100 protein-coding genes, 1 pseudogene and 2 riboswitches (2 of these 103 only partly in view) are annotated in these 114,734 nt (G+C 72.2%); of the genes and pseudogenes, 59 read left to right on the forward strand and 42 right to left on the reverse strand.

Annotated features, from left to right (window positions below; all coding sequences use genetic code 11):
- Positions 1 to 588 carry the 5' portion of a TIGR01777 family oxidoreductase gene (locus CTZ28_RS04210; RefSeq protein WP_121887843.1) on the reverse strand. Its footprint begins 306 nt before the window's first position, so the window shows 588 of its 894 coding nt (coding positions 1–588); its start codon is at positions 586 to 588; its stop codon lies off the left edge, out of view.
- A 72-nt stretch (positions 589 to 660) separates the two neighbouring features.
- Here CTZ28_RS04210 and CTZ28_RS04215 point away from each other — a divergent pair, with 72 nt between their 5' ends.
- Entirely contained in the window at positions 661 to 1,149 is a 489-nt protein-coding gene (locus CTZ28_RS04215; protein ID WP_183154262.1) for a GNAT family N-acetyltransferase, read from the forward strand.
- A gap of 32 nt (positions 1,150 to 1,181) precedes the next feature.
- Positions 1,182 to 1,335, forward strand: a pseudogene (locus tag CTZ28_RS49450) (histidine phosphatase family protein); the annotation flags it as partial.
- A gap of 136 nt (positions 1,336 to 1,471) precedes the next feature.
- Here the strand turns inward: CTZ28_RS49450 and CTZ28_RS04225 are convergent.
- Positions 1,472 to 2,656 carry a MarP family serine protease gene (locus tag CTZ28_RS04225; RefSeq protein WP_121887845.1) on the reverse strand — a complete coding sequence of 395 codons (1,185 nt, stop codon included), beginning with the start codon at positions 2,654 to 2,656 and terminating at the stop codon, positions 1,472 to 1,474.
- Between the two features lie 188 nt (positions 2,657 to 2,844).
- Here CTZ28_RS04225 and CTZ28_RS04230 point away from each other — a divergent pair, with 188 nt between their 5' ends.
- Together CTZ28_RS04230 and CTZ28_RS04235 are read left to right on the forward strand one after the other, a co-directional pair.
- Complete coding sequence (locus tag CTZ28_RS04230; RefSeq protein ID WP_121887846.1) at positions 2,845 to 3,663, forward strand: peptidoglycan recognition protein family protein; 819 nt, start codon at positions 2,845 to 2,847, stop codon at positions 3,661 to 3,663.
- Positions 3,664 to 3,759: 96 nt separating this feature from the next.
- The gene (locus CTZ28_RS04235) at positions 3,760 to 4,023 is read left to right on the forward strand and encodes a hypothetical protein (protein WP_147481111.1); all 264 of its coding nucleotides are present in this window, start codon (positions 3,760 to 3,762) and stop codon (positions 4,021 to 4,023) included.
- 13 nt (positions 4,024 to 4,036) lie between these two features.
- Here the strand turns inward: CTZ28_RS04235 and CTZ28_RS04240 are convergent, their stop codons facing one another.
- From CTZ28_RS04240 to CTZ28_RS04275, 8 genes are all read right to left on the reverse strand, one after another.
- The gene (locus CTZ28_RS04240) at positions 4,037 to 4,555 is read right to left on the reverse strand and encodes a DUF4240 domain-containing protein (protein WP_121887848.1); all 519 of its coding nucleotides are present in this window, start codon (positions 4,553 to 4,555) and stop codon (positions 4,037 to 4,039) included.
- A gap of 56 nt (positions 4,556 to 4,611) precedes the next feature.
- Positions 4,612 to 5,586, reverse strand: a complete 975-nt coding sequence (locus CTZ28_RS04245; protein ID WP_121887849.1) for a helix-turn-helix transcriptional regulator — start codon at positions 5,584 to 5,586, stop codon at positions 4,612 to 4,614.
- Between the two features lie 124 nt (positions 5,587 to 5,710).
- A complete protein-coding gene (gene aceE / locus CTZ28_RS04250; protein WP_121887850.1) occupies positions 5,711 to 8,422 on the reverse strand; it encodes a pyruvate dehydrogenase (acetyl-transferring), homodimeric type in 2,712 nt (903 codons plus the stop codon).
- A 447-nt stretch (positions 8,423 to 8,869) separates the two neighbouring features.
- Positions 8,870 to 9,493 carry a GntR family transcriptional regulator gene (locus CTZ28_RS04255; RefSeq protein WP_121887851.1) on the reverse strand — a complete coding sequence of 208 codons (624 nt, stop codon included), beginning with the start codon at positions 9,491 to 9,493 and terminating at the stop codon, positions 8,870 to 8,872.
- A gap of 540 nt (positions 9,494 to 10,033) precedes the next feature.
- Positions 10,034 to 11,842: a 2-oxoglutarate dehydrogenase, E2 component, dihydrolipoamide succinyltransferase gene (gene sucB / locus CTZ28_RS04260; RefSeq protein ID WP_121887852.1), complete on the reverse strand. Its 1,809-nt coding sequence runs from the start codon at positions 11,840 to 11,842 to the stop codon at positions 10,034 to 10,036.
- A gap of 61 nt (positions 11,843 to 11,903) precedes the next feature.
- Complete coding sequence (gene lpdA, locus CTZ28_RS04265) at positions 11,904 to 13,292, reverse strand: dihydrolipoyl dehydrogenase (protein WP_121887853.1); 1,389 nt, start codon at positions 13,290 to 13,292, stop codon at positions 11,904 to 11,906.
- 344 nt (positions 13,293 to 13,636) lie between these two features.
- The gene (locus CTZ28_RS04270; protein ID WP_121887854.1) at positions 13,637 to 15,163 is read right to left on the reverse strand and encodes a leucyl aminopeptidase; all 1,527 of its coding nucleotides are present in this window, start codon (positions 15,161 to 15,163) and stop codon (positions 13,637 to 13,639) included.
- Between the two features lie 648 nt (positions 15,164 to 15,811).
- Positions 15,812 to 16,630: an adenosylcobinamide-GDP ribazoletransferase gene (locus CTZ28_RS04275; RefSeq protein ID WP_121887855.1), complete on the reverse strand. Its 819-nt coding sequence runs from the start codon at positions 16,628 to 16,630 to the stop codon at positions 15,812 to 15,814.
- Positions 16,631 to 16,710: 80 nt separating this feature from the next.
- Between CTZ28_RS04275 and CTZ28_RS04280 the strand changes: the two genes are divergently transcribed.
- Positions 16,711 to 17,463 carry a hypothetical protein gene (locus tag CTZ28_RS04280; protein WP_121887856.1) on the forward strand — a complete coding sequence of 251 codons (753 nt, stop codon included), beginning with the start codon at positions 16,711 to 16,713 and terminating at the stop codon, positions 17,461 to 17,463.
- Between the two features lie 89 nt (positions 17,464 to 17,552).
- On the opposite strand, the gene CTZ28_RS46835 is transcribed toward CTZ28_RS04280, so the two are convergent.
- The 3 genes from CTZ28_RS46835 to cobT form a co-directional block, all read right to left on the reverse strand.
- Entirely contained in the window at positions 17,553 to 18,227 is a 675-nt protein-coding gene (locus tag CTZ28_RS46835; protein ID WP_183154264.1) for a hypothetical protein, read from the reverse strand.
- A gap of 10 nt (positions 18,228 to 18,237) precedes the next feature.
- Positions 18,238 to 20,016 (reverse strand): phosphatidylglycerol lysyltransferase domain-containing protein, encoded by a 1,779-nt coding sequence (locus CTZ28_RS04290; protein WP_121887857.1) that lies wholly within the window; start codon positions 20,014 to 20,016, stop codon positions 18,238 to 18,240.
- 924 nt (positions 20,017 to 20,940) lie between these two features.
- Positions 20,941 to 22,020 (reverse strand): nicotinate-nucleotide--dimethylbenzimidazole phosphoribosyltransferase, encoded by a 1,080-nt coding sequence (cobT, locus tag CTZ28_RS04295; RefSeq protein ID WP_121887858.1) that lies wholly within the window; start codon positions 22,018 to 22,020, stop codon positions 20,941 to 20,943.
- Between the two features lie 270 nt (positions 22,021 to 22,290).
- Here cobT and CTZ28_RS04300 point away from each other — a divergent pair, with 270 nt between their 5' ends.
- Entirely contained in the window at positions 22,291 to 23,352 is a 1,062-nt protein-coding gene (locus tag CTZ28_RS04300) for a class I SAM-dependent methyltransferase (protein ID WP_259471471.1), read from the forward strand.
- 19 nt (positions 23,353 to 23,371) lie between these two features.
- On the opposite strand, the gene CTZ28_RS04305 is transcribed toward CTZ28_RS04300, so the two are convergent.
- Positions 23,372 to 24,580, reverse strand: coding sequence for a bifunctional adenosylcobinamide kinase/adenosylcobinamide-phosphate guanylyltransferase (locus tag CTZ28_RS04305; RefSeq protein ID WP_121887860.1), 1,209 nt, complete (start codon positions 24,578 to 24,580; stop codon positions 23,372 to 23,374).
- Positions 24,581 to 24,887: 307 nt separating this feature from the next.
- Here CTZ28_RS04305 and CTZ28_RS04310 point away from each other — a divergent pair, with 307 nt between their 5' ends.
- Positions 24,888 to 25,100 (forward strand): hypothetical protein, encoded by a 213-nt coding sequence (locus CTZ28_RS04310; RefSeq protein ID WP_121887861.1) that lies wholly within the window; start codon positions 24,888 to 24,890, stop codon positions 25,098 to 25,100.
- A gap of 42 nt (positions 25,101 to 25,142) precedes the next feature.
- Here the strand turns inward: CTZ28_RS04310 and CTZ28_RS04315 are convergent, their stop codons facing one another.
- The 3 genes from CTZ28_RS04315 to CTZ28_RS04325 all read right to left on the reverse strand — a co-directional run bounded on the left by CTZ28_RS04315 (position 25,143) and on the right by CTZ28_RS04325 (position 27,759).
- The gene (locus CTZ28_RS04315; RefSeq protein WP_121887862.1) at positions 25,143 to 26,213 is read right to left on the reverse strand and encodes a S1C family serine protease; all 1,071 of its coding nucleotides are present in this window, start codon (positions 26,211 to 26,213) and stop codon (positions 25,143 to 25,145) included.
- A gap of 71 nt (positions 26,214 to 26,284) precedes the next feature.
- Positions 26,285 to 27,037, reverse strand: coding sequence for a class I SAM-dependent methyltransferase (locus CTZ28_RS04320; protein WP_121887863.1), 753 nt, complete (start codon positions 27,035 to 27,037; stop codon positions 26,285 to 26,287).
- Between the two features lie 83 nt (positions 27,038 to 27,120).
- Positions 27,121 to 27,759 (reverse strand): DUF3043 domain-containing protein, encoded by a 639-nt coding sequence (locus tag CTZ28_RS04325; RefSeq protein ID WP_121887864.1) that lies wholly within the window; start codon positions 27,757 to 27,759, stop codon positions 27,121 to 27,123.
- 249 nt (positions 27,760 to 28,008) lie between these two features.
- Here CTZ28_RS04325 and CTZ28_RS04330 point away from each other — a divergent pair, with 249 nt between their 5' ends.
- From CTZ28_RS04330 to CTZ28_RS04350, 5 genes are all read left to right on the forward strand, one after another.
- Positions 28,009 to 28,800 (forward strand): PspA/IM30 family protein, encoded by a 792-nt coding sequence (locus tag CTZ28_RS04330; RefSeq protein WP_121887865.1) that lies wholly within the window; start codon positions 28,009 to 28,011, stop codon positions 28,798 to 28,800.
- A 31-nt stretch (positions 28,801 to 28,831) separates the two neighbouring features.
- Positions 28,832 to 29,110: a PspA-associated protein PspAA gene (gene pspAA, locus CTZ28_RS04335; protein ID WP_121888097.1), complete on the forward strand. Its 279-nt coding sequence runs from the start codon at positions 28,832 to 28,834 to the stop codon at positions 29,108 to 29,110.
- A 799-nt stretch (positions 29,111 to 29,909) separates the two neighbouring features.
- Complete coding sequence (locus CTZ28_RS04340; protein ID WP_121887866.1) at positions 29,910 to 31,130, forward strand: sensor histidine kinase; 1,221 nt, start codon at positions 29,910 to 29,912, stop codon at positions 31,128 to 31,130.
- Positions 31,127 to 31,810: a response regulator gene (locus CTZ28_RS04345; RefSeq protein WP_121887867.1), complete on the forward strand. Its 684-nt coding sequence runs from the start codon at positions 31,127 to 31,129 to the stop codon at positions 31,808 to 31,810. The genes CTZ28_RS04340 and CTZ28_RS04345 overlap by 4 nt, the downstream gene beginning before the upstream one ends.
- A 146-nt stretch (positions 31,811 to 31,956) precedes the next feature.
- The gene (locus CTZ28_RS04350; protein ID WP_121887868.1) at positions 31,957 to 35,058 is read left to right on the forward strand and encodes an efflux RND transporter permease subunit; all 3,102 of its coding nucleotides are present in this window, start codon (positions 31,957 to 31,959) and stop codon (positions 35,056 to 35,058) included.
- A 755-nt stretch (positions 35,059 to 35,813) separates the two neighbouring features.
- On the opposite strand, the gene nadA is transcribed toward CTZ28_RS04350, so the two are convergent.
- Complete coding sequence (nadA, locus tag CTZ28_RS04355; RefSeq protein ID WP_121888098.1) at positions 35,814 to 36,998, reverse strand: quinolinate synthase NadA; 1,185 nt, start codon at positions 36,996 to 36,998, stop codon at positions 35,814 to 35,816.
- A 262-nt stretch (positions 36,999 to 37,260) separates the two neighbouring features.
- Here nadA and CTZ28_RS04360 point away from each other — a divergent pair, with 262 nt between their 5' ends.
- On the forward strand, positions 37,261 to 37,617 hold the full coding sequence (locus CTZ28_RS04360; protein ID WP_121887869.1) for a HesB/IscA family protein: 357 nt from the start codon (positions 37,261 to 37,263) through the stop codon (positions 37,615 to 37,617).
- A 243-nt stretch (positions 37,618 to 37,860) separates the two neighbouring features.
- Here CTZ28_RS04360 and CTZ28_RS04365 read toward each other — a convergent pair whose 3' ends face one another.
- Entirely contained in the window at positions 37,861 to 39,474 is a 1,614-nt protein-coding gene (locus CTZ28_RS04365) for a hypothetical protein (RefSeq protein ID WP_259471472.1), read from the reverse strand.
- A 93-nt stretch (positions 39,475 to 39,567) separates the two neighbouring features.
- Positions 39,568 to 39,777, reverse strand: coding sequence for a hypothetical protein (locus tag CTZ28_RS04370; protein ID WP_121887870.1), 210 nt, complete (start codon positions 39,775 to 39,777; stop codon positions 39,568 to 39,570).
- A gap of 130 nt (positions 39,778 to 39,907) precedes the next feature.
- Here CTZ28_RS04370 and CTZ28_RS04375 point away from each other — a divergent pair, with 130 nt between their 5' ends.
- On the forward strand, positions 39,908 to 40,882 hold the full coding sequence (locus tag CTZ28_RS04375; RefSeq protein ID WP_121887871.1) for a carbohydrate kinase family protein: 975 nt from the start codon (positions 39,908 to 39,910) through the stop codon (positions 40,880 to 40,882).
- Here the strand turns inward: CTZ28_RS04375 and CTZ28_RS04380 are convergent, their stop codons facing one another.
- Positions 40,883 to 42,262: a cysteine desulfurase/sulfurtransferase TusA family protein gene (locus CTZ28_RS04380; RefSeq protein WP_121887872.1), complete on the reverse strand. Its 1,380-nt coding sequence runs from the start codon at positions 42,260 to 42,262 to the stop codon at positions 40,883 to 40,885.
- A gap of 699 nt (positions 42,263 to 42,961) precedes the next feature.
- Between CTZ28_RS04380 and ctaC the strand changes: the two genes are divergently transcribed.
- The 4 genes from ctaC to CTZ28_RS04400 all read left to right on the forward strand — a co-directional run bounded on the left by ctaC (position 42,962) and on the right by CTZ28_RS04400 (position 47,476).
- Positions 42,962 to 43,921, forward strand: a complete 960-nt coding sequence (gene ctaC, locus CTZ28_RS04385) for an aa3-type cytochrome oxidase subunit II (protein ID WP_121887873.1) — start codon at positions 42,962 to 42,964, stop codon at positions 43,919 to 43,921.
- Complete coding sequence (ctaD, locus tag CTZ28_RS04390; protein ID WP_121887874.1) at positions 43,918 to 45,654, forward strand: aa3-type cytochrome oxidase subunit I; 1,737 nt, start codon at positions 43,918 to 43,920, stop codon at positions 45,652 to 45,654. Before ctaC ends, ctaD begins: the two co-directional genes overlap by 4 nt.
- Positions 45,651 to 46,049 carry a cytochrome c oxidase subunit 4 gene (locus CTZ28_RS04395; protein ID WP_121887875.1) on the forward strand — a complete coding sequence of 133 codons (399 nt, stop codon included), beginning with the start codon at positions 45,651 to 45,653 and terminating at the stop codon, positions 46,047 to 46,049. The genes ctaD and CTZ28_RS04395 overlap by 4 nt, the downstream gene beginning before the upstream one ends.
- A gap of 134 nt (positions 46,050 to 46,183) precedes the next feature.
- Complete coding sequence (locus tag CTZ28_RS04400; protein ID WP_121887876.1) at positions 46,184 to 47,476, forward strand: L,D-transpeptidase; 1,293 nt, start codon at positions 46,184 to 46,186, stop codon at positions 47,474 to 47,476.
- 120 nt (positions 47,477 to 47,596) lie between these two features.
- On the opposite strand, the gene CTZ28_RS04405 is transcribed toward CTZ28_RS04400, so the two are convergent.
- Positions 47,597 to 47,998 (reverse strand): response regulator, encoded by a 402-nt coding sequence (locus tag CTZ28_RS04405; protein ID WP_121887877.1) that lies wholly within the window; start codon positions 47,996 to 47,998, stop codon positions 47,597 to 47,599.
- A gap of 145 nt (positions 47,999 to 48,143) precedes the next feature.
- Here CTZ28_RS04405 and ctaE point away from each other — a divergent pair, with 145 nt between their 5' ends.
- The 6 genes from ctaE to CTZ28_RS04435 all read left to right on the forward strand — a co-directional run bounded on the left by ctaE (position 48,144) and on the right by CTZ28_RS04435 (position 55,285).
- Positions 48,144 to 48,764 (forward strand): aa3-type cytochrome oxidase subunit III, encoded by a 621-nt coding sequence (gene ctaE / locus CTZ28_RS04410; RefSeq protein WP_121887878.1) that lies wholly within the window; start codon positions 48,144 to 48,146, stop codon positions 48,762 to 48,764.
- A 75-nt stretch (positions 48,765 to 48,839) separates the two neighbouring features.
- Positions 48,840 to 49,652, forward strand: a complete 813-nt coding sequence (gene qcrC / locus CTZ28_RS04415; RefSeq protein WP_121887879.1) for a cytochrome bc1 complex diheme cytochrome c subunit — start codon at positions 48,840 to 48,842, stop codon at positions 49,650 to 49,652.
- Complete coding sequence (gene qcrA, locus CTZ28_RS04420; RefSeq protein WP_121887880.1) at positions 49,649 to 50,707, forward strand: cytochrome bc1 complex Rieske iron-sulfur subunit; 1,059 nt, start codon at positions 49,649 to 49,651, stop codon at positions 50,705 to 50,707. Before qcrC ends, qcrA begins: the two co-directional genes overlap by 4 nt.
- Positions 50,704 to 52,341, forward strand: coding sequence for a cytochrome bc1 complex cytochrome b subunit (qcrB, locus tag CTZ28_RS04425; protein ID WP_121887881.1), 1,638 nt, complete (start codon positions 50,704 to 50,706; stop codon positions 52,339 to 52,341). Before qcrA ends, qcrB begins: the two co-directional genes overlap by 4 nt.
- Positions 52,342 to 52,463: 122 nt before the next feature.
- On the forward strand, positions 52,464 to 53,528 hold the full coding sequence (gene trpD, locus CTZ28_RS04430; RefSeq protein ID WP_121887882.1) for an anthranilate phosphoribosyltransferase: 1,065 nt from the start codon (positions 52,464 to 52,466) through the stop codon (positions 53,526 to 53,528).
- Positions 53,529 to 53,616: 88 nt separating this feature from the next.
- Positions 53,617 to 53,733, forward strand: a riboswitch (SAM riboswitch).
- A gap of 190 nt (positions 53,734 to 53,923) precedes the next feature.
- Entirely contained in the window at positions 53,924 to 55,285 is a 1,362-nt protein-coding gene (locus CTZ28_RS04435) for an aminotransferase class V-fold PLP-dependent enzyme (protein ID WP_121887883.1), read from the forward strand.
- A gap of 916 nt (positions 55,286 to 56,201) precedes the next feature.
- Here CTZ28_RS04435 and CTZ28_RS04440 read toward each other — a convergent pair.
- On the reverse strand, positions 56,202 to 56,483 hold the full coding sequence (locus CTZ28_RS04440) for an Lrp/AsnC family transcriptional regulator (RefSeq protein ID WP_121887884.1): 282 nt from the start codon (positions 56,481 to 56,483) through the stop codon (positions 56,202 to 56,204).
- Positions 56,480 to 57,223 (reverse strand): rhomboid family intramembrane serine protease, encoded by a 744-nt coding sequence (locus tag CTZ28_RS04445; protein WP_121888100.1) that lies wholly within the window; start codon positions 57,221 to 57,223, stop codon positions 56,480 to 56,482. Before CTZ28_RS04445 ends, CTZ28_RS04440 begins: the two co-directional genes overlap by 4 nt.
- Positions 57,224 to 57,378: 155 nt before the next feature.
- Here CTZ28_RS04445 and CTZ28_RS04450 point away from each other — a divergent pair, with 155 nt between their 5' ends.
- From CTZ28_RS04450 to CTZ28_RS04470, 5 genes are all read left to right on the forward strand, one after another.
- A complete protein-coding gene (locus CTZ28_RS04450) occupies positions 57,379 to 57,618 on the forward strand; it encodes a hypothetical protein (protein WP_121887885.1) in 240 nt (79 codons plus the stop codon).
- 40 nt (positions 57,619 to 57,658) lie between these two features.
- Entirely contained in the window at positions 57,659 to 59,002 is a 1,344-nt protein-coding gene (locus CTZ28_RS04455; RefSeq protein WP_121887886.1) for an NYN domain-containing protein, read from the forward strand.
- A 207-nt stretch (positions 59,003 to 59,209) separates the two neighbouring features.
- On the forward strand, positions 59,210 to 60,244 hold the full coding sequence (locus tag CTZ28_RS04460; protein ID WP_121887887.1) for a C40 family peptidase: 1,035 nt from the start codon (positions 59,210 to 59,212) through the stop codon (positions 60,242 to 60,244).
- Between the two features lie 367 nt (positions 60,245 to 60,611).
- Positions 60,612 to 61,631, forward strand: coding sequence for a C40 family peptidase (locus tag CTZ28_RS04465; protein ID WP_121887888.1), 1,020 nt, complete (start codon positions 60,612 to 60,614; stop codon positions 61,629 to 61,631).
- A gap of 34 nt (positions 61,632 to 61,665) precedes the next feature.
- Positions 61,666 to 62,856: a hypothetical protein gene (locus tag CTZ28_RS04470; protein WP_121887889.1), complete on the forward strand. Its 1,191-nt coding sequence runs from the start codon at positions 61,666 to 61,668 to the stop codon at positions 62,854 to 62,856.
- 29 nt (positions 62,857 to 62,885) lie between these two features.
- Here CTZ28_RS04470 and CTZ28_RS04475 read toward each other — a convergent pair whose 3' ends face one another.
- On the reverse strand, positions 62,886 to 64,115 hold the full coding sequence (locus CTZ28_RS04475; RefSeq protein ID WP_121887890.1) for a glycosyltransferase 87 family protein: 1,230 nt from the start codon (positions 64,113 to 64,115) through the stop codon (positions 62,886 to 62,888).
- A 166-nt stretch (positions 64,116 to 64,281) separates the two neighbouring features.
- On the opposite strand from CTZ28_RS04475, the gene CTZ28_RS04480 reads away from it, so the two are divergent.
- On the forward strand, positions 64,282 to 65,424 hold the full coding sequence (locus tag CTZ28_RS04480; protein WP_121887891.1) for a glycosyltransferase family 4 protein: 1,143 nt from the start codon (positions 64,282 to 64,284) through the stop codon (positions 65,422 to 65,424).
- Positions 65,425 to 65,545: 121 nt separating this feature from the next.
- Here the strand turns inward: CTZ28_RS04480 and CTZ28_RS04485 are convergent, their stop codons facing one another.
- A complete protein-coding gene (locus CTZ28_RS04485; RefSeq protein ID WP_121887892.1) occupies positions 65,546 to 67,342 on the reverse strand; it encodes an AMP-dependent synthetase/ligase in 1,797 nt (598 codons plus the stop codon).
- Positions 67,343 to 67,656: 314 nt separating this feature from the next.
- On the opposite strand from CTZ28_RS04485, the gene CTZ28_RS04490 reads away from it, so the two are divergent.
- The 6 genes from CTZ28_RS04490 (at position 67,657) to CTZ28_RS04515 (ending at position 72,743) form a co-directional block, all read left to right on the forward strand.
- The gene (locus CTZ28_RS04490; protein ID WP_121887893.1) at positions 67,657 to 68,454 is read left to right on the forward strand and encodes a metallophosphoesterase family protein; all 798 of its coding nucleotides are present in this window, start codon (positions 67,657 to 67,659) and stop codon (positions 68,452 to 68,454) included.
- Between the two features lie 123 nt (positions 68,455 to 68,577).
- Positions 68,578 to 69,033, forward strand: a complete 456-nt coding sequence (locus CTZ28_RS04495; protein ID WP_121887894.1) for an SRPBCC family protein — start codon at positions 68,578 to 68,580, stop codon at positions 69,031 to 69,033.
- 43 nt (positions 69,034 to 69,076) lie between these two features.
- Positions 69,077 to 70,246, forward strand: coding sequence for an ArsA family ATPase (locus CTZ28_RS04500; RefSeq protein WP_121888101.1), 1,170 nt, complete (start codon positions 69,077 to 69,079; stop codon positions 70,244 to 70,246).
- Between the two features lie 102 nt (positions 70,247 to 70,348).
- On the forward strand, positions 70,349 to 70,858 hold the full coding sequence (locus CTZ28_RS04505) for a DUF5304 domain-containing protein (RefSeq protein WP_121887895.1): 510 nt from the start codon (positions 70,349 to 70,351) through the stop codon (positions 70,856 to 70,858).
- Between the two features lie 55 nt (positions 70,859 to 70,913).
- On the forward strand, positions 70,914 to 71,867 hold the full coding sequence (locus tag CTZ28_RS04510) for an ROK family glucokinase (RefSeq protein WP_121887896.1): 954 nt from the start codon (positions 70,914 to 70,916) through the stop codon (positions 71,865 to 71,867).
- A gap of 120 nt (positions 71,868 to 71,987) precedes the next feature.
- Positions 71,988 to 72,743, forward strand: a complete 756-nt coding sequence (locus tag CTZ28_RS04515; protein WP_121887897.1) for an endonuclease/exonuclease/phosphatase family protein — start codon at positions 71,988 to 71,990, stop codon at positions 72,741 to 72,743.
- A 217-nt stretch (positions 72,744 to 72,960) separates the two neighbouring features.
- Here the strand turns inward: CTZ28_RS04515 and CTZ28_RS04520 are convergent, their stop codons facing one another.
- Both CTZ28_RS04520 and CTZ28_RS04525 read right to left on the reverse strand, forming a co-directional pair.
- The gene (locus CTZ28_RS04520) at positions 72,961 to 73,563 is read right to left on the reverse strand and encodes a hypothetical protein (protein WP_121887898.1); all 603 of its coding nucleotides are present in this window, start codon (positions 73,561 to 73,563) and stop codon (positions 72,961 to 72,963) included.
- Positions 73,556 to 74,335, reverse strand: coding sequence for an alpha/beta hydrolase (locus CTZ28_RS04525; RefSeq protein ID WP_121887899.1), 780 nt, complete (start codon positions 74,333 to 74,335; stop codon positions 73,556 to 73,558). Before CTZ28_RS04525 ends, CTZ28_RS04520 begins: the two co-directional genes overlap by 8 nt.
- A 146-nt stretch (positions 74,336 to 74,481) precedes the next feature.
- Here CTZ28_RS04525 and CTZ28_RS04530 point away from each other — a divergent pair, with 146 nt between their 5' ends.
- The 4 genes from CTZ28_RS04530 (at position 74,482) to CTZ28_RS04545 (ending at position 78,408) form a co-directional block, all read left to right on the forward strand.
- Positions 74,482 to 75,243, forward strand: coding sequence for a lysophospholipid acyltransferase family protein (locus CTZ28_RS04530; protein ID WP_121887900.1), 762 nt, complete (start codon positions 74,482 to 74,484; stop codon positions 75,241 to 75,243).
- A gap of 30 nt (positions 75,244 to 75,273) precedes the next feature.
- Positions 75,274 to 76,500: a MacS family sensor histidine kinase gene (macS, locus tag CTZ28_RS04535; RefSeq protein ID WP_121887901.1), complete on the forward strand. Its 1,227-nt coding sequence runs from the start codon at positions 75,274 to 75,276 to the stop codon at positions 76,498 to 76,500.
- Positions 76,497 to 77,174: a response regulator gene (locus CTZ28_RS04540; protein WP_121887902.1), complete on the forward strand. Its 678-nt coding sequence runs from the start codon at positions 76,497 to 76,499 to the stop codon at positions 77,172 to 77,174. The genes macS and CTZ28_RS04540 overlap by 4 nt, the downstream gene beginning before the upstream one ends.
- Positions 77,175 to 77,379: 205 nt before the next feature.
- Positions 77,380 to 78,408 (forward strand): 6-phosphofructokinase, encoded by a 1,029-nt coding sequence (locus CTZ28_RS04545; protein WP_121887903.1) that lies wholly within the window; start codon positions 77,380 to 77,382, stop codon positions 78,406 to 78,408.
- Between the two features lie 267 nt (positions 78,409 to 78,675).
- Here the strand turns inward: CTZ28_RS04545 and CTZ28_RS04550 are convergent, their stop codons facing one another.
- Positions 78,676 to 80,673 (reverse strand): anthranilate synthase family protein, encoded by a 1,998-nt coding sequence (locus CTZ28_RS04550; RefSeq protein WP_121887904.1) that lies wholly within the window; start codon positions 80,671 to 80,673, stop codon positions 78,676 to 78,678.
- Positions 80,674 to 80,806: 133 nt separating this feature from the next.
- Positions 80,807 to 80,863 (reverse strand): trp operon leader peptide, encoded by a 57-nt coding sequence (locus tag CTZ28_RS49455; RefSeq protein WP_121888102.1) that lies wholly within the window; start codon positions 80,861 to 80,863, stop codon positions 80,807 to 80,809.
- Between the two features lie 105 nt (positions 80,864 to 80,968).
- On the opposite strand from CTZ28_RS49455, the gene CTZ28_RS04560 reads away from it, so the two are divergent.
- Together CTZ28_RS04560 and CTZ28_RS04565 are read left to right on the forward strand one after the other, a co-directional pair.
- Positions 80,969 to 82,321, forward strand: a complete 1,353-nt coding sequence (locus tag CTZ28_RS04560) for a class II 3-deoxy-7-phosphoheptulonate synthase (RefSeq protein ID WP_121887905.1) — start codon at positions 80,969 to 80,971, stop codon at positions 82,319 to 82,321.
- A gap of 150 nt (positions 82,322 to 82,471) precedes the next feature.
- Positions 82,472 to 82,723, forward strand: a complete 252-nt coding sequence (locus tag CTZ28_RS04565) for a (2Fe-2S)-binding protein (RefSeq protein WP_259471473.1) — start codon at positions 82,472 to 82,474, stop codon at positions 82,721 to 82,723.
- Here the strand turns inward: CTZ28_RS04565 and bfr are convergent.
- Positions 82,720 to 83,199: a bacterioferritin gene (bfr, locus tag CTZ28_RS04570; RefSeq protein ID WP_121887907.1), complete on the reverse strand. Its 480-nt coding sequence runs from the start codon at positions 83,197 to 83,199 to the stop codon at positions 82,720 to 82,722. The genes CTZ28_RS04565 and bfr overlap by 4 nt on opposite strands.
- Before the next feature lie 167 nt (positions 83,200 to 83,366).
- Here bfr and CTZ28_RS04575 point away from each other — a divergent pair, with 167 nt between their 5' ends.
- Positions 83,367 to 84,008, forward strand: a complete 642-nt coding sequence (locus CTZ28_RS04575) for a sulfite oxidase-like oxidoreductase (RefSeq protein WP_121887908.1) — start codon at positions 83,367 to 83,369, stop codon at positions 84,006 to 84,008.
- Positions 84,009 to 84,039: 31 nt separating this feature from the next.
- Here the strand turns inward: CTZ28_RS04575 and CTZ28_RS04580 are convergent, their stop codons facing one another.
- The 5 genes from CTZ28_RS04580 to thiO form a co-directional block, all read right to left on the reverse strand.
- Positions 84,040 to 84,936 carry a deoxyribonuclease IV gene (locus CTZ28_RS04580; RefSeq protein WP_121888103.1) on the reverse strand — a complete coding sequence of 299 codons (897 nt, stop codon included), beginning with the start codon at positions 84,934 to 84,936 and terminating at the stop codon, positions 84,040 to 84,042.
- 821 nt (positions 84,937 to 85,757) lie between these two features.
- Positions 85,758 to 87,686, reverse strand: coding sequence for a Stk1 family PASTA domain-containing Ser/Thr kinase (pknB, locus tag CTZ28_RS04585; RefSeq protein ID WP_121887909.1), 1,929 nt, complete (start codon positions 87,684 to 87,686; stop codon positions 85,758 to 85,760).
- 205 nt (positions 87,687 to 87,891) lie between these two features.
- Positions 87,892 to 88,686 (reverse strand): thiazole synthase, encoded by a 795-nt coding sequence (locus CTZ28_RS04590; RefSeq protein ID WP_121887910.1) that lies wholly within the window; start codon positions 88,684 to 88,686, stop codon positions 87,892 to 87,894.
- Between the two features lie 3 nt (positions 88,687 to 88,689).
- Complete coding sequence (gene thiS, locus CTZ28_RS04595) at positions 88,690 to 88,890, reverse strand: sulfur carrier protein ThiS (protein WP_121887911.1); 201 nt, start codon at positions 88,888 to 88,890, stop codon at positions 88,690 to 88,692.
- Positions 88,887 to 90,050, reverse strand: coding sequence for a glycine oxidase ThiO (gene thiO / locus CTZ28_RS04600; RefSeq protein ID WP_121887912.1), 1,164 nt, complete (start codon positions 90,048 to 90,050; stop codon positions 88,887 to 88,889). Before thiO ends, thiS begins: the two co-directional genes overlap by 4 nt.
- A riboswitch (TPP riboswitch) is annotated at positions 90,048 to 90,159 on the reverse strand. Its footprint overlaps the gene before it by 3 nt.
- Positions 90,160 to 90,212: 53 nt before the next feature.
- Between thiO and CTZ28_RS04605 the strand changes: the two genes are divergently transcribed.
- The 6 genes from CTZ28_RS04605 (at position 90,213) to CTZ28_RS04630 (ending at position 95,348) form a co-directional block, all read left to right on the forward strand.
- Entirely contained in the window at positions 90,213 to 90,608 is a 396-nt protein-coding gene (locus CTZ28_RS04605) for an avidin-fold protein (RefSeq protein ID WP_121887913.1), read from the forward strand.
- A gap of 32 nt (positions 90,609 to 90,640) precedes the next feature.
- On the forward strand, positions 90,641 to 91,870 hold the full coding sequence (locus tag CTZ28_RS04610; RefSeq protein WP_121887914.1) for an NAD(P)/FAD-dependent oxidoreductase: 1,230 nt from the start codon (positions 90,641 to 90,643) through the stop codon (positions 91,868 to 91,870).
- A gap of 67 nt (positions 91,871 to 91,937) precedes the next feature.
- Positions 91,938 to 92,303 (forward strand): Rv2175c family DNA-binding protein, encoded by a 366-nt coding sequence (locus CTZ28_RS04615; RefSeq protein WP_121887915.1) that lies wholly within the window; start codon positions 91,938 to 91,940, stop codon positions 92,301 to 92,303.
- Positions 92,304 to 92,602: 299 nt separating this feature from the next.
- Entirely contained in the window at positions 92,603 to 93,289 is a 687-nt protein-coding gene (gene thiE / locus CTZ28_RS04620; RefSeq protein WP_121887916.1) for a thiamine phosphate synthase, read from the forward strand.
- A gap of 104 nt (positions 93,290 to 93,393) precedes the next feature.
- Entirely contained in the window at positions 93,394 to 94,317 is a 924-nt protein-coding gene (gene metF / locus CTZ28_RS04625; RefSeq protein ID WP_121887917.1) for a methylenetetrahydrofolate reductase [NAD(P)H], read from the forward strand.
- Between the two features lie 56 nt (positions 94,318 to 94,373).
- Entirely contained in the window at positions 94,374 to 95,348 is a 975-nt protein-coding gene (locus tag CTZ28_RS04630; protein WP_121887918.1) for an SCO2102 family sporulation regulator, read from the forward strand.
- A 66-nt stretch (positions 95,349 to 95,414) separates the two neighbouring features.
- Here CTZ28_RS04630 and CTZ28_RS04635 read toward each other — a convergent pair whose 3' ends face one another.
- Together CTZ28_RS04635 and CTZ28_RS04640 are read right to left on the reverse strand one after the other, a co-directional pair.
- A complete protein-coding gene (locus CTZ28_RS04635; protein ID WP_183154265.1) occupies positions 95,415 to 96,923 on the reverse strand; it encodes a phytoene desaturase family protein in 1,509 nt (502 codons plus the stop codon).
- A 433-nt stretch (positions 96,924 to 97,356) separates the two neighbouring features.
- Positions 97,357 to 97,986, reverse strand: coding sequence for a TetR/AcrR family transcriptional regulator (locus CTZ28_RS04640; protein ID WP_121887920.1), 630 nt, complete (start codon positions 97,984 to 97,986; stop codon positions 97,357 to 97,359).
- Between the two features lie 235 nt (positions 97,987 to 98,221).
- Between CTZ28_RS04640 and CTZ28_RS04645 the strand changes: the two genes are divergently transcribed.
- The 3 genes from CTZ28_RS04645 (at position 98,222) to CTZ28_RS04655 (ending at position 100,474) form a co-directional block, all read left to right on the forward strand.
- On the forward strand, positions 98,222 to 98,800 hold the full coding sequence (locus tag CTZ28_RS04645) for an SAV_6107 family HEPN domain-containing protein (RefSeq protein ID WP_121887921.1): 579 nt from the start codon (positions 98,222 to 98,224) through the stop codon (positions 98,798 to 98,800).
- Positions 98,801 to 99,030: 230 nt separating this feature from the next.
- Positions 99,031 to 99,801: a methyltransferase gene (locus CTZ28_RS04650; protein ID WP_183154266.1), complete on the forward strand. Its 771-nt coding sequence runs from the start codon at positions 99,031 to 99,033 to the stop codon at positions 99,799 to 99,801.
- A 277-nt stretch (positions 99,802 to 100,078) separates the two neighbouring features.
- Positions 100,079 to 100,474 (forward strand): DUF3040 domain-containing protein, encoded by a 396-nt coding sequence (locus CTZ28_RS04655; protein ID WP_121887922.1) that lies wholly within the window; start codon positions 100,079 to 100,081, stop codon positions 100,472 to 100,474.
- Between the two features lie 136 nt (positions 100,475 to 100,610).
- Here the strand turns inward: CTZ28_RS04655 and CTZ28_RS04660 are convergent, their stop codons facing one another.
- From CTZ28_RS04660 to CTZ28_RS04675, 4 genes are all read right to left on the reverse strand, one after another.
- The gene (locus tag CTZ28_RS04660) at positions 100,611 to 102,995 is read right to left on the reverse strand and encodes a transglutaminase TgpA family protein (protein ID WP_121887923.1); all 2,385 of its coding nucleotides are present in this window, start codon (positions 102,993 to 102,995) and stop codon (positions 100,611 to 100,613) included.
- A gap of 127 nt (positions 102,996 to 103,122) precedes the next feature.
- Positions 103,123 to 104,487: a DUF58 domain-containing protein gene (locus CTZ28_RS04665; RefSeq protein WP_121887924.1), complete on the reverse strand. Its 1,365-nt coding sequence runs from the start codon at positions 104,485 to 104,487 to the stop codon at positions 103,123 to 103,125.
- Positions 104,487 to 105,518 (reverse strand): AAA family ATPase, encoded by a 1,032-nt coding sequence (locus CTZ28_RS04670; RefSeq protein WP_121887925.1) that lies wholly within the window; start codon positions 105,516 to 105,518, stop codon positions 104,487 to 104,489. The genes CTZ28_RS04665 and CTZ28_RS04670 overlap by 1 nt, the downstream gene beginning before the upstream one ends.
- 241 nt (positions 105,519 to 105,759) lie before the next feature.
- Complete coding sequence (locus tag CTZ28_RS04675; RefSeq protein ID WP_121887926.1) at positions 105,760 to 106,308, reverse strand: beta-class carbonic anhydrase; 549 nt, start codon at positions 106,306 to 106,308, stop codon at positions 105,760 to 105,762.
- A gap of 420 nt (positions 106,309 to 106,728) precedes the next feature.
- Between CTZ28_RS04675 and rsmH the strand changes: the two genes are divergently transcribed.
- The 7 genes in view from rsmH to murD are tightly spaced (at most 36 nt apart) and all read left to right on the forward strand, a layout consistent with a single transcriptional unit that may run on beyond the window.
- A complete protein-coding gene (gene rsmH / locus CTZ28_RS04680) occupies positions 106,729 to 107,685 on the forward strand; it encodes a 16S rRNA (cytosine(1402)-N(4))-methyltransferase RsmH (protein ID WP_121887927.1) in 957 nt (318 codons plus the stop codon).
- 33 nt (positions 107,686 to 107,718) lie between these two features.
- Positions 107,719 to 108,345 (forward strand): cell division protein FtsL, encoded by a 627-nt coding sequence (ftsL, locus tag CTZ28_RS04685; RefSeq protein ID WP_121887928.1) that lies wholly within the window; start codon positions 107,719 to 107,721, stop codon positions 108,343 to 108,345.
- Positions 108,346 to 108,350: 5 nt separating this feature from the next.
- On the forward strand, positions 108,351 to 110,396 hold the full coding sequence (locus CTZ28_RS04690) for a peptidoglycan D,D-transpeptidase FtsI family protein (protein WP_310887589.1): 2,046 nt from the start codon (positions 108,351 to 108,353) through the stop codon (positions 110,394 to 110,396).
- 36 nt (positions 110,397 to 110,432) lie between these two features.
- Positions 110,433 to 112,088: a UDP-N-acetylmuramoyl-L-alanyl-D-glutamate--2,6-diaminopimelate ligase gene (locus CTZ28_RS04695; protein WP_398655275.1), complete on the forward strand. Its 1,656-nt coding sequence runs from the start codon at positions 110,433 to 110,435 to the stop codon at positions 112,086 to 112,088.
- A 4-nt stretch (positions 112,089 to 112,092) separates the two neighbouring features.
- A complete protein-coding gene (locus CTZ28_RS04700; protein ID WP_121887930.1) occupies positions 112,093 to 113,508 on the forward strand; it encodes a UDP-N-acetylmuramoyl-tripeptide--D-alanyl-D-alanine ligase in 1,416 nt (471 codons plus the stop codon).
- Positions 113,508 to 114,578, forward strand: coding sequence for a phospho-N-acetylmuramoyl-pentapeptide-transferase (mraY, locus tag CTZ28_RS04705; RefSeq protein WP_121887931.1), 1,071 nt, complete (start codon positions 113,508 to 113,510; stop codon positions 114,576 to 114,578). The genes CTZ28_RS04700 and mraY overlap by 1 nt, the downstream gene beginning before the upstream one ends.
- Positions 114,560 to 114,734, forward strand: partial view of a UDP-N-acetylmuramoyl-L-alanine--D-glutamate ligase gene (gene murD / locus CTZ28_RS04710; RefSeq protein ID WP_183154267.1) — the 5' end (the start) only. Its footprint extends 1,250 nt past the window's final position; only the first 175 of its 1,425 coding nucleotides appear in the window; it begins with the start codon at positions 114,560 to 114,562; its stop codon lies off the right edge, out of view. The genes mraY and murD overlap by 19 nt, the downstream gene beginning before the upstream one ends.

Genomic DNA, 114,734 nt, shown 5'->3' on the forward strand with positions numbered 1-114,734 from the left:
GTACTGCCACCCGTCGCCGAGCCGCCCCCCGAGTCCGGCCCGGAACAGCGGGAACAGCCGCCCGAAAGCACCGCCCCGGCGGCTCACCACCAGCCCGGTGCGCGGGTGCACCGTCCGGATCCCGGCCTCCTGCGCGGGCGCCGTCGCCTCCTCCCACTCCACGCACAGAGACGGCAGGAACCCGTCCCCCGGCGGCGCCTCCTCGTCCACGACCCGGTTCCCGGTCTCGCCGTAGTAGCCGATCGCGCTGCCGTTCACGAACACCCGCGGCGGCTCCTCGAGCGCCGCTACGGCCTCCGCGAGCGTCGCCGTGCCCAGCACCCGGCTGTCCCGGATCCGCCGCTTGTAGGCGTCCGTCCACCGGTGGTCGCCCACCCCGGCGCCCGCCAGATTGACGACGGCGGCGCAGCCGGCCAGCCCGACCGCGTCCACGGACTGCCGCTCCGGGTCCCAGCGCACCTCGCCGGGGCCGCCGGGCGCGCGCCGGACCAGCCGCACCACCTCGTACCCGTCCGCCGTCAGGGACCGCACCAGGGCACTGCCGATGAGTCCGGACGCCCCCGCCACCGCGATGTGTGCATGCTCCATGCCCCCATCCTGCCGGGCGCCCACCGCGAAACGCGGGGCGACGCTCCGCCTCCCCGGCCTACAGTGACCGCCATGTCCGAACCGTACATACGCCACGCCAGGCCCGAGGACGAGGACGCCCTCAGCCTCCTCGACCGGGTCACCTGGTCACCCCTGCACGCCGTGCAGCCCAGGCCCCGGCCGCCCTACCCGCCCTTCTTCACCGAGCGCTGCGGGCCCGAGGACCATCTCGTCGCGGAACTCGACGGCGTCCTCGTCGGCTACATCCGGCTCGCCCTGTCCACCTCGCTGGCCTGCAACGCGCACGTCCGCCAGATCCAGGGGCTGGCCGTCGCCGAGTCGGCACGCGGCGCCGGGATCGGCCGGGCGCTGCTGCGGGCGGTGCAGGACGAGGCGCGGCGGCGCGGCGCCCGCCGCATCACGCTGCGCGTCCTCGGGCACAACACCCGGGCCCGGCGGCTCTACGAGTCCGAGGGCTTCGCCGTCGAAGGGGTGCTGCCCGGGGAGTTCCTCCTCGACGGCACCTACGTCGACGACGTGCTCATGGGACGCCCGCTGTGAGCACGTCCAGGGGAGGGCCCGGACGTCCTGGCCAAGGCGTCGTGCTCCTCGTCGTGCGCGGACTTTTCCTGTGGGTCCTCACCGCCCGTCGGCTCGGGCTGCCGCCCACGCACGGGGCGCTGTTCCCGTCGGCCTGAGCACGACCGGCCGGTCGGCGCGGGCCGGAACCCTCCGGCCGGCCCCTGACGTGGAGCCGTGCAGGCCCGGCGCCCGCGGCTCACCCACCGTCCCCGGCCCAGAACCGCCCCCCGTCCCCGACGGACTGCCCTGACCCAGGACCGGAGCGAGCAGCTGACGGGACGGACCCGGACCCGGGTCCGCCTCACGAGGTGACCAGATGGCCCGTGTCCACCGGCGTCGTCGCGGTCGCCGCGCGCTGCGCGTCGCCCGCCACCTCGTCCGCCGTCAGGACGTAGCCCGTCTCGTTGTCGGAGGTGGAGCGGGCGAAGACCACCCCGAACACCCGGCCGTCGGTGGTCAGCAGCGGGCCGCCGGAGTTGCCCGGGCGGACCGTCGAGCGGATCGAGTAGATCTCACGGGTGACCGTGGCATCGCTGTAGATGTTCTGGCCCGTCGCCCGGATCCGGTTCGCCACCGTGGCCGCCTGGAGGTTCAGGCCGCCGTCCTGCGGATAGCCCGCGACCACCGCCGAGTCACCGCGCCGCGCGCCGTCGTCGAAGCTCAGCGCGGGCGCGGTCAGCCGCGGCACGTACAGCACCGCCACGTCCTTCTGCGGGTCGAACAGCACCACCTGGGACGTGTACACCTGCCCGACACCGCCGACCCGTACGCTCGGGCTGTCGATGCCCGCCACCACGTGCGCGTTCGTCATCACATGCTGCGGCGCGTACACGAAGCCGCTGCCCTCGCGGCCCTGGTTGCCCGAGGCGCCCTCGATCTTGACCGTGCTCAGCTGCGCCGCGTTCGTGGCGCTGACCGTCACGCTGTCGCCCGACGGCCGGGCGACCTCGGCCGTCGACTCGTTCTCGAACGGATTGAACACCTGCGGGAAGCCCGCCTCCGTGAGCGCGGACGTGGCACGTGAGAACCAGGCGGGCGTGGTGTCCGGCATCGCGTTCTGCACCGTGCCCAGCACCGCCGAGTTCCGGATCGCGGACGTCACCAGCGGCGACGACGACGCGCCGAGCACGCTCGCCGCCACCCAGGCCACGAGCAGCACGGCCACCGCGTTGGCCGCCGCGCCGCCCAGCCCGTCGGCCACCCGCAGCGGCCCCCGGTCCAGCTCGCGCCGCAGCCGCAGCGCCAGCCGCCCCGCCAGTTCGTGCCCCACCGCCGCCGGCACGAGCACCGTCAGCACGGCGGTCACCGTCGCCGCGGTCGTCCCGCGCGTGACCAGATCCATCACCCACGGCAGGATCCACACCCCGACCATCGCGCCGCCCACGAAACCGGCCAGCGAGACACAGCCGGCCACCAGTCCGCGCCGATAGCCGGATGCCGCGTACAAGAGGATCACCAGCACAAGCAGCACATCGAGCAGGTCCACGGAGCCGCCTTTCTCTCGGACCCCTTATTACGGGCGGGAGGGTCCCGGTGATCAGTCCCGCGCGCGGGACGGACCCGAACCGTCACGCCCGCGTGTATCCGCAGAAACGCCCCGGACCGGGATGATGGTTCCACCGGGTGGCACAGCACACATCGCGGGCGTGCCGGAAGGAACCCACAGTGAGGACCATGTGGGTCTTCACGAGAACGCGCCGTCACGGGCGGACACGGCGCCGCGGCGCGCGCCGCGTGCCCCGGGCGGCCCTGGCGCTCGCCGCCTGTCTGCCCGGCGTCGTCGCCGGCCTCACGCTGCTGCTGTGCGCCCGCGGCGTGCAGAGCCCCGTCGCGCTGCCCCGGCCCGCGGCGCCGCGGGCCAGCGCGCCGCCGCCGTACCAGGCCGCCCAGCCCCGGATCGTGCCGCGCTCCGCCTGGCTGGACGCCACCGTGCGCCGCACCCAGCCGCCCCCGCGCTACGACGACGCGGTCGTCGCCGTCTTCGTCCACCACACCGACTCGCCCAACGGCTACGCCTGCGCCGACGCGCCCGAGGTCATCCGCCGCCTGTACGCGGGCCAGACCACCGGCCGCCACTGGGACGACATCGGCTACAACTTCCTCGTCGACCGCTGCGGCACCGTCTACGAGGGCCGCGCGGGCGGCATCGAACGCGCCGTCACCGGCGCCCACGCCCAGGGGTTCAACCACCGCACCGCCGGCATCGCCGCCATCGGCACCTTCACCGCCGGCATCCCGGTGCCCCGTGCGATGACCGACGCGATCGCCGCCCTGGCCGCCTGGAAGCTGAGCCCGGCCGGCGTCGACCCGCGCGCCGTCACCCAGCTCGTCTCCAGCAACGGCCACAGCCGCTACCCCGCCGGCGCCGTCGTCACCCTGCCCGCCGTCGCCGGCCACGACATCGGCTACCCGACCAACTGCCCCGGCGCGGCCCTGACTGCCATGCTCCCCGACATCAGGAACACAGCGGCGCGCCTCCAGGGCCGGCGGTGAGAGCCACGCACAGCAACGCCACAGCCACCGCGCAGCTCCCGCAGATCCGCCCGCCCTACGGTCGAGTACGACAACAGCCCACCGGAGGTGGAGATCATGCACAGCAGCCGTACGGACGTCACCGGAAGCACGGGAAGCGCCGGAGCCACGGAGGAGGCGGAGCAGCCGCGGCGCGGACGCTTCGGCCGTGGTCCCTGGACGGTGCTGGGCGTCGTCGCCGCCGTGCTGCTCGGTCCGGCCGCCGCCACCGCGTCGGCGCTCGACCAGGCCAACAAGGCGCCCCTGCACCCCGCCGTGCGGGCCGAGCAGACGCAGGCCTATCTGCCCACGGACACCAGCCGGCGGCGCGGCGCCGCCTGACCCCGGCGCCGGCTCACTCCCGGAACCGGTCCCACAGCTTCGGATACCGCTCCGCGAGGACCCGCTCGCTCTCGAAGTCGAGCGGTGTGCCCTCCGGCTCGGCCGGCGCGGGCGCGATCCCCAGGTCCGGGGCCACCGTGCCGGTGAGCTGCTCGTACGCCTCGTCCGCCGCATAGCCAAGCTCCTCCCCGTCGCCGTCGATCTCCTCGTCGAAGTCGCCCAACAGATCGGCCAGTGAGTCCGGGTCGTGCAGCGCGCCCTCGAAGACGTCCCGGCCCTGGCCGATCAGCCAGCAGCGGAAGAAGTCGAAGGCGTCGTCGCTCGCTCCGTCCAGCAGCACCCAGGCCGCGCCCCACAGATCCCAGCGGTAGGCGCGGTTGTAGCGGGACTCGAAGTGACGGGCGAAGTCCAGCACCGACTCCGGGTCGAGCTGGGCGAGCCGCTCCACGAGCAGGTCGGCCTGGTCCTCCGCGTCGCCCTCGGCGGCCTCGCGGGCGGCGTCCACCAGCTCCCAGAACTCCATCTCGTCCATCACGGGTCAAGCATCGGGCCTGCGCGGGTGCGACGCACGCGGAGTGCACGTGATCGTCAGCCCCGGTACAGCCGGGCGAGCCGGGCGGCATCCCGCGCGAACCGCTCCCGCAGCGCCGCGGGCGCCAGCACCTCGACCTCCGGGCCGAGCGCGGTGAGCTGCGTGTACGCGACCTCCTCGGACTCCACCGGCAGGGCCACCGTCACCCAGCCCGCCGGGTCCGCCTCGCCCGCGGACCGCAGCGCCTCCCGCGCGGAGAGCGGATCGACGACGTACCCGAGCCGTCGCACCCCCTCCGCGGACAGCCGTACGACGACCTCGGCGCGCAGCAGCGACCGGGCGAACCGCTCGGCCTGCGCCGCCCAGAAGCCGGGCAGGTCGAACTCCTCGTCCCGGGCGAAGCGCGGTCCTCCGCCGTCGACGGCCGTGAACCGGTCCACCCGGTACGTCCGGAAGACGTCCGCGTCCGGGACCCGCGCGCACAGGTACCAGGCGCCGGCCTTCAGCACCAGCCCGTACGGCTCCAGGGCGCGCTCCACCTCGGCCTCGCCGCGGCGGTAGCGGGCCGTGAGGCACCGGTCGTCCCAGACGGCCTCGGCGACCGCGGGCAGCAGCGCGGGTGTCTCCGGCTCCCGGAACCAGCCGGGCGCGTCCAGATGGAACCGCTGCGCGGCCGCCCGCGGGGCGTCCCGCAGCGCGGGCAGCAGCGCGGCGGACACCTTCAGCCGCGCCGCCGAGGCCGCGTCCTGCAGCCCCATGTCACGCAGCGCTCCCGGCACCCCGCTCAGGAACAGCGCCTCGGCCTCGCCGCGCGCCAGCCCCGTCAGCCGCGTCCGGTACCCGCCGATCAGCCGGTAGCCGCCGGCCCGCCCCCGGTCCGCGTACACCGGGATCCCCGCCTCCGAGAGGGCCTGCGCGTCCCGCGTGACGGTCCGCTCCGACACCTCCAGTTCCTTGGCCAGTTCGGCGGCGGTCATGGCGGGCCGGGACTGCAGCAGCAGCACCATCTTGATCAGCCGGGCAGCACGCATTCCCCCATGATGCCGCCCGCCTCCGACAACGGGGCCCCACCGGCCCGAACGCACCGCGCCCCCGGCGACAGCCCCCGATGCGACGGGGCCGTCACCGGGGGCACGGCGACTGTATTTCTAGTTCCTACCGCCCGTACCGCTCGCGGGCCTCCTTCACCGACATGCTCTTCACCTCGCCGCGCCGGGCCAGCTGGGCCAGGGCCGCGACGACGATCGACTCCGCGTCGACGCCGAAGTGACGGCGGGCCGCCGGGCGGGTGTCCGACAGACCGAAGCCGTCGGTGCCCAGCGACGAGTAGTCCTGCTCGACCCACTGCGCGATCTGGTCCGGCACCTGGCGCATGTAGTCGGAGACCGCGAGCACCGGGCCCTCGGCGCCCTGGAGCGCCTGACGGACGTACGGCACCCGGTCCTCGCCGCGCAGCAGGGCCGCGTCGGCCTCCATCGCGTCCCGCCGCAGCTCCGTCCAGGACGTCGCCGACCAGACGTCGGCCGCCACGCCCCACTCCTCGGCGAGCAGCTTCTGCGCCGCCAGCGCCCAGTGGATCGCCGTACCGGAACCCAGCAGCTGGATCCGCGGGGCGTTGGCCGCCGGGGAGAGCCCCGCCGACTCCGCCGTGTTGAACCGGTACAGGCCCTTGACGATGCCCTCGTCGAGGCCGGCGGCGGACGGCTTGGCCGGCTGCGGCAGCGGCTCGTTGTAGACGGTCAGGTAGTAGAAGACGTTCGGGTCCTCGCCCGGCGCGGCCTCGCCGTACATCCGGCGCAGACCGTCCTTGACGATCGTCGCGATCTCGTACGCGAACGCGGGGTCGTACGTCAGCGCCGCCGGGTTGGTCGCGGCGATCACGGGGGAGTGGCCGTCGGCGTGCTGGAGGCCCTCACCGGTCAGCGTGGTCCGGCCGGCCGTGGCGCCGACCAGGAAGCCGCGGCCGAGCTGGTCGCCGAGCTGCCACATCTGGTCGGCCGTGCGCTGCCAGCCGAACATCGAGTAGAAGATGTAGAAGGGGATCATCGCCTCGGCGTGCGTCGCGTACGACGTCGAAGCGGCGATGAAGTCGGCCATCGAACCGGCCTCGGTGATCCCCTCGTTGAGGATCTGGCCGTTCTTGGCCTCCCGGTAGTACATCAGCTGGTCGCGGTCGACCGGCTCGTACGTCTGCCCCTTGGGCGAGTAGATGCCGAGCGACGGGAACAGCGACTCCATGCCGAAGGTGCGCGCCTCGTCCGGGACGATCGGCACCCAGCGCTTCCCGGTCTCCTTGTCCCGGACCAGGTCCTTGACCAGCCGGACGAACGCCATGGTGGTCGCCACGTTCTGGGTGCCGGAGCCCTTGTCGAAGGCGGCGAAGGCCTTGTCGGCGGGCACGGGCAGCGGGGCGAGCGGGTGCACCCGGCGGGCCGGGGCCGGGCCGCCGAGCGCCGCGCGCCGCTCCTGGAGGTAGCGCACCTCGGGGGAGTCGACGCCCGGGTGGCCGTAGGGCACCTGGCCGTCGGCGAACGCGCTGTCCGGGATCGGCAGGCCCAGCAGGTCCCGCATCGTCTTGAACTCGTCCACCGTCAGCTTCTTCATCTGGTGGTTGGCGTTCTTCGACGCGAAGCCCTCGCCGAGGGTGAAGCCCTTGACGGTCTGGGCCAGGATGACGGTCGGCGCGCCCTTGTGCGCGAGGGCGGCCCGGTAGGCCGCGTAGACCTTGCGGGCCTCGTGACCACCGCGGGAGAGGTGGAAGCACTCCAGGATCTTGTCGTCGCTCAGCAGCTTCGCCAGCTCGACGAGCGCCGGGTCCTTGCCGAAGAAGTCCTCGCGGATGTAGGCGGCGTCGCGGGTCTGGTACGTCTGGACCTGCGCGTCCGGTACCTCGCGCAGCCGGCGGACGAGCGCGCCGGTGGTGTCGAGCGCGAACAGCTCGTCCCAGGCCGAACCCCACAGCGACTTGACGACGTTCCAGCCGGCGCCGCGGAACTGGGCCTCCAGCTCCTGCACGATCTTGAAGTTGGCGCGCACCGGGCCGTCGAGGCGCTGCAGGTTGCAGTTGATGACGAAGGTGAGGTTGTCCAGCTCCTCGCGCGCGGCCAGCGCGAGCGCGGCCGTCGACTCGGGCTCGTCCATCTCGCCGTCGCCGAGGAACGCCCACACGTGGGAGGCGGAGACGTCCTTGATGCCGCGGTTGGTGAGGTAGCGGTTGAAGCGCGCCTGGTAGATCGCCGACAGCGGGCCGAGGCCCATCGACACCGTCGGGAACTCCCACAGCCAGGGCAGGCGTCGCGGGTGCGGGTAGGACGGTAGGCCGTTGCCGCCGGCCTCCTGGCGGAAGTTGTCCAGCTGCGTCTCGTCGAGACGGCCGTCGAGGAAGGCGCGGGCGTAGATGCCGGGGGAGGCGTGGCCCTGGACGTAGATCTGGTCGCCGGAGCCGGCCGCCTCGGCGGACTCCTTGCCCTTGAAGAAGTGGTTGAAGCCGATCTCGTACAGCCAGGCGGCGGAGGCGAAGGTGGCGATGTGGCCGCCGACGCCGTGTTTGCTGCCGCGGGTCACCATCGCCGCCGCGTTCCAGCGGTTCCAGGCGGTGACCCGGGCCTCCATGGCCACGTCACCGGGTACGGCCGGCTCGGCGGCGGTGGGGATGGTGTTGAGGTAGTCGGTCTCCAGGAGCTTCGGCAGCGCGACACCGGCCGCCTCGGCGCGCTCCAGCGTGCGGCGCATCAGGTACGCGGCGCGATGCGGCCCCGCCTCCCTGGCGGCGGCGTCGAGCGAGGCCCGCCACTCGGCGGTCTCCTCGGGGTCGCGGTCCGGGAGCTGGTCGAGCGCGCTCGGCTGGATGGCGTTGGGGTCGGTCATGTCGCCGCCTTCCTCAGTCGAAGGGGGTTCCCTCATCGGTATAGGGATCAGGAGAGCCCTTGGTCTTTGGCAGGACAGGGCCTGGACTCGGGTGGTAGTCCGTCGGTGACTGTAACTCCCTGATCGATGATCGATCAAAGGGTTGACGGGCAAAACCTCTCGATTCCGAGAAACTCGGCACGGGGTGCCTCCGGCGGTGGCACCGGGTGACGGGGGTTGCTCGGTGTTTTTGCAGGTGGAGCGGTGTTTGAGGAACATGCGCCGCGGTGGGCGCCGCCCGCAGTCTAGGGCCTCGGTGCGCGGCCGGGGACGTGGGCCTTGACCGGGTCGGCGGGTGCCTTTGGCGGTGGGGCCGGGGGACGCGGGTTGTCCGGGTGTTCTCGCCGGGGGAGCCGTGTTCGGGGGGCGCGTGCTGCGGTGGGTTCGGTGGTCGCGGGGCGCGGGCTGCTAGGGCCTCGGTGCGCAGCCCAGGACGTGGGCCTTGACCAGGTCCGCGATGAGGGGGTCGCGTCTCTTGAACGCGGCCACCAGGTCCTCGTGTTCCTCGGCGTAGGACTGCTGCACGGTGCCCAGCCAGCGGATCGACAGTGCCGTGAACACCTCGATGCCCAGGCCCTCCCAGGTGTGCAGAAGCACCGAGTTGCCCGCCGCGCGGACCAGCTCGCGGTGGAAGGCCACGGTGTGCCGTACCTGGGCCGTGCCGTCGGACCTGCGGTCGGCCTCGTACAGGGCGGCGACGTGCGGTTCCAGCGCCGAGCAGTCCTGCGCCAGCCGATCGGCGGCCAGCTCCGCCGCGATGGCCTCCAGGCCGGCCCGCACGGGGTAGCTCTCCTCCAGGTCGGCCGCCGACAGGTTGCGTACGCGTACGCCCTTGTTCGGTGCCGACTCGATCAGCCGCAGGGACTCCAGCTCGCGCAGGGCCTCCCGTACGGGGGTCTGGCTGACCTCCAGCTCGGTCGCGATCCGCCGCTCCACGATCCGCTCGCCCGGCTTCCAGCGGCCGCTGACGATTCCCTCCACGATGTGCTCGCGGATCTGTTCGCGCAGCGAGTGGACGACGGGCGCGGTCATGACGGCTCCTTCGGGAGGGGCCGCCCATCGGCCCCGGGGGCGTTGACGTTTAGACAATACGGCCGGTTCGCTCCGCGGGTAGGGCGTGTGGGGGTGCTTTCGTGCAGGTGAGACGAGACTTACAGCGGGGGTTGGGGGCGGGGTGCCTAGGGGGTGGGGTCTTGCTGTGGGTGGGCGGCTGCGGGTTGTTCTTGGCCGGTTGCGCAGTTCCCCGCGCCCCTATGGGGTGGTTGGGGGTGGATTTTGGGTGCGGGTGGTGGGTGGTTTTTGCGCAGTTCCCCGCGCCCCTGATCGGGATGGCTGGGCTGGGTCGGTAGGTGCGGGTTGTGTTGGGCTGGTCGCGCAGTTCCCCGCGCCCCTGAGTGGGGTGGCTGGGGTGGGTGGGCAGGCGCGGGTTGTGTTGGGCCGGGCGCGCAGTTCCTCGCGCCCCTGATCCCGGCCGGGCGCGCAGTTCCTCGCGCCCCTGGGGGCGTTGGGGCTGTTCTGGATGTGACGGTGCCCCCGTCCTGGGGTGGGCGGGGGCACCGTTGGGGGAGTGGGTTACAGGCCCAGTTCGACCTCGAACTCGCCCGCCTCCAGGATCGCCTTGACCGCGGTCAGGTAACGGGCCGCGTCGGCGCCGTCCACCAGGCGGTGGTCGTAGGAGAGGGTCAGGTACGTCATGTCGCGGACGCCGATGACCGTGCCCTCCTCCGTCTCGACGACGGCCGGACGCTTGACCGTGGCGCCGATACCGAGGATCGCGACCTGACCCGGCGGCACGATGATCGTGTCGAACAGCGCCCCGCGGGAACCGGTGTTGCTGATGGTGAAGGTCGCACCGGCCAGCTCGTCCGGCGTGATCTTGTTGCCGCGGACCTTGGCGGCCAGGTCGGCCGTGGCCTTGGCGATGCCCGCGATGTTGAGGTCGCCGGCGTTCTTGATGACCGGGGTCATCAGGCCCTTCTCGGAGTCCACCGCGATGCCGACGTTCTCGGCGTCGAAGTAGGTGATGGTCCCCTCGGCCTCGTTGATCTTGGCGTTGATGACCGGGTGGGCCTTCAGCGCCTGCGCGGCGGCCTTGACGAAGAACGGCATCGGCGAGAGCTTGACGCCCTCGCGGGCCGCGAAGGAGTCCTTCGCCTGGGCACGCAGCCGCATCAGCCGGGTGACGTCGACCTCGACGACCGACGACAGCTGCGCCTGCTCGTGCAGCGCCTTGACCATGTTGTCGCCGATGACCTTGCGGATGCGGGGCATCTTGACGGTCTGGCCGCGGAGGGGGGAGACCTCCAGCTTCGGCGCGGTCTTCTTGGCAGCGACCCCGGCGGTTGCCGCGGCCGGGGCCGGGGCAGCGGCGGCGGCCTTCGCGGCCTCGGCGGCGGCGATGACGTCCTGCTTGCGGATCCGGCCGCCGACACCGGTGCCCTTGACGGTGGCCAGGTCGACGCCGTTCTCGGCGGCGAGCTTGCGCACCAGCGGGGTCACATAGGCGCCCTCGTCACCGGCGATCGCGGCGGGAGCGGGAGCCGCCGGCGCGACTGGGGCCGGGGCGACCGGCGCGGCGGCGACCGGCGCGGGGGCCGGGGCCGGAGCAGCGGGCTGGACCGGAGCCGGGGCCGGGGCCGGGGGAGCCACCGGGGCGGCGGCGGGGGCGGGCGGCACGGGCGCCGGGGCAGCCACCGGGGCCGGGGCGGCGACGGGAGCCGGGGCTGCCGGGGCGGGGGCCGCTGCCGGGGCGGCACCCGCGGCGCCGATGACGGCGAGCTTGGCGCCGACCTCGGCGGTCTCGTCCTCGCCGACCACGATCTCCAGCAGCACGCCCGAGGTGGGCGCCGGGATCTCGGTGTCGACCTTGTCCGTGGAGACCTCGAGCAGCGGCTCGTCGGCCTCGACGCTGTCGCCGATCGACTTCAGCCAGCGGGTGACGGTGCCCTCGGTGACGGACTCACCGAGCGCGGGCAGGACCACGTCCGTGCCCTGGGCGCCACCGGCCGGAGCGGCGGCGGGGGCGGCCACGGGGGCCGGGGCCGGCGCGGCCGGGGCCTCGGCGACCGGCGCCGGGGCGGGAACGGCGGCCGGGGCGGGTGCCGCGGCCGCAGCGGGGGCCGGCGCGGCGGCGGGCGCGCCGGTGCCGTCGTCGATCAGGGCCAGCTCGGCGCCGACCTCGACCGTCTCGTCCTCGGCGACCTTGATGGAGGCGAGCACGCCGGCGGCGGGCGAAGGGATCTCGGTGTCGACCTTGTCGGTCGAGACCTCGAGCAGCGGCTCGTCGGCCTCGACGCGTTCGCCCTCGGCCTTCAGCCAGCGGGTGACAGTGCCCTCGGTGACGCTCTCACCGAGCGCCGGAAGGGTTACGGAAACCGCCATGGTTTCGGTTGCTCCTAACGAATTGCGGAAGTCTGTGTCGTCGCGTCCGTGGACCGAAGGCTCAGTCGTGGGAGTGGAGGGGCTTGCCGGCCAGGGCCAGGTGGGCCTCGCCGAGCGCCTCGCTCTGCGTCGGGTGGGCGTGGATGAGCTGGGCCACCTCGGCGGGCAGCGCCTCCCAGTTGTAGATCAGCTGAGCCTCGCCGACCTGCTCGCCCATGCGGTCGCCGACCATGTGGACGCCGACCACGGCACCGTCCTTGACCTGGACGAGCTTGATCTCGCCCGCGGTGTTCAGGATCTTGCTCTTGCCGTTGCCCGCGAGGTTGTACTTCAGAGCGACGACCTTGTCCGCGCCGTAGATCTCCTTGGCCTTGGCCTCGGTGATGCCGACGGAGGCGACCTCCGGGTGGCAGTACGTCACCCGCGGCACACCGTCGTAGTCGATCGGAACGGCCTTCAGTCCGGCCAGCCGCTCCGCCACCAGGATGCCCTCGGCGAAACCGACGTGCGCGAGTTGGAGGGTCGGGACGAGGTCGCCGACGGCGGAGATGGTGGGGACGTTGGTGCGCATGTACTCGTCGACCAGGACATAGCCGCGGTCCATGGCGACGCCCTGCTCCTCGTAGCCGAGGCCCTGGGAGACCGGGCCGCGGCCGACGGCGACGAGCAGGACCTCGGCCTCGAACTCCTTGCCGTCGGCGAGGGAGACCTTGACCCCGTTCTGGGTGTACTCGGCCTTCTGGAAGAAGGTGCCCAGGTTGAACTTGATGCCGCGCTTGCGGAAGGCGCGCTCGAGGAGCTTGGAGGAGTTCTCGTCCTCGACCGGCACGAGGTGCTTGAGGCCCTCGATGACCGTGACGTCCGAGCCGAACGACTTCCACGCCGAGGCGAACTCGACGCCGATGACACCGCCGCCCAGGATGATCGCGGACTGCGGCACGCGGTCCAGGACGAGGGCGTGGTCGGAGGAGATGATCCGGTTGCCGTCGATGACCAGGCCCGGCAGGGACTTCGGCACGGAACCGGTCGCGAGCAGGACGTGCCTGCCCTCGACGCGCCGGCCGTTCACGTCGACGGAGGTCGGGGAGGACAGGCGGCCCTCACCCTCGATGTAGGTCACCTTACGAGAGGCGATCAGGCCCTGGAGGCCCTTGTAGAGGCCGGCGATCACGCCGTCCTTGTACTTGTGTACGGCCGGTACGTCGATGCCCTCGAAGGTGGTCTTGACACCGAACTGCTCGCTCTCGCGGGCCTGGTCGGCGATCTCGCCCGCGTGCAGCAGGGCTTTGGTGGGGATGCAACCCCGGTGCAGGCAGGTGCCGCCGACCTTGTCCTTCTCGATCAGGGCGACGTCCAGGCCCAGCTGAGCCCCGCGCAGCGCCGCGGCGTAACCACCGCTGCCACCGCCGAGGATCACTAGGTCGAAAACGGTGCTGGCGTCGTTCGCCACGTCACGTCCTCCATGCATGTGCGCCGTACGCCGGGCCCCTTGGTCCCATCCGAGGGTTGACCGGTCGGTCGGCTGGTGTCCGGCCGCTCTTTCTTCGGCCCTGTGGTGGGGGCCCTGTCCTGCCGGGCTCCATCTTCGCACCTGCCGAGGGTGGACGGGACGCGGGGCCGGGGTGTGAGACACCCCACGTCCCCGGCCGGCACCGGCCGGGGACGCCGGCGGGCGCGGCCCTGCCGCCGAGGTGGGCAGGGTCGGGCCGCGCGGGAACGCGGGGAACCGCGTGACCGGTCACACACGGTCCGCAGCCGCCCGCGTTCCTCAGCTGCCCGGGCCGGCAGGCGCACTCAGCGCAGGTCACCCGCCGCGGTGAGCTCCGCGAGCCGCACCAGCGTCCGCACCGCCGAGCCCGTGCCGCCCTTCGGCGTGTACCCGAACGGGCCACCCTCGTTGAACGCCGGACCGGCGATGTCGAGGTGCGCCCAGGTGATGCCGTCGCCGATGAACTCCTTCAGGAACAGGCCGGCGACCAGCCCGCCGCCCATCCGCTCGCCCATGTTCGCGATGTCGGCGGTCGGCGAGTCCATGCCCTTGCGCAGGTGGTCAGGGAGCGGCATCGGCCACGACGGCTCGCCGACCTCCGCCGCCGCCTGGTGCACGGCGGAGCGGAACACGTCGTCGTTCGCCATGATCCCGAAGGTGCGGCTGCCCAGCGCCAGCACCATGGCGCCGGTCAGGGTCGCGACGTCCACGATCGCGTCCGGCTTCTCCTGCGAGGCGGCCCACAGCGCGTCCGCCAGGACCAGCCGGCCCTCGGCGTCCGTGTTCAGCACCTCGACGGTCTTGCCGCTGTACATGCGCAGCACATCACCCGGACGGGTCGCGCTGCCCGAGGGCATGTTCTCGGCGAGCGCCAGCCAGCCGGTGACATTGACCTCAAGGCCGAGCCGCGCGGCGGCGACGACCGCGGCGAACACCGCGGCGGCGCCGCTCATGTCGCACTTCATCGTCTCGTTGTGACCGGCCGGCTTGAGGGAGATGCCGCCCGAGTCGTAGGTGATGCCCTTGCCGACGAGGGCGAGGTGCTTCTTCGCGGCGGGGTTGGTGTAGGAGAGCTTCACCAGGCGCGGCGCCGCGGCCGAGCCGCCGCCGACGCCGAGGATGCCGCCGTAGCCGCCCTTGGCCAGTGCCTTCTCGTCGAGCACCTGCGCCTTGATGCCGTGCTCCTTGGCCGCGGCCTGGGCGATGGCCGCGAACGCCTCCGGGGTGAGGTCGTTCGGCGGGGTGTTGATCAGGTCCCGGGCGCGGTTCAGCTCCTCGGAGACGGCGGTGGCGCGGGTCAGGGCCGCCTTGTGCTCCTTGTCGCGGGGCTTGCCGCCGAGCAGCGCGGCCTCGGTGAGCGGCGTCTTGCCGTTGCCCGCCTTGCCGTTGCCTGCGCTGTCCTTGTAGGTGTCGAAGGCGTACGCGCCCAGCAGGACGCCCTCGGCGATCGCGGCGACGGCGGCGGCGTCGGCGACGGGCAGCGCGAAGGCGGCCTTCTTGGCGCCGTTCAGCCCGCGGGCGGCGACACCGGCGGCCCTGCGCAGCGCCTCGGTGTCATGGGCGGCGCCCTTCGTGGGCTCCTCGCCGAGGCCCACCGCCACCACGAGCGGCGCCTTGAAGCCGGCCGGCGCGGGCAGCTTCGTCAGCTCGCCCTCGGCGCCGGTGGCACCGAGGGTCGCCAGGACGCCGGCGAGCTTGTCGTCGTACGCCTTGTCCACGGCCTCGGCGCCCGGCGCGACGACGGGGCCCTTGGCGCCCTTTGCGACACCGACGACGATCGCGTCGGCCCGCAGGCCGGGCGCCGCGGCGGTGCTGAGAGTCAGAGCAGTCACGGTGGTGAGATCTCGCTTCCGATGTGAAGTTGCTGTGGCCGAATGGGTGGGTCGACCGGGCCCGGGGACCGACCTTAGAACTGTCCTGAGGGCGCGTCGCGACCGGGGCCTTCGCCCTGCCGGCGAGCACCCGGAACGAGCCTACGCGTGCGACCCCGCCAGCTCATGCCCTGGACGTTCACCCAAGGGCTCCCTCCGGGCCGACCGGCCGGTGCTTGTCGCCTGTGCGTCAAATTCTCACGCATCACCCCCACAAACTTCACAAGAGGGCGGCGGTCTTCCTGTATGGGCCATGGACAGCGCCCCCGAAGGGGCGCGGGGCTGTGTCGATATGCGGCTCCGCCGCGCGGGCGCGATCAGCCACGATGGCGCCGCGGTCGGCTGACGGGGCTGTATGACCCTTTCCGTGGGGCGCTTGGCGAGACCGGCGCTCGGCAGCGCCCCAAAGGGGCGCGGGGAACTGCGCGACCGGCCACGATGGTGCTGCGGTCGGCTGACGGGGTTGTACGACCGTGGGGCGCGGGGCTGTGTCGATATGCGGCTCCGCCGCGTGGGCGCGATCGGCCACGACGGTGCCGCGGTCGGCTGACGGGGCTGTATGACCACTGCCGTGGCCCCGGCGCGCGGGCGCGATCAGCCGACGGTGTATTACGGCCCACCCAGCGGAGCGCCCAGCGCAAGTACCACAAGCACCGCAGTCGCCGCCGTCTCCGCAAGCGCCCCGAACACATCCCCGGTCACCCCGCCGAAGCGCCGCACGCAATGCCGCAGCAGGAGTTCGGCGACACCGACGGCGACGACCACGGCGAGGCCGGTACGGACGACGTCGTACGCCCCGAAGAGCGCGCCGATGGCCCCGGCCGCCCCCACCACCACGACCCCGGCCGCGACGGCACCCCCCGTCGGCACCACCCCCGCGACCGCCGCGCCCAGCCCCTCAGGCCGGGCAGCCGGCACCCCCGCGCGGGCGGCGGCGGTGAGCGCCAGCCGGGCGGCGGTCGCCGAGACCACAGCGGCGAGCGCACCCCGGGCCCATGAGTCGCCGTACGCCTGTGCCAGGGCCGCCAGCTGGGCCAGCACCGCGAACAACAGCGTGACCACGCCGAACGGGCCGATGTCCGAACGCTTCATGATCCGCAGCGCGTCCTCGGCGGGCTTGCCGCTGCCGAGCCCGTCCGCGGTGTCGGCGAGTCCGTCCAGGTGCAGCCCGCGGGTGAGCACGGCGGGTACGGCGACCGAGGCGACGGCGGCGAGCGGCGGGGCCGCGCCCAGCACGAGCAGCAGAAGTCCGGCCGCGGCCGCGCAGCCGCCCACGACCAGCCCGACCAGCGGTGCGGTCAGCATGCCGAGCCGGGCCGCCGTCCGGTCCCAGCGGCGCACGGCGACGGGCAGCACGGTGAGGGTGCCGAAGGCGAAACGGAGACCTTCCATGGGCGAGGCGGGCGAGGCGGGCGAGGTCGTGGACATCGGCGCAGGGTACCCGCCCGCCGAGGGGGCGCCGCCGGCCGCCGGGGTCCGCGAGCGATCATCGGGGATAAAGTGCGCATATGGGCCATTGGCTGGATCGGAACATCATCGAGCCCGGCAAGCTCCCGCTGCTCCTCGCCCTCACCGCGTTCGTCCTGACCTTCCTGGTCACCCGCTCCATCACCCGGCTGATCCGGGCGGGCAAGGGCCCCTTCCGCAACGTCAGGGCGGGCGGGCTGCACATCCACCACGCCGTCCCCGGTGTCGTGCTCACCGTGATCGGCGGCTTCGGGGCCGTGGCCAGCGGCCGTGACGGGCTCGGCGAGGCCGTCTTCGCCGTGATCTTCGGCATCGGCGCGGGCCTCGTCCTCGACGAGTTCGCGCTGATCCTGCACCTCCACGACGTCTACTGGACCGAGGCGGGCCGCCAGAGCGTCGAGGTCGTCGTCCTGACCGCCGCCCTCGTCGGCCTGCTGCTCGCGGGCTTCGCCCCGTTCGGCGTCAACGACCTCTCCGCGGACGAACTCGAGGACCGCGGCGCCGTGATCGTGAGCGTCGCCACGAACTTCCTGTTCTCCCTGGTCGCCCTCAGCAAGGGCAAGCTCCGCATGGCGCTGTACGGCGTCGTCGTGCCGCTGATCGCCCTCGTCGGCGCGGTTCGCCTGGCCCGGCCGGGCTCGCCGTGGGCCAGGCGCCTGTACCGGCGCCGGCCGCGGGCCCGCGCGAGAGCACTGTTGCGCGCGTACCGACATGACCGGCGATGGTCCGGCCCCAGCCGGGCCATGCAGAACTGGATCGCCGGAGCGCCCGACCGCTCCGCGGGGGACCGGTGACGAACCCCGCCGGGGGACCGGCCGTCTTCCGTCTGCGGCTCTGTCGTGGTTGCTCGCGCAGTTCCCCGCGCCCCTTCGGGGCGCGCTGCCTAGCCGTTCTCTGTTCGGTGGTGGTTGTTGCGGTGGAGGACCGTCAGCAGCGTGCACAGGGCGGCGACGCCGGCCAGGGCCGCGATGTGTTCCCTGCCCGCGAGGTTGTCCTTGACCAGTACCTCGATCACCATCGCGAGCACCACCGCGGCGCCCGTCGCGTAGGCGCCGTACCGCCAGCTCAGATACACCGCTAGGCCCACCACGGCCGCCGACGGGCCGGTGTCCACGACCTGCGCGTCCGCGGCCGGCAGGCCGAGCGGGGAGTGCGGCCCGAGCACGATGCCCACGCGCGCGTACAGCGTCCCGGCGAGCGTGGCGACGTACGCGACGGTCAGCGTCCGCCACCAGCCGAGACAGATCTCCGCGATGCCGAACACGAACAGGATCTGCGCCAGCGCACCCCACACCGGCAGGTCGAGCGCCGGGACGAACAGCGACAGCGGGGTGCGCAGCAGGGCGAGCCACAGCGGGTCCTGGGCCCGCACGGCGCCCACGTCCTGCACGAACTGGAAGCCCCACGACTGGTTCTGCACCACCTGGAGCACCGCGGTGAGGCACACCGCGGTCAGCGTCATCGGCACCGCCCGCCGGCCCCGCTTGAGCAGCGGCTCGCGCACCGTGACGTACAGCAGCCCCCACTCGGCGCGGGCCCAGCGGGCGACCTTGCTCATCCGGCGGACCTCATCTCTGCGTCTCCAGGTGCCTGCGGTGCAGCCACTTGGGCAGCCCGGGCGCCTCCAGGAACCCCTCGGCGCGCGCCGACGCCAGACCGATGCGCGGCAGGTCCGCGCTCTTCTCGAAGAGCAGGAACCGGGGCTCCCAGATGGGCCGGTACTTGGCGTTGGCGCGGTACAGGGACTCGATCTGCCACCAGCGCGAGAAGAAGCTGAGCAGGGAGCGCCACAGCCGCAGCACCGGACCCGCGCCGAGGCGCGCGCCACGTTCGAAGACGGACCGGAACATCGCGAAGTTGAGCGAGACCTGAGTGATCCCGATCTCCCCGGCCCGGCGCAGCAGCTCGATGACCATGAACTCCATCAGCCCGTTGTCGGCGTCCCGGTCCCGCCGCATGAGGTCCAGCGAGAGCCCGTGCGGCCCCCAGGGCACGAACGACAGCAGCGCCTTCGACCCGCCGTCGGCGTCGGTGCATTCGAGCATCACGCAGCGCCCGTCCGCCCGGTCCCCGAGCCGCCCGAGCGCCATGCTGAACCCCCGCTCGGTGGCCCCGTCCCGCCAGTCGTCCGCCCGCTGCACCAGCCGCGTCATCTCGTCGGCCGGGATCTCCTCGTGCCGCCGGACGCGCACGGCGTACCCGGCCCGCCGGACCCGGTTGTGCGCCTGCCGTACGGTGCGCATCGCCCGGCCCTCCAGGGTGAAGTCGGCCACCTCCACGATCGCCTCGTCGCCGAGTTCCAGGGCGTCGAGACCGTGCCGCGCGTACACGGTCCCCGCCTCCTCGCTCGCTCCCATCACGGCCGGGATCCAGCCGTGCGCGCGGGCCTGCGCCAGCCAGGGCGCGATCGCCCCGGGCCAGGCCTCGGGATCGCCGAGCGGATCCCCTGAGGCCAGCGACACCCCGCCCACGACCCGGTACGCCACCGCCGCCTTCCCGGTCGGCGACCACACCACGCTCTTCTCCCGGCGCAGCGCGAAGTAGCCGAGCGAGTCCCGCTCGCCGTACTTGTCGAGCAGCACCCGCAGCCGTTTCTCGTCGTCCCCGGTGAGCGGGTCGACAGCGCGGCGGGAGCGGAAGGCGGCGTAGAACACGGCGAGGACGAGGGCCGTGCTCAGTACGTTGATGACGACGTTGACCCAGTTGGCGGTCGAGATCCCGGGGAAGCGCGACTCGTCGGCGGCGACCGAGATCAGCCGCAGCGTGCCGTAGTGCCAGCGCTCCGGGAACGTCGAACGGCCCGCGTCCGGTGCCCGGTTGGTGACCGTCACGAGCAGCGCGGCCAGCAGCGAGGCGGCGAGCCCGCCGCCGACGGCGACGGTGGCGGCGAGCCGGGGGTTGGACCGGTCGCCCTTGGCGTAGAACTCGCGGCGCCCGGCGAGCAGCGCGGCGACGAACCCGGCGGTCAGCGCGAGGGAGATCCAGTTCTGGGCGTACTGCCGGATCTCCGGGAAGGCCATGGCGAACGCGAACAGGGCGAGGAACGCTCCGCTGAGCACCAGGTTGAGGATCCAGGCGGCCCGTTTGCGGCGCCGCATGGTGATCGCCAGGAAGGCGGTGAACAGGCCCGAGGCGAAACCCGCGGTCAGCAGGTACGGGGTGAAGTAGTTCTCCTGGTTGTGGCGGCGCACGTCCTGCCCGAGGGAGACCCACACCGCGCTGAGGAAGTTGACGAAGGCGACGGCGCGCAGATACCAGACGGCGAGGGCGGCGGCCCGCGCCGAGGCCCGGCCGTCCGGCCGCCCCCGGCCGGCTTCCTGTTCCATGGCAATTCGGGCATCTCCCATGAGGAAGGATCATATGGGCGAGGCACCAACGCCCCCTCACCCACACGCCTCCCGCCGACCCTGCGGGCGCCTGACTCCAGTCGGCCCACCGCTCGTGTGGACGGCCGCTTTCCGCGGGTCGCCTGCCTCCCGGGGGCGTCTGCCTCTCGCTGGCCTGCGGGCGTGCGCCTTCCGTGGATGCGCGCCCGTCGCGCCCCGCGGGCGCCTGCCGCCCGTCGGTCTGTCGCTCGTCTGGGTGGCCGCTTTCCGCTGGTCGCCCGGCTTCCTGCGGGCGCCTGCCTCCCGCCCACCTTCCGCGGGTCGCTCGCCTCCTGCGGGCGCCTGCCGTCAGTCGGCGTGCGGGCGCGCGTCTTCCGTGGATGCGCGCCCGTGCGCGCCCGTCGCGCCCCGCGGGCGCCTGCCGCCCGTCGGTCTGTCGTTCCCGCCGACGCCTGTCGGCCCGTCGTTCCGGCGGGCGCCCGCTCTCCGCTGGTCGCCCGGCTTCCTGCGGGCGCCTGCCTCCCGCCCGCCTTCCGCGGGTCGCGCGCCTTCCGTCGGTCGCGCGTCTCCTGCGGGCGCGTGCCTTCCGTGGACACTTGCCGTCCGCGCCCGTCGCGCCCTGCGGGAGCCTGCCGCCCGTTGGTCTGTTGCTCGTGGGGGTGGCCGCTTTCCGCGGGGTCGCCCGGCTTCCTGCGGGCGCCTGCCTCCCGCCCACCTTCCGCGGGTCGCGCGCCTTCCGTCGGTCGCGCGCCTCCTGGGGGCGCCTGCCGTCAGTCGGCGTGCGGGCGCGTGCCCTCCGCGCCCGTTGCGCCCCGCGGGCGCCTGCCACCCGTCGACCCGTCGCGTCCCGCGGGCGTCTGCCGTCCGTCGGCCGTTCGCCAGCCACGCGCCTTCCGTCGGCGCCCGTCCCTCCGGGCGTTCGGCGTCTGCTTTCCAGCGGCGTGCTTATTCCTCTGTCGGCGGCTGTTCGGGGGCAGGCGGTGGGTTTTCGGGGAGTTCCGCGGACAGTGCGGCCGCTGCCTGGACCAGGGGCAGTGCCAGGAGGGCCCCCGCACCCTCGCCGACCGTGATCCCCTGCTTCAGCAGTGGCTCCAGGGCCATCCGGTCCAGCGCCTTCGCCTGCCCCGGCTCCCCGCTGTCGTGCCCGGCCAGCCACCAGTCCGGCGCCCGGAAGGCGATCCGCTGCCCGACCAGCGCGCACGCGGCCGCCACGACCCCGTCCAGGATCACCGGCAGCTTCCGTACCGCGCACTGCAACAGGAACCCGGTCATCGCCGCGAGATCGGCCCCGCCCACGGTCGCCAGCAGCTGCAACTGGTCCCCGAGCACCGGCCGCGCCCGCCGCAACGCGTCCCGGATCGCCGCGCACTTGCGCATCCAGGCGAGGTCGTCGATGGCCAGGCCGCCCCGCCCGGTCACCACGGAGGCGTCGGTGCCGCACAGCGCGGCGACGAGCACGGCCGCCGCGGTGGTCCCGCCGACGCTCACATCGCCGAGCACCACCACATCCGTACCGGAGTCGGCCTCCTCGTCGGCCACGGCGATCCCCGCCCGGAAGGCGGCCTCGGCCTCCTCCGGGGTCAGCGCGTCCTCGATGTCGATCCGGCCGCTGCCGCGCCGCACCCGGTGCCGTACGACGTCCTTCGGGAAGGCGTCCGGCGCGCAGTCCAGCGCCATGTCCACCACCCGCACCGGCACCCCGAGCCGCCGGGCGAGCACCGACACCGGGCTGCCGCCGTCCAGGATCGCGCGCACCAGGTCCCCGGCGCTGCCCGCGGGGCGCGCGGAGACCCCGAGCCCGGCGATTCCGTGATCGCCGGCGAAGAGAACGACCCGCGGCCGTTCGACCGGCCGTACCGGTACCGCGCCCTGCGCGGCGGACAGCCACTCACCCAGGTCGTCGAGGCGCCCCAGGGACCCGGGCGGCACGATCAGACGTTCCCGGCGCGCCTCTGCGTCGCGGCGCACACCGCCGTCCGGGCGCTCGATCAGATCCGTGAAGTCGTCGAGATTCAGCGAGCTCATTCGCCGAACAGTACCGGCAGTGAACCAACGGTTCCGCGTCGGTTCCACGCCACGTCGGCAGCGCATCCACGCGACGTCTTTGCACCCAAGATCGCTATCCCATACGTTCCGTTTTGCAGCGGATTGTCGTACAGGGAGGCGCTCATGCAGCCGGAGCCGTCCAAACAGCCCGAGCCGCCCGCACCGGCGGAACCGGCCGGACTCGCGGAACCGGCCGAGCCGGCCCGACCGGCCCAACCGGCCGAGCCGGCCACGAAGGATCAGCCTCCCGTGCGGCCCGAGCCCCCCGCGCCGGAGATCCCCGCACCGTCGCCGGCGCCCGTCGCACAGCCGGAGGAGCCCGCCGTACCGCCGGCGGAGCCGCCCGCGCGGCCCGAACCCCGCACCACCGCCCCCTTCCACGACCCGCGCCGCCCGGACTGCCCCTGGTGCGGCTCGCGGCGCCTGCGCACCCGGCTGCGCACGCCCGACCTGCGCCACCGCGCCCCGGGCGTCTTCGTCGTCGAGGAGTGCCACGACTGCGCCCACACCTTCCAGAACCCGCGGCTCACCCCGCAGGGACTGGCCTTCCACCAGCGCGAGTTCCCCGACGACCAGGTGCGGCCGCTCCTGGACCGCGTGCGCTCCGCCCGCCGCCACCGCGCCGCGGCCCGCGCGCTGCTGAGCTGCCCCGGGTTCCCCGAACCGGAGAGCTGGCTGGACGTCGGCACCGGCCACGCCCGCTTCCCGGAAGCCGCCCGCGATCTGTTCCCCTACACGTCCTTCGACGGCCTCGACCCCACCCCGCGGGTGCTCAGGGCCCGCACGGCGGGCCGGATCGAGGAGGCGTACGTCGGCCGGCTGGCGGATCCGCACCTCACCGCCCGCCTGCGCGCCCGCTACGACGTGGTCAGCATGTTCCACCACCTGGAGCACACGCCCGACCCGCGCGAGGAACTCCGCGCCGCCCTCACCGTCCTGCGCCCCGGCGGCCACCTCCTCCTCGAAGTCCCGGACCCGGCCTGCGCGTTCGGCACCCTGCTCGGCAAGTGGTGGCTCCCGCACGGCCAGCCCCGCCATGTCCACCTGGTGCCGCCGGACAACCTCCGCGCGGAACTGGAGGCCCACGGCTGCACGATCGTCACGACCGACCGCCGCGCCGCGCACACCCCCTACGACCTGTCCGCCGCCCTGACCCTCGCCCTGGCCCACGTGCTGCCCGCGCGCCTGCTCCGGGCGACCGCCCCGCTGGTGGCAGCGGCCACGGCCGTGGACCGCGGTCTGGCCCCGCTGTTGCGCCGCACCCGCTTCTCGAACGCGTACCGCGTCATCGCCCGCAAGGAGACCGGCTGACCCGGCCGCGCACCCGGCCTCAGCCGCGCAGCACCAGCGCCTGCCCGGCCACCACCAGCAGCACCTGCTCGCACTCGCTCGCGAACGCCGCGTTCAACCGGCCCAGTTCGTCCCGGTAGCGCCGCCCGGACGCGGTCGCGGGCACGATCCCGGACCCCACCTCGTTCGACACGGTGACGACCGTGCGCCGCGTGGCCCGCACCGCCGCCGTCAGCTCCCGTACCCGCTCCCGCAGGGCCCGCTCCCCGCCGGACGCCCACTCGGCGTCGTCCCACGCCCCGACGGAGTCCATCGCGTCCGTCAGCCACAGCGACAGGCAGTCGATCAGCATCGGCGGCCCGTCCTTCGCGAGCAGCGGCACCAGATCGCAGGTCTCCGCCGTCTGCCAGGACCCCGGGCGCCGCTCCCGGTGCGCCGCCACCCGCGCGGCCCACTCGGTGTCCCCGCTGCGGGAGCCGCCCGTGGCCACGTACAGCACATCGGGGAACGACTCCAGCCGGCGCTCGGCCTCCACCGACTTCCCGGACCGCGCCCCGCCCAGGACCAGCGTCCGGCGCGGCACGTCCGGCACCTCCTCGTACGCCCCCACCGTCAGCGTCGTCCCGTCCGGCACCGCGCGGGCGCCCGCCGCGGCCAGCCGCCGGCGCGCCTCGGCGCCCGGCGGCACGTCGTGGTCCAGGTGCACGGCGACCACATCCGTCGTCGGCCCGGCCGCGCCCACCGCGCGCAGCCTGGCCAGCGCGTCCGGCCGCCCCATGACATCCGCGAACACCAGGTCGTACACCCCGGCGGACTCCGCGCCCGGCGTGAGCCCCGCCGGGGCGCTGCCCGGCGGCAGATACAGCAGCCGCCGGCCGCCCGGACCGGTCACCGCGTACCCGGTGCCGCCCGCGTCCATCGCCAGCGCCCGCACCCGATGCCCCGTCAGCAGCGTCAACTCCCGTCCGTCCGGCACCCGCACGGGTTGCGGCAGCCCGGCCGGCACCTCCACCGCGGGCCCGTCGTGCGGATGCGACAGCAGCACCTGCCGTACGCCGCCCAGCGAGTGCCCCGCCCGCGCCGCCGCGAAGGCCACGCCCGGCATCAGATCGAGCAGCAGCACCCCGTCCACGAGCACCGCGGTGGCCGCCCGCGCGTCACCGCCCAGCGCCGTCGCACACGCCGCGCAGGGACAGTCGGGGCGGGGCAGCCCCGCCGGGGCACCGGTACCGAGCACAGTCACGTCCACGGACCGATTTTCACCTGTCGCCGCCGGTCTCGCGCATCCGACTCGGCGCTCCGCCGGACGTGCCGTGCCGCGCCGCCGGTCGGCAGCGGCGGCATCGTGGGCCGGTCGTTCCCCCAAGTTCTCGGCTTCGCTCGAACAGGGGGGACCCCCATCGCGGCGGAGCCGCATGTTGATACAGCTCCGCGTTCCTCCGGGGCGCTGCCGAACCACAGCGGACTTCGCTCGCCCCGCATAGGCTGCGGGCGGGAGCCGGACCTGGATCCGGCTTCCGCTCTGCTCTGCATGTGCTGACACCAGGGAGGCGTACATGGCGGCATGGACGTGGCGGTTCGAGAAGGCAGACGGGACGGAGGTCCAGCCGGCGGTGCAGCCCGAGGAGTTCACCACGCAGGGGGACGCCGAGTCCTGGATCGGCGAGAACTGGAAGGAACTGGTCGCGGGCGGCGCCGACCAGGTGTGGCTGTTCGAGGACGCCACGGAGATCTACGGGCCGATGAGCCTGCACGCCGCCGACGCGTAGCCGGCCCCGGCCGAGGGTGGCCGCAGGGGCGGCCACCCCGTCTCACTGCTCGCCCAGCGTCACGTTCACCGTCTGCTCGGAGCCGCTGCGGGTGAACGTCACCGTCGTCCGGCGCCCCGGCCGGTCCGCCGCCAGCGCCTCGGAGAGCGAGGTGATCGTGGTGATGACGGTGCCGCCGAGCCGGGTGATGACGTCACCGGGACGGATCCCCGCCTTGTCGGCCGCGCCCCCGCTCGTCACCTCGACCACGGCGACCCCGGCGGGCTGGAAGGAGTTGTCGACGACGTCCCGCGCGGTGATGCCGAGCGCCGCCCGCCCCGAGTCGGTGACCCGGCCCTCCTTGACGATCTGGTCGGCGACCGTCTTCACCATCGACGCCGGGATGGCGAACCCGATGCCGGGCGCCGCGCTGCCCCCGAGGTCGGGGTCGGCGGCGGCGAGCGTCGGGATGCCGATGACCTGCCCTTCGAGGTTGACCAGCGCGCCCCCGCTGTTGCCCGGGTTGATCGCCGCCGACGTCTGCACCATGTTCGCGATGGTGGCCCCCGTGCCGCCGCCCGAGCTGCCCTCGCTGACGGTCCGTCCGGTCGCCGACACGATGCCCTGCGTCACGCTGGACGACAGCCCGAGCGGCGAGCCCATGGCGAGCACGATCTGCCCGACCTCCACCTTGCCCGAGTCCTTGAACCGCGCCGCCCTCAGCCCCGCCGGGATCTGGTCCAGCTTGACGACCGCGAGGTCCTGCTGGGGGTAGGAGTACACGAGCCGGGCGGTCAGCGGTGTCTCGCTGTTGGCGATGGTCACCCGGAAGGTCTTCTCGGTGCCCACCACGTGCGCGTTGGTGACGATGTGTCCGTTGTCGTCGTACACCACCCCCGACCCCAGGTCCCGGCTGCCCCGGATCTGCACCACCGACGGCAGTACGTCCTTGATCACCCGCTGGAAGTCGCTCTGCAGGCTGTCGCCGCTCAGCGGGACCGCGGCCGGCGCGTCCGTCGCGTCCCGGCCGGCCGCCGGGTCGGAGCCGGTGCACCCGGTGACGAGCGCGGCGGAACACGCGAGCGCGGCGAGGAGGGCGACGGCCCGCGGGGCACGGGTACGGGAAGCGTCCATGCCCCGAGTCCTACCGCGGGGCGGGCCCCCGGACCCGCGGAGTACGGCCGAACGGGCGCGTCCCCGACCGCTCAGCCGCGTACGCCGCACAGGTGCAGCAGTGCCGCCACTCCGCGGTACGGATCTGTCCGCCCGGCCCGTTCTTCGGCGGCCAGCATCACTTCCAGGTCAGCGGGGGGCTCCGGGCCGTCTGCCGCCTGGTCCGTGTCGGCCGCCGTGTCGGTGAAGACGCCGACCCCGTACCAGGCGTGCAGCGGTGCCCCGATCCCGGCCAGCGTCGCAGTCAGCGCGGTCAGCCGGTCGGCCCGTACGTCCGGGCCCGGCCGGTCCGCGGTCCCCGTGTCGGCGTCTCCTCGGGGCGGCGTCCGGGGAGCCGCCTCCAACGCGGCGAGCGCCGCCGCCCAGTCCCCGGTGAGCCCCGGCCGCATCGCCGGGGCGTCCCCGTTGCGCACCACCAGCGACAGCAGACCGCCCGGCGCGAGCATCCGGGCCAGCCCGGCCAGTAGCGGGTCAGGCTCCTCGACGTACAGCAGCACCCCGTGGCACAGCACCACGTCGAAGCTGCCCGGCAGAAAGTGCACCCCGGTGTCCCGGCCGTCCCCCTGCACGATCCGCATCCGCTCCCGGATCCCCTCGGGCTCCGCGCCCAGCGCCGTGCGGGCCGCCGAGATCATCGCCGGGTCCTGCTCGACGCCGGTCACCTGATGGCCGGCCCGGGCCAGCCGCAACGCCCGCGCGGCGCGGCCCATCCCCACGTCGAGCACCCGCAGCCGCCGGCCGACCGGGAACCGCCCGACTATCTGCTCGTCGAGCTGCCGGGCCACCAGCTCCTGCCGTACGACATCGCACAGCGCGCCCGGATCGCCCGGCCGGGCGTGCGCCGCACTCCCGGGACAAGAAGCTGCGCTCAGGGCCGCTCTCCACGCTTGACCTGGGGCTTCGGCAGCCGCAGCCGGCGCATCTGGAGGGAGCGCATCAGCGCGTAGGCGACCGCGCCCCTGCGGTTCTGGTCGGCGAAGCGCTCGCCGAGCTGCTTCCGCAGCCTGAAGCCGTTGAGGAGCGAGTCGAGCACGATCAGCACGATCACGACCAGCCACAGCAGCAGCGCGATGCTCTGCAGCGCGGGCACCCGCACCACGCTCAGCACCAGGATGATCACGGCCAGCGGCAGGAAGAACTCCGCGACGTTGAAGCGCGAGTCGACCCAGTCCCGTGCGAACTTGCGGACCGGGCCCTTGTCCCGGGCGGGCAGATAGCGCTCGTCGCCGCCGGCCAGCGCCTTGCGCTGGCGCTCCAACTGGGCGCGGCGCTCCTCGCGCTGCCGCTTGGCGCCCTCCTTGCGCGTCGTCGGCGTATTGGCGACGCTGCGGCGCTGGGACTGCGCCTCACTCCGCTTCGGGGTGGGGCGGCCCTTCGGGGCCTGCGGGTCACGGGGCTGCTTGGAGTCGGTCACCGCCGCCTTGTCGACGGACGGGGCCTTCTCTTCCTTGGCACGGCTACGGAACACAAAACCCAAGGGTACGGGGTGGCGAGGAGTGGACCCCAGTCCGGTGGGGAACGATCCGGCAACACCAGTCGTCTGTAAGGGGACAGAGGGGACGTTGCAGACGGTTCATCCGGCGGTCATCCGGGGGAGCCACCTACTCCCTGCGCCGGATCGGGAACGAACACAGTCGTCCTTGGGGATGAGCGCATCCGTCCCCGAACAGTGCGGTAATGGAGGCAGGGCCCGTACTGTGGGTTCTGTCGCAGGATCTGTGAGCTGGAGTCCGTCAGAAGGGGGCGCGCGAAGCCCATGAGCGGTGTCATGAAGCGTATGGGGATGATCTTCCGCGCGAAGGCGAACAAGGCCCTTGACCGGGCCGAGGACCCGCGCGAGACCCTCGATTACTCGTACCAGAAACAGCTGGAGCTGCTCCAGAAGGTCCGCCGCGGCGTCGCCGACGTGGCGACCTCCCGCAAGCGCCTGGAACTCCAGCTGAACCAGTTGCAGCAGCAGTCCTCCAAGCTGGAGGACCAGGGCCGCAAGGCGCTCGCGCTGGGCCGCGAGGACCTGGCCCGCGAGGCGCTCTCGCGCCGCGCGGCCCTCCAGCAGCAGGTGACGGACCTGGAGACGCAGCACGCGACGCTCCAGGGCGAGGAGGAGAAGCTCACCCTGGCCGCCCAGCGACTCCAGGCCAAGGTCGACGCCTTCCGCACGAAGAAGGAGACGATCAAGGCCACGTACACCGCGGCCCAGGCCCAGACCCGGATCGGCGAGGCCTTCACCGGCATCTCCGAGGAGATGGGCGACGTCGGCCTGGCCATCCAGCGCGCCGAGGACAAGACCGCCCAGCTCCAGGCGCGGGCCGGCGCCATCGACGAACTGCTGGCCTCCGGCGCCCTGGACGACCCCACCGGCGTGGCCAAGGACGACATCCAGGCCGAGCTGGACCGCCTCTCCGGTGGTACGGATGTGGAACTGGAGCTCCAGCGCATGAAGGCGGAGCTGGCCGGAGGCTCGCCCCAGCAGGCGATCGAGGGCGGCACCGGTCAGCAGCAGTCCCAGCAGGAGCCACAGGACACCCCGCGCTTCGACAAGCAGTAGCGCCGACGGCCTGGAGGGCGAGATGGCGGACATGATCGTACGGATCATGGGGGAGGGACAGGTGAGGCTGGCGGACGGCCACCTCGCCGAGCTGAACAAGCTGGACGACGAACTCCTGGCCGAGATGGAGACCGGCGACGGCCCCGGCTTCCGCCGCACCCTCCAGGCCCTCCTCGCCAGGGTCCACGACCTGGGCGAACCGGTCCCCGACGACTCCCTGGAACCGTCCGACCTCATCCTCCCGTCCCCCGACGCGACCTTGGAAGAGGTCCGAGACCTACTGACCGACGACGGCCTACTCCCGGGCTGACCCCACCGAGGATTCGGCCTGTTGCCCGGCTGGGGCCCTGGTCGGCCTGGCGTGTTGTCGATGCGCCCACCCGCGGTTCGGGCCCGCCGCCCGACCGCGGCACGGCTGGCTCCGCCCCGCCTCCGATGGGCCCCGTCGCGGTCTCGTTCCGCTGCCTGACTGAGTCCCCGGTGGGCTCCGCCGTGGTCCCGGCCCGTTCCGCGGTGGTTTCGGTCTGTTGCCCGGCTGGGGCTCCGGCCGGCTTCGCCCTGGTCCCAGCGCGCCCCCTCGCGGTCGCGGCTCGTCGCGCGGCTGGTCTCGCCGTGGGTCCGGTCCGTCCGGCCAGGGGCCTGGCTGGTCGCGCCGCCGCGGCTTCGATACGACCCGCCGCGGTGCCGGCCCATTGCCCGGTCACGTGTTCCCACCGCGTCCCCGGCGTGCCCCGCCGCATTCCGGTTCGCGGCTCGGCTGATCCCGCCGTGCGTCCGGGGCCGTACGGCCGGGGTTCCGAGGCGTCCTGCGGCGGTCTCGATTTGTCGTCCGGCCGAGTGCCGGGCTGCTTCCACCGTGGTCACGGTCCCGGCCAGTCGCGCTGCCGCGGTTTCGAGGCGCCCTGCCGCGTTCCCGGCGTGGCCCGTCGCCCGGTCGTAGTCCTGCTTCGTTGCCCGGCTGGTCCCGCCGTGGTCCCGGTCCGGTCGGTCATGGTCGTCGGCCGGTCGTGCTGCCGGGGTTTTGATGTGTCCTGGCGCAGTCCCCTGGCGTACCGCCTGGTCCCGAGGTGCTGTTCCGGGGTGTTGCAGGGCCCCGTACCGTTCATGGCGTGAGCACATTTCAACGGGCGCGGTGCCGGGTGACGGCGCACCCCTTCGCGCTGGACACGGCCATCGCGGTGGGCGCGCTGGTGTGCATGGTGGTGGGCTCCTTCGCCGACCCCGGGGGAGAGCACGGCGTCAACTGGGGCGTCCGCACCCCCGACCCGCTCAGCCTCGTTCTGATGACCCTCGGCGCCGCCGCCCTCGTCTTCCGGCGCAGCGCCCCCAGATCCGTGCTCGCCGTCACCGGCACCGCCACCCTCGTCGAGAGCATCACCGGAGACCCACGCGCCCCCGTCGCGATGTGCGTCGTCATCGCGCTGTGCACGGTCGCCGCGACCACCGACCGCGCCACCACCTGGCGCGTCGGACTGCTCGCCATGACCGTGCTGACCGGTGCCGCCATGCTCGCCGGCCCCCTGCCCTGGTACGCCCAGGAGAACCTGGCCATCATCGCCTGGACCGGCATCGGCGCCACCGCGGGCGACGCCATCCGCAGCCGCCGTGCCGTCGTCCGGGCCATCCGGGAACGCGCCGAACGGGCCGAACGCACCCGCGAGGAGGAGGCCCGCCGCCGCGTCGCCGAGGAACGCCTGCGCATCGCCCGCGATCTGCACGACGTCGTCGCCCATCACATCGCCCTCGTCAATGTGCAGGCCGGAGTCGCCGCCCACGTCATGGACAAACGTCCGGACCAGGCGAAGGAGGCCCTCGCCCACGTACGGGAGGCCAGCCGCTCCGCGCTCAACGAACTCCGCGCCACCGTCGGCCTGCTGCGCCAGACCGGCGACCCCGAGGCCCCCACCGAACCCGCCCCCGGCCTCAGCCGCCTCGACGAGCTCGCCGGCACCTTCCGCAACGCCGGCCTCCCGGTCGAGGTCGCCCACGCCGAACACGCCGGGACACTGCCCGCCGCCGTCGACCTGGTCGCCTACCGGATCATCCAGGAGGCCCTGACGAACGTGCAGAAGCACGCGGGCCCGGACGCCAAGGCCGAGGTCAGCGTCGTACGGGTGGGACCGCTCGTCGAGGTCACCGTCCTCGACGACGGCGCGACAGCGGACGGCGCCACCACGGCCGGCGGCGGGCACGGGCTGCTCGGCATGCGGGAACGGGTCACCGCCCTCGGCGGCAGCCTCACCACCGGTCCCCGGTACGGCGGCGGCTTCCGCGTCCATGCGATCCTGCCCGTCAAGACCCGCACCGCCGCCACGGGGGAGCCCGCATGACGATCCGTGTCCTGCTCGCCGACGACCAGGCACTGCTGCGCAGTGCCTTCCGCGTGCTCGTCGACTCCGAACCCGACATGGAGGTGGTGGGGGAGGCGTCCGACGGCGCGGAGGCGGTGCGGCTGGCCCGGGAGCAGCGGGCGGACGTCGTCCTCATGGACATCCGGATGCCGGGCACCGACGGCCTTCAGGCCACCCGTCTGATCAGCGCCGACCCCGCCCTGGCCCAGGTCCGCGTGGTCATCCTGACCACCTTCGAGGTCGACGACTACGTGGTGCAGGCGCTGCGCGCCGGTGCCTCAGGCTTCCTCGGCAAGGGCTCGGAACCCGAGGAGCTCCTCAGCGCCATCCGGGTCGCCGCCGGCGGTGAGGCGCTGCTCTCCCCGACCGCCACCAAGGGCCTGATCGCCCGCTTCCTCGCCCAGGGCGATCTGGCGGACGACGGCCGCGACCCCGCCCGCTCCGACCGGCTGGACGCGCTCACCGGACGGGAGCGCGAGGTACTGGTCCAGGTCGCCGGCGGCCACTCCAACGACGAGATAGCCGAACGCCTGGAGGTCAGCCCGCTGACCGTGAAGACCCATGTGAACCGGGCCATGGCCAAGCTCGGCGCGCGGGACCGCGCCCAGCTGGTGGTCATCGCCTACGAGTCAGGGTTGGTACGTCCGAGGATGGACTGAGCTCCACCCGGGCGTACTGCGGCCGGAGTAGGCCCCGGATAAGGAAATGGACCTGGGGCCGACGGATCGGCCCTCGCGCATGGCTCAGGGTGGTGGTGTGGGCGCTCACACGCCCTTCTGCCCTCACAGAAGAGAGACCCTGACCCATGTCCTGGCTGTCCAGATTCAGCCTCGCGCAACGGGCCCTGATCGGGCTGATGTCCATCATCGCGATCGTCTTCGGGGCGATCGCGATACCGCAGATCAAGCAGCAGCTGCTGCCCACCATCGAGCTGCCGATGGTGTCGGTCATCGCCCCCTACCAGGGTGCGTCCCCCGACGTCGTCGAGAAGCAGGTCGTCGAACCCCTCGAAGACAACCTCGAAGCCGTCGACGGCATCACCGGCGTCACCTCCACGGCCAGTGAGGGCAGCGCCGTGATCATGGCGTCCTTCGACTACGGCAACGACACCAAGCGGCTCGTGACCGACGTCCAGCAGGCCGTCAACCGGGCCCGCGCCCAGCTCCCGGACGGCGTCGACCCGCAGGTCATCTCCGGGTCCACGGACGACATCCCGACCGTGGTGCTCGCCGTCACCTCGGACAAGGACCAGCAGGCCCTCGGCGACCAGCTGGACAAGACGGTCGTCCCGGACCTCAAGGGCATCGACGGTGTCGGCCGGGTGCAGGTCGACGGCGTGCGGGACCTCCAGGTCACCGTGACCCCCGACGACAAGAAGCTGGCCGAGGCGGGTCTCACCCCGGCCGCTCTCGTCCCGGCGCTCCAGGCGGCCGGCGCCACCGTCCCGGCCGGCTCCTTCGACGAGGACGGCGCCAACCGCACCGTCCAGGTCGGCGGCGGGCTCACCTCGCTCGCACAGATCCGGGACCTGATGGTCACCGGTCAGGGCGGCGGCAAGCCGGTGCGCCTCGGCACCGTGGCCACGGTCAAGGAGCAGCCGGCCCCGGCCGACTCCATCACCCGCACCGACGGCCGGCCGAGCCTCGCCGTGAACGTCACCATGGACCACGACGGCAGCGCGGTCTCCATCTCGAACGCGGTCAAGGACAAGCTGCCCGAGCTGCGCAAGGACCTCGGCTCCGGCGCGACCGTCACGGTCGTCAGCGACCAGGGCCCGGCGGTCTCCAAGTCCATCAAGGGCCTGACCACCGAGGGCGCCCTGGGTCTTGTCTTCGCGGTCCTCGTCATCCTGGTCTTCCTGGCGTCGGTGCGCTCGACGCTGGTGACGGCGGTGAGCATCCCGCTCTCGGTCGTCCTCGCCCTGCTCGTGCTGTGGACGCGTGACCTGTCCCTGAACATGCTCACGCTGGGCGCGCTGACGATCGCCATCGGCCGGGTCGTCGACGACTCGATCGTCGTCCTGGAGAACATCAAGCGGCACCTCGGCTACGGCGAGGAGCGCCAGGCGGCGATCCTGGGTGCCGTCCGCGAGGTGGCCGGTGCGGTCACCTCCTCGACGCTCACCACGGTCGCCGTCTTCCTGCCGATCGGCCTGGTCGGCGGCATGGTGGGCGCCCTGTTCGGCTCGTTCAGCCTCACCGTGACGGCCGCCCTGCTGGCGTCCCTGCTGGTGTCGCTGACCGTCGTCCCGGTGCTGTCGTACTGGTTCCTGCGCGCTCCGAAGGGCACCCCCGAGGACGCGGAGCAGGCCCGCCGCCAGGCGGAGGAGAAGGAGGCGAACAGCCGCCTCCAGCGCCTCTACGTCCCGGTGCTGCAGTTCGCCACGCGCCGCCGCCTCACCAGCGTCCTGATCGCCGTGGTGGTGCTGCTCGGCACCTTCGGCATGGCACCCCTGCTGAAGACGAACTTCTTCGACCAGGGTGAGCAGCAGGTCCTCAGCATCAAGCAGGAGCTGAAGCCGGGCACCAGCCTCGCGGCCACGGACGAGCAGGCCGCCCGGGTGGAGAAGCTGCTCGGCGACACCAAGGGCGTCAAGGACTACCAGGTCACGATCGGCTCGTCCGGCTTCATGGCGGCCTTCGGCGGTGGTACCGACACCAACCAGGCGTCGTACCAGGTGATGCTGGAGGACTCGGCGTCCTACGACGACGTGCAGACGCACATCGAGGACGGCCTGGCCGAGCTGAAGGGCATCGGCACCACCACGGTGTCCGCCGGTGACGGCTTCGGCAGCCAGGACCTGAGTGTCGTCGTGAAGGCGGCCGACGCGGACGCGCTGCGTACGGCGGCGGAGCAGGTGCGCAAGGCCGTGGCCGGGCTCGACCACGTCACGGACGTGACGAGCGACCTGGCGCAGAGCGTGCCGCGGATCTCGGTCAAAGCGAACGCGAAGGCCGCCGCCGCGGGCTTCGACGACCAGACGCTGGGCGGCGCGGTGGCCCAGGCGGTCAAGGGCACGACGGCCGGGAAGGCCACCCTGGACGACACCGAGCGCGACATCGTGATCAGGTCGGCCGAGCCGGCCGAGACGCTGGCGCAGCTGCGCGCGCTGAACCTGGGCGCGGCGAAGCTGGGCGACATCGCGACGGTGAAGCTGGTGGACGGCCCGGTGTCGATGACCCGGATCGACGGCCAGCGCGCGGCGACCGTCACCGCGCGGCCGACGGGTGACAACACCGGCGCGGTGAGCACCAAGCTGCAGTCCGAGATCGACGCGCTGAAGCTCCCGGCGGGGGCGACGGCGGAGATCGGCGGCGTCAGCTCGGACCAGGACAGCGCGTTCAAGAACCTGGCCCTGGCGATGCTCGCGGCGATCGCGATCGTCTTCATGCTGCTGGTGGCGACGTTCCGGTCGCTGGCCCAGCCGCTGATCCTGCTGGTGTCCATCCCGTTCGCGGCGACCGGCGCGATCGGTCTGCTCATCATCACGGGTACGCCGATGGGTGTCCCCGCGATGATCGGCATGCTGATGCTGATCGGCATCGTGGTGACGAACGCGATCGTGCTGATCGACCTGATCAACCAGTACCGGAAGCAGGGGTACGGCGTCGTCGAGGCCGTGGTGGAGGGTGGCCGGCACCGGCTCCGTCCGATCCTGATGACGGCCCTGGCGACTATCTTCGCCCTGCTGCCGATGGCGCTCGGCGTCACCGGCGAGGGCGGCTTCATCGCCCAGCCGCTCGCGGTGGTGGTGATCGGCGGTCTGATCACGTCGACGCTGCTGACGCTGCTGCTGGTCCCGACGCTGTACGCGATGCTCGAACTCCGCAAGGAGCGCCGAGCGAAGAAGCGGGCGGCGAAGAACTCGCCGGGCGACTCGGAGGTACGGGAGCCGGTGAGCGTCTAGACAACCCCGAGGCCCGGCCCGCCAAACCGGCGGCCGGGCCTCGGCAGTTCCCGGCCAGGGGCGCGGGGAACCGCGCGCTGAGCCACGGCGCACCCGCACAGGCCAGACTCCCGCACCCCCACGGCGCTGAGGCCCCCAGCCACCGGCACGGAGTGATCAGGCGCCAGGGCCAGCCCACCCAGGGGCGCGGGGAACTGCGCGCTAGGCCACAGTGCACCCGCACAGGCCAGACTCCCGCACCCCCCACGGCGCTGAGGCCCCCAGTCACCGGCGCGTAGTGATCGGGCGCCAGGGCGAGCCCACCTGGGGGCGCGGGGAACTGCGCGCTGAGCCACGGCGCACCCGCACAGACCGCACTCCCGCACTCGCACGGCGCTGAGGCCCCCAGTCACCGGCGCGTAGTGATCGGGCGCCAGGGCGAGCCCACCTGGGGGCGCGGGGAACTGCGCGGCCAGCGACAAGGCACCCGCACAGACCACACTCCCGCACCCCCACGGCGCAAAGGCCCCCAGTCACCGGCACGGAGTGATCAGGCGCCAGGGCGAGCCCACCTAGGGGCGCGGGGAACTGCGCGCTGAGCCACAGCGCACCCGCACAGGCCACACTCCCGCACCCCTACGGCGCAAAGGCCCCCAGTCACCGGCACGTTCCCATTACAGGCCAGGGCCAGCCCACCCAGGGGCGCGGGGAACTGAGCGGCCAGCGACAACGCACCCGCACAGACCAACCCCCCACACCCCCACGGCGCCCCCCGCCTACGGCAAAGAAAGCATCCGCTCCAGCGCCAGCTTCGCGTACCGCTCCGTCTCCTCGTCGACCTCGATGCGGTTGACAAGGTTCCCCTCGGCCAGCGACTCCAGGGCCCACACAAGATGCGGCAGGTCGATGCGGTTCATGGTCGAGCAGAAGCACACCGTACGGTCCAGGAAGACGATCTCCTTGCCCTCCGGAGCGAAACGGTTCGCCAGCCGCCGTACCAGATTCAGCTCCGTGCCGACGGCCCACTTGGACCCGGCGGGAGCGGCCTCCAGGGCCTTGATGATGTACTCGGTCGAGCCGACCTGATCCGCCGCCGCCACCACCTCGTGCCGGCACTCCGGGTGGACCAGCACATTGACCCCCGGGATCCGCTCCCGCACCTCGTTCACCGAGTCCAGACCGAACCGGCCGTGCACCGAGCAGTGCCCCCGCCACAGGATCGTCCGGGCGTCACGCAACTGGTCCGCCGTCAGCCCGCCGTTCGGCTTGTGCGGGTTGTAGACGACGCAATCCTCCAGGGACATGCCCAGCTCCCGCACCGCGGTGTTGCGGCCCAGGTGCTGGTCGGGCAGGAAGAGCACCTTCTCGCCCTGCTGGAAGGCCCACTCCAGGGCCCGCCGCGCGTTCGAGGACGTGCAGATCGTGCCGCCGTGCCGGCCGGTGAAGGCCTTGATGTCGGCGGAGGAGTTCATGTACGAGACGGGCACGACCCGCTCGGCGATCCCGGCCTCGGTGAGCACGTCCCAGCACTCCGCCACCTGTTCGGCGGTGGCCATGTCGGCCATCGAGCAGCCGGCGGCGAGGTCGGGCAGTACGACCTTTTGGTCGTCGCTCGTCAGAATGTCGGCGGACTCCGCCATGAAGTGCACACCGCAGAAGACGATGTACTCGGCCTCCGGGCGGGCCGCCGCGTCCCGGGCCAGCTTGAAGGAGTCGCCCGTGACGTCGGCGAACTGGATGACCTCGTCGCGCTGGTAGTGGTGGCCGAGCACGAAGACCTTGTCCCCGAGCTTCTCCTTGGCCGCCCGCGCGCGCTCGACCAGATCGGGGTCGGAGGGCGAGGGCAGCTCGCCGGGACACTCGACGCCGCGCTCGCTCTTAGGGTCGGCCTCCCGGCCGAGGAGCAACAGGGCAAGGGGGCTCGGCTGTACGTCGAGCTCCGGTATCTGGGCGGTGGTCACGACACGCACCCTTTCTATTTTTCGTCAACCTGACGCTATCTATCATAACCGGTTCACGTCACTTTGACGATGGCGATAGCGTCCATGTGACGTGAATCCCGGCCGAGCCGCTCACGGACCGCTCCCCGTGCGCACGGGCGTGTGCGAGCATGAACCCAGAGGAAAAACGCGACAACGCGAATGCCCGGCCCGGAATGAATCCGCGGACCCGCCGGTTGCACTCGTCGGCAAGCAGTCTCCGTACAACCCGGGAGAGATGTAGATGTCCGTATCGGACGAGACCACCACCGTCACCGACGGCATCATCCTGACCGACGCCGCCGCGTCCAAGGTCAAGGCCCTGCTCGACCAGGAAGGCCGTGACGACCTCGCGCTGCGCGTGGCCGTCCAGCCCGGCGGCTGCTCCGGCCTGCGCTACCAGCTCTTCTTCGACGAGCGCTCCCTCGACGGGGACGTGGAGAAGGACTTCGGCGGGGTCAAGGTCGTCACCGACCGCATGAGCGCTCCGTACCTCGGCGGCGCCACCATCGACTTCGTGGACACGATCGAGAAGCAGGGCTTCACGATCGACAACCCGAACGCAACCGGCTCCTGCGCCTGCGGCGACTCCTTCAACTGAGCCACACCCCACACCACAGGAAAGGCGGCGCCCCCTACCAACAGGGGCCGCCGCCTCCACCCACCCCGCCAGCCCCCCAAAGGGGCGCGGGGAACTGCGCGATCAGCCACGACGCCGCCGCAGCCGACCGACGGCATACCACGGCTGCCCCAGCGAAGCACACGGCGCGATCGGCTGCGCCCCAAAGGGGCGCGGGGAACTGCGCGATCAGCCACGACTCTGCCGCAGCCGACCGACGGCATATCACAGCCGACCCAGCGGAGCGCCGTCCGTGCCGACCACCTTCCGGCCCCCGAGCGGCGCATCCAGCGGGACCGTCCTCCGGTACTCCTTGGCGATCAGAATGCAGACCGTGTCCGGCCACGGCTGCTCCGTCACCCTGACCGTCACCCGGTCCGCGCTCTCCGTGACGGACGCCGTGTAGTCGGCGCACACCCCACCGGTGAAGCGCACGGTCAGCTCCGAGTCGTCGGCCGTGTAGCCGTCCACCGTGACGTCCCGCGTCTTCGCAGGCGACCCCGGCTCCGTGGGCGGCGCGGCCGACGGGCTTGCCGCGCCCAGGTACGCGGGATCCACCGCCGGATACGTCACCGTGAAGGCATCCCGCGCGCCCGCGCTCCGCACCTCGAACAGCCAGGACGGCACCAGCGTCTGCCGCCCCTCGACGGAGTGCGAGGCCAGCCCGAAGACCGCCGTGCGCACGGTCGCCGTGCCCTGCCGCGCCGCGGCCGTCGGCGCCTCGGCCGCGCACGGCTGCTCCGGCCGGTCCTTCAGCGGTACGGGGTCGGCGCAGCCGCCGATGCCGATGCGGTGGTCGGTCCGGGGCGCCGCGTTCATCAGGTCCAGCGTCCGCCGCGCGCTCAGCACGGGATAGGTGTCCCCCTTCTCCGGCGCCTTCAACAGCCCGCTGCCCGCGACCACTTCGCCCTGCCCGCTCACGGTCAGCCCGGTCGTCCAGCCGTACGTGGGCCGTCCGCCGACCACCGGATCGGCGTTCACCACCCGCTGGGCGCCCGCCACCTGGCTCGTGTCGAGCTTCGCGTCGTCCTGTCCGAGCGCCTTCAGGACCGGCGCCGCCGCCTTCTCGGCGGCCGGCCCGCTGACCGGTTCGGCGGCCGGGTCGGCGGGGCGCCGCGGGCAGGCGGTGCCGCCCTTGCAGGCGTCGGTGCCGGGCGCGTACCGCTGGAAGGTCCAGCTCCCCGGCGCCCCCTTGGCCACCCGCAGGCTCGGCCCGGAGCCGTCCCGCCCGGAGCCGACCCGCCAGCCCGCCGTGTCGGCCACCGGCGTCCCGTCCACCCCGAGCGCCGTCGCCAGCCGGGCCACCTCGCCCGCGGTGACCTCGCCCGTGGGCCGGTACACCGGTGCCGAACCGGGTCCGTCGGGCAGGGAGCCGCTCGCCTCGTACGTCATGCCGTACGGAGCGGGCTCACCGGGCGCGATCCCGTCCGTGCCGCCGGACGGCGTCGACACGCCCGCCGACGGCGCCGGGTACCCGTCCAGCGCGAGCCGCGGGGGAGTGCCGTCGGCGCCGGGTGCCGCGCCCGCACCGCGGCCCGCCCCACCGTCCGCGGTGGCGGCCAGATAGGCCCCACCGCCCCCGGCAAGCAACACGGCCACCGCGACCGAGGCGACCACCACGGGAGTCCGCCGCCACCCGCCACCGCGTACGTCCTTCTCGTCCCGGGGCGCGGCGGGCGGTTCCGGCTCGGTCACCGGGGCGCTCGGGCTCTCCGCCCGCGCGGCCTCGTTCTCCTCCTCGGCGGTCGTCTCCGCCGTGGCCTCTTCGGCGGTGCCCGCGGCCGCGTCCTCGTCGTCCCGGTCGGGGCTGTCGGGGTGATCGGGTCGCTCGGTGTTCACCGCATCGCTCCTTGAGGGGTCGTGTCCCGCATCCCCGTCCAGGGGGACGGCGATGGGACGCGGAACGGGAGCGCGCGGTTCCCGCGGGGCGGCTCAGTCGCCGTAGTCCGACATCGCGTCCAGCAGCCGGGCGGAGCGCGGCGGGACGGTCACCCCGTGGATGAGCGACGGCGGCACCGGACGGGCGTCGGCGTCCCGGGGCACCGCCCAGTTCGGAGCCATCCGGGCGCAGTCGCCGCGCAGCGAGGCCAGATCCCCATCGAGGTCGGCCGGGGCGCTGGAGCGGTCCTTGAGGTTCGTCATGAGGGAACCGTAGGCACGCTCGGATGCGCGACGAAAGATCTACTATCGGGTAGGTTTGTCGGTTTCAGTGCTCTGCGGGGACCGGGTAGCGTGAACTGTCAAACTGCCTCCCTCCAGGAGAGTTCTCGCCGTGCGCATCGCAGTCACCGGCTCCATCGCCACCGACCACCTCATGACGTTCCCCGGTCGCTTCTCCGACCAGCTCGTCGCGGATCAGCTGCACACCGTCTCGCTCTCGTTCCTGGTCGACAACCTCGACGTCCGCAGGGGCGGCGTCGGCGCGAACATCGCCTTCGGCATGGGGCAGCTCGGTACGCGGCCGATCCTGGCCGGCGCGGCAGGCTCCGACTTCGACGACTACCGCGCCTGGCTGGACCGGCACGGCGTGGACACGGACTCCGTGCGCATCTCCGAGACGCTGCACACCGCGCGCTTCGTGTGCACCACCGACGCCGACCACAACCAGATCGGCTCCTTCTACACGGGCGCGATGAGCGAGGCCCGCCTCATCGAGCTGAAGACCGTCGCCGACCGGGTCGGCGGCCTCGACCTCGTGCTGATCGGCGCGGACGACCCGGAGGCGATGCTCCGGCACACCGAGGAGTGCCGCACCCGGGACATCCCGTTCGCCGCCGACTTCTCCCAGCAGATCGCCCGCATGGACGGGGACGAGATCCGGACGCTGCTGGACGGCGCCACGTATCTGTTCTCCAACGCCTACGAGAAGGGCCTCATCGAGTCCAAGACCGGCTGGAGCGACCAGGAGATCCTGGGCAAGGTCGGCCACCGGGTCACCACCCTCGGCGCCCGCGGCGTCCGCATCGAGCGGACCGGCGACGAGCCGATCGAGGTCGGCTGCCCGGAGGAGGAGCGCAAGGCCGACCCCACCGGTGTCGGCGACGCGTTCCGCGCCGGTTTCCTGTCCGGTCTCGTCTGGGGCGTCTCCCTGGAGCGGGCCGCGCAGGTCGGCTGCATGCTCGCCACCCTCGTCATCGAGACCGTCGGCACCCAGGAGTACCAGCTGCGCCGGGCCCACTTCATGGACCGCTTCACCAAGGCGTACGGCCATGACGCGGCGGCCGAGGTGCAGAGCCACCTCGCCTGACTACGCCACCCGGCGGACCACATAGGCCGAGCCGTGGTCCGCCGCCTCCTCACCCACGTACTCCTGCCCGCGCATCTCGCACCACGCGGGGATGTCAAGCCGGGCCGCCTCGTCGTCCGCGAGCACCCGCACCTCGCCGCCCACCGGCACCTCCCCGATGACCTTCGCCAGCTCGATCACCGGGATCGGGCACCGCTTGCCGCGGGCGTCCACGACCAGCGCCCCGGACCGGGCCGGGACCGTCACGGGCGCCGGCGCGCCGAGCTTCTCCCGCACCCGCGCCACCACGCCCGGCAGCACCGACAGAAACCGCTCGACGTCCGCCTCGGCCGTCCCCGGCGGCAGCGACACCCGGACGTTCCCCTCGCTCAGCACCCCCATCGCGCGCAGCACATGGCTCGGGGTCAGCGTGCTGCTGGTGCACGACGAGCCGGACGAGACGGAGAAGCCCTCCGCGTCCAGCGCGTGCAGCAGCGTCTCGCCGTCGACGTAGAGACAGGAGAACGTGACGATCCCGGGCAGCCGGCGGTCCGGATCGCCGACCACCTCCGTGTCCGGCACCGCCCGCGACACCCGGGTCCGGATCCGCTCCGTCAGTTCCCGCAGCCGTACCGCCTCCTGCGCGGCCTCGGCCCGCACCGCGCGCAGCGAGGCCGCCGCGGCCACGATCGCCGGGATGTCCTCGAACCCGGCCGCCCGGCCCGACTCCCGTTCGTCCGTGGGGCCCTGGGCCGCGAACCGTACGCCCTTGCGCACCACCAGCAGGCCCACCCCGGGCGGCCCGCCCCACTTGTGGGCGCTTCCCGTCAGCAGCGACCAGCCGCCCTCGACCGGCCCCCACGCCAGCGACTGGGCCGCGTCCACCAGCAGCGGCACCCCGGCCGCCCGGCACGCCTCGGCGACCGCCGCCACCGGCTGCACGGTGCCCACCTCGTGGTTGGCCGACTGCAGACAGGCCAGCGCCGTGTCCGGCCGCAGGGCCGCCGCGTACGCCGACGGGTCCACCGTCCCCGTTCGGTCGACGCCCGCTCGGGTGACCGTTCCCCCGTCCCGCTCGTGGACATCGGCGGCGTGCAGCACCGAGGAGTGTTCGACGGCTGACACGATCAGGTGACGCCCGGCCCGCCGCCGCCCGGCCAGCGCCCCGGCGATCCCGGTGTGCGCGGCGCGGGTCCCGGACGCGGTGAACACCAGCTCGTCGGGACGGCACCCCACCGCCTCCGCGGCGGTCTCCCGAGCGGCGTCCAGCAGCATCCGCGCCCGCCGTCCCTCCCGGTACAGCCGCCCGGGATCGGCCCACCCCTCATCCAACGCCGCCACCAGCGCCTGCCGAGCAACAGGATGAAGAGGAGCAGCAGAAGCACCATCGAAGTAACCCATACAGCAAACCTAAACACCCCAAACCCCCAGGAGACCCCGAAGGGCAGCAAGGACCAGCGCGAAAGCCCCCAACGCCCCCGCACCCGCACCCCCCCACCCCGAGCCCCCAGGCACCCGACCACGGCGCGAAGCCCCCCCATAGGGGCGCGGGGAACGGCGCGAAAGGCCCCAACGCTCCCGCACCCGCAAAACCCTCCGCACCCCCCCCCCCCCCAGGCGCCCAACCACGGCGCCAAGCCCCCCCATAGGGGCGCGGGGAACTGCGCGAAAAGCCCCAACGCACCCGCACCCGCAAGAGCCCCCGAACCCCCACCCCCTCAGGCGCCCAACCACGGCGCTAAGCCCCCCCATAGGGGCGCGGGGAACTGCGCGAAAAGCCACGACGCTCCCGCACCCGCAAGAATCCCCGAACCCCCACCCCCTCAGGCGCCCAACCACGACGCCAAGCCCCCCCACAGGGGCGCGGGGAACGGCGCAAAACCGCCCAACGCCCCCGCACCCCCAACAACCCCCCACCCCCCAACCCCCTCCCCACCCAACCCGCGGCGCGTACGGCACCCTCCCCGCACCCCCCCGAAGGGCGTGGGCTAGGGTTTGGTCCGCATAAACATCCAAACCCCTGCCCGACGCAGGGCGGCGACCGACCAGCGAGAAGGCCGCAGCCGAACCGCGCGGGCGAGACTCTCGGGAAGGCGCTACGTGAGTCCCAACGGCTCCGACCGCTCGCCGCGGCGCCCGATGCGGCGGAAGCTGCTCCAGGCAATGACCGCGGGCCTGGTCCTGGCGACCGCTACCGGTTGCACATACAAGGACTTCCCCCGCCTTGGTATGCCCACCCCGACCACGGAAGAGGCTCCGCGGATCCTCTCCCTGTGGCAGGGCTCCTGGGCTGCCGCGCTCGCCGTCGGCGTGCTGGTGTGGGGCCTGATCCTGTGGAGTGCGATCTTCCACCGGCGCAGCCGCACCAAGGTCGAGGTTCCTCCGCAGACCCGGTACAACATGCCGATCGAGGCTCTGTACACCGTGGTCCCGATCATCATCATCTCGGTGCTGTTCTACTTCACCGCCCGGGACGAGACGAAGCTCCTGGACATCTCCAAGAAGCCCGACGTCACGGTCAACGTGATCGGCTTCCAGTGGAGCTGGGGCTTCAACTACATCGAGAACGTGCCCGGTTCGACCGGCGACGCGAAGACCGACAAGAACCTGGACGCCGTTCCGCAGCGGTTCAAGAACGACTTCCCGGTGAACGCCGGCGGTGTCTACGACGTCGGTACGCCGGGCACCCGGAACCCGCAGACCAACAACCCGGGTCCGACGCTCTGGCTCCCCAAGGGCAAGACGGTCCGCTTCGTCCTCACCTCGCGTGACGTCATCCACTCCTTCTGGGTGGTGCCGTTCCTGATGAAGCAGGACGTCATCCCGGGCCACACAAACGCCTTCCAGGTGACTCCCAATCAGGAGGGCACCTTCCTCGGCAAGTGCGCCGAGCTCTGCGGTGTCGACCACTCCCGGATGCTGTTCAACGTGAAGGTCGTCTCTCCCGAGCGCTACCAGCAGCACCTCAAGGACCTCGCCAAGAAGGGGCAGACCGGTTACATTCCCGCGGGCATCGCGCAGACGAGCCACGAGAAGAACCGGGAGACGAACAACCTGTGAGCATCCTCAACGAACCCCAGGGTGCCGCGGCAGCTGAAGACTCGTACGAGAACGAGCTGCCGGTCAGGCGCAAGCAGCCCGGCAACGTCGTGGTGAAGTGGCTGACGACCACCGACCACAAGACGATCGGGACGCTGTACCTCGTCACGTCGTTCGTGTTCTTCCTGATCGGCGGCGTGATGGCGCTGCTGATGCGCGCCGAGCTGGCCCGGCCTGGTCTGCAGATCATGTCGAACGAGCAGTTCAACCAGGCGTTCACGATGCACGGCACGATCATGCTGCTGATGTTCGCGACGCCGCTGTTCGCCGGCTTCGCGAACTGGATCATGCCGCTGCAGATCGGCGCGCCGGACGTGGCGTTCCCGCGGCTGAACATGTTCGCCTACTGGCTGTACCTGTTCGGCTCGCTCATCGCGGTCGGCGGTTTCCTCACGCCGCAGGGCGCGGCCGACTTCGGCTGGTTCGCCTACTCCCCGCTCTCCGACGCGGTCCGCTCGCCCGGTGTCGGCGCCGACATGTGGATCATGGGTCTGGCCATGTCCGGTTTCGGCACGATCCTCGGCTCGGTCAACTTCATCACGACCATCATCTGCATGCGCGCCCCCGGCATGACCATGTTCCGCATGCCGATCTTCGTGTGGAACGTGCTGCTGACCGGTGTCCTGGTGCTGCTGGCCTTCCCGGTCCTGGCCGCCGCCCTGTTCGCGCTGGAGGCCGACCGCAAGTTCGGCGCCCATATCTTCGACGCGGCCAACGGCGGGGCACTGCTGTGGCAACACCTCTTCTGGTTCTTCGGCCATCCAGAGGTGTACATCATCGCGCTACCGTTCTTCGGCATCGTCTCGGAGATCATCCCGGTCTTCTCCCGCAAGCCGATGTTCGGCTACATGGGCCTGATCGCCGCGACCATCGCCATCGCCGGCCTGTCCGTGACGGTGTGGGCGCACCACATGTACGTCACCGGCGGAGTGCTGCTGCCGTTCTTCTCCTTCATGACGTTCCTGATCGCGGTCCCGACCGGGGTCAAGTTCTTCAACTGGATCGGCACCATGTGGAAGGGCTCACTGTCCTTCGAGACACCGATGCTCTGGACCACGGGCTTCCTGATCACCTTCACCTTCGGTGGTCTGACCGGTGTCATCCTGGCCTCGCCGCCGATGGACTTCCACGTGTCCGACTCGTACTTCGTGGTGGCCCACTTCCACTACGTCGTCTTCGGCACCGTGGTGTTCGCGATGTTCGCCGGCTTCCACTACTGGTGGCCGAAGTTCACCGGCAAGATGCTGGACGAGCGCCTCGGGAAGATCACCTTCTGGACGCTGTTCATCGGCTTCCACGGCACCTTCCTGGTCCAGCACTGGCTGGGCGCCGAGGGCATGCCGCGCCGGTACGCCGACTATCTGGCGGCCGACGGCTTCACCGCGCTGAACACGGTCTCGACGATCTCGTCGTTCGTGCTGGGCCTGTCGATGCTGCCGTTCATCTACAACGTGTGGAAGACGGCCAAGTACGGCAAGAAGGTCGAGGTCGACGACCCGTGGGGCTACGGCCGTTCGCTGGAGTGGGCGACGTCCTGCCCGCCGCCGCGGCACAACTTCCTCACCCTGCCGCGGATCCGCAGCGAATCCCCGGCGTTCGACCTGCACCACCCTGAGATCGCGGCCCTGGAGCAGCTGGAGTACGCCGGTCACGGCAGCAGCGCCATCGCGGGCGGCAAGGAGGCCGGCAAGTGAAGATCCAGGGCCGGATGTTCATGTGGCTGAGCGTCTTCGTCCTCGCCGTGGCGGTCGTCTACGGCGTGTGGTCGAAGGAGCCGGCCGGTACCACGGCGCTCTTCCTGGCCTTCGGCCTGTGCATCATGATCGGCTTCTACCTGGGCTTCACCGCCCGGCGGGTCGACGCGGGTGCCCAGGACGACAAGGAGGCCGACGTCGCGGACGACGCGGGCGAGCTGGGCTTCTTCAGCCCGCACAGCTGGCAGCCGCTCGCCCTCGGCATCGGCGGCGCGCTGGCCTTCCTCGGGATTGCGGTCGGCTGGTGGCTGCTGTATTTCTCGCTGCCGATCATCATGATCGGCCTGTTCGGCTGGGTGTTCGAGTACTACCACGGTGAGAACCGCACCCAGTAGCACGCGCCGAGCACGTCAGGGAGCCCGGACCCCGCAACGGGGGGCCGGGCTCCCGTCGTCTCACACCGGGGAGACGTTCACCTGAATGGCTCACCTAGCGAGCCAGCGTTGACGTGGCTCCGTAACGTGAGGCCATGAGCCACACTGCGATCCCTAGCGGCCCCCGAGCCCGCGCCCGCGCCCGCACCGTCGTCGGCTGCACGCTGCTGGTGACTGCCCTCGGCGCCGGAACCCTCGCCTGCGGCTCGCACGGCGAGGATCCCCTGGCGGCCAAGCCCTACGACGCGGCAGGCCAGATCTCCTTCAACGCCCCGAAGGACGCCGGGAAGAAAGCCGACCCCGACAAGCCCCTTGAGGTGACCGCGAAGAGCGGCGAGGGGCGTATCACGGATGTCACCGCCATGGACGCGTCAGGACGCTATGTGGCGGGCGAACTCGCGGCCGACGGCAGCCGCTGGCACAGCACCTCCCCGCTCGCCGCCGACGCCCACTACACGGTCCGTGTCAGCACGGAGAACGAGGACGGGGCGCCCGGCCGCAAGACCCTCACCTTCGACACCAGCCGGCCCGCCACCACGAAGACCCTCGATGTCACCTTCGGCCCCAAGGCGGGCGAGTACGGCGTCGGCCAGCCCATCACGGCCGAGCTCAACGAGCCCGTCAAGGACAAGGCGCAGCGGGCCGTCGTGGAGAGCGCACTCCGGGTCGACTCCACGCCCGCCGTGCAGGGCTCCTGGTACTGGGTGAACGACAAACAGCTGCACTACCGCCCCCAGGAGTACTGGCCCGCCCACGCCACCATCCAGGTGCACAGCAACCTGGACGGCATCCGGATCGGCGACCGGCTGTGGGGCGGCAAGGCACAGTCCCTGACGATCACCACGGGGGACCGGATCGAGGCCGTCACGGACGCCGCCACCCACACCCTGACGGTCTACAAGAACGGCCAGGACGTCAAGCAGATCCCGGTCACCACCGGCAAGCCCGGCTTCGAGACCCGCAACGGTGTCAAGGTGGTGCTGGAGAAGCAGTACTTCGTACGGATGCGCGGTACCACCGTCGGCATCGCCGAGGGCACCTCGGACTCGTACGACCTGCCGGTGTACTACGCGACCCGCGTCACCTGGTCCGGCGAGTACGTCCACGCCGCTCCCTGGTCCGTCGGTTCCCAGGGCTCCGCCAACGTCAGCCACGGCTGCACCGGCATGAGCACGAGCAACGCCAAGTGGTTCTACGACACCGTCCGCCCCGGCGACATCGTCAAGGTCGTCAACTCCAACGGCGACCAGATGGAGCCGTTCGACAACGGCTGGGGCGACTGGAACATCGACTGGACCAAGTGGCGCACCGGCAGCGCAATGACGGCCGACTCCAAGACCGGAGCAAACCAACAGCCCACAACAAAACTGACCCCGAAGGCCCTGTGACACGTGGCAGCCGAACGCGAACCCCGCGCCCGAAGGGGCGCGGGGAACTGCGCGCTCAGCCACGACGGCGCAGCAGTCAACCGACGGCGCGCGTCGTACACGGCCCAACCAGCGGAGCGCTCACGCGCTCAGGAGCCGCTGCTGACGCAGCAGCGAGGCGAGCGCCGAGGCGAACTCCACCGGATCCACCGGCAGGGTCACCGCGGCATCGGCCCGGCTCCAGGTCGCCAGCCACGCGTCCTGGGGCCGCCCCATCAGCAGCAGCACCGGCGGGCAGTGGAACACCTCGTCCTTGATCTGCCGGCAGACCCCCATGCCGCCCATCGGCACGGCCTCGCCGTCCAGCACGCAGACGTCGATCCCGCCGCGGTCCAGCTCGCGGATGACGGCGGCCGGGGTCGCGCACTCCACGAACTCGACCAACGGGACATCGGGGGCGGGCCGCCGGCCGGTGGCCATCCGTACCTGCTCGCGGGTGGTGGAGTCGTCGCTGTAGACCAGCACCGTGGCGGTCGGCTGCATTGTTCCTCCGAGACGTCGGCGTCGTGCGGACAGGGCCGTTGGGGCGGATGCTACTCCCATGAACACCACGTCAACACCGGTATGACAGGGCCAGACACTCCGAACTGCACCCCCGGGAGTGAGGGCGGGATAAGCGACCGACATAATGTCGGTCGTGGCGACAGCAACGACAGTAGAAACCGGGCACGCGCACCCGTCGGTCAACCGGCCGAACCTCACCAGCGTCGGAACCATCATCTGGCTGAGTTCCGAGCTGATGTTCTTCGCGGCCCTCTTCGCGATGTACTTCACCCTGCGATCGGTGACCGGACCGGATCACTGGAAGTCGATGGCGCACGCGCTCAACGTGCCCTTCTCGGCGACCAACACCACGATCCTGGTGCTCTCCTCGCTCACCTGCCAGCTCGGCGTGTTCGCCGCCGAGCGCGGTGACGTGAAGAAGCTCCGCGGCTGGTTCATCGTCACCTTCGTCATGGGTGCGATCTTCATCGGCGGCCAGATCTACGAGTACACGGAGCTGGTGAAGAAGGACGGGATCTCTCTGTCCTCCGACCCGTACGGTTCCGTGTTCTACCTGACCACCGGCTTCCACGGCCTGCACGTGACGGGCGGTCTCATCGCCTTCCTGCTGGTCCTCGGCCGCACCTACGCGGCGAAGAGGTTCACGCACGAGCAGGCGACCGCCGCCATCGTCGTGTCCTACTACTGGCACTTCGTCGATGTCGTCTGGATCGGCCTCTTCGCCACGATCTACCTGATCAAGTAACTCGGCGGGCCGGACGACGGCCACCGATCCATCACAGAAGCATCGACGCAGAAGATCCTGACACCGGGGTAATCCGTGAAAAAGCTCTCCGCACGACGACGCCATCCGCTGGCGGCGGTCGTCGTCCTACTCTTCGCGCTGGCGGCCACCGGGGGGCTGTACGCCGCGTTTGCGCCTGCGGGCAAGGCGCAGGCCGACGAGACCGCCCAGTCCCTGACCATCGAGGAGGGCAAGAGGCTCTATTCGGTCGGCTGCGCCAGCTGCCACGGCACCGGTGGCCAGGGCTCCTCCGACGGGCCGAGCCTCGTGGGTGTGGGTGCCGCGGCCGTGGACTTCCAGGTGGGCACCGGCCGGATGCCGGCCGCGACCTCCCAGGGCGCCCAGGTCCCGAAGAAGAAGAACATCTACACGCAGGCCGAGATCGACCAGCTCGCGGCGTACATCGCCTCGCTGGGCGCCGGTCCCGAGGTGCCGACGAAGGCGCAGTACGGTCCGGAGGGTGCCGACATCGCCAAGGGCGGTGACCTGTTCCGCACCAACTGTGCGCAGTGCCACAACTTCACCGGCAAGGGCGGTGCGCTGACCAAGGGCAAGTTCGCGCCGAACCTCGAAGGCGTCGACCCGAAGCACATCTACGAGGCCATGCAGACCGGCCCGCAGAACATGCCCTCCTTCCCCGACACCACGCTGTCGGAGAAGAACAAGAAGGACATCATCGCGTACCTGGACGCGGTCAACAGCAGCGACACCGAGAACCCGGGTGGCCTGTCGCTGGGCGGTCTCGGACCGGTCAGCGAGGGTCTGTTCGCGTGGATCTTCGGACTGGGCGCACTGGTCGCGGTCGCCGTCTGGGTCGCCGCTCGGACCGCAAAGGCCAAGAGGTCATGAGTAGCCAAGACATTCCAGAAGAGAACCTGCCGGCCGAGCACGCCGGCCAGCCCGGCGCAGTGAGCGTCGCGGACGAGAAGGACCCGTTCGCCGACCCGGGGCTGCCGCCGCACGAGCACCGGATCCAGGACATCGACGAGCAGGCCGCCAAGCGGTCCGAGCGGACCGTCGCCCTGCTGTTCACGCTGTCGATGCTGGCCACCGTCGGTTTCATCGCCGCGTTCGTGGCGATCCCGCACGACAGGTCGATCTTCGTCTTCCCGATCGGTCATGTCAGCGCGCTCAACTTCGCGCTCGGCCTGACGCTCGGCGCGGCGCTGTTCTGCATCGGCGCGGGCGCGGTCCACTGGGCCCGCACCCTGATGTCCGACGCGGAGATCGCCGACGAGCGGCACCCGATCGAGGCGAGCCCCGAGGTCCGCGAGAAGGTGCACGCGGACTTCAAGCAGGGCGCCAAGGAGTCGGTGCTCGGCCGCCGCAAGCTGATCCGCAACACGATGTTCGGCGCGCTCACCCTGGTGCCGCTCTCCGGCGTCGTCCTGCTGCGCGACCTCGGTCCGCTGCCCGAGAGCAAGCTCCGCCACACGCTGTGGAAGAACGGCACGCTGCTCGTCAACATGAACACCAACGAGCCGCTGCGTCCCTCGGACGTCGCCGTCGGCTCGCTGACCTTCGCCAAGCCCGAGGGCCTGGAGGAGCACGACGAGGAGTTCCAGACCGAGATCGCCAAGGCCGCCCTGATGATCGTCCGGATCCAGCCGGACAACATCAAGGACAGGCGCGAGCTCGAGTGGTCGCACGAGGGCATCGTGGCGTACTCGAAGATCTGCACCCACGTCGGTTGCCCGATCTCGCTGTACGAGCAGCAGACGCACCACGTGCTCTGCCCGTGCCACCAGTCCACCTTCGACCTCTCCGACGGTGCCCGAGTGATCTTCGGTCCCGCCGGCCACGCCCTGCCGCAGCTGCGCATCGGCGTGAGTGACGAGGGCTACCTTCAGGCGCTCGGCGACTTCGCGGAGCCCGTCGGTCCTGCTTTCTGGGAGCGCGGATGAGCACTGCATCGAACCAAGAGGCCCGCTCTCGCGGGAAGGCACCGGCCGGCGAACGCGTCGCCGACTGGGCCGACGGCCGGCTCGGGATCTACTCCCTGGCCAAGGCCAACATGCGCAAGATCTTCCCCGACCACTGGTCGTTCATGCTGGGTGAGGTCTGCCTCTACAGCTTCATCATCATCATCCTCACGGGTGTGTATCTGACGCTGTTCTTCCACCCGTCGATGAACGAGGTGGAGTACCACGGCTCGTACGTCCCGCTGCAGGGACAGCTGATGTCCGAGGCGTTCAGCTCGACCCTGCACATCTCCTTCGACGTGCGCGGTGGTCTGCTGGTCCGGCAGATCCACCACTGGGCCGCGCTGATCTTCCTCGCTGGCATGTTCGTGCACATGATGCGCGTGTTCTTCACCGGCGCGTTCCGCAAGCCGCGTGAGATCAACTGGCTGTTCGGCTTCCTGCTGTTCGTCCTCGGCATGTTCACCGGCTTCACCGGTTACTCGCTCCCGGACGACCTGCTCTCCGGCACCGGTGTCCGCTTCATGGAGGGCGCGATCCTGTCCGTGCCGATCGTCGGCACGTACCTCTCGTTCTTCCTCTTCGGCGGCGAGTTCCCCGGCCACGACTTCGTGGCCCGGTTCTACTCGGTCCACATCCTGCTGCTGCCGGGCATCATGCTCGGCCTGGTGGTCGGCCACCTGATCCTGGTCTTCTACCACAAGCACACGCAGTTCGCGGGCCCCGGAAAGACCGAGAAGAACGTCGTCGGCATGCCGCTGCTGCCGGTCTACATGGCCAAGGCCGGAGGCTTCTTCTTCCTGGTCTTCGGCGTCATCGCGGCCATCGCGGCCGTCGCGCAGATCAACCCGATCTGGGCCATCGGCCCCTACCGCGCGGACCAGGTGTCCACCGGCGCCCAGCCGGACTGGTACATGGGCTTCGCCGAGGGTCTGATCCGCTTCATGCCGGGCTGGGAGATCAACCTCTGGGGCCACACGCTCGTCCTGGGCGTGTTCATCCCGCTGGTCGCCTTCCCGCTGGTCCTGGCGGCGATCGCGGTCTACCCGTTCATCGAGTCCTGGATCACCGGCGACAAGAGCGAGCACCACATCCTGGACCGCCCGCGCAACGCCCCGACCCGTACCGCGTTCGGTGTCGCCTGGATCACCATCTACATGATCACCCTGGTCGGCGGTGGCAACGACCTGTGGGCCACCCATCTGCACCTGTCGATCAACGCCGTCACCTGGTTCGTCCGGATCTTCTTCTTCGCCGGACCGGTCATCGCGTTCCTCGTCACCAAGCGGATCTGCCTGGGCCTGCAGCGCCGGGACCGCGAGAAGGTGCTGCACGGCCGCGAGACGGGCATCATCAAGCGCCTGCCGCACGGTGAGTTCATCGAGGTCCACGAGCCGCTCAGCCAGGAGCAGCTGCACACCCTCACGGCTCACCACCAGTACGAGCCGGCCGAGGTCGGCCCGACGGTCGACGAGAACGGCGTCGAGCGGAAGGTGAAGGGTTCCGAGAAGCTGCGCGCCAAGCTCAGCGACGCCTACTACGGCGAGGACGCCCAGATCCCGAAGCCCACCGTCGAGGAGTACAAGGAGATCACGAGCGGCCACGGCCACCACTGATCGCTGCGCACGCCACACACACGCGAGGGGCCCCGTCCGGTGTTCGGACGGGGCCCCTCGCGTTTTCGCCGGGTCGATAGGGTGGGGGCGATTCGCACATGACGACGACCCAGGAGCGGCTGATGAGCGCTGTGACCCCCGCTGGAGGCGACACCGCGGCGGGCCGTTCCTGGCCCGACCTGCTGAGCACCCTGCTCGGCGGCCGGGACCTGAGCGCCGGTGACACGGCGTGGGCCATGGACCGCATCATGTCGGGCGAGGCCGCGGACGCCCAGGTCGCCGGCTTTCTGGTGGCCCTGCGAGCCAAGGGCGAGACGGTCGAGGAGATCACCGGCCTGGTCGAGGCGATGTACCGGCACGCCAAGCCGCTGCACATCCCCGGGCCTGCCGTCGACATCGTCGGCACGGGCGGCGACCGGGCCAAGACGGTCAACATCTCGACGATGTCCGCCATCGTGATCGCGGGCACCGGCGCGAAGGTCGTCAAGCACGGCAACCGGGCCTCCTCCTCGGCGAGCGGATCCTCCGATGTGCTCGAACAGCTCGGCATCAACCTGGATCTGACGCCCGCGCAGGTGGCGCGGGTGGTCGAGGAGGCCGGGATCACCTTCTGCTTCGCGGCCACCTTCCACCCCTCGATGCGGTTCGTCGGCGCGGTCCGGCGGGACCTGGGGGTGCCGACCTCGTTCAACCTGCTCGGCCCGCTGACCAACCCGGCCCGGGTCACCGCCTCGGCGATCGGCTGCTTCGACACCCGGATGGCGGGGCTCATCGCCGGGGTGCTGGCCGAGCGCGGCTCGTCGGCACTGGTGTTCCGCGGGGACGACGGCCTGGACGAGCTGACGACCACCGCCACCTCCCGGGTGTGGGCGGTGCGCGACGGCAAGGTCACCGAGGACGTCTTCGACCCCCGGGACGTCGGCCTCGACCTGGTGCCCGTGGCGGCGCTGCGCGGCGCCGACCCCGCCTACAACGCCGGCGTGGCCCGGCGGCTGCTGGCCGGCGAGACGGGCCCGGTGCGGGACGCCGTCCTGCTGAACTCGGCGGCGGCCCTGGTGGCCCTGGAACCGGGGGACGGGCCGCTGGTGGAGCAGATCAGGGCCGGCATGGCGCGGGCGGCCGAGTCGATCGACTCCGGCGCGGCCCGGCGCACGCTCGAACGGTGGGCCGCCGCCAGCCACGCCTGAACCCCCGTACGGCGAGGTGACGCGAGGCGTGGTCCAGGATCCGGACCGCGCCTTGCGCACGGAAGATCGTATGGCAGGATGTCCTTCAGGTCATGAGCGACAGTCATTCGGCCCCGGCCGACTGTCCGGCAACCCTCCGTCCGTGGCGGGGTGCCCCGGGTGAAGACCAGGCCGTAGGCAGCGAGGTCTGCGGCAAGCGCGGACCCCTCGCACTCTGCTGAGTGACACAGCCCAGGGGTCCTGGTCGTCGAGGGAGCCTCTCGTGAGCAAGCGAATGCGATAGGGCCGCAGAGCCCCGCCTCCGCATCCCCTTTTCACCCCTTCACACGCCGAGCCCTGCCCGACGCAGGACTGCTCGCGCGGTGAATTCCGCTTGCTTTCACGGGAGTTGAGCCATGTCCGCCTCCACCGCTGCCGCCGCCCAGTCCGTCTGTGCCCCGCTGCCCGTCCTCGGCCGCGATGTCACCGTGCCGCTCGTCACCGGCGGCGAGGTCACCTACGCCGCCCTCGACTACGCGGCCAGCGCCCCCGCCCTCCAGCGCGTCTGGGACGACGTGGCCGCCTATGCCCCGTACTACGGCAGCGTGCACCGCGGCGCCGGCTACCTCTCGCAGCTGTCCACCGACCTGTTCGAGAACGCCCGCGCGACCGTCGCCGAGTTCCTGGACTGCCGCCCCGACGACCAGCTGATCTTCACCCGCTCCACCACCGACTCGCTCAACCTGCTGGCGGCCGCGCTCCCGGCCGACTGCCAGGTCTTCGTGTTCGAGACCGAGCACCACGCCTCGCTGCTGCCCTGGAAGGACGCCCGGGTCAGCTACCTCGACGCGCCGCGCACCCCCGCACAGGCCGTCGCGACCCTGGAGGCGGCGCTGGCCGGCCGTGACCGGCGCGGCCCGGCCCTGGTCTGTGTCACCGGCGCCTCCAACGTCACCGGCGAGCTGTGGCCGGTGCGCGAGCTGGCCGCCACCGCCCATGCGCACGGCGCCCGGATCGTCCTGGACGCCGCGCAGCTCGCCCCGCACCACCCGGTGTCGGTGCGGGACCTCGACGTCGACTGGGTCGCCTTCTCCGGGCACAAGCTGTACGCCCCGTTCGGCGCCGGTGTGCTGGCCGGACGCGCCGACTGGCTGCGCGCGGCCGAGCCGTATCTCGCGGGCGGCGGGGCGAGCCGTACGGTCACCCGGCGGGCGGACGGGGGAGTGGCCGTGGAGTGGCACGAGACGGCTGCCCGCCATGAGGCCGGTTCACCGAACGTGATCGGCGCCTACGCCGTCGCCTCGGCCTGCAAGGCCCTCACGGAGGCCGGCTTCGACACCCTGGTCGCCCGTGAGCGGCATCTGATCGACAAGGTCCGCGCGGGGCTCGCCGAGGTCCCCGAGGTCCGGGTCCTCTCCCTCTTCGGCGACGACGCCCCGCGGGTCGGCGTGCTCTCCTTCGTGGTCGAGGGCTGGAACAGCTCCCACTTCGCGGCCGCGCTCTCCGCCGAGTACGGCATCGGCGTCCGCGACGGGCTCTTCTGCGCCCACCCCCTCGTCCGCACCCTCCTGGGCAGCGACCCGCAGTCCCAGGGTGAGTGCGGCGCCCCGGAGGCCGCGCCCGGCGAGAAGTCCCTCAACGCGATCCGCGTCAGCTTCGGCGCGGGGACGCCCGACGAGCACGTCGACCGGTTCGTGAACGCCGTGCGGCAGCTGATCCGCGGCGGCGCGCAGTGGCAGTACCACACAGAAAACGGCCGCTGCGTCCCCACCACCTGACCGCCCCTGCCGGCGGCCCCGGGGCCAGAGCGGGCGCTTGGTTTCGGGGGACGTACGGACGTACGGTCGCCAGCGTCATCGCTGTCGGGCGGATCACCCCGCCGTTCGGGGGCCCCTGGCCCCCGCCGGGACGTGCCTGCACCGTGGCGCGGGTCAGTTGCCCAGGCCGACGGTGAAGGCTGTGTCGGGCATTCGCAGACGGCTGGCCGGGGGCGAGGCGCCGCCTGGGAACGGGTCGTGCGGGGGAGGCGGACGTACGGTCGTCAGCGCCGTCGCTGTCGGGTGGGGCACCACCCCTGCCGGGAAGCGTCGCGGACGTGGGGGTCAGTTGTCCAGGCCGCCGGCGAAGGCTGCGTCGGGCATCCGCAAGCGGCTGGCCGGGGCGCGAGGCGCCGCCTGGGAACGGGGCGTGCGGCGGGGTGGACGTACGGTCGGCGGCGTTGTGGCTGTCGGGTGGGGCACTCCGATACCCGGGTCACCCGGCAGTCGCCGTCAGGACCGGATGATCCTTCCCCTGCCGCGCTGCGGGCCGTACGCCGTACCGACGACAAGAACGGACCGGGCCGCAGGCGGCTGGCGGCGGGGTGGCGTGGCACGGCCTGCGAGTGGGCCGTACGGTCGTCAGCGCCGTCGCTGTCGGGAAGAGTGCGGGGCCGCACGTCGTACCAGCGGCAGGAAGACCGGGCCGGGAAGCGTCGCGGACGAGGGCGTCAGCTGTCCAGGCCGCCGGCGAAGGCTGCGTCGGGCATCCGCAGGCGGCTGGCCGGGTGGCGGAGGTGGACGTACGGTCGGCGGCGTTGTGGCTGTCGGGCGGGGCACCCCGTTACCCGGGTCACCCGGCAGTCGTCGTCAGGAGCGGATGACCTTCACGCCTGGCGGCCCGCTCGGCGGTCGGCCGCCGTGGGCACGGAGTGGGTCAGTTGTCCAGGCCGATGGCGAAGGCTGCTTCCAGGTCGTGTTGGGAGTAGGTGCGGAACGCCACGTGCGTGTCCGTGGCCTCCACGCCCTGGATCTTGCTGATGCGGCCGGGGATGACCTCGGCGAGGTCCTCGTGCCGGCCCACCCGGACCATGGCGATCAGATCGTACGTGCCCGTGACCGAGAAGACCTCGCTGACGTTGTCCAGCGCCGCGATCTGCTCGGCGATCTCGGGAATCCGGTCCACGCTGGTCTTGATGAGCACGATCGCGGTGATCACGGCTGTTTCTCTCCCTCGGGAGCCGGAGCTGGGGCGGCCCTCACTCTAGCCCGACGCCCGAACCGCACCCACGCGAAGACGAAGCCCAGCGAGAAGCCCACCAGGTGGGCCAGGTACGCCACCCCCGGCCCCTGGGTGGCCTGCCGCGCCGCCACCCACTGCAGGGCCGCCCAGAAGGGCAGCACGACCCAGGCGGGGAAGCGCAGCGGGAGGAAGAAGAGGAAGGGGAGGAGACTGGTGACACGAGCGCCGGGGAACAGGAACAGGAACGCCCCCAGGACCGCGGAGATCGCCCCGGAGGCGCCGACCAGGGACTGCTGGGAGGCGGCGTTGGCGGCCGCGTAACCGATCAGCGCCAGATAGCCGCAGCCGACGTAGAACAGGGTGAACTGCACGCGGCCCATCCGTTCCTCGGTCATCACCCCGAAGACGTAGAGGAAGAGCATGTTGCCGAGCAGATGCACCCAGCTGCCGTGCACGAACAGTGCCGTGGCCGGGGTGAGCGCCTCCCCGGCCGGGCCGTCGAACAGGTTCGCCGGGACGACACCCCAGCGCCGGAAGTACGCCCGCTGCTCGGCCAGCAGCCCGTCACCGGTGCCGTACGCCGGATTGAACCCGGACGCGGGCCCGATCACGAAGATCAGGCAGCACAGGGCGATCAGGGCGTGCGTCATCGGCGCCGACGAGCCGCGGACCGCTCTGAAGAACCGCCCGGCCGTCGCGCTCCAGTTGCTGATCATGAACACAGAGCATGACGTAACGGCACGCAGTAGCACAGACCGCCTCGCCGCCGTGGACGAACAGGCGACGAGGACCCACCAGGCCGTAGGGTTACGACCCACACGCGCCGGGCAGACGGCGCGTCACGGACACTGGAAGGAAGCGAACAGTCACGATGCCGGTTCCCCTGCCGACCACCACGACCCGATGGCGCTGCACCCTCTGCGGCAACCTCACCCGCTTCGACGTGACCCGCGCCTCGAAGGTCGTCGAGTACGTCCATCTCGACCTCGCGGGCGAGCCCAAGGTCGAGGAGCGCGAGGTGCTCAGTGAGACCATCGAGTCGGTGCGTTGCCGCTGGTGCAACGCGGTGGACCAGGTGGAACTGGTGGAGAGGCCGGGCGCCGACTCCTGAGCGCGGGAGGCGGCCCCGCACGGGCATTGGGGTGTGACGGATGGTGGAGACCACAGGCGGGGGGCCGGACGACGGCACCGCTGAGGTGCTTGACCGTCCGCTGCCCGACGGGGTGCGACGCCGGGTCGTGCAGATCGTGTCGGACGGCTTCGGCGGCCTGACGATCGGTGAACTGCCCGCCCAGCTGCGGCAGTATGCCCGGTTCGCACCGAACCGCCGGGCCAAGTTCGCGGGCAACGCGATGGCCGCCGCCCTGGAGTCCGATCCGCTGTTCCGGCAGCGCATCAGCGAGAAGCTCAGAGAGGCGCAGCCGGAACTCTGCGGCGCCCTCGACTCCGGCTCGCCGCCCCCGGCCGCGGACCCGCTCGACGTGGCGGCCGCGGCCTATGTATTGCGCCCGGCCGGCTGGGTGAAGCTGGTGGCCGCGGCCGGCGAGGAGGCCCAGCGGGCGGACGCCGAGCGCGCCGACGAGGAGAGCCGCGCCGAGCTTGAGCGGCTGCGCACGGAGCTGGAGCGGGCCCGCGACCAGCACCGGACCGAGGCCGAACGGCTGCGCGCCGAACTGGAGTCGGCGAAGCGGGAGGCCGAAGCGCTGCACCGCAAGCTCCGCGCGGCCCTCAGCGACGTCAAGCGGGGCGACGCCGCCCTGCGCAAGGTCCAGAGCGAGATCGAGGCGGTGCGCGCCGAGGGGCAGGCGCAGGTCTCGGCAGCCGAGAGCGAGGCCCGCCGGCTCAAGGCCCGGCTGGGGGAGGTCGAGGCCGCCCTGGAGGCCAGCCGCAGGGCGGCCCGGGAGGGGCGCAGCGTCGAGGACATGCGGGTGCGGCTGCTGCTCGACACCGTGCTGGACGCGGCCCAGGGGCTGCGCCGCGAGCTGGCGCTGCCGCCCGTCTCCGTGCGGCCCGCCGATTCCGTGGACGCGGTGGAGCCGGGCCGGATGACCCCGAAGGACATCGCCGCGCGGGCGCTGTCCGAGCATGATCCGGCCATTCTGGACCAGCTTCTCGCCCTGCCGCAGGCGCACTTGGTGGTCGACGGCTACAACGTCACCAAGACCGGCTATCCGCAGATGCCGCTGGAGAAGCAGCGGCTGCGGCTGCTCGGCCAGCTCTCGCAGCTCGCCGCGCAGACCGGTGCCGAGGTGACGTGTGTCTTCGACGGCGCCGAACTGGCCGCGCCGGTGCTGCTCGCCCCGCCGCGCGGGGTACGGGTGCTGTTCTCCAAGCCGGGCGTCACGGCCGACGAGCTGATCCGCCAGCTGGTGCGGGCCGAGCCGCCGGGCCGGCCGGTCATCGTCGCCTCGACCGATCGCGAGGTGGCCGACGGCGTCGCCCGCGCGGGTGCCCGACCGGTGGCTTCTGCGATGCTTCTCAAGCGACTGTCATAAAAGTCAACGTACATTCCTAATGCCCGAATTGACGGAAACGTCGCTCGACGTAGCGTCAAGTGGTCATCACTGCACGTGAGTTGTGGGCAAAGAATGCATGGAGTGACGGATTTTTTCTCCTGAGGATTTGAACTGATCACAACTGGGTCACTAGGGTCGGCTCGAACCTCCACACGGGTGATCACTCAAAAGAAGGAGCCCGTCTCCGTGGCGTCCCATCGTCGACCGAAGCAGCCGAGCCGCACGCGCGTGACCGTGCTGACCACCGCAGCCGCCGCTGCCGTAGCCCTGAGCGCGCAGGCCGCCAACGCGGCTCCCAGCGAGAAGCTGAGCAAGGACGAGGTCAAGGCCAAGGTCGACACGCTCTACGAGCAGGCGGAGCAGGCCACCGAGAAGTACAACGGGGCCAAGGAGAAGCAGGAGAAGCTCCAGAAGGAGATCTCCACCATCCAGGACAACGTCGCCCGCGGCCAGGAGGACCTGAACAAGCTGCGCGACGGCCTGGGCACCATGGCCAGCGCGCAGTACCGCTCGGGTGGCATAGACCCGTCCGTCCAGCTCTTCCTGTCCTCCGACCCGGACGACTACCTCGACAAGGCGTCCACGCTCGACCAGTTGAGCAGCCAGCAGGTCGAGGGCCTGAAGAAGATCCAGGACAAGCAGCGCGAACTCGCGCAGCAGCGGACCGAGGCGACCGACAAGCTCAAGGACCTCGCCGCCACCCGCACCGAGCTGGGCAAGAAGAAGAAGGAAGTCCAGGGCAAGCTCGGCGAGGCGCAGCGGCTGCTCAACTCGCTGACGGCCAAGGAGAAGGCGGCGCTCGCCGCCGAGCAGGACCGGGCCAGCCGCTCCTCCGCCGAGCGGGTGAACCTCGGCACCTCCACCCCCGCCTCCGGCCGGGCCGCCGCCGCCTTCGCCGCCGCCCAGTCCAAGCTCGGCACGCCCTACGTCTACGGCGCCACCGGCCCCTCCTCCTTCGACTGCTCGGGCCTGACCTCCTGGGCCTACGCCCAGGCCGGCGTCGGCCTGCCGCGCGTCTCCCAGGCCCAGGCCAATGCCGGCCAGCGCCTCTACAGCCAGAGCCAGCTCCAGGTCGGCGACCTGGTGATCTTCTACGGCGACCAGCACCATGTCGGCCTGTACGCGGGCAACGGCCAGGTGCTGCACGCCCCGCGCACCGGCACGGTCGTCCGCTACGAGTCGATCAACAACATGCCGTTCCAGTTCGGCGTCCGGGTCTGATCCGTACGCCTCGGCCGACCGGGGTTCCGTAGCGCCCGAACGGGCGAATCCCGATAACCGAAACTGACTCCACGCCCCGCCGGTGACCTGCGTCAGCGGCGGGGCGTCACGCTGTGCGACCGGTGAAGGGCTTTGGCCCGCGGGTGCCTGCGCGGCTACTGTCTGCCGCGTTTCCCCCACGACCGGGACATCCCCTCCCGGCCCCGGGGAACGGTAACCGTCCGTCGGCAGCGCGTGCGCCGAAGGGGCGGGCCGGTGCCACCGGACGAGGGCGCGCAGGCCGCAGGGCCGACCGCGACCGCTCCGGGCACCGGCCGCGGCCCCGCAGGCGAGCGAGCGGTCATGAGGTGAAGGAGTGCGGCCTTCCGTGGGGTCCCATCGCCGCCTTGCACCGTCCGGGTTCGACCGGGGCGCCACCGTCCTGTGCGTACTGTCCGCGACCGCCGCCGCCCTGGGCGCCGCAGGCGCCGCACCGGCGAGCGCCGCGCCGAACGGCGAGGGTCCCGCCGAGGTGGACCGCCTCTACGAGGAGGCGGAGAACGCGACCGAGGCGTACAACAAGGCCGACGAACAGGCCGGGAAGCTGCGCGAGCAGGTCCGCGAGGCGCAGGACCACATCGCCCGCCAGCAGCAGCACATCAACACCATGCGGGAGGAACTGGGATCGCTGGCCGGCGCCCAGTACCGCGCCGGCGGCATCGACCCCGCGGTCGCCCTGCTCTTCTCCACCGACCCGGGCGACTACCTCGACAAGGCCGCCGCCCTCGACCGGATCGGCATCCGCCAGGCCGACCGGCTGCTGGAACTCCAGTCGGTCATGCGTGAACTCGCCCAGGAACGGGCCGCGACGGCCGGGAAGCTGGCCGAACTGGAGAAGAACCGCAAGGCCGTCGCCACGCACAAGCGCACCGTGGAGCGCAAGCTGGCCAAGGCCCGGGAACTGCTCAACTCCCTGCCGTACGCGCAGCGCGCCGCCTACGAGCGGGCCTCCCGCGACGGCGCGGCCGACCTGCCCGACCTGCGGGGCGTCAGCGCCCCGAACGGCCGCGCCGCCGCGGCCATCGCCGCCGCCCGCTCCGCGCTCGGCCGCCCCTACGTCTGGGGCGCCAACGGGCCCGCCGGCTTCGACTGTTCGGGCCTGATGCAGTGGTCGTACGCGCAGGCCGGGGTCCAGCTGCCGCGCACCTCGCAGGCCCAGCGGTACGCCGGCCAGCAGGTCCCGTTCTCCCAGATCCGCCCCGGAGACCTGGTCGTCTACCGCTCGGACGCCGGCCATGTCGCCATGTACGCGGGCAACGGCCAGGTGATCCACGCCCCGCACCCCGGCGCCCCGGTGCGCTACGACCCGGTCGGGATGATGCCCGTCTCGTCGGTCACCCGGGTCTGACCGGGCGCCGCGGGCGGGCCGTACGATCGGGCAGATGGCTGGTCGCAGGCAGAGGTGGCGTTCGGGAGCCGTCGCGCTGTGCCTGCTGCTCGTCCCGCTGGCCGGGTGCGGCGGCCGGACGACGGCCGACCCGGCGCGGGCCGAGGTGCAGCAGGTGCTCGACCGGCGCGCGGCGGCCCTCCTGGGGCACGACGAGACGGCGTACGCCGAGACGGGCACCCGCACCGGGTACACGCGGCTGCGCGCGGTGCCGCTGGCGTCCTGGACCTACCGTGTGACCGGTCTGCGGCGCACCGGCGCCGACGTCACCGCCGAGGCCCGGCTGAGCTACCGGGTCCGCGGCCACGACCGGGCCCCCGTGACCACCGACCGCACCCTCGTCCTCGGCCGCACCGCCGACGGACGCTGGTACGTCGACTCCGACCGGCCCGCGACGAGGGCGGCCCAGCAACTGTGGGACCAGGGCGCCGTGTCGGCCGTCACGGGCGCGCACAGCCTGGTGCTCGGGGTCGGGCAGTCCGCGCAGACGCTGAACGCCTACGCGCGGCTCGCCGACCGCGCGGTCCCGGCCGTGTCCGGGGCCTGGGGCACGGACTGGACCCGGCAGGTCGTCGTGCTCGTGCCGCGGTCCCTGGACGGGATGGCGGGCCTGCTCGGTTCGCCTGCCTCCGCGTACCGGGGGATCGCCGCGGTCACCACCGGCGAGGCGGGCGGCCCCGCCCGCGCCCCCGCGGACCGGATCGTGGTCAATCCGGAGGCGTTCGCCCTCCTCGGCGACACCGGCAAGCAGGTGGTGCTCACCCACGAGACCACCCATGTGGCCACCCGCGCGCACACCACACCGGCCACCCCGCTGTGGCTGTCCGAGGGGTACGCGGACTGGATCGGCTACCGGGGCACGGAGCGCACACCGGTACAGGCGGCGCCGGAGCTGTCCCGTGCGGTCCGCGCCGGGCGGGTTCCGGCCGACCTGCCGGCCGACGGGGACTTCGGCTTCGCCGGCGACCCCGCGCGGCTCGCCCGGGCCTACGAGGGCGGCTGGCTGGCCGGCCGGATGATCGCCGAACACTGGGGCGAGGACCGGCTCGACGCCTTCTACCGCGCGGTCGGCGCGCACGGGCAGCGGGCGGGCGCCGTCGAGGACGCACTGCACCGGGAACTCGGCACGACCCTGCCCGACTTCACCGACCGATGGCGGGCCTACCTACGCTCCCGACTCACCTGACCGACGCCCGGCTAGCGCGCCGCGTTGGGTCAGGGGGAGACCGGAGCCTGCTTCGTGCGGGTGGGCAGGCCGGGTAGGGGAGCCGTGCGGTCCGCCGGGACCGTGGACCGCCACAGCCGGCGGGCGGCGAGCAGCGTGGCGGCGACCAGCAGTCCGTTGCGCAGGAACAGCAGCCCCGTGCCGTACCAGTCGCCGACCACGACGTGCGAGAAGCCGATCGGGAACTCCAGGACGGTCACCAGGGTGGCCGCCAGGACCAGCAGGGCGGGCCGGCCCATCCGGGTGCCGCGGAAGGACACACAGACCGCGGCGAGGCCGATCAGCCAGACCATGTACTGCGGGCTGATCACCCGGCTCGTCGTGGTGAACATCAGCACCGCGGTGAACGCGGCGTCGGCGAGCGAGTGCGGCCGGAACCGGGTGGCCGCCAGCCGCCACAGCAGCAGCCAGCCGAAGACGGCACAGGCGAGCGTCAGCGCGGCGGTGCTCACCAGAGCGACGTACGGACCCAGGAACTCCACCGAGCCGTAGTTCAGCAGCACCTCGCCCCGCCAGCCGAAGTGCCGGGCCACATGGAAGACCAGGGCGCCCAGCGACTCCACCTCGGTGCCCCGGTCGCGCTGGAAGGCGAGGAAGGCGAAGGCGCCGGGCATGGCGACCGCGAACAGCGCCGCCACCCCCGCCGCGGTGGCCGCCGCGGCGCCCCACGCCCGCAGCCGCACGGCACCCACCAGGAGCAGCACGGGCCACACCTTGACCATCGCCCCGAAGCCGGCCAGCGCCCCCATCACCCGGGGGCGGCGGGCCCCCGCGTACACCGCGGCCACCGCCACCGCGGTCACCATCACGTCGTAGCGGGCATAGGCCGTCGGGCCGAGCAGCGGCAGGCCCGCCACCCACACCCAGGCCCCGCGCGGCGACTTGCCGGGGCGCCGGCCCGCGTACCCGAGCAGGGAGAGGACCGCCAGATCGGCGAGGAGGGCCAGGAGGAAGAAGGCGGTGGGGTAGTCGAGGAAGGGCAGGGTGCCCGGCGCGAGCACGGCGAGCGCGGCGGCGGGCGGATACTGCCAGGTCACGTCGTCCAGCGGGAACGTCCCGTGGCGCAGCACCTCGTACCAGCCGTGGTAGATCACCGACACGTCGGTCGTGACGTCCGCGCCGGGGAAGACGAACACCCGGAGGACGAAGAGCAGCAGCAACAGCCGGGTCAGCCCCCAGGTCCCCAGCAGTGCGGCCAGGGGCCACCTCGTGCCCGCCATGTTCACCTGGGTCCCTGTCCGTTGTAGTTTGTCTTGGCTCCGCGTGAGCGACGTCACACAAGATAGACGATCACTCTCTGTCTCCGAAATGGCCCGACTGACGTGGCCATGGCCGATGCGGCGTGCACCTCCGGTTACGCGGGCGCGTTGGATAGGTTGGGCGGTGATGCACAAGACCCTGATCGTGACCAACGACTTCCCGCCCCGGCCGGGCGGCATCCAGGCGTTCCTGCACAACATGGCGCTCCGGCTCGATCCCGAGCGGCTCGTCGTCTACGCCTCCACCTGGAAGCGCGGCCGGGCCGGCGCCGAGGCCACGGCCGCCTTCGACGCCGAGCAGCCCTTCACCGTCGTACGCGACCGCACGACGATGCTGCTGCCCACGCCCGCGGTGACGCGGCGGGCGGCCGGGCTGCTGCGGGAGCACGGGTGCACCTCGGTGTGGTTCGGGGCGGCTGCGCCGCTCGGGCTGATGGCGCCCGCCCTGCGGAAGGCGGGCGCCGAGCGGCTGGTGGCCACCACCCATGGGCACGAGGCGGGCTGGGCCCAGCTGCCTGCGGCCCGGCAACTGCTGCGCCGGATCGGGGAGTCCACCGACACGATCACCTACCTCGGCGGGTACACGCGCACCCGGATCGCCGCCGCGCTGACCCCGGCGGCGGCCGGGCGGATGGTGCAGCTGCCGCCCGGCGTCGACGAGAAGACCTTCCATCCGGAGTCCGGCGGTACGGAGGTGCGGGCGCGGCTCGGGCTGACCGACCGGCCGGTCGTGGTGTGCGTCTCGCGGCTGGTGCCGCGCAAGGGGCAGGACACGCTGATCCGGGCCCTGCCCCGGATCCTCGCCGCGCAGCCGGAGGCGGTGCTGCTGATCGTCGGGGGCGGACCGTACGAGAAGGAGCTGCGCAGGCTGGCGGGCGACACCGGGGTGGCCGGCTCGGTGCGCTTCACCGGCGCCGTGCCCTGGTCCGAGCTGCCCGCGCACTACGGCGCCGGGGACGTCTTCGCGATGCCCTGCCGTACCCGGCGGGGCGGGCTCGACGTCGAGGGGCTCGGGATCGTCTATCTGGAGGCCTCCGCGACCGGGCTGCCGGTCGTCGCCGGGGACTCGGGCGGCGCGCCCGACGCGGTGCTCGACGGGGAGACGGGCTGGGTCGTTCGCGGCGGCGACCCTGACGAGGCCGCCGAACGGATCATCACCCTCCTGGGAGACCCCGAACTACGCCACCGAATGGGCGAGCGAGGCCGAGCCTGGATCGAGAAAACCTGGCGCTGGGACCAACTGTCCCAAAACCTAAAAACCCTCCTGTAAAACCCCGCCCCAAAGGGGCGCGGGGAACTGCGCGACAAGCCACAACACACCCGCACCCGCGAACGGTGATCAGCCACCCACCCCGGATGGCGCCCGCGCTCCCCGGCGGAGCCGAGGACCCCTACTTCCGGTAGAGCGCCTCGACGTCGTCGGCGAAGTCCTTCGCAACAACGTTCCGCTTCAGCTTGAGCGACGGCGTGAGATACCCCGCCTCCTCGGTGAACTGCCCGGACAGAATCCGGAACTTCCGCACCGACTCCGCCTTCGACACCGCGACATTCCCGTCATCCACCGCTTCCTGGACCGCCGCGAGCAACTCCGGATCCTCGCGCAACGACGCCGCGGTGGCCCCCGCGGGCTTCCCGTGCTCCGCCGCCCAGCGGCCCAGGAACTCCTCGTCGAGAGTGATCAGCGCACCGACGAACGGCCGCCCGTCACCGACCACCATGCACTCCGCGACCAGCGCATGCGCCCGGATACGGTCCTCGATCACAGCCGGGGCGACGTTCTTGCCGCCCGCGGTGACGATGATCTCCTTCTTGCGCCCGGTGATCCGCAGGTAGCCGTCCTCGTCGAGGGTGCCGATGTCACCGGTGTGGAACCAGCCGTCGGCCAGCGCCTCAGCCGTCGCGGCCTCGTTGTTCCAGTACTCCTTGAACAGATGATCGCCGTGCAGCAGCACCTCACCGTCGTCGGCGATGCGGATCACGGACCCCGGCAGCGGCTGGCCGACCGTACCGATCTTCTGCCGGTCCCAGGGGTTGAACGCGGTCGCCGCGCAGGACTCGGTCAGGCCGTAGCCCTCCAGGACCGTGAAGCCGATGCCGCGGAAGAAGTGGCCGAGGCGCTCGCCCAGCGGGGCACCGCCGGAGATCGCGTACTCGCCGCGCCCGCCGAGCACCGCGCGCAGTTTGCCGTAGACCAGCGCGTCGAAGGCCCGGTGCTTGATCCGCAGCCCGAGCGATGGGCCCGACGGGGTGTCCAGCGCCTTGCTGTAGGCGATCGCGGTGTCCGCGGCCTTGTCGAAGATCTTCCCCTTGCCGTCCGCCTGCGCCTTGGCGCGCGCCCCGTTGTAGACCTTCTCGAAGACCCGGGGCACGCCGAGGATCAGCGTCGGGCGGAACGTGGCCAGTTCGTCCGTGAGGTGCTTGATGTCCGGGAGGTTGCCCAGCTTGATCGGCGCCATCATCGGCGCGACCTGCACCAGCCGGCCGAAGACATGCGCGAGCGGCAGGAACAGCAGGACCGAGCACTCGCCGGTGCGGAACAGCGGGCGCAGCCGCTCGACGATGTTGCCGCACTCGGCGAAGAACGCCCGGTGGGTGAGCACACAGCCCTTGGGCCTGCCGGTCGTGCCGGACGTGTAGACGATGGTCGCCGCGTCGTCGGCCTTGGCGAGCGAACTGCGCTCCTCGACCGTCGCGTCGGTGAGGTCCTGACCCAGCCGCTCCAGCTCCGCGACGCCACCGGCGTCGATCTGCCAGACGTGCTTGAGGGCGGGCAGCCGGTCGCGCACCGCGTCCACGGCGGCGGCGTGGCCGTCCTGCTCCACGATGCAGGCGGTGGCGCCCGAGTCGGAGAGGATCCACTGCACCTGCTCCGGCGAACTCGTCTCGTACACCGGCACGGTGACCGCCCCCGCGCTCCAGATCGCGAAGTCGAGGAGCGTCCACTCGTAGCGGGTGCGGGACATCAGGCCGACCCGGTCGCCTGGCTGGACGCCGGACGCGATGAGCCCCTTGGCGGCGGCGCGCACCTCGGCCAGGAACGCCTCGGCCGTCACGTCCTGCCAGCCGCTGCCGGTCTTGCGGGCCATGACGGCGACATCGGGATGCTGCGCGGCGTTTCTGCGGACGATGTCGGTCAGATTGCCGTCCGCAGGGACCTCGTACAAAGCCGGAAGGCTGAACTCGCGCAAGACTGCTGCTCCTCATAGGGCGCCGGCGCCACGACAGTGTGTGCTGCGACGGTGCGGTCCAAGGCTCGGGCAGGTGCTCCGGTACCCACCAGGGGCCTCCCGGCCCGTTGGTTGAAATCCAGAGCATGACTGGACTGCCCGGACGTTACCCGCCGGTATGGGCTCTTCGACAGGGGGCCCGGCGAGATGTTCGCTGCGTCACACAGGTTGGTGTTCCTGCGCGCACAGTAGTCCACGGTTTTCCTGACGGGCCAGTAGCCGCAGGCCCGGACGCCACTGTTCACGTCCGTCGCACAGGCATACCCTTGATCGCCATGGCACCCACACCCGTCGGTAACCGAAGGACTCGCGTCCATGTGGTCAGCGACGTGCACGGCAACGCCCGCGACCTGGCCCGGGCCGGCGAGGGCGCCGATGCCCTGATCTGCCTCGGTGACCTCGTGCTCTTCCTCGACTACGCCGACCACTCGCGCGGGATCTTCCCCGACCTGTTCGGCGTGCGGAACGCCGACCGCATCGTCGAACTGCGCACCGCCCGCCGCTTCGAGGAGGCACGTGCGTTCGGGGCCCGGCTGTGGGCGGGCATCGGCACCGACCGGGCCGCCGCCGTCGAGAAAGCGGTGCGCCGGCAGTACGCCGAGCTGTTCGCCGCCTTCCCCACGCCGACGTACGCGACCTACGGCAATGTCGACATGCCACCCCTGTGGCCGGAGTACACCCGGCCCGGCACCACGGTCCTGGACGGCGAACGGGTGGAGATCGGCGGCCGGACCTTCGGCTTCGTCGGCGGTGGGCTGCGTACCCCGATGCGGACGCCGTACGAGATCGACGACGACGCGTACGCGGCGAAGATCGAGGCGGTCGGCGAGGTCGACGTGCTGTGCACGCACATCCCGCCCGAGGTGCCGGAACTCGTGTACGACACGGTGGCCCGCCGGTTCGAGCGGGGCAGCCGGGCGCTGCTCGACGCGATCCGCCGCACCCGGCCCCGCTACGCGCTGTTCGGCCATGTCCACCAGCCGCTCGTACGGCGGATGCGGATCGGCGCCACGGAATGCGTGAACGTCGGGCACTTCGCCGGTACGGGCCGGCCATGGGCGCTCGAATGGTGAGGGGCGCGCGGACGGGGTGAAACCGGTGCTCGGGCGCGCGGTAGCCTTCACGCTGCACACACGTGCGCACGACGACCTCTCTGTACCGGTCTGCACCGGCCCGCATCCGGAGGAGCCACGGCGATGGCGGAACACACCAGCTCGAGCATCACCATTGAGGCGGCCCCCGCCGACGTCATGGGGGTGATCGCCGACTTCGCCCGCTACCCGGACTGGACCGGTGAGGTGAAGGAGGCGGAGGTCCTCAAGACGGACGGCCAGGGCCGCGCCGAGCAGGTCCGCCTCGTCATGGACGCCGGCGCGATCAAGGACGACCAGACCCTGGCCTACACCTGGACCGGCGACCGCGAGGTCTCCTGGACCCTGGTGAAGTCCCAGATGCTCCGCTCCCTCGACGGCACCTACCTCCTCGCAGCGGACGGCGCGGGCGCCACCGAGGTCACCTACCGGCTGACCGTGGACGTCAAGATCCCCATGCTCGGCATGATCAAGCGCAAGGCGGAGAAGGTCATCATCGACCGCGCGCTGGCGGGACTGAAGAAGCGGGTCGAGTCCGGGGAGAAGCCCGGGGAGAAGTAGCGGCGGCGTGCCGGGCCGGCACGCGCGGGTAGCGTTCACCCCCATGCGCACCATCCTGATCACAGGTCCGGGCGGCTCGGGCCGTACGACCGTCGCCGCCGCCACCGCCCTGCGCGCCGCGGGCGCCGGCACCCGGACCCTCGTGCTGAGCGCCGACCGCGCGGACGCCCTCGGCGCCGTGCTGGGCACGCCGACGGGACCCGACCCCGTCCGGGCCGCACCCGGCCTCACCGCCTGGCGCCCCGACGCCGCCGCCCGCTTCCGCGACGACCTCACCGCGTTCCAGGACCGTGCCACGGGCTTCCTCGACCTGCTCGGCGCCGCCCGCCTCGACCCGGAGGAGGTCACCCCCCTCCCCGGCGCCGAGGAGCTGTCCGTCCTGCGCGCCCTGCGCGACGCCGCCCTCTCCGAGCGCTACGACCTGCTCGTCGTCGACCTTCCGCCCGCCCCGCGCGCCCTCGACCTGCTCGCCCTCCCCGAGGAACTGCGCCGCTACCTGCGCCGGCTGCTGCCACCCGAGCGCCAGGCGGCCCGCGCCCTGCGCCCCGTCCTCGGCCGCCTCGCGGGCGTTCCGATGCCCGCCGAGTGGCTGTACGAGACGGCAGCCCGCTGGGACGTCGAGCTGGCCGCCGTGGAGGCCGTCCTGCGGGACCGCGCCACGACCGTACGGCTCGTCGCCGAACCGGGCCCGGCCGGTGCCGACGCCGTGCGCACCGCCGCCCTCGGTCTCGCCCTGCGCGGCCTGCGCACCGACGCGCTGATCGCCAACCGGGTGCTGCCCGAGACCGGGCCGGAGACCTGGCCGGCCGGGCTCCTCGCCCAGCAGCGCAAGGCCCTCGCCGACTGGCAGCAGTCGTACGACGTCCACCCGGTCGCGCACCTCGGCCGCGACCCGCGCGGCACCGACGACCTCGCCGCGCTCGCCGTGCCGGGCGGCGACACGGCACCCGGCCCCGTCGAGTGGCCCGTCACCGACCGGATCGCCGAGGACGGCGTGCTCGTCTGGCACATTCCGCTGCCCGGCGCGATACGCGACGAGCTCGACCTGGTCCGGCGCGGCGACGAACTCGTCGTCACCGTGGGCCGGTTCCGCCGAATCGTTCCGCTCCCGTCCGCCCTGCGCCGCTGCACCGTCGCCGGGGCCGCACTGCAGGACGGGGCGCTGCGCATCCGCTTCGCCCCCGACCCGGAACTGTGGCCGCGCGAGCGCTGACACCGGAGCCGTGGCCGCGCGCATACTGACGCCGGAGGGCGCTGAACCACGCGCGCCCGTTCGGGTAACGTCGGAGAGACGAACCGTAGTCAGGAGTCCGTCATGAGCGAAGAGCGCCCCACACCGGACGCCCTGGAGCCACAGCCGGCCGACGAGGTACGGGCGACCGACGCCGACGCCTGGGCCACGGCCTGCGCCGAGGACCTCGCCGCGGAGAAGGCCCGCCGCCGCGCCGAGTACGGCCCGCCCCCGGGCTCGGCCGCCGAGGAACTGCGCAAGTTCGTCGACGCCGTCGCCGACCGGCTGTCCGGTCTGCAGAACCCGCTCCTCGGGGCGGTCGCCGGGCCCGCAGCCCAGCAGGTGGTGCGGCAGGTCGTGCAGCAGGCCAAGGCGGCGGTCGAACCCGTGATAGAGCGCAACCCGGACGTCTTCGACCACCTGGCCGCGGCCGGAAACGAACTCCTCGCCGCCTACCGGTCGGCCGTCCAGTCCCAGGAGCGCCGCTGGACGACCTCCGCGGACGGCCCCGAGGGCGACGGAAAGGGCCCCGAGGACCACGGGAAGGACCGGGGCGAGGGCACCGGTCCAGGCGAACGCATCGACTTGGACTGACGGCCCCCTCGGGTACGGTTGGCCGTAGCGGGGCTCGACCGGAACTGAGGGATTCATGGGACTCACCATCGGCGTCGACATCGGCGGCACGAAGATCGCGGCCGGCGTGGTCGACGAGGAAGGCAACATCCTCTCGACCCACAAGGTGCCGACCCCGGGCACGCCCGAGGGCATCGTGGACGCCATCGCCTCGGCGGTGGAGGGCGCCCGCGCGGGGCACGAGATCGTCGGCGTGGGCATAGGGGCGGCCGGCTACGTCAACCGGCAGCGCTCCACCGTGTACTTCGCGCCCAACATCGACTGGCGCCAGGAGCCGCTGAAGGAGAAGGTCGAGGCCCGCGTCTCCCTCCCGGTCGTCGTGGAGAACGACGCCAACGCGGCCGCGTGGGGCGAGTACAAGTTCGGCGCCGGCAAGGGCCACCGCAACGTCATCTGCATCACGCTCGGCACGGGCCTGGGCGGCGGCATCATCATCGGCAACAAGCTGCGCCGCGGACACTTCGGCGTGGCCGCCGAGTTCGGCCACATCCGGATGGTCCCGGACGGCCTGCTGTGCGGCTGCGGCTCACAGGGCTGCTGGGAGCAGTACGCGTCGGGCCGCGCCCTGGTGAGATACGCCAGGCAGCGTGCCAAAGCCACCCCCGAGAACGCCGAGATCCTGCTCGGCCTCGGCGACGGCACCCCGGACGGCATCGAGGGCAAGCACATCTCCATGGCCGCCCGTCAGGGCGACCCGGTCGCCGTCGACTCCTACCGCGAACTGGCCCGCTGGGCCGGCGCCGGCCTCGCCGATCTGGCCTCCCTGTTCGACCCGTCCGCGTTCATCGTCGGCGGCGGCCTCTCCGACGAGGGCGAACTGGTCCTCGACCCGATCCGCAAGTCCTACAAGCGCTGGCTGGTCGGCGGCAACTGGCGGCCGGTCGCCGAGGTCATCGCCGCCCAACTGGGCAACGAGGCGGGCCTGGTCGGCGCGGCGGACCTGGCCAGGGAACCCGACCCGATCATGTGACGGCCCGGTGCGGGGTGCGGGCGACCGCGCGACGAGCCGAGGACAGCCGGCGGTCGCACGGGAACCCGCGTCCCGGGCTGGTGGGCGTCATGGACGTGGCCCCCCAGTAGATTGATCCGCATGCCGACACCCCCGCCGCTGCCCAACTCCCGGACCGAACCCGACGGTTCCGCGATCATCCGGGTCCTCAGCTACAACATCCGCTCGATGCGCGACGACACCGCCGCCCTCGCCCGGGTGATCGGCGCCTGCGCCCCGGACCTGGTCCTCGTCCAGGAGGCCCCGCGGTTCTTCCGCTGGCGCAAGAAGCTGGCCCGGCTCGCGGCCGCGTCGGGACAGGTGATCCTCTCCGGGGGCGGTACGGCGGCGGGACCGGCGATCCTGTGCACGCTGCGGGCGACCGTCGAACGGACTGAGGACGTGCTGCTCCCGCTCACCCCGGGACGGCACCGGCGGGGCTTCGCCACGGCCGTCGTACGGTTCGGCGGCGCCAGGCTCGGTGTGCTCAGCTGCCATCTGAGCCTGCAGCGGGACGAGCGGTACGAGCAGGGCGGGATGCTGCTGGACCGGCTGGCCGGGATGGGCGTGGAACACGCGGTCGCGGGCGGCGACCTCAACGAGCGTCCCGACGGCCGCACCTTCCGGCGGCTGGCCGAGGGGTTGCGGGACTGCCGGGCCGCCGCGCCCTGGGGCGGCGAGTACACCTCGACACCCACGGAGCCGCGGCAGCGGATCGACGCGATCTTTGCGACCAAGGGGGTCGAGGTGCTGGGGTGCGGGGTGCCGCTGGGTCTGCCCGGAGTGACGGACACGGACCTACGGGCGGCAACGGACCATTTCCCGGTACTGGGCGCTCTGCGGGTCCCGGGGGTTTAAGTCCGGGGCGAGGGCGGGCGCCCCAAAGGGGCGCGGGGAACTGCGCGATCAACCACAACGACCCCGCACCCACCCCCTAGGGGCGCGGGGAACTGCGCGATCAACCACGATGGCGCCGCACCCACCCCACGACCTGACGCACCCACCCCCTAGGGGCGCGGGGAACTGCGCAACCGGCCAAGGCGGCACCGCCACCCCGTGGGGGCGGACCCGGGCGTCAGACCACAGCTCCGCGACCGGGGTCATCGGATTCGTCGTCGTCCGTACGCATCCGCGTCACCAGCGTGACAAAGCCACCGAGGAAGCCGCCGATGCCCAGCGTCGCCAGCCACCACGTCATGTCCCAGCCGAGCAGCACCGCCAGCAGGAGCAGGATCGGCCCGCCCACCACACCGAGCCAGGCGAACTTGGCGGTGGTGTCGGCGGCGGGCAGCGGCGGCGGCTCGGGCGGCACGAAGTGGCCCTCGTCGTCCTCGTCGAAGTCGTCGTCGGACGGCTCGGACGGAGCGTAGTCGCGCGGGCCGACGCCGGGCGCGAAGGCGACGGAGCTGCCGAGCGGCTTGGCGGGCCCCTTCGCGTCGGCGCCCTCGCCACTGTCCTTGCCGGCCGCGCCCTCGCCGTCGGCGGTGCCGTCGCCGTCGTTCGTGTCCCCTTCGAGCACCGCCAGGTCCTCGACCGATTTGAACGGCTTGGCACCCGGCGGGTCGGGCGGCTCGTCGCCGTACCCTTCGACGATCGCCGCCCAGGCGGCATCCTCGTCGAAGGGCACGCCCTTCTCGTCCGGCTCGCGATCCTCGCGGTCGGAGTCGTGCTCAGCCAACTGCGGCCGTCCCTTCCTTGCCGACACTGGGTGCGAGCCGGCCGATGAAGGCGAGGCTCTCCTCGAAGATCCGGTCCGCGTCGTGGTCCAACGTCGCGACGTGGTAACTCTGTTCCAGCACGACCTCGGTCACGTCCGTCGAGGACACCCGGCTCAACACCCGGACCGGGTCGGCCGGCGAGACCACATGGTCGCGCGCGCTGCGCAGGAGCAGCAGCGGCTGGGTGACCTGCGGCAGCTCACCGTCGACCAGGCGCAGGAAATTCCGCAGGGAGTGCGCCGCGTGCAGCGGCACCCGGTCGTACCCCCCTTCCGTGGGGCCCGGCTTCGCGATGTCGTCGGTGATCCCCTTGACCGAGCGCACCAGGTGCCGGACCACCGGAAGGGCGTACGCCGCCGGGCCGTGCATCCTGTTCACCGGGTTGACGACCACGACGCCCGCGACCGCGTCCCCGTGCCGGGCCGCCAGCCGCAGGGCCAGCGCCCCGCCCATCGACAGGCCGGCCACGCACACCACTCGGCAGCGCTCGCGCAGCAGCCGCAGCTCGCGGTCCACCTCCGCGTACCAGTCCTGCCAGGTGGTGAGCTGCATGTCCTGCCAGCGTGTGCCGTGTCCGGGCAGCAGCGGCAGCGACACGGTCAGACCGTGCGCGGCATGGTGCGTCGCCCAGGGGCGCAGCGACTGGGGAGAGCCGGTGAAGCCGTGGCAGAGGAGGACACCCACCTCTCCGCCCTCGTGGCGGTACGGCTCGGCTCCGGGCAGAACCGGCACGTGATGTCTCCTGTTCATGAGAGCGACGTGAATGACTGCGGGTTCTGCTTCACCGTACGCGACCGCACTGACACCGACCAGGGCCGTCGGGTCCATTGGCGGTTCCGCGGGTTAAGGTCTGATCGACGGAAACGGGAGGCACGCGGTTGTTGTACGGGACGATGAAGGTCGCCATCGGGGGGCCGCTGAAGGTCGCCTTCAGGCCCTGGGTGGAGGGCCTGGAGAACATTCCGGCCACGGGCCCCGCCATACTGGCGAGCAATCACCTGTCCTTCTCGGACTCGTTCTTCCTGCCCGCGGTTCTCGACCGCAAGGTCACCTTCATCGCCAAGGCCGAGTACTTCACCACCCCCGGAGTCAAGGGCCGGTTGACGGCAGCGTTCTTCAAGGGGGTCGGGCAGCTCCCCGTGGACCGTTCCGGCGCGCGCGGCGCGGGTGAGGCGGCGGTCAAGAGCGGCCTGGAGGTGCTGGAGCGCGGCGAGCTGTTCGGGATCTACCCGGAGGGCACGCGCTCGCCCGACGGCCGGCTGTACCGGGGCAAGCCCGGCGGCCTGGCGCGGGTGGCGCTCGCGTCCGGCGCGCCGGTCATCCCGGTCGCCATGATCGACACGGAGAAGATCCAGCCGCCCGGGAAGGTCGTCCCGAAGCTGATGCGGCCGGGCATCCGCATCGGCAGGCCCCTGGACTTCAGCCGCTACCAGGGCCTGGAGCACGACCGCTTCGTCCTGCGCGCGCTGACCGACGAGGTCATGTACGAGATCATGAAGCTCTCCGGCCAGGAGTACGTCGACATCTACGCGACCGCCGCCAAGCGGCAGCTCGCGGAGGCCGCGAAGACGGCCAAGAAGGACCTGCGGGACCAGCGGGACCAGAACGACACGGCGGACGGGCGCGGGACGCAGGCTTAGGCGCGACTGCCGGGCCGGGGGGTGGGGGAGATGCCCAGACGCGAACGCGTCATGAGGATGTCGGTCGAGCAGCCGCTGTGGCGTGCGCTCGCCGCCTACCGCGTCCTGACGATGCTGTACGCCATCGGCCTGTTCGCCACCGCCTACGACGGGTTCACCCGGCCCTGGCTCGCCCTGTCCTACTACGGCGTCCTGTCCGTGTGGACCCTCGCCACCCTGCCCAGGGTGAGCAACGCGGCGAGCTGCACCCGGCGGTTCCTCGCCGCCGACCTGACGATCGCGCTCACCGGCATCCTCCTCACGCCGGTCGCCGACGCCCATGAGCGGGTCGCCGACGGCGGTCCCACGCTGCCGTCGATATGGACCGCGGGCTCCGTGCTGGCCTTCGCTGTCAAGGGCGGCTGGCGCTGGGCGGCGTTCGCGTCCACGGCCGTCGCCGCCGCCAACCTGGTCGAGCGGGGCAGCCCGGCCCGCGACACCGTGCACAACGTGATCCTCGTGTGGGTCGCCTCCATCGCCATCGGCTACGTCGTCGAGGTTGCCCGCGCCTCCGAGCGCACCCTCGCCCGGGCCCTGGAGATCGAGGCCGCGACCAGGGAACGGGAGCGGCTGGCCCGGGACATCCACGACAGCGTGCTCCAGGTGCTGGCGATGGTGCAGCGGCGCGGCGCGGTCATCGGCGGGGAGGCGGCCGAGCTGGGCCGGCTGGCCGGCGAGCAGGAGGTGGCGCTGCGCACGCTGGTCGCCGGGGGGCTGGTGCCGGTCCCGCGGGCGTCGGAGGACACGGCCGAGGGGGCGGTCGTACGGGTCGTGGAGGAGCCGGACGACGCCGCAGGACCCGTCGATCTGCGCGCGCTGCTCGCCCCGTACGCCGGCGCCCGGGTCAGCCTCGCCGAGCCCGGCGCCCCGGTGCCGCTGCCGCCCGCCGCCGCACGGGAACTGGCCGCGGCCGTCGGCGCCGCCCTGGACAACGTCCGCAGGCACGCGGGGGAGGGCGCCCGGGCCTGGATCCTGGTCGAGGACGAGCCCGACGAGATCGTCGTGACCGTACGGGACGACGGGCCCGGCATCCCCGAGGGACGGCTCGCGCAGGCCGAGGGCGAGGGGCGGCTCGGGGTGGCCCTTTCGATCCGGGGGCGGCTGCGCGACCTGGGCGGCAGCGCCGAACTGAGCTCGGTGCCCGGGCAGGGCACGGAGGTCGAACTGAAGGTTCCGAAGGACGCCGCGCAGGCATGGGGGAAGGCGGACAAGCGATGAGCGAGCAGCAGGACCCGATCAAGGTCATGGTGGTCGACGACCACCCCATGTGGCGCGACGCGGTCGCCCGGGACCTGTCCGAGGCCGGCTTCGCGGTGGTCGCCACCGCCGGGGACGGCGAGCAGGCGGTGCGCCGCGCCCTGGCGGCCGGTCCCGATGTGCTGGTTCTGGACCTCAACCTGCCGGCGAAACCGGGGGTCCAGGTCTGCAAGGAACTGGTCGGCGCCGACCCGCGGCTGCGGGTCCTTGTGCTCTCGGCGAGCGGTGAGCACGCGGACGTCCTGGAGGCCGTGAAGTCCGGCGCGACCGGCTATCTGCTCAAGTCGGCGTCCACGGAGGACCTGCTGGACGCGGTGCGCCGGACCGCGGTGGGCGACCCGGTGTTCACGCCCGGCCTCGCCGGACTGGTCCTCGGCGAGTACCGCAGGCTGGCCGCCGAGCCGGGACCGGCGCCGGACGCCGACGAGCCGAAGGCGCCGCGGCTGACCGACCGTGAGACGGAGGTGCTGCGCCTGGTCGCCAAGGGTCTGAGCTACAAGCAGATCGCCGAACGCCTCGTCATCTCCCATCGCACGGTCCAGAACCATGTGCAGAACACCCTCGGCAAGCTCCAACTGCACAACCGGGTCGAGCTGGTGCGGTACGCGATAGAGCGCGGACTCGACGAGGAATGAACGGGGCATGAACTAGAAACGAACGGGGGATATGCGGAAAATGGACACTATGTCCCGGTGTCCACTCTTTCGAGTGGATCCGGACGGGTCCGGAATGATCAACTGGGCCGTAATTCAGTGGAATTGACCATCCCGCCCATCCCGAAGTGACCTGGATCACTATTAGCGTTCCCTTCACCAGCAACCGCGGCGAAGGGAGATTTCCATGCGGGTCGGAGTACTGACCGGAGGCGGTGACTGCCCCGGGCTCAACGCCGTCATCCGGGGCGTCGTCCGCAAGGGCGTGCAGGAGTACGGCTATGACTTCGTCGGCTTCCGGGACGGCTGGCGGGGCCCTCTCGAAGGGGACAGCGTCCGCCTCGACATCCCCGCGGTGCGCGGCATCCTGCCCCGCGGCGGCACCATCCTCGGCTCCTCGCGGACCAATCCGCTCAAGGTCGAGGACGGCATCCGCCGCATCAAGGACAACCTTGTCAAGCAGGAGGTCGAGGCACTGATCGCGATCGGCGGCGAGGACACCCTGGGCGTCGCCGCGCGGCTGTCCGACGAGTACGGCCTGCCGTGCGTCGGCGTCCCGAAGACCATCGACAACGACCTCTCCGCCACCGACTACACCTTCGGCTTCGACACCGCCGTCGGCATCGCCACCGAGGCGATCGACCGGCTGCACACCACCGCCGAATCGCATATGCGCGTCCTGGTCGTCGAGGTGATGGGCCGTCACGCCGGCTGGATCGCCCTGCACTCCGGCCTCGCCGGCGGCGCCAACGTCATCCTCATCCCCGAGCAGCGCTTCGACGTCGACCGGGTGTGCGGCTGGGTGACCTCCCGCTTCAAGGCGTCGTACGCCCCGATCGTGGTCGTCGCCGAGGGCGCCATGCCCAAGGACGGCCAGATGGTGCTCAAGGACGAGTCGCTGGACTCCTTCGGACACGTGCGGCTCTCCGGCGTCGGCGAATGGCTGGCCAAGGAGATCGAGAAGCGGACCGGCAAGGAGGCCCGCACCACGGTCCTCGGGCATGTGCAGCGCGGCGGCACGCCGAGCGCCTTCGACCGCTGGCTCGCCACCCGCTTCGGCCTGCACGCCATCGACGCCGTGCGCGACGGCGACTTCGGCAGGATGGTCGCCCTGCGCGGCACCGACATCGTCCGCGTCCCGATCGCCGAGGCCACGGCCAAACTGAAGACGGTGGACCCGAAACTGTACGAGGAGGCCGGAGTCTTCTTCGGCTGACGCCACACCAACCCCCTCACCTGTTAACGCCGTCCGCGGGTGGCGCCCCGAAAGGGGCGCGGGGAACTGCGCGCTCAGCCCCCACACTCCCGCACCCGAAGAACCACGAGCAGCCCCCGAACCCCCTCGCGTGTCAACGCCGTCCGCGGGCGGCCCCCCGAAGGGGGCGCGGGGAACTGCGCGCTCAGCCCCCACGTTCCGGCACCCGAAGAACCACGAGCACACTCCCGCACCCGAAGAACCACGAGCAGCCCCCCAACCCCCCAACTACACCCCCGCACTCGACGTACCGCGAGCAACCTCCGAACCCCCACCCTCGTGGGAACGGCCCCGCAGCCCAGCCATCAGGTCCCGCACGATCGCCGCCCCGTTCAGCGTCAGGACCGACTCCGGGTGGAACTGCACGCCCGCGAACCCGGGCCCCCGAACGGCATGCACCTCGCCGTTCGCGGCCCGGCTCACCTCGATGCCGTGCGCGCCCAGCTCCCGGTACGCGTCCTCGTCGCAGCGCGCCACGAAGCTGTTGTAGAAGCCGACGGTCTCCCGGCGCCCGAACAGATCGACCGCGGTCTGCGCCCCCTGGTACGGGACCTCCTTGCGGACGATCTCAAGCCCCAACTCGGCCGCGATCAGCTCGTGCCCGAGGCACACCCCGAGCACACCGTGCCGGTGCGGGGGAGTCCCCCCTGCCCGAGCGGAGCCCGGGGCCCGGGCGAGGAGCACCTCGGCGGTCAGCCCGCGCAGCAGCCGCATCTTGGGGTCGGCCAGGTCCGAGGGATCGCCGGGGCCGGGCCCCAGCACCACCGGTCCCTCGTGGCCGAGCACCGCCTCCCGCAGCCCCGGCTCGTCATAGCGCCGCACGGTCACCTCAAGACCGCCGGAGCGCAGCACATGCGCCAGCATCGCCGTGAAGGTGTCCTCGCCGTCCACGACCAGGGCATGCCCGCTCAGGACCGGCGTGTGCTCCTGCATCCGCAGCCAGAACGGCGCGAGCGAGGCCCGCCGCCCGTCCAGCGCCGCCCGCACCCGCGGGTCGTCGGCCAGCCGGGGCCGCGCCGCCTCCGCGCGCGGCCGGCCCGGCCGGACGCCGAGGGCCGCCAGCACGCCCGCCGCCTTGGCGTGCGTCTCCGCCACCTCGCTCGCCGGATCCGAACCCCGCACCAGCGTCGCGCCGACCGGGACGCGCAGCCGGCCGGCCGCGTCGATGTCGGCGGTGCGGATCAGGATGGGGGAGTCCAGCGTCTGCGCGCCGCCGGAGTCCCGGCCGAGCAGGGCCAGCGCGGCGCCGTAGTACCCGCGCCCGCCGACCTCGTGCCGTTCGATCACCCGGCAGGCGTTCTGCACCGGCGACCCGGTGACGGTGGCCGCGAACAGGGTCTCCCGCAGCACCTCCCGCACATCCAGCGACGACTTCCCGCGCAGCTCGTACTCGGTGTGCGCGAGGTGCGCCATCTCCTTCAGCCGGGGGCCGACGACCACCCCGCCCATGTCGCCGACGGCGCACATCATCTTCAGTTCCTCGTCGACGACCATCGACAGCTCCTCGATCTCCTTGCCGTCGGCGAGGAAGTCCAGCAGATGCTCCGGGGTCGGTCCGCCCTCCGGGTAGCGGTAGGTCCCGCTGATCGGGTTCATCACGACCGTGCCGCCGGACATCCGCACATGCACCTCGGGGCTGGCCCCGACCAGCGTCCGCCCGCCCGGCTCCCCGCGCCGCCCGTCCGCGGAAGCCCCGTCGGGCCCGTTCCGATCGCCCGTGTGCACGACGAAGGTCCAGTACGCACCCCGCTCGCCCTCCAGGAGCCGCCGGAACAGGGCGAGGGCGTCGGCCCGGGTGAAGTCCCGGATCTCGCCCTCGTACGTCCGCCGGATGACGAAGTTGGCGCCCTCGCCCGCCCCGATCTCCTCGCGCAGCACCCGGTCGACGATCCCGGCGTACTCCTCGTCCCCGACGTCGAAGCCCCCGCCGGTGACGCGTACGGCGTGCGCGGGCAGCTGCTCCAGCGCCTCGGCGAGCGGGATCTCGCAGGTCTCCTCGGGGGTGAGTACGACCAGGGGCGTCCCGTCGTCGCGGACGTCGAAGCCGCGCTCCCGGATCTGCCGGAAGGGCACCAGGGCCAGGCCCTCGTCGGGCAGGTCGGCGAGCCGGTCGCAGGTGCGCACCGGGCCGACGAACAGTTCCACGGTGTGCTCGTCGCGGCCGGGCGTGCGGCGGCGCAGCAGCGCGAAGGGGCGGGAGTCGTGCAGCAGGTCCAGCAGGTCCATGGGTCCGTCGTCCTTCTCGGTGGTCTCGATGGGCTCGGCCGGGCGTGCCGAGCGAGTCGATGGAGAGGGACGGCCCCGTGAACGACGAAGGCCGCCCCTCGGGCGGCCTTCGCGAAGTCGTGCGTACGCGCAGTCAGTGGGCCGCCGAAGGAGCGGTCCACCACCAGGTGCGGGTCGAATGCGCGAACATGCCGGGAACCCTACAGCACCGTCCGCTCGTCCACGGGCCCGTCGGTCCGTCTCACCAGTCGAGCCGGAGGAAAATATGGCGACACGACCCCGTAGTGTTTACGGGGTGACCGTGAACGCTAAGACCAGCGCGAGCGCTGGCAACACCTGGCGAAACCTGCCCGCGGCGCAGCAGCCCGAGTACCCCGACGCCGAGGCTCTGCGCGCAGTGATCGCGGAACTCGAGTCGTATCCGCCCCTGGTCTTCGCGGGCGAGTGTGACCAGCTGCGCGCCCGGATGGCGGCCGTCGCCCGGGGCGAGGCGTTCCTGCTCCAGGGCGGCGACTGCGCGGAGGCCTTCGACGCGGTGTCCGCCGATCACATCCGCAACAAGCTGAAGACGCTGCTGCAGATGGGCGCCGTGCTGACGTACGCGGCGTCGGTACCGGTAGTGAAGGTGGGCCGGATCGCGGGCCAGTACTCCAAGCCGCGTTCGAAGCCGACCGAGACGCGTGACGGGGTCACCCTGCCGGTGTACCGGGGTGATTCGGTCAACGGTTTCGACTTCACCGAGGCCAGCCGGATCCCGGACCCGGAGCGGCTGAAGCGGATGTACCACACGTCCGCGTCGACGCTGAACCTGGTGCGCGCGTTCACCACCGGCGGGTACGCGGATCTGCGGCAGGTGCACGCCTGGAACCAGGACTTCGTGAAGTCGTCCCCGTCGGGGCAGCGCTATGAGCAGCTGGCTCGGGAGATCGACAACGCGCTGAACTTCATGCGGGCGTGCGGCGCGGACCCGGAGGAGTTCAAGACGGTCGAGTTCTTCTCCTCGCACGAGGCGCTGCTGCTGGACTACGAGGCGGCGCTGACCCGGGTGGACTCCCGCACCGGGCGGCTGTACGACGTGTCGGGGCACATGGTGTGGATCGGCGAGCGGACCCGGCAGCTGGATCACGCGCATGTCGAGTTCGCCTCGCGGATCAGCAACCCGCTGGGGATCAAGCTGGGCCCGAACACGACGGCCGAGGAGGCGCTGCGCTACATCGACCGGCTGGACCCGGAGCGTGAGCCGGGCCGGCTGACGTTCATCGTGCGGATGGGCGCGGACAAGATCCGTGACCGGCTGCCGGAGCTGGTGGAGAAGGTCACGTCGTCGGGCGCGGTGGTGGCCTGGGTGACCGACCCGATGCACGGCAACACGTTCGAGGCGGCCTCGGGGCACAAGACCCGTCGTTTCGACGACGTGCTGGACGAGGTGAAGGGCTTCTTCGAGATCCACAAGTCGCTCGGGACGCATCCGGGCGGCATCCACGTGGAGCTGACCGGTGACGACGTCACCGAGTGCGTGGGTGGCGGGGACGAGATCTTCGTCGACGATCTGCACCAGCGCTACGAGACGGCCTGCGACCCGCGCCTGAACCGCAGCCAGTCCCTCGACCTGGCCTTCCTCGTCGCCGAGATGTACCGGGACCAGTGACCGGCGGGTACGTCACCGGGATGTGAAGTGGGGCGCGGATCACATGCGATCCGCGCCCCTTCCCGCTTTTGTGAGCTCTGCGCGATGGGTAAGGTTAGGTTTGCCTCACCGATCAACGGGGATGGCGCAAGTGACCGATCCCGGTGGGAGGTGAACCGCGTGTACGTCTGCAGTTGCTTCGGGATCACCGAGCAGCAGGTGAAACAGCACGCGGAGGACGGCGCCTGCAGCCCCCGCCAGATAGCCTCGGCCTGCAAGGCGGGCACCGACTGCGGATCGTGCGTACGCCGGATCCAGGCGCTGCTGGGGCGTGGCGCGTGCCCGCGGCGTGCGCCGGCCGAGCAGGGCAGGCCGGTGCCGGCCCGCATCGAAGCGGTCGAGGACCTCGACGAGGCCGCCTAGCTCTTCGGCTGCTGGATGACCTGCGCGATGTAGAGCGCCTCGCCGAGCTTGTCCACCAGCTCCAGCTGGGTGTCCAGGTAGTCGATGTGGTGCTCCTCGTCCTCCAGGATCGACTCGAAGATGTTCGCGGACGTGATGTCACCCTTTTCGCGCATCGTCTTGATCCCGCGCCGCAGCCGGTCGATCGCTTCCACCTCGATCTGCCGGTCCGCCTCGAACATCTCCCTGACGGTCTGCCCCACCCGCACATGGAACAGCCGCTGGTAGTTCGGCAGCCCCTCGAGGAACAGGATCCGGTCGGTCAGCACCTCGGCGTGTTTCATTTCGTCGAACGACTCGCGTCGCGTGAACTCGGCGAGCTTGTACCAGCCGAAGTTCTCCTGCATCTTCGCGTGCAGGAAGTACTGGTTGATCGCGGTGAGCTCGCCGGTGAGCTGCTCGTTCAGGAACTCGATGATCTCGGGGTCGCCCTGCATCGCAGAGGCTCCTTCCGGATGGGGGGAGGTTGCGGCGGAATGATTGCATCGGAAACGAAGATCGTCCAGTAAGTGCATACTTAGTCATTAAGTGAGTGCATTGTGTCGTATGTCCCGTTAAGGGGCGATGGTCAGGTGCACCGCTCCGGGTCTGTCAGGATGGAGACATGGGTCATCCGGTGGAGCGCGGGTCTGGAGCGTCAGGAGAGGGCGTACGGTCCGAGCTCCCGCCGGGGCAGCGGTTGCAGCGTGGCTGGCCGGTCACGCACTACGGGCCGGTGCCCAAGTTCCGGCCCGAACGCTGGGAGTTCAGGGTCTTCGGCGCCACCGCGGACGGTGCGAAGCACTGCTGGAACCACGAGGAGTTCACGGCCCTGCCGTACACCACCGTCGTGGCCGATCTGCACTGTGTGACCAAGTTCAGCATGCTCGGATCCGAGTGGGGTGGCGTCCGGGCGAGCGCGATCCTGGAGGTCGCCCCGCCCGCGCCGAATGTCACCCATGTGATGGTCTGGGCGGAATACGGCTTCAGTTCGAACCTACGCCTGTTCGACTTCGCTTCCGAGCGTGCCATCTTCGCGACGCACAAGGACGGCGAACTGCTCACCGCCGAGCACGGCTTCCCGGTCCGGCTCGTGGTGCCCCACCTGTACGCCTGGAAGGGCCCCAAGTGGGTCCGCGGGGTCGAGTACATGACCGCCGACCGCCGTGGCTTCTGGGAGGAGCGCGGCTATCACAACATCGGCGACCCCTGGCAGGAGCAGCGCTACTCCTACCAGGAGAAGCCGGGGGACGGCCCCGAACTCTGACGGCGCCTCGGCGGTGGTGTCAGAGGTGGTGTCAGAGGGGAGACCGCAGCCGCTTCAGCCGTGCCACGTCCGCCGCATGCCCCTCCTTGCCGCCCGGCGTCTCGATCACCAGCGGTACGCCGGCCGTCGCCGGGTGCGTCATCAGTGCCCGGAACGGATCCTCGCCGATGTGTCCGGCGCCGACGTTCTCGTGCCGGTCCTTGTGGGCGCCCACCACGTCCTTGGAGTCATTGGCGTGGATCAGTTTCAGCCGGCCCTCGCCCACCGTGTCCACCAGCAGGTCCAGGGTCTGGTGCATGCCGTTCGGTCCGGTCAGGTCGTGCCCGGCGGCGAAGACATGGCAGGTGTCCAGGCACACGCCCAGCTTCGGATGGGCGTCCAGCGCCTCGAAGTACGGCCCGAAGTCCCAGGTGCGCGAGCACAGCGAGGCGCCCTGCCCGGCGGTGGACTCCAGCAGCAGGAACGGGTCGTCGTCATCGGTCAGCTCGTCCAGCAGCGGCAGCAGGTGTGCGCGCACCTGCTTCAGCGCCACCTCCCGTGGCCGCCCGCCGGTCGCGCTGCCCGTGTGCACGACCACGCCCAGCGCGCCGATCTCCCGCCCCCTGCGCAGCGAGTGCCGCAGCGACTCCACCGACTTCTCCACGGTGGCCTCGGTGTGCGAGCCGAAGTTGATCAGGTACGGGGCGTGTACGTACGCCGGGATCGAGTCCTCCGCGCAGGCCGCGCGGAACTCCTCGTCCTGCCGGGGGTTCCCGGTGGGGGTGGCCCAGCCGCGCGGATTGGCGACAAAGACCTGCACGGTCTCCGCCTTCAGCTCACGGGCGTACGACAGCCCCACCGAGTGCAGCCCGCCGGCCACGGGAACATGCCCGCCCACGGGATTGCGCGAGCGACCGGGCGGCAGGACAGAACCGGACTGCTGACTCATCACCCGTTCACCCTGCCACGCCACCCCACCCCCACAAAAACGCCGCCTCCACCACCGACGAGGACGGGGCGGCACTGGTACGAGCAGCGGGACGGCGGTTCCCGTGCCCACGACGTGCGCCCCGCCGCTGGGTGATGGCGGCCAGGCAGCGGATCCGGCCGCTGGACGGCGGCTGCGGGTGGGGTCCCGATTCAGCCGCCGGACGGCAAGGGTGCGATCCGCGGGTCCGTCCGCGGGCTGGCGGTGCCGCCCGGCGCGCGCTCGGTCGCCGAAGCGTGGCCGGTGACGGGGTTCGGTTCAGTTGCCGGGTGGCGGGTCCCACCCGCCCGTGCCCACGACGCGCGCCCCGCCGCTGGGCGATGGCGGCCAGGCAGCGGATCCGGCCGCTGGACGGCGGCTGCGGGTGGGGTCCCGATTCAGCCGCCGGATGGCAAGGGTGCGATCCGCGGGTCCGTCCGCGGGATGGCGGTGCCGCCCGGCGCGCGCTCGGTCGCCGAAGCGTGGCCGGTGGCGGGGCCCCGTTCAGTCGCCGGGTGGCGGGTCCCACCCCGCCCGTGACCACGACGCGCGCCCCGCTTCCGGGCGCAGGTTCCGCTGTCGGCGGGCGACGGTGGCGGCCCCGGGCCTAGTCGCGGGGCGGCTGCGGATGGGGTCCTGATCCAGCCGCCGGATGGCAAGGGTGCGATCCGCGGGTCCGTCCGCGGGATGGCGGTGGCGCACGGCGCGCGCGGTCGCCGAACCGTGGGCGGGGGCGGTTCAGTTGCCGGGTGGCGGGTCCCGCCCGCCCGCGCTCACGACGCCCGCCCCGCCGCTGGGGGCGGTTAGCGGATGGTGATCGTTATTGTTGAGCCCTTGGGGGCCGTCTCGCCCGGGGTGACCGACTGCTTCTTCACCGTGTCGCCGAACAGGCCCAGCAGCCCGCGGTCCTCCGAGACCTTGAAGCCGGAGGCTTCCAGCAGCTTGGTCGCGTCGCCGACACTCGCCCCGACCACATCCGGCACCTCGACCATCTCCGGGCCCTTGGACAGCGTCAGCCGCACCGTGTCGCCCTCGGCCGCCTGACTGTCACCGGCCGGGGTCTGCCGGGCGACCTGGCCCTTGTCGAACTCGGAGTTCACCTGCTCCGTGGAGATCTCCACCTTGAGCCCGGCGTCCTCCAGCTCCTGCCGTGCGCTGTCCAGGTCCTCACCGGTGACGTCCGGCACGTCGATCGGGCTGCCCTTGCTGACGGTGAGCGCGATCGCCGACCCCGCGTGCCGCTCGGTGCCGGCCGCCGGTTCGGTGCCGATCACCGCGTCCTTGGGCACGCTGTCACTGAACGCACGCGTGACCATGCCGGGCTCCAGTCCGCCCTTCTTGAGCAGCGCCTTCGCGTCGGCCAGCCCGCGGCCCGCCAGATCGGGCACCTTCACGGTCTCCGGGCCGTCGGAGATGGTCAGCGTCACCGAGTCGTTGTTGCGTATGCGGGCACCGGCCCGGGGATCGGTGCTGATGACCGTGCCGCGCCGCACCGTGTCGCTGTAGGCGTGCTCGACCCCCTTGACGTCGAGCCCGGCCTCCTTGAGCCGCTCCCGCGCCTGCGCCTCGGTCTTCGCCAGCAGCGGCGGCACCTTCGTGAACTGCCCGGAGTTGATGTACCAGACGCCGGCCCCGACACCGAAGACCACCAGCACGGCGACGACGAGCGTGATCAGTCCCCGCCCGGGCCGGACGGACCGCCGCCGGGGCGGCACGCCCGGGGACTCGAACCGGGTCGTCCGGTTGTCGCCCGCACCTAGGTCGTCGTCCTCGTTCACCGGCAGCAGCCGGGGCACCGTCAGCGAGCGCGGTATCACGCTCGTACGGTCCTCGGCGATGTCGTGCTCCGCGGAGAGCGCCTGCGGCGGCACCGCGTCCAGCTGATCGTCGGTGAGCCCCGCACGGGACTCCCGCACCTGGGCCAGCAGCGCCACGGCGTCCTGCGGCCGGACCGCGGGGGTACGGGCGGTGGCCGCGGCGACCAGCCCGTCCAGCGCGTACGGCAGCCCGGACACGGTGGCCGAGGGCGGCGGCACGTCCTCGTGGAGGTGCTTGTAGAGAACCACCGCGGGGGAGTCCCCGTCGTGCGGCTTCTGTCCGGTCAGCATCTCGTAGAGGACCACACCGCACGCGTACACGTCGACGCGTGGATCCGCGGTCCCGTTCTCTATCTGCTCCGGCGCGAGGTACGCGACGGTGCCCAGCACGGCCCCCGTCGTACTGGTCACCGTGTCGACCGACCGCACCAGTCCGAAGTCCGCGACCTTGACCCGCCCGTCGTCCCCTATGAGCACGTTCTCGGGCTTCATGTCCCGGTGCACGAACCCGGCGCGGTGCGCGGCGCCGAGCGCGGCCAGCACCGGCTCCAGGATGTCCAGCGCGGCCCGCGGCGGGAGCGCGCCCCGCTCCCGCAGCACGTCGCGCAGGGTGCACCCGGCGATGTACTCCATGGCGAGGTAGACGTACGACCCGTCCGTGCCCTGGTCGAACACCTGGACGACATTGGGGTGGGCGAGCCGGGCCACCGACTTCGCCTCCCGGATGAACCGTTCCACGAACGATCCGTCGGCGGCCAGCGCCGGATGCATCACCTTGAGCGCGAGGATCCGGTCCAGGCGGGTGTCCAGGGCCCGGTAGACCGTGGCCATCCCGCCGACCGCGATCCGGGCGTCGACGCGATAACGGCCGTCGAGCACCTGCCCGACGAGAGGGTCCTGAAGGGTCGTATCCACGCTGCCGATTTTACGATCCGGGACCGACAGCCCCCCGTCTCCACCGCCACAACAGCCCGACTGCAGCCGACCTGTGACGCATCCCACCCCCCACCCGAACCCGCACCCGCCGACGGCGCCCCGCCCCCACAGGCGACGTTCACCACGCAGCCGACAGTAAACAGGCGGTGCGCGGGTGGGAGAACACCCCCCAGACCCACCCCGCTCAGAACGCAGGCCGCTCCGGATCGAACACGGCCAAGCCCTCCGCAGGAGACGACGCCTCGGCGAAGTGTCGCAGTGGAATCCGCCCCGCCAGCCGGGCCAGCCGCCCCGCCTCCACGGCATGCCGCATCGCCGCGGCCATCCGCTCCGGCTGCTGCGCCCGCGTGACGGCCGACGCCAGCATCACCCCCGCGCACCCCAGCTCCATCGCCAGCGCCACATCCGACGCCGTACCGGCTCCCGCGTCCAGGATCACCGGTACGCGCGCGTGCTCCACGATCAGCCGGAAGTTGTGCGGGTTGCGGATCCCGAGCCCCGAACCGATCGGCGAGCCGAGCGGCATCACGGCCGCGCACCCCACGTCCTCCAGCTTCCGCGCCAGCACGGGGTCGTCGTTCGTGTACGGCAGCACCGTGAACCCGTCGTCGACCAGGGTCTCCGCCGCGTCCAGCAACTCGATCGGATCCGGCAGCAGCGTCCGCTCGTCGGCGATCACCTCCAGCTTGATCAGATCGGTCCCGAGCGCCTCGCGGGCCAGCCGCGCGGTCAGCACCGCCTCACCCGCCGTGAAACAGCCCGCGGTGTTCGGCAGCACCCGGATGCCGAGCCGCTCCAGCACCGAGAGCACGGATCCGTGCACATCGGGGTTGACCCGGCGCATCGCCACGGTCGTCAGCTCCGTGCCGGAGGCGACCAGCGCCCGCTCCAGCACGTCCAGGCTGGGCGCGCCGCCCGTACCCATGATCAAGCGGGACGTGAAGGACGTACCGCCGAGGACGAAGGGATCGTCGGCCATGGCTCAGCCTCCTTGGACGGCGGTGAGGACTTCGACGCGGTCGCCGTCGCGGAGGGCGGTGGCCGGCCACTGCGCGCGCGGGACGACGGTTTCGTTGAGTGCCGCGGCCACCCCGCCGGGCGCCGAGGTGAGGGTCTGCACGACGGTGTCGAGAGCCGTGCCGGGCGTGATCTCCCGGCGCTCCCCGTTGACAGAGATGATCATGCGGGCTGCTCCGTGCGGTGGGTGGCGCCGAAGCGCGCGGGCGTGAACGGACGAGCTTCCTCGGGGAGGTCCCCGGTGGCCAGGGCGTGTGCCATGACGTCCCCGGTGACGGGGGTGAGCAGCACGCCGTTGCGGTAGTGCCCGGTGGCCATGAGCAGCCCGTCGAGCGCGGTCGGGCCGAGCAGCGGCGCATTGTCCGGGGACCCGGGCCGCAACCCGGCCCGGGTCTCGGTCAGCGGCAGTTCGGTGATCCCCGGGACCAGCTCGTGCGCGTCCCGCAGCAGCTCGTACACGCCGCCCGCGGTCACCGTCGTGTCCCAGCCCAGCTCCTCGCTGGTCGCCCCGACCACCAGCTCGCCGTTCTCCCGCGGCACCAGGTAGACCTGGCTGCCCCGCACCACGGCCCGCACGGTGCGGCTCAGGAACGGCGCGTACCGCGCGGGCACGGTCAGCCGCAGCACCTGCCCCTTCACCGGCCGCACCGGTGGCAGCACGTCCCGCGGCAGGCCCGCCAGCCGTCCGCTCAGGCTGCCGGCCGCGAGCACCACCTGGCCCGCGCCCAGCTCGGTGCCGTCCGCGGTGGCCACCCCGACGGCCCGGTCCCGCAGCACCGTGCAGCGCTCCGCCCACGCGCGGTGCAGCACCACGCCTGTCCGCTCGCACGCCGCGAGCAGCGCCGCCGCGAGCCGCCGCGGGTCGATCTGGTGGTCGCCGTCCACCCGCAGCCCGCCCCGCACGCCCGGCGCGAGCAGCGGCTCCAGGCGGCGGCACTCCCGGCCGGACAGCCACTCGGACTCCAGCCCCGAGCGCTGCTGCAACGCGTGCAGGTCGCGCAGGTGCGTCCGGTCGTCGGCGTCCAGTGCGACGGCGAGCGTGCCGCACCGGCGGTAGCCGAGGTCGAGGCCGGTCAGCTCGGTCAGCTCGGCCGCGAACTCCGGATAGCGGCGGGCCGAGGCCAGATTCAGGCCGAGCAGCGTCTGCTCGCCGTGGTGCAGTTCGCTGACCGCGGCCAGCATCCCGGCCGCGACCTGCGCGGCCCCGCCGCCCGGCGCGGGGTCCACGACGGCCGTGGCGAACCCGCGCTGCGCGGCCCGCCAGGCCGTGACCAGGCCGATGATTCCGCCCCCGATGACGAGAACGTCCGACGTACGTGACGACATGGGCGTCCAGCCCCTCCCTTCGCCGGCATGACCCGGATCAGGTTCGTACGGTCGGAGGCCGCCAGCCTCCCTCTCAGCCCGGTGCGTCCAGGCTCCCGCGAGTGCTTGTACGGTGGCCACCCTAGCCCGCCGCCGTCCGCCTCAGTAAGGGAGCCTCCGTTCATGGCCCGCTCGCTCGACGGTCTCGTGCTCGCCCCCGTCGCCGACCAGGCCCCGGGCCAGGTGGGTACCGGCACCCGGTTCACGTACCACGAGAGGGACGGCCGAGTCTGGGCCGAGTACGCCGGCGGCGACATCGTGCGCGGGTATCTCGTCGGCACCCGGCGCGGCGACCGGCTGGACTTCCGGTACGTACAGCTCAAGCACGACGGCAGCACCTCCTCCGGGCACTGCGAGTCGACCGTCGGCGAACTGCCCGACGGCCGGGTGCGGCTGACGGAGACCTGGGCGTGGGAGTCGCAGCCGGGCAGCGGGACGAGCGTGGTCGAGCAGCTCGCGGAGCCCCCGGCCGCGGCGGGCGGTCCCGTTGTGCAGCAGGTCACCCAGCACGCCCCCTGACCGACGAATCGACACGTGACTATGGTGATCACGTGAGCCAGCAGACGCAGCGACGGAGCACGTCACAGGGGCGGCGCGTGGTCGTCGTCGGCGCGGGCATGGCCGGGGTGCAGACCGCGGTCGCCCTGCGGGAACAGGGGTTCAGGGGCACGATCACCCTGGTCGGCGCGGAACCCCACCGGCCGTACGACCGTCCACCGCTGTCCAAGGCCGTGCTGCTCGGCAAGGCCGAGGGCTCCGCCTTCGAGGTCGACTTCGAGTCGCTCGGCATCGCCCTCGACCTGGGCCGCGAGGCGCTCGGCGTACGCCCCGCGGAACACGAGCTGGACACCGCGGCCGGACCCGTGCCGTACGACGTCCTGGTCCTCGCCACCGGCGCCGAACCGATCCGGCTGCCCGGCACGGAGGGTGTGCCCGGTGTGCATCTGCTGCGCACCCTGGACGACGCCCAGCGGCTGCGCCCGGTGCTCGCCCGGCAGCACGACATCGTGGTCGTCGGCGCGGGCTGGATCGGCGCCGAGTTCGCCACCGCGGCCCGCGAGGCGGGCTGCGCGGTCACGGTCGTCGAGGCCGCCGACCGGCCGCTCGCGGGCGCGCTCCCGGCCGAGGTCGCGGCACCCATGACCGCCTGGTACGCGGACAGCGGCGCCGAACTGCGCACCCACGCGCGCGTGGCGAGCGTCGAGCCCGGCGCGGTGGTGCTCGCCGACGGCTCGCGGCTGCCCGCGGGCGCCGTCGTGGTCGGCATCGGCGCGCGCCCCGCCACCGGCTGGCTGGCGGGCTCCGGCATCGAGCTGGGCGCCGACCGGGAGGTCGTGGCCGACGCGTACCTGCGCGCCTCCGTGCCGGACGTGTACGCGGTCGGCGACTGCGCCTCCTTCCCCTCCGCCCGGTACGGCGAGCGGCTGCTCGTGCACCACTGGGACAACGCACTCCAGGGGCCGCGTACGGTCGCCGCGAACATCATCGGCGACACCCCGACCGGCTACGACCCGGTGCCGTACTTCTGGTCCGAGCAGTTCGGCCGCTTCGTGCAGTACGTCGGCCACCACCCGGCGGCCGACACACTGCTGTGGCGCGGCGACCCCCTGGGGCCCGCGTGGACCGTCTGCTGGCTGCGCGCGGACCGGCTGGTCGCTCTGCTGGCCGTGGGCCGCCCGCGTGACCTTGCGCAGGGGCGGCGGCTGATCGAGGCGGGCACGCCGATGGCTCCGGAGCTGCTCGCAGACCCGGCGCGGCCCCTCAAGGAGGCTCTCGCGTGACGCGCGGGAACCCCAGGTCGGACGGGTCCGGCTTCCGACTGTCAGTCCGGGATGGCACGCTGTTTCCGTGACCGAGATTGACGCAAAGATCGATGCTCTCGTGCCCGCCTGGCTCACCCTCCCCGACATCGCCGAGCAGTTCGGCGTCGAGGTGACACGTGTGCGGCAGCTGGTCAAGGAGGGCCAGCTCATCGCCGTACGCCGTGGCGAGAACCGCGCGCTGCACGTTCCCGCCGCCTTCATCGACGGGGACAAGGTCGTCAAGGGCCTGTCCGGAACCCTGACGCTGCTGCGGGACGACGGCTTCACGGACGAAGAGATGCTGGAGTGGCTGTTCACCCCCGACCCGACCCTGCCCGGCACCCCGGCGCAGGCCCTCGGTGAGAACCGCGGCACGGAGGTGAAGCGCCGCGCCCAGGCGCTCGCCGTCTGATCCGAACGACCCTGGCGTACGGGCCGTGGCCCCCGGACGGGCCACGGCCGGGGCCGACCACGGCCGCCGGCCGGCCCGGGCGTGGCTCGCCCGGCCCCGTGGAAGGGGCGTCCTCCCGTGCTGTCCGCAACTCCGCGATCCACCCGGTCGGCGCCCCTTCCGCGGTCCGTACGTCACCGACACCGGACCACTACGCTCCCCGTGGCCCACACAACGCACCCGCACCACCGACAACCGCACCACCGCACCATCGACACCCGCACCCGCACCCGCACCACCGACACCGGGGGACGCACCGCATGTCCGACACGTCTGACACCGAGACCGACGCCGACACCGCCGCCCGCGCGGCCCGGGCCCGGCTCGCCGACGCCAGGCTCTACCTGTGCACGGACGCCCGCAAGCGCCAGGGCGACCTCGCCGAGTTCCTGGACGCGGTCCTGGACGCGGGCGTCGACATCGTGCAGCTGCGCGACAAGGGCATGGAGGCGGCCGAGGAACTGGCGCACCTGGAGGTGTTCGCCGACGCCTGCGCCCGGCACGGCAAGCTGCTCGCGGTCAACGACCGCGCGGACGTCGCCCATGCCGCCCGCTCCGCCGTGCTCCACCTCGGACAGGGCGACCTCCCGGTGCCCGCGGCCCGCGCCGTCCTCGGCGCCGACGTGCTCATAGGCCGCTCCACGCACGCCCCGGCGGAGGCCGCCGCCGCGGCCGTCCAGGACGGTGTGGACTACTTCTGCACCGGCCCGTGCTGGCCCACCCCCACCAAGCCCGGCCGGCCCGCGCCCGGACCGGACCTGGTCCGGTACACGGCCGCGCTGGGCACCGGCCGGCCCTGGTTCGCCATCGGCGGCATCGACCTGGGCAACCTCGACGAGGTGCTCGACGCCGGCGCCCGCCGGGTGGTCGTCGTCCGCGCGATCACCGAGGCCGACGACCCGGGAGCGGCGGCGGCCGAGTTCACCGAGCGGCTGCGGGTGGCCTGACGGCCTTGTCCAAGGAGTGGACAAGAACTCGACAAAACTCGAAAAATGGGGCAAATTTCCGGCGCTCGGTTGGGGGACCGGCCGCCCCTGGCTAACCTGCGGGTATGGCCCTCGGAACCGCATCCACCAGGACCGACCGCGCACGCACCGTGCGTGACATCCTGCGCGCCGGCAAGACGACGTACTCGTTCGAGTTCTACGCGCCGAAGACGCCCAAGGGTGAGCGGAGCCTGTGGAACGCGCTGCGCAGGGTCGAGGCGGTGGCTCCCGACTTCGTCTCGGTGACCTACGGCGCAGGCGGCTCCACCCGCGCGACCACGGTCAAGGAGACCCAGCAGATCGTCGTCGACACCACGCTGACGCCGGTCGCCCACCTCACCGCCGTCAACCACTCCATCGCCGAACTCCGCAACATCATCGGCCAGTACGCGGACGCCGGGATCCGCAACATGCTCGCCGTCCGCGGCGACCCGCCCGGCGACCCGATGGGCGCGTGGGTGCCGCACCCCCAGGGCCTGACCTACGCGGCCGAACTCGTCGCACTCATCAAGGAGTCGGGCGACTTCTGCGTGGGGGTCGCCGCCTTCCCGGAGATGCATCCGCGCTCCAGGGACTGGGACACGGACGTCGCGCACTTCGTCGACAAGTGCCGTGCGGGCGCCGACTACGCCATCACGCAGATGTTCTTCGAGCCGGAGTCCTATCTGCGGCTGCGTGACCGGGTCGCGGCAGCCGGCTGCGAGACCCCGGTCATCCCCGAGATCCTGCCGGTCACAAGCCTGCGGATGCTGGAGCGGCTGCCCCAGCTCAGCAACGCCCGGTTCCCGGAGGCCCTGAAAGAGCGGATCCTCACAGCGAAGGACGATCCGGCGGCGGTACGCTCCATTGGCATCGAGTTCGCCACGGAGTTCTGCGCGCGGCTGCTGGCCGAGGGAGTGCCCGGACTGCACTTCATCACGCTCAACAACTCCACGGCGCCGCTGGAAATCTACGAGAACCTGGGCCTGCACCATCCCCCGCGGGCCTAGACCGGCCATACCGGCATACGACACACTGCGTAACGGTCACTGGGAGAGGGGCGTACATGGGCTGGACGGTCCTCTACATCGCGTTCGGCATCGTCGCGCTGTGGTTGCTCGGCGAGGTGCTGTTGCAGTACAAGGCGCGGCTGCGCTGGCGACTGCTCGCGTTCGTCGGCTTCCTCGGCGTCGTGCTCGGCGTGCTGATCTCCAACGTCGTCGTCATCGGCCTGGGCGCGGTGGCCTTCGCGGTCGGCCAGACCTATGTGACCCTGTCGTTCCGCCGCGGCTTCGCCGAAGGCTGGACGGTCAGCCGCCGGGGCGAGGGCGGCAGAAAACGCCGGGGCGACGAGCCGGACCACGACGAGCCCACACCCGAGGTCCCGGATCCGGAGGCGGCGCGGTCCGGCCACGGCCGGGACGACGACGGCTACGGGCAGGACGGCGGCTACGGCCGCGACGGCGTCCCGTACGGCCGGGACGACGGCTACGACCGTGACGACGTGTTCGCGCCGAACGCGCGCGCGGCCGAGCCCACCGCCGTCTACGAGCCGCAGCCCCTGCCGGACGAAACCGGCTCCTACGGCATATACAGCGACGCCGCCCACACGGCAGCCGCCCAGCACCAGGACCCGTCCTACGCGACGGCCGCCCAGGGCACCGACCAGGGCTACGCCTACGACTACTCCGGCTACGGCCAGCAGCAGTACGGCTACGACACCAACGGCCAGCAGCAGTACGCCAACTACTCCGACCCGTACGTCGGCGCCCAGAGCTACGGCGACGCCTCCTACGACCACGGGTACGGCGGCCAGCAGTACGGCCAGGGCCAACAGGCGTACGGCCAGGACCAGTACGGCACCGGCGGGTACGGCGAGACCCCGGCCGGCGGCGTCTGGGTCCCGCAGCAGCGCACCGACGAGGTCTACGGCGGCGAACTCCCGCAGGAACAGCCCTACCCGTACCAGAACAACCAGCAGCAGAACAACGGGCAGCAGCAGGGCAACGGCAACGGATACGACGAGCACTACCGCTTCTGAGACGCCGCCCCCGCGACGCCGGCGCCCACCGCGAGCCCCCGGCTCACCGCGCGCCGAGCCACGAGCTCACTGCGAGCCCCGGAAGTCCGGCCCCTCCACGATCAGCCCGGCGACCAGCGCGCCCGACATCCCCGCGTGCGGCAGCCCACCCCCCGGATGCGACCAGCCGCCGACCCCGAACAGGCCCGGTATCGCCGTGCTGTTGGACGGATGCAGGGTTCCCTCGGCCCCGGCCAGCGACGGCGGGGGAACGGCCCCGCCCACGGCCCCCGTCTCCCGCTCGGTGTGCACCGGCGTGCGCACCTCGCGCCACAGCACGCGCTCCCGCAGCCCCGGCACCGCCCGCTCGGCGGCGGCGGCCATCCGGTCCGCGAAGGCGTCGGCGGCGCCCGGCGCGCTCCAGTCGTACCCCGCCGCGGACGGCACCGTCGCCGTCACCACCATGGACTCGTGCGCCGCGTCGGGGCGCAGAGCGGGGTCGTCCGGCCGGTCGATACGGACCGTGGGCCGCTCGGGCGTCCCCGCCGCCGTGAACAGGTCCAACTCGGCCGTCGCGTCCGGGGAGTGCACCACCGTGCGGTGCGCCGCCCCCGGCTCCCGGCCGCCGCGCAGCGCGAGGCACACCACGACCCGGCCCGGGAACAGCTCCTCGGCGGTCGGCTCCACGGCGCCCGGCCCGTACGGCTCGCGGCCGGGCAGCAGGCCGCGCAGCCGCCAGGGGCCCGTGCCGACCACCGTGTCCGCCTCGGCCACCCTCCCGTCCGCCAACTCCACCCCCGCCGCGCGGCCGTCCTTCTCCAGGACCCCGGTGACCTCGGCCCCGAAGACGAACTCGACCCTGCGCCGCATGCACCGCTCGTACACCGCGCGTGCCAACTCCCGTATGCCGCCGTCGACGTACCAGACACCGAAGGCGTGCTCCATGTACGGCAGCACGGCCGCGCTCGCCGGCGCGGTCCCCGGGTCCAGGCCGTACCCGAGCGCGTGACCCGCCAGCAGGGCGGCGAGCCGCGGGTCCCGCAGCTCCCACGCGCCGATCTCGGCGAGCGTCGCGGCCCGGCGGGTGCGCAGCAGCCGCTTGTGGGGGACCGCCGGATAGGGCTCGCGTCCGGCCAGCACCGCCCAGTTCGGCCACAGCGGTTCCTCCAGCAGGGGCCGGCGGGTGCGGTCCCAGGCCTCGCGGGCGCGCACCAGGAAGTCGCCCCAGCGCTGCCCGGCACCGGATCCCAGGGCCTCGTCCAGGGCCGCGACGACACCCGCGCGCGAGGCGTTCGGCAGCGACACCTCCGTGCCGTCCGCGAACACGTGCCGGGACGACGGGTCGACCTGGGTGAGCCGGACGCAGTCCTCCAGCGGCTCCTTGCCGGTCTTGAGGAACAGATCGCGCCAGACCGCGGGCAGCGGCAGCACCCCCGGGCCGGTGTCGAAGCCGAAGCCGTCCCGCTCGAAACGGCGCACCGCTCCGCCGTACGTCTCCGTGCGCTCGTACACCACCACCCGGTGGCCCGCGACGGCCAGCCGGGCGGCGGCCGCCATCGCGCCCATCCCGGCGCCGATCACTGCAATCCGTGCCATGCCTGCGACTTTATCGACCGCCACCGACAGCCGGGGCCGCGGGCGGTCAGTACGGACACGGACGCGATCGTCACCAGGGGACGGCGCCGCGCCCTGCGCATGAGCGCGGACGGCTGAGTACGGGTACCTAGGCGGTGAGATGAGTACGCGCGCGGATGGGTTCCGGCCTGCGGGAACGAGAGAGTGGAGGCACGGCAGGGGAACAGGGACCGGCACCGCCGACACGGGGCGGCGGAACGGTGACCGCCCCGAGCCGCTCCTTCCGCCGACTCGTCGGCGGAAGCGAGGACACGGGGGAACCGGGGGAACCGGGGGAAGACCGCAACGGGGGTTCCCACGGGGGAGATCACGGGGGAAATACGGGGGAGCACGGGAAAGCGCCGGTTCGAGGTGGCCCGCGGGGGACGCGGCCACGGCGGACCGGCGCTTTCCGTCATCCCCTGCCGCTCACCCGGCCCTGCAGCAGCCGGGACAGGGCGGCGTGGACGTCGTCCAGGGAGCGTTCCGACTGGAACGACTTCCAGTCGAGCGCCGCCACCAGCACCATGCCGACCAGCGCCGCCGCCGTCAGCGGCACATCGATCTCCTCGCTGAACTCGCCGCCCGCCATGCCCGCGCGCAGCACGCCCTCGACGACCGCGACCGCCTCCTGCCGCACCACCAGCAGGGTGGACTGCCAGGCGCGGTTGGTGCGCCACAGCTCGGCCACGTACAGCTGCGTGAAGGCCGGGTAGCGGTCGATGAAGACGAGACCGGAGCGGATCATCGCGTCCAGGGCGTCCACCGTGCTGCCGCCCTCGCGCGCCGTCCGCTCGGCCGCCTCCCGGAGTGAGGCGGTGAGCAGGCCCACGCCGTGCCGCAGCAACTCCTCGAAGAGGACCGACTTGCTCGCGAAGTTGTAGTAGACCGTGCCCTTCGCGACCCCGGCGCGCTCGGCGATCGCGTCCACCGTCGTGGCGGAGAAGCCCTGCTCGGCGATGAGCGTGACGGCCGCCTCGTAGAGCCGCTGCCGGGTGGCCTCGCGGCGTGTGCTGCCGCCGGGCGCGGCACTGCTGCTTTCCATGGCCCTGATTCTCACAGCAACGGGCTGCCCGGCGGGCCCGGACCGGGGCCGCCGCCCGCCGACGTCGGCCGGAGCCTCGGCAGCGTGCGCCGACTGGTCGGCCCACCAGCCGACCCGAACTGTCGATCGAAGCAAAAGACCAGGTCAGAACGGATTGTCAGTGGCATACCGCACGATGGGCCCATACGGCACCTCGTATCGGGTGTGCCGTCACACAGACGACAGGAGGTTCGTCATGGCCAGCTCGTCCGCAGCAGCCGCCCACCGGCGCCGCGCCACCGGCCCTGCCCCCTCACTGACCGGCCCGGCGGGCGACGTGCACCCCGTGCTCCGCCGGGCCACGGCCCCGCCCGCCGCCCTCGACCTGCTCGCCCAGGCCCGTGCCGGACTCGACGAGGCCGCCGTCCTCGAAACCCCCAACGAGCGCTATGCCACGGCCCACCTCGCCGCCCTGCGCACCGCCGCCGCCGTCCTCGCCGCCCGGGCGCGCCCGGAACCCACCGCCCGGCGCCGGGCGCGGATCCGGAGCGCCTGGGAGGTGCTCCCCGAGATCGCACCCGAACTCACCGAGTGGAGCGCCCTGTTCGCCTCCGGCGCGGCCCGCCGCGCCCGGGCCGAGGCGGGCATCCGGGACGCGGCGAGCCGCCGGGACGCCGACGATCTGATACGCGACGTGGCGATGTTCCTCCGGATCGTGGAGCGGATGCTGGTGCTCCAGCCGGTCCTGCCGCGGCCCCGTCAGGACCCCGCCGAACCGGCCGCCCGCGCCGACGGCACGGGCCTGACGGAAAGGGGCATACCGGACGCGGGCTGAGCCGACCCGAGAACCGCCGGGCCGCGACCGGGCCGCGCGGACGCCGGGCCCTCCCGGCCCGTCGCACGGGACGCGCAGGGCCGCGCGCCCCCGCGATGACCAGGTACGGCGGCAAAGGCAATAGGGTGGACAACGCCTGAAGCCTTCCCTCCTCCCGCGCCCCGGGCGGGGGAGGGACCCCGTTCGCGCCGCCGGGCAACAGGTGGTGCCGCGCCGAGGAGTCAACTGCCGTGTCGGACCCGATGCGACCCCGCGCCTCTCTCCGTACCGCCGTGGTCTGGGAGGTACTCCAGGACGCCCTCGACCGCCGGGTCAAGGCCACGGGTCGGGACTCGCTGGACGTCCTCGACACCGGGGGCGGCAGCGGCAACTTCGCGGTGCCCGTCGCCCGCCTCGGGCATCGCGTCACCGTCGTCGACCCGAGCCCCAACGCGCTGTTCGCGCTGGAGCGCCGGACCGCCGAGGCCGGGGTCGCCGACCGGGTGCGGGGCGTCCAGGGCGACGTCCGCGGCCTCTTCGACGTCGTGGCGCGCGGCGGCTTCGACGCGGTGCTGTGCCACGGCGTCCTGGAGTACGTCGACGACCCCGCCGAGGGTGTCCGCAACGTGGTGGCCGCCCTGCGCCCCGAGGGCGTCCTCAGCCTGCTCGCGGCCGGGCTCGGCGGTGCCGTGCTCGCCCGCGCCCTGGCCGGCCACTTCACGGAGGCCAGGCAGGCACTCGCCGATCCCGACGGCCGCTGGGGCGCGGGCGATCCGGTGCCCCGGCGCTTCACCGCCGAGCAGCTCACCACGCTGGTCGAGGGCGCGGGCCTCACGGTCGGCGCCGTGCACGGCGTGCGGGTCTTCGCCGACCTGGTGCCCGGAGTCCTCGTCGACACCGAGCCCGGGGCCCTAGACGCCCTGCTGAAGCTGGAGGAGGCGGCGGCCGAGTTGCCGGCGTTCCACTCCGTGGCCACGCAGATCCACGTGCTCGGCGAGACACACGGGGCCGGTGAGGACTGAGTGACCTCCCGGGCCACACCGCTGATCAGGGCCGCGGCAGCACATGGAGTACGCCACAGGCCCCCCGATCGAGGGGTTTGCGCCGTATGATCGAAGGAGACCGCCCGGCATGACGGGTCGGCCGCTGGGGAATGGAAGCTTCAGCGAGCCGGGACGGGCATGGCGGGTTCCGGTTGGCCAAATGGCCTAGAGGGGCGGGTTTCACGGGGGCGATTCCCTGCCTATCCTGTAGGGACCCCCCGGGTCGCCCCGGCGACTGCACGATGAGGAGGACTCCGTGCCGCTCTCGGAGCACGAGCAGCGCATGCTCGAGCAAATGGAGCGAGCGCTGTACGCCGAAGATCCCAAGTTCGCGACAGCGCTTGAGGGAAACGGGCTGCGCACGTACACCCGACGACGGGCCTACCAGGCGGTCGCGGGTTTCCTCGTAGGTATCGCGCTCCTCATGGCCGGCATGGTCGCGCAGCAGATCTGGGTCAGCGTGGTGGGCTTCCTCGTCATGCTGGGCTGTGCGGTACTCGCCGTAACGGGCTGGCGCAAGGCCCCCAAGCCGGGCGAGCAGCCCGCCGCGGGTGCCCCGCACACGCGGCGTCAGACACGGCCGAAGCGCTCCATGATGGACCGTATCGAACAGCGCTGGCAGCGCCGCCGCGACGAGCAGGGCGGCCGCTAGGGAGCGCCACCGGGAGAACAGGGCCACACCGCATACATGACTGAGGGGTGACCACCCATGACGGGTGGTCACCCCTCAGTCATGCGGCCGGGGCGGCTCGCAGAGGCCCCTTCGAGCCCCCTTCCCCGGCCTCGCGTCAGCTCTCCTGGCCGGACGGCTTGCGCAGGGCGGGCCGTCGCGCCGCCACCCGCGCCCTGAGCGCCGCCGACCACGCCGACACCGCCCACAGCACGCGCACGGCCGAGCGCGGCGCGAACAGCGCGCGCAGCCGCGTACCCCGGCTGACCGTGCTGCCCAGCGCCCCGGTCACCCGGCGCACATCCTCCGCGAGGCCGGCCGTCGGCTGCGGCCGAGGCGCGTAGAGGACCTGTTCCAGGGCGTCCGCCACTCGGTGCACCGCGGCACCGGCCGCCGGGTCGAGATGCCCGAGCCGGACGATCCGGGCCGCCGCCCGGCGCGGTGTCTGCGACTCGTCCGGCAGGATCCCGAAGTCCCACGCGGTGTCGGTCAGCTCCTGCCAGGCCGCCAGCGTGTGGGCCGCCGCACCCTCCTCGGTACGGGCGTGCCCGCCCAGCCGTACGGCCCGCAGCCGCTTGCGCCACAGCAGTGGCGAGAACGGGAGGACCAGCACGACGAGCCCGCCCACGGCCCACAGCGCCGACTGCCACCACTTCGGGCCGTCACCGCCGCCGGTCACCACGGCCTGCGCCGACGGGCTGTCGCACGCCTCCAGCTTCCGCATCTGCGCCGTGCAGCTCTCGGTCGGCGACGCCGTGGCGGAGGGCGCCTCGGACGCCTGCTGCGAGGGACGCGTCACGTCCGGAAGGGAGGTGCCGGGCGTGTCCGACTGGGTGTACTCGGGCGCCGTGCCCCGGGTCGGGGTCGGCTCGAAACGGGTCCAGCCCACGCCCTCGAAGTACAGCTCGGGCCAGGCGTGCGCGTCCTTCAGGCCGACCGCCACCGTGCCGTCCGACTGTGTCGTGCCGGGCGCGAAGCCGACCGCGACCCGGGCCGGGATGCCCAGGGTGCGGGCCATCGCGGCCATCGCGAAGGAGAAGTGGACGCAGAAGCCCTGCTTCTTCTCCAGGAAGGTCGCTATCGCGTCGGCGCCCCGGCCGATCTGCACCTCGGTGTCGTACTGGAAGCCCCCGGTCACGGCGAAGTAGTCCTGGAGCTTGACCGCCTCCTCGTAGTGGCTCGTCGCCCCCTCGGTGACCTGCTCGGCCGTCTTCGCCACCACCGACGGCAGCGACTTCGGCACCTTGGTGTACTCGCGCCTGAGCGCCTCCGACGGCTCCGGTGCCGAGGCCAGCTGCTCCGCGGTCGGCTGCACGTCCAGGCTGGTCACCTCGTACACCGCACCGCGGGTGTTCTGGCCGTGGTCGCCGACCAGCGTCATGCCCACCGGCTCGTAGCGCCACTTGCCCGAGACCTGCACGCCGCTCGGCGGGTACGGCATCGGCAGCCAGTCCTGCGCGTACCAGTCGGCGGCCGTGACCCTCGTCCTGACCTCCGAGCGCCTGACGGCCTGGCTCAGCCCGGCCGGCGTGGGGAACCGGTCCGGTACGCCGATGATGTGCCGCTGGGACGGCTTCCAGGTGGTGCCGTCGAAGTCGTCCAGGGAGACGATCCGCAGATACAGGTTCGAGACGGTGTTCGAGCTGCTCTTCAGGGACAGGACCTGGCGGTCCTCGTCCACGTTCAGGCTGTCGCGCAGCGACACCAGGGGGTTGACCGCGGAGATGGTGCCGCCGTTGCCGTTGCCCGCGCCCACCCCGGTTCCGGTGCCGTCCAGGAGGCCGCCCCGCATCGCCGGCAGGGCCAGGGGCACCACCAGGGCGACGCCCAGAGCGACCATGCCGATGCGCCGGCCCGTGCGGACGGGCGCCACCGTTCCGCTCGCCGGCCCGTCGGGGGAACGCGCGGCGCCGCCGAAGACCCGGCCCCACTGGGAGAGCCGCTCCTGGCCCTCGGCGAGCAGCAGCATCAGATAGCCCGCGGCCGCGACCAGGAACCACAGCCAGTCGGTGCCGCCGTCGGACAGGCCCGCGGCGATCGAGTACAGGGCCAGCAGCGGCAGCCCGGCCGGGGCCGCGCTGCGGAAGGTCACCGCGAGGACGTCCACGATCAGCCCGATCACCAGGACACCGCCGACGAGCATCAGCCGGATGCCGTCGGACAGGGGCGCCGGGATCGCGAACCGGCTCACGTCGTCCGAGCCCTGCTGGAGCAGGTCGGCGAAGTAACGGAAGGTGTCCGGCCCGGGGACCAGCCCGAAAAGCGCGTGCTCCCGCGCGAAGACCAGGGTCAGCAGCATCAGGCTCACCAGGGCCTGGGCCGCCACGGTCAGCGACCGGGCCAGCGGCACCCGCCGGGTCACCGCGCCCACGGCCGCCTGCACCGTCACCAGGAGGCCCGCCTGGAGGATCCAGTTCACCGGGGAGACCAGCGGCAGCAGGGCGCACGCCGCCATCATCGTGGCCACGGCGGCGCCTATCGCCAGTCGGACCCGCCCGCTCATGCCGTCACCTTCCGCCCGCGCGCCAAACCACCGGACCACGGCGCCCGCACCACGGCCACGCCCGGACGTGTCCCGCCCAGCCGCGACCGTGCCGGCCGTGTCCGTGCCGGTCGCGTCCTGCCACCGTTCATGACCGTGCCTCCCCGCCGCTCAGCGCGGCCGCGCCCGTGCGCTCGTGGTCCGCCTGGCGCCACAGCTCGCCCAGTGAGGCGCCGCGCGGCACGCTCACGGTCGTCCAGCCCGCTTCCCGCAGCTGCCGCAGCCGGTCCGCCTGACCGTTCCCCGGTGCGGGCGCGTCCGCCGGTTCCCGCGCCCAGGCGTCCGGGTCCAGCAGGAAGGCGACGGCGCCGCCGCTGCGCCGGCGCATCTTGGCCACCATGGCGGCCTGCTCCTCGTCCAGCTCGCCGAGGAAGGCCACCAGCAGCCCCTCGGTGCCGCCGCGCAGCACGTCGTAGGCCCGGGACAGGCCCGCGCCGTCCGAGTGGTCGATCACGGCGAGGGTGTCCATCATCATCCCGGCCGAGTCCGCCGTCTCCTGGCTGGCGCCGGCGAACCCGTCGGTGCCCTCCCCGGGCACCGAACTGCCGGTGTCCGTCAACAGGCGTACGGAGAAGCCGCGTTCGAGCATGTGCACCAGCACGGATGCGGTGCCGGACACCGCCCACTCGAAGGCCGAGTCCGGGCCCGCGCCCGCAAAGGCGATGCCCCGGGTGTCCAGCAGCACCGTGCACCGGGAGCGCTGCGGCTGCTCCTCGCGGCGCACCATCAGCTCGCCGTAGCGCGCGGTGGAGCGCCAGTGGACACGGCGCAGATCGTCGCCGTACCGGTAGCCGCGCGGGATCACGTCGTCCTCGCCGGCCAGGGCCAGCGAGCGCTGCCGCCCGTCGCCGTACCCCTTCGCCTCGCCGCTGAAGCGCACCGGCGGCAGCGCCTCCACGCGCGGGATCACCGTCAGGGTGTCGTGCGTCGAGAAGGAGCGGGTCAGCTCGCACATCCCGAACGGGTCGGTCAGGCGCAGTTGCAGCGGACCGAGCGGATAGCGGCCCCGCAGGTCGGACCGGACCCGGTAGGACACCTCCCGGCGACCGCCAGGCTCCACCCGGTCGAGCACGAAGCGGGGCCGCGGCCCGAGCACGTACGGCACCCGGTCCTGGAGCATCAGCAGGCCCGTGGGCAGCCGCGAGACGTTGTCCATGCGCAGATGGACCCGGGCCTCGCCGGCCGCGGGCACCCGCGAGGGGGAGAGCCGGCGGCTGCCCGCCACCCGGTAGCGCGTGCGGTAGAGGACCGTCGCGCAGATGAGGGGCAGCGCGGCCAGCAGCAGCCCGACCCGGAGCAGATCGCTCTGCCCCAGCACGTAGGCGCAGATGGCGGCGGCGACACCGGCCGCCAGGAACGAACGGCCGCGCGTGGTCAGCCCGGCCAGCGCCGTGCGGACACCGCCCTTGTCGTCGCGTTCGGTCTCCGGCTGCCCGGTCCCCCCGCCGCTCATCACAGCCTCCGGGGCGGCTGCTGGCCGTACGCGGTCGCACCCAGTCCGCCGAAGCCGCTCTGCTGCGGCGCGGCGGGCACCGGAGTGCGCTGCACGATCTCCTGGACCACCTGCTCCGACGTGCGCCGGTTGAGCTGGGCCTGGGCGGTGGGTAGCAGCCGGTGCGCCAGGACCGCCACGGCCAGGGCCTGGATGTCGTCCGGCAGCGCGTACTCCCGGCCGGCCAGGGCCGCGGCTGCCTTCGCCGCGCGCAGCAGATGCAGCGTCGCGCGCGGGGAGGCGCCGAGTCTCAGATCGGGGTGGGTGCGCGTGGCGGCGACCACGTCGACCGCGTAGCGCCGGACGGTCTCCGCGACGTGCACCCCGCGGACGGCCTCCACCAGCTTCACGATCTCGTGCGCGTGGGCCACCGGCTGGAGGTCCTCCAGGGGTGAGGCGCCGCCGTGCACGTCCAGCATCTGCAACTCGGCCTCGGCGCTGGGGTAACCGACGGAGACGCGGGCCATGAAGCGGTCGCGCTGGGCCTCCGGCAGCGGATACGTGCCCTCCATCTCGACCGGGTTCTGCGTGGCCACCACCATGAAGGGGCTGGGCAGTTCATAGGTCTGCCCGTCGATGGTGACCTGCCGCTCCTCCATCGACTCCAGCAGCGCGGACTGCGTCTTGGGCGAGGCCCGGTTGATCTCGTCGCCGATCACGATCTGCGCGAAGATCGCGCCCGGCTTGAACTCGAAGTCTCGGCGCTGCTGGTCCCAGATGGACACACCCGTGATGTCCGACGGCAGCAGGTCGGGCGTGAACTGGATACGGCGCACCGTGCAGTCGATGGACCGCGCCAGCGCCTTGGCAAGCATCGTCTTGCCCACGCCGGGGACATCCTCGATCAGAAGATGCCCCTCGGCGAGCAGTACGGTCAGCGAAAGCCGTACGACCTCGGGCTTGCCCTCGATCACTCCTTCCACCGAACTGCGGACACGCTCCACAGTGGCGGTCAGATCAGTGAGGCTCGCTCGTTCGTCATAGGTCGTCACCCGGCCCTCCTCGGCCCGTTCTCACTCCGGGCCGTCGCTCTGCGCTGCGGACCGGCCCACCCCGAAACACGGACACCACGCGGGAATAGTTCCGCGTGACGTCACACCCCGCATTCTTGCTGCCGTTACCGATTCGTGTCACTCGCCTGTGGACAACTGCCGGCACTATGTCGGCCTTGCCGCCCTTTCGACCGGCCTTTTCGCCCTCGGACGTCGGGTGTCCCCGGGGCGGCCGGCCCGTTCAGGCGGGGTCGACCTCGCGCAGCAGGCCCGACCTGACGTCGAACACAAAGCCGCGCACGTCATCGGTGTGCACCAGGAACGGCGAGGTGCGCACCCGCTGCATGGACTGCCGTACGTCCTGGTCGACGTCCCGGAAGGACTCCACCGCCCAGGCGGGGCGCTGGCCGACCTCCATCTCCAGTTCGTGCCGGAACTCCTCGGTGAGGGACTCCAGGCCGCAGCCGGTGTGATGGATGAGGACGATACTGCGGGTGCCGAGGGCCCGCTGGCTGATCGTCAGGGAGCGGATCACGTCGTCGGTGACGACACCGCCCGCGTTGCGGATGGTGTGACAGTCGCCGAGCTCCAGGCCGAGCGCGGCGTGCAGGTCCAGCCGGGCGTCCATACAGGCCACGACCGCGACGTGCAGAACAGGGTGGGCGTCCATCCCGGGGTCGGTGAACGCGGCGGCGTACCGCCCATTGGCCTCCACGAGTCGGTCCGTCACGGTGCCCTTGCCCGTTATGGCGCCCTCGGACCCGGCGGGAACTGCTGCAGAAGTCGTCATACTCACGACGTTACTGGTCACCTGGCGAGCGGTCCTGCTATGAGCGGGACAAAGAACGTCATCATTGCTTGGTGTGAGTTAACCCACACGGAGGATAAAGCTGAGTCGTACGGGTGATTCTTCCCGGATTGCGACCCGGCCCGAGTGGGGTCCGCGACGCGCAGGCCGGTTGATTGACCGCGCGACACCGTGGACTAAAGTGACGCGAAGCGGGAGGCGAGTCTCTCCCCGCTGGACTGAATTCACCTGGAGACCCCGGCACGCGCGCGGACCGTCTCCCCACGTGCGCGGCGCGTACGTACGGCTCGGCCTCCTCCCGCTCCCGGCCGGCTGACGCTTCCGGCGCCGGCAGGCCTCCCCTTCACGAGCGGGCGGGGACCCGGCGGTGCGTGCGGCCCGCGCCGGATCTGAGAGGGCCCCTTGAGCCAGAGTCGACACGTCCCGGTGATGCTCCAGCGGTGCCTGGACCTGCTGGCACCCGCCCTGGAGCGGCCGGGATCCGTGGTCGTCGACTGCACCCTGGGCCTCGGCGGGCACAGCGAGGCGCTGCTCGCCCGGTTCCCGGAGGCCCGGCTCGTCGCCCTCGACCGCGACAAGGAGGCCCTGCGCCTGTCCACGCAGCGGCTCGCGCCCTTCGGTGAGCGGGCCACCCTCGTGCACGCCGTCTACGACGAGCTCCCCGACGTCCTGGCCCGGCTCGGCATCGCGCGCGTGCAGGGCGTCCTCTTCGACCTCGGCGTCTCCTCCATGCAGCTCGACGAGGCCGAGCGGGGCTTCGCCTACGCCCAGGACGCCCCCCTCGACATGCGCATGGACCAGTCGACCGGGACAAGCGCCGCCGAGGTCCTCAACACCTACCCGCCCGGCGAACTCGTCCGGATCCTGCGCGCCTACGGCGAGGAGAAGCAGGCCAAGCGGATCGTCGCCGCGATCGTCCGCGAGCGCGACAAGGAGCCCTTCAGCACCAGCGCGCGCCTGGTGGAGCTGATCCGGGACGCGCTGCCGCAGGCCGCCAAGCGCACCGGCGGCAACCCGGCCAAGCGCACCTTCCAGGCGCTGCGCATCGAGGTCAACGGCGAACTGGGTGTCCTGGAGCGGGCGGTACCAGCGGCGGTGAAGGCGCTCGCCGTGGGCGGCCGGATCGCCGTCCTGTCGTACCAGTCGCTGGAGGACCGCCTGGTCAAGCAGGTGTTCACGGCCGGTGCCACCGCCACCGCGCCGCCCGGGCTGCCGGTCGTGCCCGAGCGCTACCAGCCCCGGCTCAAGCTGCTCACGCGCGGTGCCGAACTTCCCACCGAGGAAGAGGTCGCCGAGAACCGCCGGGCGGCCCCGGCGCGGCTGCGCGGGGCCGAGCGCATCAGGGAGGACGCCGAGTGAGCGAGTCGGGTCCCCGGACGCACCGGAGGACATGTGGGTAGGAACCCCGAGCTGAAGGGCAGGGCCGCCCGGCTCGCCCGGCTCTTCCCGGCCGGCCGCGCCCGGGCGGCCCGCACCCCGTTCGTCTTCCTGGTGGTTCTGCTCCTCGGCGGCGGACTCATCGGTCTGCTCGTGCTGAACTCGGCGCTCAGCGAAGGCTCGTTCCGACTCGACGACCTGCAGAAGCGCACGAAGAGCCTCACCGACGAGGAGCAGGCCCTGCGGCGCGACATCGACGCCTACTCCGCGCCCGACGCCCTCCAGCGGCGGGCCCGTGAACTCGGCATGGTGCCCGGCGGCGACCCGGCCTTCCTCGGCCGCGACGGCACCGTCAAGGGCGTCCCCAGCCCCGCCGCCCGGCAGTCCGCGGTCCGCTCGCCCGCGCCGCGGCCACCGGAGGCGCTGACCACCGCCGGTGCCAGTGCGAGCCCGGCCGCCCCCGGCGCGAGCCCGGTCGTCCCGTACGCCGGTCCGGACTCCCCGCGCGTGAGCCCGTCCGGCCAGGCCGCGGCCCAGGCCACCCCGACGGCCGGTCCGACCGCCCCGGCGTCCCTCGCCTCGGCGCCGGCCGCGCCCTCCTCCGCCCCCCGGTCCGTCTCGACCCCGACCCCCGGCAGGTGACGGAAGTGTCCGACAGGGAACCGCCGCGCCGCCGCGTGCCCGGCCCCGCCAAGCCCGTACCGCCCCGGACCCGCGCGGACCGGGGCGACCCGCACCGCCCCCGGTCCGGCGATCCGCACCGAGCCCGGTCCGGCGAACCGCACCGCGGCGGGTCCGGCGGCCGGCGGCCGCCCGGCCCGGGGGCCCGCCCGGCCCGGCGTCCGATCCCGCCCCGGCCCGGCCCTTCGGCCCTCCGGCTGGGCAGCCCGCGCCCCCGCCTGCGCATGGTCAGCCTCGCCCTGACTCTCGTCCTGATCGCCTTCGTCGTCCGGCTGCTCCAGGTCCAGGCCGTCGACGCCAGCGCGTACGCCGCGAAGGCCGAGCAGAACCGCTACGTGGTGCACACCCTGACCGCCGAGCGCGGTGGGATCACCGACCGCAACGGCGTCTCCCTCGCCGTCAGCGAGGACGCGGACGACATCACGGCCGACCCGACGATGTTCACCCGCAAGCAGCTGGGCATCGACGACGGCCCCGAGCAGGCCGCCGCGCTCCTCGCGCCGATCCTCGGACAGGACCAGGCCGACCTGGTCCGCAAGCTGCGCCCGGCCAACAAGGAGCTGCGCTACGTCAAGCTCGCCGGCCGGCAGACCCCGCAGGTCTGGAAACAGATCAAGGACCTCAGACGCGCGCTCGCCACCAAGGCCCAGCAGGACAAGTCCACCGTCAACGTGCTCGCCGGGGTCTTCTCCGACCCGAGCAGTCAGCGCGTGTATCCCAACGGCGACCTGGCCGCCGGGATACTGGGCTGGGTCAACGCCGAGGGCAAGGGCGGCGGCGGCATCGAGCAGCAGCTGAACAAGCGGCTGGCCGGCAAGGACGGCAAGATCCGCTACGCCCAGTCCGGCGGCCGCCAGGTGCCCACCGCGGGCTCCACCGAGACCCCCGCGGTGCCCGGCTCCGACATCGAGCTGACCATCGACCGCGACATCCAGTGGGCCGCCCAGAACGCCATCACCAAGCAGGTCAAGAAGTCCAAGGCCGACCGCGGCTATGTGATCGTCCAGGACACCCGCACCGGCGAGATCCTCGCCATGGCCAACTCGCCCGGGTTCGACCCCAACGACCTGTCGAAGGCCGACGCGTCGCTGATGGGCAACGCGGCCCTCCAGGACGCCTACGAGCCCGGCTCCACCGCGAAGGTCATGTCGATGGCGGCGGTGCTGGAGGAGGACGCCGCCACCCCGCTCACCCACGTCGAGGTGCCCAACCGGCTGCACCGCGGCGACCGGCTCTTCCAGGACGACATCGACCACGAGACCTGGTACCTCACGCTCAACGGCGTGCTGGCCAAGTCCAGCAACATCGGCACCATCCTGGCCACCGGCCAGCTCGGCAAGACCCAGCCGGCGGCCAACCAGGTCCTCTACTCCTACCTGCGCAAGTTCGGCATCGGCAGCTACACCGGGCTCGGCTTCCCCGGTGAGACCAAGGGCATCCTGGCCGCGCCGGGCGACTGGTCGACGTCGCAGCAGTACACGATCCCTTTCGGCCAGGGCGTCTCCATCAACGCCCTGCAGGCCGCCTCCGTGTACTCGACGATCGCCAACGGCGGCGTCCGTATCGAGCCGACCCTGGTGCGCGGCGAGCGGGGGGCCGACGGGCGCTTCGCCCCGGCCCCGCAGCCCGAGAAGACCCGGGTGGTCAGCGCGAAGACGGCCAAGACCCTCGCCCAGATGCTGGAGTCCGTCGTCGACGACGAGCAGGGCACCGGCGCCAAGGCCCGCATCCCCGGATACCGGGTTGCGGGCAAGACTGGTACCGCCAACCGAGTGGATCCGGCCACCGGAAAGTACCGCGGCTATACCTCGTCGTTCGCCGGGTTCGCACCCGCGGACAACCCTCGGGTCACCGTCTACTGCGCGATCCAGAACGCGACCTCCGGCAGCTACTTCGGCGGCCAGATCTGCGGGCCCATCTACAAGGAGGTGATGGAGTTCGCGCTGAAGACCCTCCAGGTCCCGCCGACCGGTGCCAAGGCCGCCAATCTGCCCGTGACCTACAAGCCCTGATCAGCACTTCCGGGAACGACCACCAGGAACCAGCCCGTGACAACGAACACTCCCGACCCCGGGAACCACGCACCGCCCGCGACCTCGCTTCGCTCCGAGGCGGCCGCGCCCGGTACGCTCACCGCCGTGCCACACGCTGATCAGTCCCAAACCACCCAGAAGGGCGCATCCGTGACGTGTCCGGGGCCGCCACGACCGGTTCAGGTCGCCGCCACACCCCTGGCGGAGCTCGCCGATCAGCTGGGTGCCGCCGCGCCGGCCGGTACCGCCGAGGTCACGGGCATCACCCATGACTCGCGCGCCGTCCGCCCCGGCGACCTGTACGCCGCCCTGCCCGGTGCCCGCGTGCACGGTGCCGACTTCGTCACCCAGGCCGCCGGCCTCGGCTCGGTCGCCGTGCTGACCGACCCGGCGGGCGCCGAGCGCGCCGCCGCGACCGGCCTGCCGGTTCTGGTGGCCGACGACCCGCGCGCCCGGATGGGCGCGCTCGCGGCCACGATCTACGGCGACCCGGGCCGCGACCTGCTGCAGATCGGCATCACCGGCACCTCGGGCAAGACCACCACCGCCTACCTGGTCGAGGGCGGCCTGCGCACGGTCAGGTCCACCGGACTGATCGGCACGGTCGAGATGCGCATCGGCGACGAGCGCATCAAGTCCGAGCGCACCACCCCCGAAGCCACCGACCTGCAGGCCCTGTTCGCCGTCATGCGCGAACGCGGGGTCGAGGCGGTGGCCATGGAGGTCTCCAGCCATGCCCTGGTCCTCGGCCGGGTCGACGGCTGCGTCTTCGATGTCGCCGTCTTCACCAACCTCAGCCCGGAGCACATGGAGTTCCACTCCGACATGGAGGACTACTTCCGGGCCAAGGCACAGCTGTTCACGCCCGCGCGCAGCAGGCTCGGCGTGATCAACACCGACGACGCGTACGGCCGCAGGCTCGCCGCGGAGGCCGGCGTCCCGGTCGTCACCTACTCCGCCGAGGGTCACCCCGACGCGGACTGGCGCGCCGAGGACGTGCGGATCGGCCCCCTGGACTCGACGTTCACCGTGCTCGGCCCGCGGGGCGAGCGGATCGCCGCCAGGTCGCCGCTGCCCGGCCCGTTCAACGTGGCCAACACCCTCGCCGCCGTCGTCGCGCTCGCCGCCGCGGGCCTCGACCCGCAGGCCGCCGCCGACGGCGTCGCCGCCGTGCCGGGTGTGCCCGGCCGGCTGGAGCGCGTGGACGCCGGGCAGCCGTATCTCGCGGTCGTCGACTACGCCCACAAGACCGACGCCGTGGAATCGGTCCTCAAGGCCCTGCGGAAGGTCACCAAGGGCCGGCTGCACGTCGTCCTCGGCTGCGGCGGCGACCGCGACCGGACCAAGCGCGCCCCGATGGGCGCCGCCGCGGCCCGGCTCGCCGACACGGCCGTACTGACCTCCGACAACCCCCGCTCCGAGGATCCTCTGGCGATCCTCGCCACCATGCTCGAAGGCGCGGCGTCCGTGCCCGCCCACGAGCGCGGCGAGGTGTTGCTCTTCGAGGACCGGGCCGCCGCGATCGCCGCGGCGATCGGCCGGGCGCGGCCCGGGGACACCGTGCTGGTCGCGGGCAAGGGCCATGAGCAGGGCCAGGACATCGCCGGGGTGGTCCGTCCCTTCGACGACCGCCAGGTGCTTCGCGAAGCTATCCAGCAGACCCAGGGATGAACTTGTGATCGCCCTCTCCCTCGCCGAGATCGCAGCAGTCGTCGGCGGGCAGACGCACGACATACCGGATCCGTCCGTCCAGGTCACCGGGCCGGTCGTCCGGGACTCCCGCGAGGTGGAGCCCGGCAGCCTGTTCGCCGCCTTCGTCGGCGAGCACGTCGACGGCCATGACTTCGCGGCAGCGGTCGTCGAGGCGGGCGCGGTCGCCGTGCTGGCGTCGCGCCCCGTCGGCGTGCCCGCGATCGTCGTCGCGGACGTCCAGACCGCCCTCGGCGCCCTCGCCCGGCATGTCGTGGCCCGCCTCGGCGCCATCCTCGTGGCCCTCACCGGCTCGGCGGGCAAGACCAGCACGAAGGACCTTCTCGCGCAGGTGCTGCGCAACAAGGCGCCGACCGTGTTCACGCCAGGCTCCCTGAACAACGAGATCGGGCTGCCGCTGACCGCCCTGTCGGCCACCGAGGAGACGAAGTTCCTCGTGCTGGAGATGGGCGCCCGCGGGATCGGCCACATCCGCTACCTCACCGGCCTCACCCCGCCGAAGGTCGGCCTCGTCCTCAACGTCGGCACCGCCCACATCGGCGAGTTCGGCGGCCGGGAGCAGATCGCGCAGGCCAAGGGCGAGCTGGTGGAGGCGCTGCCGGCGGCCGCGGACGGCGGCACGGCGGTCCTCAACGCCGACGATCCCCTCGTACGGGCCATGGCCTCCCGTACGAAGGCGAAGGTGATCCTTTTCGGAGAGTCAGGCGAAGCGGACGTACGCGCCGAGAACGTGAGACTCACGGACAGCGGACAGCCCTCCTTCAGGCTTCACACACCCTCCGGTGCAAGCGATGTGACCATGCGCCTGTACGGTGAGCACCACGTGTCGAACGCGCTCGCCGCGGCCGCCGTCGCTCATGAGCTGGGCATGTCCGCGGAAGAGATCGCCATCGCACTCTCCGAGGCGGGCACCCTCTCCCGCTGGCGGATGGAGGTCACCGAGCGCCCGGACGGCGTGACCATCGTCAACGACGCCTACAACGCCAACCCCGAGTCCATGCGGGCCGCCCTGCGCGCGCTGGCAGCCATGGGCAAGGGGCGGCGGACGTGGGCGGTGCTCGGCAAGATGGCCGAGCTCGGGGACGAGGCGCTCGCCGAGCACGACGCGGTCGGGCGGCTCGCCGTCCGGCTCAACGTCAGCAAGCTCGTCGCGGTCGGGGGCAGGGAAGCGTCCTGGCTGCAACTGGGCGCATATAACGAGGGTTCGTGGGGTGAGGAGTCGGTGCACGTGTCCGACGCACAGGCGGCGGTCGACCTGGTGCGCAGCGAGTTGCGCCCAGGGGACGTCGTGCTCGTGAAGGCGTCCCGTTCGGTGGGTCTGGAGAGCGTCGCCACGGCGCTGCTGGAGACCGGCGCCGAGGGTGAGGTTGCCGCCCGATGATGAAGCAGATCCTGTTCGCAGGAGTCATTGGTCTCTTCCTGACCCTGATCGGCACCCCGCTGCTGATCAAGCTTCTCGCGCGCAAGGGCTACGGCCAGTACATCCGCGACGACGGCCCGCGTGAGCACGCGAGCAAGCGCGGTACGCCGACGATGGGCGGTATCGCCTTCATCCTGGCGACGGTCGCCGCGTACTTCCTGTCCAAGGTCATCACCGGCCAGGCGCCGACCTACTCGGGCCTGCTCGTGCTCGGTCTGATGGTCGGCATGGGCCTGGTCGGCTTCCTCGACGACTACATCAAGATCGTCAAGCGTCGCTCGCTGGGTCTGCGGGCGAAGGCGAAGATGGCGGGTCAGCTGCTCGGCGGTATCGCCTTCGCGGTGCTCTCGCTCCAGTTCGCGGACGCCCGCGGCAACACCCCGGCCTCCACGAAGCTGTCGTTCATCACCGACTTCGGCTGGACGATCGGCCCGGTGCTGTTCGTCGTCTGGGCGCTGTTCATGATCCTCGCGATGTCGAACGGCGTGAACCTCACCGACGGTCTCGACGGCCTCGCCACCGGCGCCTCCGTGCTCGTCTTCGGCGCGTACACGTTCATCGGCGTGTGGCAGTTCCAGGAGTCCTGCGCCAACGCGACGACCCTGACCAACCCCAACGCCTGTTTCGAGGTGCGCGACCCGCTGGACCTCGCGGTCGTCTCCTCCGCGCTGATGGGTGCCTGTCTCGGCTTCCTGTGGTGGAACACCTCGCCGGCGAAGATCTTCATGGGTGACACCGGTTCGCTGGCGCTCGGCGGTGTGCTCGCGGGCCTGGCGATCTGCTCCCGCACCGAGCTGCTGATCGCCATCCTCGGCGGCCTGTTCGTGCTCATCACCATGTCGGTGGTCATCCAGGTCGGCTCCTTCCGGCTCACCGGGAAGCGGGTCTTCCGGATGGCGCCACTCCAGCATCACTTCGAACTCAAGGGCTGGTCCGAAGTCCTTGTGGTGGTCCGTTTCTGGATCATTCAAGGTATCTGTGTGATTGTCGGACTGGGCCTCTTCTATGCGGGATGGGCAGCGGACAAGTGACCGACTGGCAGGGCAGGAACGTCACCGTCGCGGGACTCGGCGTCTCCGGTGTCCCGGCGGCCAAGGTGCTGCACGGCCTCGGCGCGCAGGTCACCGTGGTCAACGACGGCGACGACGAGCGGGCCCGCGCCCAGGCGGCCGAGCTGACCGCGCTGG

Source organism: Streptomyces shenzhenensis (assembly GCF_003688995.1).
Lineage (GTDB): Bacteria > Actinomycetota > Actinomycetes > Streptomycetales > Streptomycetaceae > Streptomyces > Streptomyces shenzhenensis_A.

Bases quoted from the DNA above. Each gene is read 5' to 3' on its own strand.
- qcrA (WP_121887880.1), top strand. From the start codon at position 49,649: ATGAGTAGCCAAGACATTCCAGAAGAGAACCTGCCGGCCGAGCACGCC.
- CTZ28_RS04640 (WP_121887920.1), bottom strand. From the start codon at position 97,986: ATGGAAAGCAGCAGTGCCGCGCCCGGCGGCAGCACACGCCGCGAGGCC.
- CTZ28_RS04540 (WP_121887902.1), top strand. From the start codon at position 76,497: ATGAGCGAGCAGCAGGACCCGATCAAGGTCATGGTGGTCGACGACCAC.
- CTZ28_RS04455 (WP_121887886.1), top strand. From the start codon at position 57,659: ATGGTGGAGACCACAGGCGGGGGGCCGGACGACGGCACCGCTGAGGTG.
- CTZ28_RS04645 (WP_121887921.1), top strand. From the start codon at position 98,222: ATGGCCAGCTCGTCCGCAGCAGCCGCCCACCGGCGCCGCGCCACCGGC.
- thiO (WP_121887912.1), bottom strand. From the start codon at position 90,050: ATGTCGTCACGTACGTCGGACGTTCTCGTCATCGGGGGCGGAATCATC.
- CTZ28_RS04515 (WP_121887897.1), top strand. From the start codon at position 71,988: ATGCCGACACCCCCGCCGCTGCCCAACTCCCGGACCGAACCCGACGGT.
- CTZ28_RS04590 (WP_121887910.1), bottom strand. From the start codon at position 88,686: ATGGCCGACGATCCCTTCGTCCTCGGCGGTACGTCCTTCACGTCCCGC.
- CTZ28_RS46835 (WP_183154264.1), bottom strand. From the start codon at position 18,227: ATGAGCAAGGTCGCCCGCTGGGCCCGCGCCGAGTGGGGGCTGCTGTAC.
- CTZ28_RS04480 (WP_121887891.1), top strand. From the start codon at position 64,282: ATGCACAAGACCCTGATCGTGACCAACGACTTCCCGCCCCGGCCGGGC.
- thiS (WP_121887911.1), bottom strand. From the start codon at position 88,890: ATGATCATCTCTGTCAACGGGGAGCGCCGGGAGATCACGCCCGGCACG.
- CTZ28_RS04475 (WP_121887890.1), bottom strand. From the start codon at position 64,115: ATGGCGGGCACGAGGTGGCCCCTGGCCGCACTGCTGGGGACCTGGGGG.
- CTZ28_RS04315 (WP_121887862.1), bottom strand. From the start codon at position 26,213: ATGGACGCTTCCCGTACCCGTGCCCCGCGGGCCGTCGCCCTCCTCGCC.
- CTZ28_RS04240 (WP_121887848.1), bottom strand. From the start codon at position 4,555: ATGGACGAGATGGAGTTCTGGGAGCTGGTGGACGCCGCCCGCGAGGCC.
- sucB (WP_121887852.1), bottom strand. From the start codon at position 11,842: ATGGCGGTTTCCGTAACCCTTCCGGCGCTCGGTGAGAGCGTCACCGAG.
- CTZ28_RS04230 (WP_121887846.1), top strand. From the start codon at position 2,845: ATGTGGGTCTTCACGAGAACGCGCCGTCACGGGCGGACACGGCGCCGC.
- CTZ28_RS04605 (WP_121887913.1), top strand. From the start codon at position 90,213: ATGGCCCGCTCGCTCGACGGTCTCGTGCTCGCCCCCGTCGCCGACCAG.
- CTZ28_RS04235 (WP_147481111.1), top strand. From the start codon at position 3,760: ATGCACAGCAGCCGTACGGACGTCACCGGAAGCACGGGAAGCGCCGGA.
- CTZ28_RS04450 (WP_121887885.1), top strand. From the start codon at position 57,379: ATGCCGGTTCCCCTGCCGACCACCACGACCCGATGGCGCTGCACCCTC.
- CTZ28_RS04435 (WP_121887883.1), top strand. From the start codon at position 53,924: ATGTCCGCCTCCACCGCTGCCGCCGCCCAGTCCGTCTGTGCCCCGCTG.
- CTZ28_RS04495 (WP_121887894.1), top strand. From the start codon at position 68,578: ATGGCGGAACACACCAGCTCGAGCATCACCATTGAGGCGGCCCCCGCC.
- CTZ28_RS04380 (WP_121887872.1), bottom strand. From the start codon at position 42,262: ATGGGTTACTTCGATGGTGCTTCTGCTGCTCCTCTTCATCCTGTTGCT.
- CTZ28_RS04660 (WP_121887923.1), bottom strand. From the start codon at position 102,995: ATGAGCGGGCGGGTCCGACTGGCGATAGGCGCCGCCGTGGCCACGATG.
- bfr (WP_121887907.1), bottom strand. From the start codon at position 83,199: ATGCAGGGCGACCCCGAGATCATCGAGTTCCTGAACGAGCAGCTCACC.
- CTZ28_RS04350 (WP_121887868.1), top strand. From the start codon at position 31,957: ATGTCCTGGCTGTCCAGATTCAGCCTCGCGCAACGGGCCCTGATCGGG.
- thiE (WP_121887916.1), top strand. From the start codon at position 92,603: ATGTCCGACACGTCTGACACCGAGACCGACGCCGACACCGCCGCCCGC.
- trpD (WP_121887882.1), top strand. From the start codon at position 52,464: ATGAGCGCTGTGACCCCCGCTGGAGGCGACACCGCGGCGGGCCGTTCC.
- CTZ28_RS04255 (WP_121887851.1), bottom strand. From the start codon at position 9,493: ATGACCGCGCCCGTCGTCCACTCGCTGCGCGAACAGATCCGCGAGCAC.
- CTZ28_RS04290 (WP_121887857.1), bottom strand. From the start codon at position 20,016: ATGGGAGATGCCCGAATTGCCATGGAACAGGAAGCCGGCCGGGGGCGG.
- CTZ28_RS04500 (WP_121888101.1), top strand. From the start codon at position 69,077: ATGCGCACCATCCTGATCACAGGTCCGGGCGGCTCGGGCCGTACGACC.
- CTZ28_RS04580 (WP_121888103.1), bottom strand. From the start codon at position 84,936: ATGAGTCAGCAGTCCGGTTCTGTCCTGCCGCCCGGTCGCTCGCGCAAT.
- CTZ28_RS04310 (WP_121887861.1), top strand. From the start codon at position 24,888: ATGGCGGCATGGACGTGGCGGTTCGAGAAGGCAGACGGGACGGAGGTC.
- cobT (WP_121887858.1), bottom strand. From the start codon at position 22,020: ATGAGCTCGCTGAATCTCGACGACTTCACGGATCTGATCGAGCGCCCG.
- CTZ28_RS04470 (WP_121887889.1), top strand. From the start codon at position 61,666: ATGGCTGGTCGCAGGCAGAGGTGGCGTTCGGGAGCCGTCGCGCTGTGC.
- CTZ28_RS04400 (WP_121887876.1), top strand. From the start codon at position 46,184: ATGAGCCACACTGCGATCCCTAGCGGCCCCCGAGCCCGCGCCCGCGCC.
- metF (WP_121887917.1), top strand. From the start codon at position 93,394: ATGGCCCTCGGAACCGCATCCACCAGGACCGACCGCGCACGCACCGTG.
- CTZ28_RS04445 (WP_121888100.1), bottom strand. From the start codon at position 57,223: ATGATCAGCAACTGGAGCGCGACGGCCGGGCGGTTCTTCAGAGCGGTC.
- CTZ28_RS04345 (WP_121887867.1), top strand. From the start codon at position 31,127: ATGACGATCCGTGTCCTGCTCGCCGACGACCAGGCACTGCTGCGCAGT.
- qcrB (WP_121887881.1), top strand. From the start codon at position 50,704: ATGAGCACTGCATCGAACCAAGAGGCCCGCTCTCGCGGGAAGGCACCG.
- CTZ28_RS04360 (WP_121887869.1), top strand. From the start codon at position 37,261: ATGTCCGTATCGGACGAGACCACCACCGTCACCGACGGCATCATCCTG.
- CTZ28_RS04490 (WP_121887893.1), top strand. From the start codon at position 67,657: ATGGCACCCACACCCGTCGGTAACCGAAGGACTCGCGTCCATGTGGTC.
- CTZ28_RS04215 (WP_183154262.1), top strand. From the start codon at position 661: ATGTCCGAACCGTACATACGCCACGCCAGGCCCGAGGACGAGGACGCC.
- CTZ28_RS04505 (WP_121887895.1), top strand. From the start codon at position 70,349: ATGAGCGAAGAGCGCCCCACACCGGACGCCCTGGAGCCACAGCCGGCC.
- CTZ28_RS04675 (WP_121887926.1), bottom strand. From the start codon at position 106,308: ATGACGACTTCTGCAGCAGTTCCCGCCGGGTCCGAGGGCGCCATAACG.
- CTZ28_RS04245 (WP_121887849.1), bottom strand. From the start codon at position 5,586: ATGCGTGCTGCCCGGCTGATCAAGATGGTGCTGCTGCTGCAGTCCCGG.
- CTZ28_RS04545 (WP_121887903.1), top strand. From the start codon at position 77,380: ATGCGGGTCGGAGTACTGACCGGAGGCGGTGACTGCCCCGGGCTCAAC.
- mraY (WP_121887931.1), top strand. From the start codon at position 113,508: ATGAAGCAGATCCTGTTCGCAGGAGTCATTGGTCTCTTCCTGACCCTG.
- macS (WP_121887901.1), top strand. From the start codon at position 75,274: ATGCCCAGACGCGAACGCGTCATGAGGATGTCGGTCGAGCAGCCGCTG.
- CTZ28_RS04510 (WP_121887896.1), top strand. From the start codon at position 70,914: ATGGGACTCACCATCGGCGTCGACATCGGCGGCACGAAGATCGCGGCC.
- CTZ28_RS04330 (WP_121887865.1), top strand. From the start codon at position 28,009: ATGAGCGGTGTCATGAAGCGTATGGGGATGATCTTCCGCGCGAAGGCG.
- pspAA (WP_121888097.1), top strand. From the start codon at position 28,832: ATGATCGTACGGATCATGGGGGAGGGACAGGTGAGGCTGGCGGACGGC.
- ctaE (WP_121887878.1), top strand. From the start codon at position 48,144: ATGTCGGTCGTGGCGACAGCAACGACAGTAGAAACCGGGCACGCGCAC.
- CTZ28_RS04635 (WP_183154265.1), bottom strand. From the start codon at position 96,923: ATGGCACGGATTGCAGTGATCGGCGCCGGGATGGGCGCGATGGCGGCC.
- CTZ28_RS04280 (WP_121887856.1), top strand. From the start codon at position 16,711: ATGGGCCATTGGCTGGATCGGAACATCATCGAGCCCGGCAAGCTCCCG.
- CTZ28_RS04275 (WP_121887855.1), bottom strand. From the start codon at position 16,630: ATGTCCACGACCTCGCCCGCCTCGCCCGCCTCGCCCATGGAAGGTCTC.
- CTZ28_RS04665 (WP_121887924.1), bottom strand. From the start codon at position 104,487: ATGAGCGGCGGGGGGACCGGGCAGCCGGAGACCGAACGCGACGACAAG.
- CTZ28_RS04405 (WP_121887877.1), bottom strand. From the start codon at position 47,998: ATGCAGCCGACCGCCACGGTGCTGGTCTACAGCGACGACTCCACCACC.
- CTZ28_RS04370 (WP_121887870.1), bottom strand. From the start codon at position 39,777: ATGACGAACCTCAAGGACCGCTCCAGCGCCCCGGCCGACCTCGATGGG.
- CTZ28_RS04630 (WP_121887918.1), top strand. From the start codon at position 94,374: ATGGGCTGGACGGTCCTCTACATCGCGTTCGGCATCGTCGCGCTGTGG.
- CTZ28_RS04550 (WP_121887904.1), bottom strand. From the start codon at position 80,673: ATGGACCTGCTGGACCTGCTGCACGACTCCCGCCCCTTCGCGCTGCTG.
- aceE (WP_121887850.1), bottom strand. From the start codon at position 8,422: ATGACCGACCCCAACGCCATCCAGCCGAGCGCGCTCGACCAGCTCCCG.
- CTZ28_RS04575 (WP_121887908.1), top strand. From the start codon at position 83,367: ATGGGTCATCCGGTGGAGCGCGGGTCTGGAGCGTCAGGAGAGGGCGTA.